General features: G+C 52.4%; 97 protein-coding genes (2 of these 97 only partly in view). 83 read left to right on the forward strand and 14 right to left on the reverse strand.

Features of this window, described 5'->3' with window-relative positions; all coding sequences use genetic code 11:
- From NST43_RS14235 to NST43_RS14250, 4 genes are all read left to right on the forward strand, one after another.
- On the forward strand, positions 1 to 42 hold the 3' end of the coding sequence (locus NST43_RS14235) for a BNR-4 repeat-containing protein (RefSeq protein WP_339224996.1). Its footprint begins 1,230 nt before the window's first position; the window shows 42 of its 1,272 coding nt (coding positions 1,231–1,272); its start codon lies off the left edge, out of view; the stop codon is at positions 40 to 42.
- Positions 43 to 392: 350 nt separating this feature from the next.
- The gene (gene ppsA / locus NST43_RS14240) at positions 393 to 3,014 is read left to right on the forward strand and encodes a phosphoenolpyruvate synthase (RefSeq protein WP_339224997.1); all 2,622 of its coding nucleotides are present in this window, start codon (positions 393 to 395) and stop codon (positions 3,012 to 3,014) included.
- A 44-nt stretch (positions 3,015 to 3,058) separates the two neighbouring features.
- Positions 3,059 to 3,832 (forward strand): ABC transporter ATP-binding protein, encoded by a 774-nt coding sequence (locus tag NST43_RS14245; protein WP_339224998.1) that lies wholly within the window; start codon positions 3,059 to 3,061, stop codon positions 3,830 to 3,832.
- Between the two features lie 131 nt (positions 3,833 to 3,963).
- Positions 3,964 to 5,220, forward strand: a complete 1,257-nt coding sequence (locus tag NST43_RS14250) for a peptidase G2 autoproteolytic cleavage domain-containing protein (RefSeq protein WP_339224999.1) — start codon at positions 3,964 to 3,966, stop codon at positions 5,218 to 5,220.
- Between the two features lie 86 nt (positions 5,221 to 5,306).
- Here NST43_RS14250 and NST43_RS14255 read toward each other — a convergent pair whose 3' ends face one another.
- Positions 5,307 to 6,605: an alpha-glucosidase/alpha-galactosidase gene (locus NST43_RS14255; protein ID WP_209990599.1), complete on the reverse strand. Its 1,299-nt coding sequence runs from the start codon at positions 6,603 to 6,605 to the stop codon at positions 5,307 to 5,309.
- A gap of 136 nt (positions 6,606 to 6,741) precedes the next feature.
- Here NST43_RS14255 and NST43_RS14260 point away from each other — a divergent pair, with 136 nt between their 5' ends.
- Positions 6,742 to 7,638 carry an AraC family transcriptional regulator gene (locus NST43_RS14260; protein ID WP_339225000.1) on the forward strand — a complete coding sequence of 299 codons (897 nt, stop codon included), beginning with the start codon at positions 6,742 to 6,744 and terminating at the stop codon, positions 7,636 to 7,638.
- Positions 7,635 to 8,402, forward strand: coding sequence for an AIR synthase related protein (locus NST43_RS14265; protein ID WP_339225001.1), 768 nt, complete (start codon positions 7,635 to 7,637; stop codon positions 8,400 to 8,402). Before NST43_RS14260 ends, NST43_RS14265 begins: the two co-directional genes overlap by 4 nt.
- A gap of 128 nt (positions 8,403 to 8,530) precedes the next feature.
- On the opposite strand, the gene NST43_RS14270 is transcribed toward NST43_RS14265, so the two are convergent.
- Both NST43_RS14270 and NST43_RS14275 read right to left on the reverse strand, forming a co-directional pair.
- Positions 8,531 to 9,436, reverse strand: a complete 906-nt coding sequence (locus NST43_RS14270) for an IS3 family transposase (protein WP_209994904.1) — start codon at positions 9,434 to 9,436, stop codon at positions 8,531 to 8,533.
- Between the two features lie 14 nt (positions 9,437 to 9,450).
- The gene (locus tag NST43_RS14275; RefSeq protein ID WP_209994905.1) at positions 9,451 to 9,789 is read right to left on the reverse strand and encodes a transposase; all 339 of its coding nucleotides are present in this window, start codon (positions 9,787 to 9,789) and stop codon (positions 9,451 to 9,453) included.
- Between the two features lie 708 nt (positions 9,790 to 10,497).
- On the opposite strand from NST43_RS14275, the gene NST43_RS14280 reads away from it, so the two are divergent.
- From NST43_RS14280 to NST43_RS14335, 12 genes are all read left to right on the forward strand, one after another.
- Complete coding sequence (locus tag NST43_RS14280) at positions 10,498 to 11,460, forward strand: NAD(P)/FAD-dependent oxidoreductase (RefSeq protein WP_339225002.1); 963 nt, start codon at positions 10,498 to 10,500, stop codon at positions 11,458 to 11,460.
- 74 nt (positions 11,461 to 11,534) lie between these two features.
- Positions 11,535 to 12,959, forward strand: a complete 1,425-nt coding sequence (locus NST43_RS14285) for a spore germination protein (protein WP_209990610.1) — start codon at positions 11,535 to 11,537, stop codon at positions 12,957 to 12,959.
- A gap of 34 nt (positions 12,960 to 12,993) precedes the next feature.
- Positions 12,994 to 14,097, forward strand: a complete 1,104-nt coding sequence (locus NST43_RS14290; protein ID WP_339225003.1) for an endospore germination permease — start codon at positions 12,994 to 12,996, stop codon at positions 14,095 to 14,097.
- 18 nt (positions 14,098 to 14,115) lie between these two features.
- The gene (locus NST43_RS14295) at positions 14,116 to 15,294 is read left to right on the forward strand and encodes a Ger(x)C family spore germination protein (RefSeq protein ID WP_339225004.1); all 1,179 of its coding nucleotides are present in this window, start codon (positions 14,116 to 14,118) and stop codon (positions 15,292 to 15,294) included.
- A gap of 47 nt (positions 15,295 to 15,341) precedes the next feature.
- Positions 15,342 to 15,560 (forward strand): hypothetical protein, encoded by a 219-nt coding sequence (locus tag NST43_RS14300; protein ID WP_209990618.1) that lies wholly within the window; start codon positions 15,342 to 15,344, stop codon positions 15,558 to 15,560.
- Positions 15,561 to 15,698: 138 nt separating this feature from the next.
- Positions 15,699 to 16,649, forward strand: coding sequence for an ABC transporter permease subunit (locus NST43_RS14305; RefSeq protein WP_339225005.1), 951 nt, complete (start codon positions 15,699 to 15,701; stop codon positions 16,647 to 16,649).
- Positions 16,643 to 17,548, forward strand: coding sequence for a carbohydrate ABC transporter permease (locus tag NST43_RS14310; protein ID WP_339225006.1), 906 nt, complete (start codon positions 16,643 to 16,645; stop codon positions 17,546 to 17,548). Before NST43_RS14305 ends, NST43_RS14310 begins: the two co-directional genes overlap by 7 nt.
- 97 nt (positions 17,549 to 17,645) lie before the next feature.
- The gene (locus NST43_RS14315) at positions 17,646 to 19,268 is read left to right on the forward strand and encodes an extracellular solute-binding protein (protein WP_339225007.1); all 1,623 of its coding nucleotides are present in this window, start codon (positions 17,646 to 17,648) and stop codon (positions 19,266 to 19,268) included.
- Between the two features lie 102 nt (positions 19,269 to 19,370).
- Positions 19,371 to 20,837, forward strand: coding sequence for a response regulator (locus NST43_RS14320; RefSeq protein ID WP_339225008.1), 1,467 nt, complete (start codon positions 19,371 to 19,373; stop codon positions 20,835 to 20,837).
- The gene (locus NST43_RS14325; protein ID WP_339225009.1) at positions 20,834 to 22,645 is read left to right on the forward strand and encodes a sensor histidine kinase; all 1,812 of its coding nucleotides are present in this window, start codon (positions 20,834 to 20,836) and stop codon (positions 22,643 to 22,645) included. The genes NST43_RS14320 and NST43_RS14325 overlap by 4 nt, the downstream gene beginning before the upstream one ends.
- A 546-nt stretch (positions 22,646 to 23,191) precedes the next feature.
- On the forward strand, positions 23,192 to 26,314 hold the full coding sequence (locus tag NST43_RS14330; protein ID WP_339225010.1) for a family 43 glycosylhydrolase: 3,123 nt from the start codon (positions 23,192 to 23,194) through the stop codon (positions 26,312 to 26,314).
- A gap of 20 nt (positions 26,315 to 26,334) precedes the next feature.
- Positions 26,335 to 28,047 carry a hypothetical protein gene (locus NST43_RS14335; RefSeq protein ID WP_339225011.1) on the forward strand — a complete coding sequence of 571 codons (1,713 nt, stop codon included), beginning with the start codon at positions 26,335 to 26,337 and terminating at the stop codon, positions 28,045 to 28,047.
- Positions 28,048 to 28,195: 148 nt separating this feature from the next.
- Here the strand turns inward: NST43_RS14335 and NST43_RS14340 are convergent, their stop codons facing one another.
- The 3 genes from NST43_RS14340 to NST43_RS14350 form a co-directional block, all read right to left on the reverse strand.
- Positions 28,196 to 29,338: a choline esterase gene (locus NST43_RS14340; RefSeq protein ID WP_339225419.1), complete on the reverse strand. Its 1,143-nt coding sequence runs from the start codon at positions 29,336 to 29,338 to the stop codon at positions 28,196 to 28,198.
- A gap of 18 nt (positions 29,339 to 29,356) precedes the next feature.
- Positions 29,357 to 30,016 (reverse strand): TetR/AcrR family transcriptional regulator, encoded by a 660-nt coding sequence (locus NST43_RS14345; protein ID WP_339225012.1) that lies wholly within the window; start codon positions 30,014 to 30,016, stop codon positions 29,357 to 29,359.
- A gap of 139 nt (positions 30,017 to 30,155) precedes the next feature.
- Positions 30,156 to 31,133 carry a biotin--[acetyl-CoA-carboxylase] ligase gene (locus NST43_RS14350; RefSeq protein WP_339225013.1) on the reverse strand — a complete coding sequence of 326 codons (978 nt, stop codon included), beginning with the start codon at positions 31,131 to 31,133 and terminating at the stop codon, positions 30,156 to 30,158.
- A gap of 342 nt (positions 31,134 to 31,475) precedes the next feature.
- On the opposite strand from NST43_RS14350, the gene NST43_RS14355 reads away from it, so the two are divergent.
- The 48 genes from NST43_RS14355 (at position 31,476) to NST43_RS14590 (ending at position 87,564) form a co-directional block, all read left to right on the forward strand.
- Entirely contained in the window at positions 31,476 to 32,966 is a 1,491-nt protein-coding gene (locus tag NST43_RS14355; RefSeq protein ID WP_339225014.1) for an AMP-binding protein, read from the forward strand.
- 148 nt (positions 32,967 to 33,114) lie between these two features.
- Positions 33,115 to 33,306, forward strand: coding sequence for a hypothetical protein (locus NST43_RS14360; protein ID WP_339225015.1), 192 nt, complete (start codon positions 33,115 to 33,117; stop codon positions 33,304 to 33,306).
- Positions 33,307 to 33,317: 11 nt separating this feature from the next.
- The gene (locus NST43_RS14365; protein ID WP_339225016.1) at positions 33,318 to 34,517 is read left to right on the forward strand and encodes a phosphoenolpyruvate hydrolase family protein; all 1,200 of its coding nucleotides are present in this window, start codon (positions 33,318 to 33,320) and stop codon (positions 34,515 to 34,517) included.
- A gap of 74 nt (positions 34,518 to 34,591) precedes the next feature.
- Complete coding sequence (locus NST43_RS14370) at positions 34,592 to 35,809, forward strand: Tm-1-like ATP-binding domain-containing protein (RefSeq protein ID WP_209990655.1); 1,218 nt, start codon at positions 34,592 to 34,594, stop codon at positions 35,807 to 35,809.
- A gap of 25 nt (positions 35,810 to 35,834) precedes the next feature.
- A complete protein-coding gene (locus NST43_RS14375; RefSeq protein ID WP_339225017.1) occupies positions 35,835 to 36,665 on the forward strand; it encodes a phosphoenolpyruvate hydrolase family protein in 831 nt (276 codons plus the stop codon).
- Between the two features lie 97 nt (positions 36,666 to 36,762).
- Positions 36,763 to 38,154: an erythromycin esterase family protein gene (locus NST43_RS14380; RefSeq protein WP_339225018.1), complete on the forward strand. Its 1,392-nt coding sequence runs from the start codon at positions 36,763 to 36,765 to the stop codon at positions 38,152 to 38,154.
- A 222-nt stretch (positions 38,155 to 38,376) separates the two neighbouring features.
- The gene (locus NST43_RS14385; RefSeq protein ID WP_339225019.1) at positions 38,377 to 39,744 is read left to right on the forward strand and encodes a NosD domain-containing protein; all 1,368 of its coding nucleotides are present in this window, start codon (positions 38,377 to 38,379) and stop codon (positions 39,742 to 39,744) included.
- Entirely contained in the window at positions 39,741 to 40,289 is a 549-nt protein-coding gene (locus NST43_RS14390) for a nitrous oxide reductase accessory protein NosL (protein ID WP_339225020.1), read from the forward strand. The genes NST43_RS14385 and NST43_RS14390 overlap by 4 nt, the downstream gene beginning before the upstream one ends.
- A 2-nt stretch (positions 40,290 to 40,291) precedes the next feature.
- Positions 40,292 to 41,113, forward strand: a complete 822-nt coding sequence (locus NST43_RS14395) for an ABC transporter permease (protein ID WP_339225420.1) — start codon at positions 40,292 to 40,294, stop codon at positions 41,111 to 41,113.
- Complete coding sequence (locus NST43_RS14400; RefSeq protein WP_339225021.1) at positions 41,106 to 41,825, forward strand: ABC transporter ATP-binding protein; 720 nt, start codon at positions 41,106 to 41,108, stop codon at positions 41,823 to 41,825. The genes NST43_RS14395 and NST43_RS14400 overlap by 8 nt, the downstream gene beginning before the upstream one ends.
- Positions 41,822 to 42,346, forward strand: a complete 525-nt coding sequence (locus NST43_RS14405; protein ID WP_339225022.1) for a redoxin domain-containing protein — start codon at positions 41,822 to 41,824, stop codon at positions 42,344 to 42,346. The genes NST43_RS14400 and NST43_RS14405 overlap by 4 nt, the downstream gene beginning before the upstream one ends.
- 236 nt (positions 42,347 to 42,582) lie before the next feature.
- Positions 42,583 to 43,905, forward strand: a complete 1,323-nt coding sequence (locus NST43_RS14410) for a sugar ABC transporter substrate-binding protein (RefSeq protein WP_339225023.1) — start codon at positions 42,583 to 42,585, stop codon at positions 43,903 to 43,905.
- Between the two features lie 38 nt (positions 43,906 to 43,943).
- Positions 43,944 to 44,825 carry a sugar ABC transporter permease gene (locus NST43_RS14415; protein WP_209990673.1) on the forward strand — a complete coding sequence of 294 codons (882 nt, stop codon included), beginning with the start codon at positions 43,944 to 43,946 and terminating at the stop codon, positions 44,823 to 44,825.
- On the forward strand, positions 44,825 to 45,643 hold the full coding sequence (locus NST43_RS14420; protein WP_339225024.1) for a carbohydrate ABC transporter permease: 819 nt from the start codon (positions 44,825 to 44,827) through the stop codon (positions 45,641 to 45,643). Before NST43_RS14415 ends, NST43_RS14420 begins: the two co-directional genes overlap by 1 nt.
- Positions 45,644 to 45,661: 18 nt before the next feature.
- Positions 45,662 to 47,398 carry a beta-N-acetylglucosaminidase domain-containing protein gene (locus NST43_RS14425; protein WP_339225025.1) on the forward strand — a complete coding sequence of 579 codons (1,737 nt, stop codon included), beginning with the start codon at positions 45,662 to 45,664 and terminating at the stop codon, positions 47,396 to 47,398.
- Entirely contained in the window at positions 47,391 to 48,920 is a 1,530-nt protein-coding gene (locus NST43_RS14430) for a DUF4127 family protein (protein WP_339225026.1), read from the forward strand. The genes NST43_RS14425 and NST43_RS14430 overlap by 8 nt, the downstream gene beginning before the upstream one ends.
- A 129-nt stretch (positions 48,921 to 49,049) precedes the next feature.
- Positions 49,050 to 49,757, forward strand: coding sequence for an N-acetylmannosamine-6-phosphate 2-epimerase (locus NST43_RS14435; protein WP_339225421.1), 708 nt, complete (start codon positions 49,050 to 49,052; stop codon positions 49,755 to 49,757).
- Positions 49,750 to 50,577, forward strand: a complete 828-nt coding sequence (locus NST43_RS14440; protein ID WP_339225027.1) for a MurR/RpiR family transcriptional regulator — start codon at positions 49,750 to 49,752, stop codon at positions 50,575 to 50,577. Before NST43_RS14435 ends, NST43_RS14440 begins: the two co-directional genes overlap by 8 nt.
- Positions 50,578 to 51,163: 586 nt before the next feature.
- Positions 51,164 to 52,081: an ROK family protein gene (locus tag NST43_RS14445; RefSeq protein WP_339225028.1), complete on the forward strand. Its 918-nt coding sequence runs from the start codon at positions 51,164 to 51,166 to the stop codon at positions 52,079 to 52,081.
- Between the two features lie 27 nt (positions 52,082 to 52,108).
- Positions 52,109 to 53,695, forward strand: a complete 1,587-nt coding sequence (locus NST43_RS14450; RefSeq protein WP_339225029.1) for an FAD-dependent oxidoreductase — start codon at positions 52,109 to 52,111, stop codon at positions 53,693 to 53,695.
- Positions 53,696 to 54,123: 428 nt separating this feature from the next.
- The gene (locus tag NST43_RS14455) at positions 54,124 to 55,671 is read left to right on the forward strand and encodes a stalk domain-containing protein (RefSeq protein WP_339225030.1); all 1,548 of its coding nucleotides are present in this window, start codon (positions 54,124 to 54,126) and stop codon (positions 55,669 to 55,671) included.
- A gap of 189 nt (positions 55,672 to 55,860) precedes the next feature.
- Complete coding sequence (locus NST43_RS14460) at positions 55,861 to 57,393, forward strand: PAS domain-containing protein (RefSeq protein ID WP_339225031.1); 1,533 nt, start codon at positions 55,861 to 55,863, stop codon at positions 57,391 to 57,393.
- Positions 57,394 to 57,761: 368 nt separating this feature from the next.
- Positions 57,762 to 59,375, forward strand: a complete 1,614-nt coding sequence (locus NST43_RS14465; RefSeq protein ID WP_339225032.1) for an ABC transporter ATP-binding protein — start codon at positions 57,762 to 57,764, stop codon at positions 59,373 to 59,375.
- A gap of 23 nt (positions 59,376 to 59,398) precedes the next feature.
- Complete coding sequence (locus NST43_RS14470; protein ID WP_339225033.1) at positions 59,399 to 61,174, forward strand: ABC transporter ATP-binding protein; 1,776 nt, start codon at positions 59,399 to 59,401, stop codon at positions 61,172 to 61,174.
- A 73-nt stretch (positions 61,175 to 61,247) separates the two neighbouring features.
- Positions 61,248 to 61,745 (forward strand): DinB family protein, encoded by a 498-nt coding sequence (locus NST43_RS14475; RefSeq protein WP_339225034.1) that lies wholly within the window; start codon positions 61,248 to 61,250, stop codon positions 61,743 to 61,745.
- Between the two features lie 160 nt (positions 61,746 to 61,905).
- Entirely contained in the window at positions 61,906 to 62,583 is a 678-nt protein-coding gene (locus NST43_RS14480) for an MBL fold metallo-hydrolase (protein ID WP_209990706.1), read from the forward strand.
- Positions 62,584 to 62,610: 27 nt separating this feature from the next.
- Positions 62,611 to 63,576, forward strand: coding sequence for an acyltransferase domain-containing protein (locus tag NST43_RS14485; RefSeq protein ID WP_339225035.1), 966 nt, complete (start codon positions 62,611 to 62,613; stop codon positions 63,574 to 63,576).
- Positions 63,577 to 63,720: 144 nt separating this feature from the next.
- Positions 63,721 to 65,541 carry a sensor histidine kinase gene (locus NST43_RS14490; protein WP_339225036.1) on the forward strand — a complete coding sequence of 607 codons (1,821 nt, stop codon included), beginning with the start codon at positions 63,721 to 63,723 and terminating at the stop codon, positions 65,539 to 65,541.
- Entirely contained in the window at positions 65,538 to 66,383 is an 846-nt protein-coding gene (locus NST43_RS14495; protein WP_339225037.1) for a response regulator, read from the forward strand. The genes NST43_RS14490 and NST43_RS14495 overlap by 4 nt, the downstream gene beginning before the upstream one ends.
- 254 nt (positions 66,384 to 66,637) lie before the next feature.
- Positions 66,638 to 67,933, forward strand: a complete 1,296-nt coding sequence (locus NST43_RS14500) for an extracellular solute-binding protein (protein WP_339225038.1) — start codon at positions 66,638 to 66,640, stop codon at positions 67,931 to 67,933.
- An 85-nt stretch (positions 67,934 to 68,018) separates the two neighbouring features.
- Positions 68,019 to 68,903 carry a sugar ABC transporter permease gene (locus NST43_RS14505; protein WP_339225039.1) on the forward strand — a complete coding sequence of 295 codons (885 nt, stop codon included), beginning with the start codon at positions 68,019 to 68,021 and terminating at the stop codon, positions 68,901 to 68,903.
- Positions 68,904 to 68,915: 12 nt separating this feature from the next.
- Positions 68,916 to 69,743, forward strand: a complete 828-nt coding sequence (locus NST43_RS14510) for a carbohydrate ABC transporter permease (RefSeq protein ID WP_339225040.1) — start codon at positions 68,916 to 68,918, stop codon at positions 69,741 to 69,743.
- Positions 69,744 to 69,767: 24 nt separating this feature from the next.
- Positions 69,768 to 71,378, forward strand: a complete 1,611-nt coding sequence (locus tag NST43_RS14515; protein WP_339225423.1) for a 5'-nucleotidase C-terminal domain-containing protein — start codon at positions 69,768 to 69,770, stop codon at positions 71,376 to 71,378.
- Between the two features lie 162 nt (positions 71,379 to 71,540).
- On the forward strand, positions 71,541 to 71,996 hold the full coding sequence (locus tag NST43_RS14520) for a GntR family transcriptional regulator (protein WP_339225041.1): 456 nt from the start codon (positions 71,541 to 71,543) through the stop codon (positions 71,994 to 71,996).
- Complete coding sequence (locus NST43_RS14525; RefSeq protein ID WP_209990727.1) at positions 71,989 to 72,678, forward strand: ABC transporter ATP-binding protein; 690 nt, start codon at positions 71,989 to 71,991, stop codon at positions 72,676 to 72,678. Before NST43_RS14520 ends, NST43_RS14525 begins: the two co-directional genes overlap by 8 nt.
- The gene (locus NST43_RS14530; protein WP_339225042.1) at positions 72,675 to 73,484 is read left to right on the forward strand and encodes a hypothetical protein; all 810 of its coding nucleotides are present in this window, start codon (positions 72,675 to 72,677) and stop codon (positions 73,482 to 73,484) included. The genes NST43_RS14525 and NST43_RS14530 overlap by 4 nt, the downstream gene beginning before the upstream one ends.
- A 14-nt stretch (positions 73,485 to 73,498) precedes the next feature.
- A complete protein-coding gene (locus NST43_RS14535; protein ID WP_339225043.1) occupies positions 73,499 to 74,761 on the forward strand; it encodes a hypothetical protein in 1,263 nt (420 codons plus the stop codon).
- Between the two features lie 118 nt (positions 74,762 to 74,879).
- Complete coding sequence (locus tag NST43_RS14540) at positions 74,880 to 75,869, forward strand: alpha/beta hydrolase (protein WP_339225044.1); 990 nt, start codon at positions 74,880 to 74,882, stop codon at positions 75,867 to 75,869.
- 183 nt (positions 75,870 to 76,052) lie between these two features.
- The gene (locus NST43_RS14545; RefSeq protein ID WP_339225045.1) at positions 76,053 to 77,297 is read left to right on the forward strand and encodes an MFS transporter; all 1,245 of its coding nucleotides are present in this window, start codon (positions 76,053 to 76,055) and stop codon (positions 77,295 to 77,297) included.
- A 37-nt stretch (positions 77,298 to 77,334) separates the two neighbouring features.
- Positions 77,335 to 78,021, forward strand: coding sequence for a response regulator transcription factor (locus NST43_RS14550; protein WP_209990741.1), 687 nt, complete (start codon positions 77,335 to 77,337; stop codon positions 78,019 to 78,021).
- Complete coding sequence (locus NST43_RS14555) at positions 78,008 to 78,997, forward strand: HAMP domain-containing sensor histidine kinase (protein ID WP_339225046.1); 990 nt, start codon at positions 78,008 to 78,010, stop codon at positions 78,995 to 78,997. Before NST43_RS14550 ends, NST43_RS14555 begins: the two co-directional genes overlap by 14 nt.
- Positions 78,998 to 79,079: 82 nt before the next feature.
- The gene (locus NST43_RS14560; protein ID WP_036726914.1) at positions 79,080 to 79,763 is read left to right on the forward strand and encodes an ABC transporter ATP-binding protein; all 684 of its coding nucleotides are present in this window, start codon (positions 79,080 to 79,082) and stop codon (positions 79,761 to 79,763) included.
- Positions 79,760 to 82,402 carry an FtsX-like permease family protein gene (locus NST43_RS14565; RefSeq protein WP_339225047.1) on the forward strand — a complete coding sequence of 881 codons (2,643 nt, stop codon included), beginning with the start codon at positions 79,760 to 79,762 and terminating at the stop codon, positions 82,400 to 82,402. The genes NST43_RS14560 and NST43_RS14565 overlap by 4 nt, the downstream gene beginning before the upstream one ends.
- Positions 82,403 to 82,583: 181 nt before the next feature.
- On the forward strand, positions 82,584 to 83,309 hold the full coding sequence (locus tag NST43_RS14570) for a hypothetical protein (protein WP_339225048.1): 726 nt from the start codon (positions 82,584 to 82,586) through the stop codon (positions 83,307 to 83,309).
- A gap of 178 nt (positions 83,310 to 83,487) precedes the next feature.
- Positions 83,488 to 84,009 carry a hypothetical protein gene (locus tag NST43_RS14575; RefSeq protein WP_339225049.1) on the forward strand — a complete coding sequence of 174 codons (522 nt, stop codon included), beginning with the start codon at positions 83,488 to 83,490 and terminating at the stop codon, positions 84,007 to 84,009.
- Positions 84,010 to 84,081: 72 nt separating this feature from the next.
- Positions 84,082 to 84,969, forward strand: coding sequence for a CPBP family glutamic-type intramembrane protease (locus NST43_RS14580; RefSeq protein WP_339225050.1), 888 nt, complete (start codon positions 84,082 to 84,084; stop codon positions 84,967 to 84,969).
- 298 nt (positions 84,970 to 85,267) lie between these two features.
- Positions 85,268 to 86,017, forward strand: a complete 750-nt coding sequence (locus NST43_RS14585) for a MerR family transcriptional regulator (RefSeq protein ID WP_339225051.1) — start codon at positions 85,268 to 85,270, stop codon at positions 86,015 to 86,017.
- Between the two features lie 50 nt (positions 86,018 to 86,067).
- Positions 86,068 to 87,564 (forward strand): right-handed parallel beta-helix repeat-containing protein, encoded by a 1,497-nt coding sequence (locus NST43_RS14590; protein WP_339225052.1) that lies wholly within the window; start codon positions 86,068 to 86,070, stop codon positions 87,562 to 87,564.
- 4 nt (positions 87,565 to 87,568) lie between these two features.
- Here NST43_RS14590 and NST43_RS14595 read toward each other — a convergent pair whose 3' ends face one another.
- Positions 87,569 to 89,836: a helix-turn-helix domain-containing protein gene (locus tag NST43_RS14595; RefSeq protein ID WP_339225053.1), complete on the reverse strand. Its 2,268-nt coding sequence runs from the start codon at positions 89,834 to 89,836 to the stop codon at positions 87,569 to 87,571.
- 256 nt (positions 89,837 to 90,092) lie between these two features.
- Here NST43_RS14595 and NST43_RS14600 point away from each other — a divergent pair, with 256 nt between their 5' ends.
- The 10 genes from NST43_RS14600 to NST43_RS14645 all read left to right on the forward strand — a co-directional run bounded on the left by NST43_RS14600 (position 90,093) and on the right by NST43_RS14645 (position 101,778).
- Positions 90,093 to 91,061, forward strand: coding sequence for an ABC transporter permease subunit (locus NST43_RS14600; protein ID WP_339225054.1), 969 nt, complete (start codon positions 90,093 to 90,095; stop codon positions 91,059 to 91,061).
- Between the two features lie 15 nt (positions 91,062 to 91,076).
- Complete coding sequence (locus tag NST43_RS14605) at positions 91,077 to 91,946, forward strand: carbohydrate ABC transporter permease (protein ID WP_173137343.1); 870 nt, start codon at positions 91,077 to 91,079, stop codon at positions 91,944 to 91,946.
- A gap of 40 nt (positions 91,947 to 91,986) precedes the next feature.
- Positions 91,987 to 93,552, forward strand: coding sequence for an extracellular solute-binding protein (locus tag NST43_RS14610; RefSeq protein ID WP_339225055.1), 1,566 nt, complete (start codon positions 91,987 to 91,989; stop codon positions 93,550 to 93,552).
- Positions 93,553 to 93,626: 74 nt separating this feature from the next.
- A complete protein-coding gene (locus tag NST43_RS14615; RefSeq protein ID WP_339225056.1) occupies positions 93,627 to 95,153 on the forward strand; it encodes an Ig-like domain-containing protein in 1,527 nt (508 codons plus the stop codon).
- A complete protein-coding gene (locus NST43_RS14620; RefSeq protein WP_339225424.1) occupies positions 95,126 to 95,926 on the forward strand; it encodes a DNRLRE domain-containing protein in 801 nt (266 codons plus the stop codon). Before NST43_RS14615 ends, NST43_RS14620 begins: the two co-directional genes overlap by 28 nt.
- A 46-nt stretch (positions 95,927 to 95,972) precedes the next feature.
- Positions 95,973 to 96,749: a 6-phosphogluconolactonase gene (locus NST43_RS14625; RefSeq protein ID WP_339225057.1), complete on the forward strand. Its 777-nt coding sequence runs from the start codon at positions 95,973 to 95,975 to the stop codon at positions 96,747 to 96,749.
- A complete protein-coding gene (locus tag NST43_RS14630; protein WP_339225058.1) occupies positions 96,746 to 97,912 on the forward strand; it encodes an amidohydrolase family protein in 1,167 nt (388 codons plus the stop codon). The genes NST43_RS14625 and NST43_RS14630 overlap by 4 nt, the downstream gene beginning before the upstream one ends.
- Positions 97,913 to 98,286: 374 nt before the next feature.
- Positions 98,287 to 100,176, forward strand: coding sequence for a DUF4838 domain-containing protein (locus tag NST43_RS14635; RefSeq protein ID WP_339225059.1), 1,890 nt, complete (start codon positions 98,287 to 98,289; stop codon positions 100,174 to 100,176).
- Between the two features lie 30 nt (positions 100,177 to 100,206).
- Positions 100,207 to 101,253, forward strand: coding sequence for a glycoside hydrolase family 3 N-terminal domain-containing protein (locus NST43_RS14640; RefSeq protein WP_339225060.1), 1,047 nt, complete (start codon positions 100,207 to 100,209; stop codon positions 101,251 to 101,253).
- Between the two features lie 126 nt (positions 101,254 to 101,379).
- Positions 101,380 to 101,778, forward strand: a complete 399-nt coding sequence (locus NST43_RS14645; RefSeq protein WP_339225061.1) for a hypothetical protein — start codon at positions 101,380 to 101,382, stop codon at positions 101,776 to 101,778.
- A gap of 76 nt (positions 101,779 to 101,854) precedes the next feature.
- Here NST43_RS14645 and bioC read toward each other — a convergent pair whose 3' ends face one another.
- Genes bioC through bioA form a run of 6 tightly spaced genes read right to left on the reverse strand, consistent with a single transcriptional unit; the run spans position 101,855 to position 107,760 of the window.
- Positions 101,855 to 102,715: a malonyl-ACP O-methyltransferase BioC gene (bioC, locus tag NST43_RS14650; RefSeq protein WP_339225062.1), complete on the reverse strand. Its 861-nt coding sequence runs from the start codon at positions 102,713 to 102,715 to the stop codon at positions 101,855 to 101,857.
- Positions 102,705 to 103,493 (reverse strand): alpha/beta fold hydrolase, encoded by a 789-nt coding sequence (locus NST43_RS14655; RefSeq protein ID WP_209990778.1) that lies wholly within the window; start codon positions 103,491 to 103,493, stop codon positions 102,705 to 102,707. Before NST43_RS14655 ends, bioC begins: the two co-directional genes overlap by 11 nt.
- Positions 103,490 to 104,668: an 8-amino-7-oxononanoate synthase gene (gene bioF / locus NST43_RS14660; protein WP_209990780.1), complete on the reverse strand. Its 1,179-nt coding sequence runs from the start codon at positions 104,666 to 104,668 to the stop codon at positions 103,490 to 103,492. The genes NST43_RS14655 and bioF overlap by 4 nt, the downstream gene beginning before the upstream one ends.
- 13 nt (positions 104,669 to 104,681) lie before the next feature.
- Positions 104,682 to 105,680 carry a biotin synthase BioB gene (gene bioB / locus NST43_RS14665; RefSeq protein WP_339225063.1) on the reverse strand — a complete coding sequence of 333 codons (999 nt, stop codon included), beginning with the start codon at positions 105,678 to 105,680 and terminating at the stop codon, positions 104,682 to 104,684.
- Positions 105,681 to 105,685: 5 nt separating this feature from the next.
- Entirely contained in the window at positions 105,686 to 106,432 is a 747-nt protein-coding gene (bioD, locus tag NST43_RS14670; RefSeq protein ID WP_339225064.1) for a dethiobiotin synthase, read from the reverse strand.
- Positions 106,433 to 106,437: 5 nt separating this feature from the next.
- The gene (gene bioA / locus NST43_RS14675) at positions 106,438 to 107,760 is read right to left on the reverse strand and encodes an adenosylmethionine--8-amino-7-oxononanoate transaminase (RefSeq protein WP_339225065.1); all 1,323 of its coding nucleotides are present in this window, start codon (positions 107,758 to 107,760) and stop codon (positions 106,438 to 106,440) included.
- A 352-nt stretch (positions 107,761 to 108,112) separates the two neighbouring features.
- Between bioA and NST43_RS14680 the strand changes: the two genes are divergently transcribed.
- The 3 genes from NST43_RS14680 to NST43_RS14690 all read left to right on the forward strand — a co-directional run bounded on the left by NST43_RS14680 (position 108,113) and on the right by NST43_RS14690 (position 111,576).
- Positions 108,113 to 109,990: a beta-L-arabinofuranosidase domain-containing protein gene (locus tag NST43_RS14680; protein WP_339225066.1), complete on the forward strand. Its 1,878-nt coding sequence runs from the start codon at positions 108,113 to 108,115 to the stop codon at positions 109,988 to 109,990.
- A gap of 252 nt (positions 109,991 to 110,242) precedes the next feature.
- Positions 110,243 to 110,803, forward strand: coding sequence for a TetR/AcrR family transcriptional regulator (locus tag NST43_RS14685; protein ID WP_339225425.1), 561 nt, complete (start codon positions 110,243 to 110,245; stop codon positions 110,801 to 110,803).
- A gap of 20 nt (positions 110,804 to 110,823) precedes the next feature.
- Positions 110,824 to 111,576 (forward strand): (S)-benzoin forming benzil reductase, encoded by a 753-nt coding sequence (locus NST43_RS14690; RefSeq protein WP_339225067.1) that lies wholly within the window; start codon positions 110,824 to 110,826, stop codon positions 111,574 to 111,576.
- A gap of 104 nt (positions 111,577 to 111,680) precedes the next feature.
- On the opposite strand, the gene NST43_RS14695 is transcribed toward NST43_RS14690, so the two are convergent.
- Positions 111,681 to 111,917 (reverse strand): helix-turn-helix transcriptional regulator, encoded by a 237-nt coding sequence (locus NST43_RS14695; RefSeq protein WP_173137324.1) that lies wholly within the window; start codon positions 111,915 to 111,917, stop codon positions 111,681 to 111,683.
- Positions 111,918 to 112,153: 236 nt separating this feature from the next.
- On the opposite strand from NST43_RS14695, the gene NST43_RS14700 reads away from it, so the two are divergent.
- The 4 genes from NST43_RS14700 to NST43_RS14715 all read left to right on the forward strand — a co-directional run.
- Entirely contained in the window at positions 112,154 to 113,563 is a 1,410-nt protein-coding gene (locus NST43_RS14700) for a helix-turn-helix transcriptional regulator (RefSeq protein ID WP_339225068.1), read from the forward strand.
- A 188-nt stretch (positions 113,564 to 113,751) separates the two neighbouring features.
- Positions 113,752 to 113,967 (forward strand): aspartyl-phosphate phosphatase Spo0E family protein, encoded by a 216-nt coding sequence (locus tag NST43_RS14705; protein ID WP_339225069.1) that lies wholly within the window; start codon positions 113,752 to 113,754, stop codon positions 113,965 to 113,967.
- Entirely contained in the window at positions 113,942 to 114,619 is a 678-nt protein-coding gene (locus NST43_RS14710) for a response regulator transcription factor (RefSeq protein ID WP_339225070.1), read from the forward strand. Before NST43_RS14705 ends, NST43_RS14710 begins: the two co-directional genes overlap by 26 nt.
- Positions 114,620 to 114,924: 305 nt before the next feature.
- Positions 114,925 to 115,343: the 5' portion of a HAMP domain-containing sensor histidine kinase gene (locus tag NST43_RS14715; protein ID WP_339225071.1), read on the forward strand. 280 nt of this gene lie beyond the right edge of the window; the window shows 419 of its 699 coding nt (coding positions 1–419); the start codon lies at positions 114,925 to 114,927; its stop codon lies off the right edge, out of view.

Raw genomic sequence — 115,343 nt, forward strand, 5'->3', positions numbered from 1 at the left:
GATGTAACGAACCTGAAGCTCTACTACGGACGAAATAACTAGGCTCTGCAAGGGGAGTTCCACAACATAGCTATCTGCAAGTGTAAACGGCATTGCTGTCCTTTTGAAGGACGGTACCGTTTCGGCGAGAAATAGAAGGATAATGTATAGCGTGAAACAAATACATTCTTATATTTTCAAAAAAGAACCCGGACATTCGCGCCCGGGTTCTTTCTTATTGAATCTATATGTGCACGATGATATAATAAACTGCGACTATTTTTTGATTGAGAACATAAATAAGACATCGTATATTACAATCATAACATGCAACCATGAGGGTGTCAATTTATTTTTCCGCCGAGTTTATTTACGGTTTACGGGTTCTACTTCACAAGTTAGGGGAGATTGGAATGGGATCACTGATTCTGGAGCTTAAGGAATTGGACAATGCACCGCTGCGGCTGGTGGGCGGGAAGGGGCTGAATCTGGGCAGACTGTCCCAAATGGAGGGCATTCATGTGCCAGACGGATTCTGTGTGACTACCGAGGGGTATCAGGAAGCTACCCTGCATAATGAAGCGTATCATGCTTTGCTGGAGCGGTTAACGGAGATGCAAGCCGAAGACCAAGATATGGCGCAACTCATGGACCTCAGCAGAGCGATCCGTCAGACGATTGAAGAATCCGGGATTCCGCCCGAAGTTGCAGTAGCAGTGAAGCAGCAGTTATCCCGGCATGGAGACGATCAGGCGTATGCCGTGCGCTCCAGTGCAACGGCAGAGGATCTGCCGCAGGCCTCTTTTGCCGGTCAACAGGATACATTCTTAAATATTGTGGGCCTGGACGCCATTCTGGAGCATATCCGCAAATGCTGGGCGTCGCTGTTCACAGATCGTGCGGTAATCTACCGGAAGCAGCAAGGCTATGATCACAGACAGGTGTATCTGTCTGTCATTGTGCAGCAGATGGTCTTCCCGCAGGCCTCAGGCATTCTGTTCACCGCCGATCCCGTCACGAACAACCGCAAGCTGCTGTCGATCGACGCCGGGTATGGTTTGGGTGAAGCGCTCGTCTCGGGCATCGTATCTGCAGATGTCTATAAGGTGCGGGATGAGAATATCGTGGAGCAGCGGATTTCCTCCAAAAAGCTCGCAGTCTACGCGTTACCCGGAGGCGGTACAGAAATCCGGCAACTTAACCCCGTACAGCAGGAAGCACAGACGCTTACGGAACCGCAGATTGTGCAGCTCGCCCGGATTGGGAGGCACATTGAAGCGAGCTTCGGGGCCCCGCAGGATATCGAATGGTGCATGGCCGATAACACCTTCTATATCGTCCAGAGCCGGCCAATTACTACATTATACCCGATCCCTGATTCCGGGGACTCGGAGAACCGCGCGTATATTTCTGTGGGCCATGGGCAAATGATGACAGACGCGATGAAGCCGCTGGGCTTGTCTTTTCATCTGATGGTTACTCCTGCCCCTATGCGTGTGGCCGGTGCAAGACTGTTCGTTGATGTGACCGCATATTTGGCTTCACCCGCCAGACAGACGATTATTGATACGCTTGGGAAGTCTGATCCCTTAGTCAAAGACGCGCTGCTGACGATCCTTGAGCGGGAGGATTTCATCCAAATGCAGTCAGCGCCTACTCCCGTACCTGGTCCCGCTGCAAACAAGCCAGGCAAGCCGGTCCCAGAGGATCAGGACCCCCTCAGTTCCGATCCGGCCATTGTTACTGAGCTGATTAAGAATAACGAAGCCTCCGTAGAAGAACTGAAGCAGGTCATCCAGGGGAAATCCGGCGCAGCACTGTTGGATTTTATCCGGGAGGATATTAAGGAACTTAAGCGGCTGTTGTTCGATCCGCGCAGTACGGCGGTGTTCATGGCTGCCATGGCTGCTTCAGCCTGGCTGAATGAGCACTTGAAGGAATGGCTCGGCGAAATCAACGCAGCAGATACCTTATCGCAATCGGTGGACAACAATATTACCTCGGCCATGGGTCTTGCGCTGCTTGATGTGGCTGATGTGATCCGTCTTTGTCCGCAGGTAATCGATTATTTGCAGCAGCACGCACATGACGGGGATTTCCTGACCGGACTCCTTCCAATAGAAGGCGGGCAAGCTGCCTATGCTGCGCTGATAGAGTATCTCGGTAAATACGGAATGCGCTGTACGGGGGAGATCGATATCACCCGAACCCGCTGGAGTGAGAATCCGGCGATTCTGATTCCTATGATTCTCAGCAATATCAGGCAGTTTGCGCCGGGGGCCGGCAGACAGAAGTTCCGGCAGGGGCTTAAGGAAGCACGGGAGAAGGAGAAGGGGATTATCGAACGCTTGCGGTTGTTGCCGGATGGCGAAGACAAGGTGCGGGAAACCAGACAACGGATCGAGCTGCTCCGTAATTATATCGGGTATCGTGAATATCCGAAATACGGGATGGTCAGCCGCTACCTGGTCTACAAACAGGCGATGATGAAGGAAGCGGAGCGGCTCGTGCAAGCAGGCAGTATCCATGACAAGGAAGATATTTTCTATCTGCAGTTCGAGGAATTGTACGAGGCCGACCGCACTGCTGTATTCGATGATGAGCTGATCAAGAAGCGCAAGGACGAATTCAAATTAGCCGAAAAGCTTACGCCGCCGCGTGTCATCACATCAGAGGGTGAAATCCTGTCCGGCCGGTACAGACGGGAGGATCTCCCGCCCAACGCTCTGGCCGGTCTGCCTGTATCTACAGGAGTGATTGAGGGCCGGGCGCGGGTCATCCTTAACATGGAGGAGGCAGACCTGGAGGAAGGAGATATTCTGGTTACCTCGTATACAGACCCCAGTTGGACACCGTTGTTCGTCTCCATTAAAGGGCTGGTTACCGAGGTCGGCGGGCTGATGACGCACGGGGCAGTGATCGCACGCGAATACGGCTTGCCCGCAGTGGTGGGTGTTGAACATGCCACCCGGCGGATTCAGGACGGGCAACGCATTCGGGTAGATGGAAGCGCAGGATATGTTGAGCTGCTATAATATTTCATTGAAGACTATTGCGAGGCAAGGGGGAACACTGGAATATGATTATATCGCTTGAACGGGTATCATGGCGGCGTGAGCAGACAATGATTCTGCATGATATGAATTGGCAGGTACATGAGGGACAGCACTGGTGCATTGTTGGTCTGAACGGATCAGGCAAGACAACCATGCTGAACGTCGTGAACGGCTACATCTGGCCGACCCAGGGACAGGTGGAGGTGCTGGGCCATCGCTTCGGCGATGTGGACCTGAGGGAGCTGCGCAAGCGGATCGGCTGGGTCAGCACCTCATTGCAGCAGAAGCTGTACGGCCATCAGACGGCGCTGAACATCATTCTGAGCGGCAAATTCGCCACGATCGGACTGTACGACAAGACAGAAGAAGCGGACCTGAAGCAGGCAGAGGAGCTGCTGGAGTTCCTGGATTGCTCGGCCCTGGCCACACGAACTTATGATACCTTATCACAGGGACAACGCCAGAAGATTCTTATCGCACGGGCGCTCATTGCAAATCCTGATCTGCTCATCTTGGACGAGCCTTGTACGGGACTGGATATTTTTGCGCGGGAGCAGTTGCTGCAGATGATCGAGAAGATCACCAAGCAGGAAGACGGCCCCACCTTGCTCTATGTGACCCATCATATCGAGGAGATTACTCCCTGTTTCACCCATACCCTGCTGGTTAAGAATGGGGAAATCTATAAAGCTGACGAGACGACGGAGTGCCTGAAGTCAGAGGTGCTCAGCGATTTCTTCGATACCCCGGTTGAGGTGCAGGAGCATCATAACCGGAGATGGCTTACGTTGGGTTGAACAAGAGGCATTCCAGGCATCCATGACAAATAATATTTTGTACCCGGGAGACATGCCGTGTCCATTCCATCAAGTCCGCAATATTGTGTAGGGTAGGACCATAAAAACCACAATATTAGGAGGAATGGCTTATGGCAGATGAAGGATGCAATCAGAATGCTTCCGGATCTTGCTCACATGCAGAGGGGAACTCCACTACCGCTAGCGGGTTTGCTTCCCATGCTGAGGGGTACCAGACCACAGCCAGCGCTTCTGCGGCTCATGCTGAAGGCTACCAGACCATTGCAGCATTGGACACGGCCCATGCCGAAGGGAATGGGGCCCTTGCATCAGGACCGGCCTCACATGCGGAAGGTTACAGGACCTTTGCAATCAACGATGCTGCCCACGCTGAGGGAGGTTTAACTGTTGCTTCAGGGACTCAATCTCACGCTGAGGGTGCTCAGACGACTGCTTCGGGTGTAGCTTCTCATGCGGAAGGCAATCAGAGTACTGCAAGTGGTGAATACTCCCACTCAGAAGGCTTCCTGACAGTAGCTGCTGGCCCTGCTGCCCATGCAGAAGGCTTCTCAACTCAGGCAAATGGGCTTAGTTCTCATGCTGAAGGTTCCTTCACTGAGGCGAATGGAAACTTTTCCCACGCAGAAGGTTTGTCTACAATTGCAGGTGCTCAGAACTCTCATGCTGAAGGGAACAGCACGGTTGTTCTTCCAGAACACACTGAAGCTCACATTATGGGTGCTTTTGGTGAAACACTGTATCCTGCTTCTTGGCATTTAGCCAATGGTACTCCATCCACCCCTGACCTGGCTGCTGTGCTTCAGGGGTCTACCGGAAATTTATACCTTAAAGGCACGGTAATGAATTTTGGGGCAGACTATGCCGAAATGTTTGAGACGGTGGATGGATTGCCGATCGAACCGGGCTATTTTGTGACCACGGATGGGGAGCGGGTAAGAAAAGCAACGCCAGCAGACAAATATATCTTGGGGGTAGTGAGTGCTACCCCCTCTGTCCTTGGAGATGCAAGCCCCTTGAACTGGAAAGGCAAATACGAAAGGGATGAATGGGGCAGGGTTAGATATGAAGACCGGGAAGTTGAGGCGGTGAGAGACAGCGAGGATAATGTTCTGGCGCCTGCATATTCTGTGAGCGCGGCCGTTCTCAATCCTCAATACAAGCCGTCTCAAGCCTATGTGCCACGGATCGATCGCCCGGAATGGGTGGCTGTAGGAACCATGGGCAAGCTCCTTGTCCGGGATGATGGAACCTGTCAGGTGAATGGATATTGTCTTCCAGGTGCGAGTGGAGTGGCGACCGCCTCTACAGAAGGGTACCGTGTTCTTGCCAGAACAGCACCTGATCAAATCCGAATTTATGTGAAATAGAGACGATTCAGCAAGCGGGCGCGGTTCAAAAATATAAGGCAGCAATTCTCCTGTTATGGAGGATTGCTGCCTTTGTTATTGAAGATTTATTGATACTTCGGCAGCCAGTCACCATGAGCTGCGATCAGATCGTCGCACATGCTGACAATGTCGTCCATTGACAGCTCCGCGGCGGTGTGCGGGTCCAGCATGGCGGCGTGGTAGATATGGTCCTTCTTGCGCGTCATGGCGGCTTCGATAGTCAGGAGCTGGGTGTTGATGTTGGTCCGGTTGAGCGCTGCGCACTGCGGCGGCAGATCACCTACGAAGGTTGGCGTTACGCCGCTTCTGTCCACCAGACAAGGCACCTCGACACAGGCTTCTCTCGGCAGATTGGTAATCAGCCCCGTGTTCATCACATTGCCGCCGATTTTGAACGGCACATCCGTCTCCATGGCTTCCAGGATGTATGAGGCATATTCATGGGAACGCTCATGCTTCAGCTCCTGATTGTTCACCAGTTCCCCGCGCATCTGCTCCCACTGCTTAATCTGTTCCACGCAGCGGCGCGGATATTCGTCCAGCGGAATCTGGAAGCGTTCGATCAGCTCGGGATAGTTTCTTTTGATGAAGTACGGATGGTATTCGGCATTATGCTCGGAGGATTCCGTAATATAGTAGCCGAATTTCAGCATCATCTCGTAGCGGACCATGTCGTAGTGAGACTCCAGCTGCTTCTCGGACGCACGCCGTTTGATCTCCGGGTACAGGTCCTCGCCGTCTTTGGTGACTTCAAGCAGCCAGGCCATGTGGTTGATGCCGGCGATTTTGGCTTGAACCCCTGTCTTGTCAATGCCGAGGTGGTCGAATAAGCCAGGAATACACTGCTGCACGCTGTGGCAGAGTCCAATGGTATTCACCCCGCCGTAAGTGTTCATGACGTTCGTCAGAACAGCCATCGGGTTCGTATAGTTCAGGAACAGCGCATCCGGGCAGACCTCACGGATATCCGCCGCGAAATCCAGCATTACCGGAATGGTCCGCAGGTTGCGGAAGATGCCGCCAATACCTACAGTGTCAGCGATCGTCTGGCGCAAGCCATATTTCTTGGGGATCTCAAAATCAGTAATCGTACAAGGATCGTACCCGCCGACCTGAATGGCGTTCACCACATATTTGGCCCCGCGCAGCGCTTCCTTGCGGTCAGTATAGGTATTGACGGTACAAGTGCTGCCGCTGCTTTTCTTCAGATTCTGGAGCATGCTGGCAGAGTCATTCAGACGCTGCAGATCGATATCATATAGGGCAAGCTCGAAGCCTTGCAAAGCGGGTGTAGCCATGATATCTCCGAGTACGTTTTTGGCGAATACTGTACTTCCGGCACCGATAAATGTAACTTTAGACATAAGAGTCTGGCCTCCTGTGGGTTGTGGAATATAAGATTTCAGAAGCTTTTTTCGCTTGTTTCTTCTATAATCACTATAGAATAGAACCGAAGGACCGCCTATGGAGAAAGACAAGATAGATATGGAGGAATGTTGCATGAATCCGGATCATTACGAGTTCACTCTGGCCATTAACCTCATACCGGAGGAGCAGGATTTGTCAGTGCTGTTCAGCGGCGAGGGGAGACCGCTTCCCGGACACACCATAGGACCGTCCGTACATGATTTCTACTTAATACATACCGTTCTGGAGGGCGGCGGCCTGTTCGAGTGCGGGACGTTCACGGCGGAGTGCCGGGCGGGAGATACCTTCGTGATTATCCCCGGCTCATTATTCAGCTATAAGGCCGACCTCGATAATCCCTGGCATTATGCATGGGTTGCCTTGCAGGGCATTGGGGTACTGGATCTCCTTAGAGCGGTCGGGATTACGAAGGACCAGCCCTTTATCCGTTCCGGCGGCGGTAACGCCGCTGAGCTGCATAGCTTATATGAACATATCAGGCTTGCGTTCAAGCAATCCGCTTATCCGCGGCTGGAGAGTCTGGAAGCATCGGGCTGGGCACGGCTGCTGCTGCACCAATTCGGACGCGATAATCTAAGCGCCTTGCCGCCGAATCCGTCCGGGATGCCGGAGATGATCGACCGGCAGATCGACCAGGCGATCCGCTGGATTACACTGCAATACCATCAGCAGATCAGCATCGATCACCTCGCATCCTCACTCGGCTATCACCGGGTTCATTTATCCAAGGCATTCAAGCAGCGGACCGGCCTGTCGCCCAAGCAGTTCCTGCTTAGAATCAGAATGGACAAGGCCAGAGAGCTGCTAGGCAGCACGCTGACGATTGAACAAGTGGCCTCTTCCGTCGGCTTCAATGACGCCTTGTATTTCTCCAAGCAATTCCGCAAAGCTACAGGCATGCCGCCGAGCGAATTCCGGGCAGTACTCAGGAACGGGAATGAAAAAGATACAGGAGGATCAAACATATGAAACCGCAAGTCCAGCGAATCCGTGATCTGACCATAGTACGAAGAGAGGGAGGGCGCTTGCTGGTCGTCGGCTGCGATTCCAGTGCCAGCATCGGCAACAAGCCGATGGATGTGGTGCAGACACCCCCGGCTGTTGCAGGCTATTATGCTGCCAGAGTTGCAGTGATGGAGGTCCTGTCTGTGGGAGCGGAGATTTTAACAGTCATCGATACCCTGGCGGTAGAGAAGGAGCCTACAGGGAATGAGATTATCCGGGGCATCCACAAGCTGCTTCAGGAAGCCGGACTGACTACCGCCCATGTGAACGGCAGCACCGAGGATAATTTCGTGACCTGCCAGACCGGTATCGGAATCACTGTGATCGGTGAGGCTGAGGAGGAGCAGCTGAAGCTGGGGTGTTCACAGGGCGGAGACTGTATCGTGATGCTGGGCGAACCGCTGGTCGGAAGTGCAGTGCTGGTGCAGGAAGCAAGCCAGTGTACCCTCGGGCAGCTTCAGCTTTTGGCAGCTGCGCCGGAGGTCCATGATATTCACCCGGTTGGCTCTAAGGGAGCCGGGTATGAAGCGGAGCTTCTCGCAGAGTTGAACGGCTGTGGCTTCCAGCCGGTGCCTGGAATAGCGGATAAGCTACAGGCATCCGGGGGGCCGGCGACAGCGGTGATTTTTGCGGCAAAGGAATGTAGGATTAGTGAGCTTCAGTCTAGAATCGGCGGCAAGATGGAGATTATCGGTTATTTACAGCCTTGTACGGCTTACGGAAGGTGAATACCAGCGCGAACAAGGCGGATTTGATTAAACCAAATCTGGCCTGCCGCCAACAAATGGATAAACCGGTTCGGCCCCCTAATTGTGGAGACATTCTGCTAAAAACTCGTGTTTTCGCAGTTTCTCGTTTACAGCGTTATTTCTATCGGTTTTAGCTTGCCCGCTTTCCATGCGGCTTGGTATTGCTTGGGGCTCAAACGCTGCAAACTGCCATGAAAACGGCGCTCGTTGTAAAATTCAATATAGGCTGCGACTGCTTCATAGGCTTCTTCAAACGTTTCAAAGTACCTTTTTGCATACAAATCTCTCTCCAAAATGCTATGAAATGACTCAATGTAGGCGTTCATATTCGGCGTTTTTGGAGGAATTCGTTCATGCTCCAGCGGACGCTGTGTTTCCGCACACAACTCGCCAAAGACGTCACTTAAGAATTGCGGGCCGTTATCCGAACGGATGACCGGAGAGGGGTCTCCAGGCTGCAAACGCCTGTCTAGAGCCTCTCTTAACGTGGCACAGACTTGCTTGGCTGTACAACTCGCTCCCACGTGGTAGCCAACAATGCAGCGGTCAAACACATCAATCATATCAAAGATAAAAAAGAAGCGGTCGTAGCCATGAACATATCCATATTTAATGTCAATCTGCCAGAGTTGGTTGGGGCCGGTGACCACTCGATTTCGTGCCAGGTGCCGAGGGTATTTTACGTTCTTTACCGGCTTTTTCTGAAGCAGCCCGAGTTTCTTGCACAGCCGATATGCCTTCTTGTGGTTGAGAATTAAGCCCTGCTGGACCCACAGGGCGTAGGCGAGGTTCCGGTAGCCATAGCCGTTCTCCTCTCCCTCCACCAGCTCACTCAGCCATTCCTCGATCTGTAGGTCACTCACCCGCAGACCACCAGTGGTGAGGGAATAGGAGGGGATCGGACGGCCCGACGTCGTTATTGCAGCAGGGCCGCCTAGAAGCCCCGAGAGACGTTTTTTATGGGCATAGTAGGTGGAGGGTTGAACCTCTATAATCCGTAGCACCAATGTCACCGTATACCCCCGCTTTATCGTTTCGTTGGCCAGTTCGAGTCTGTCTTGTAAGCGGGGTTGGCTTTTTTTAGGAGTTCACGCAGCAGTTCGATCTCCAAATCCTTTTCGCCCAGTAGCTTAATGGCCGTCTCCATCTTCGTCTCCAGGTCTTGGACACGCTCCGCATCTTCAATCCGTTCCTGAACGGACGGGGTAGCCTCTTCTCCAAACCGTTCCTTGTAGAACTTCACCCAATTGGAAATCGTGCTGGGTGAGACGGAGTACTTTCGGGCGAGGAAGGAAATCTTGGTTCCATGGATCGCTTCTTGGGCTACTTTGATCCGCTGTTCGTCGTACAACTTGTTGCTTCTCATCGGCTCCACTCCCTCTTCTTAGTGTACCTCTTACATGTCAAGGTCTCCACTTTGATTAGGGGGCTTAAGAGAAACGTATCTTAATTTCCCTCTTTCTGCGAAATGTCCTGAAACAAGTGGAAAAATAGCAACTGCTGCTTACGGATTGGGCCGTTTAAGGTAACGAGTGATTATTTAAGTGCCATTTTTCCAATTGTTTCCCCAGCATGGCCCATACGTTCCTCAGGAAGTGGAGAAAATCCAACTAAGTGCTCTCCCGCAAGCATACACATCCCAGTCTAATACGCTATCCAAGCGCAATGGGCACTGCCAGTCCCTTGCAGACAGGGAGTGGTATGAGCTGGAGAATGTACAATCTTTCTATCAATTTTTCAATCAGCATAAGCATCTGTTTGAATAAGGCTTAATAAGCGCCAGGAAGCGCCACAATTGACATCATTCAAATTCAAAGTTATTATAGACACGCATAGTCCTTAATAAGGGCGATGCTGATGTACATTGCAGATTGGCGATGTAGATTGGACGATGCAGATTGGTCGATGCAGTTGTGCAATACAGATTGGCGACGCAGGTGAGCGATGCAGATGCGGTGTCTATTTTTTTGTGATATTCACGGACTACAGAAATCTCTAATGTCCGCAAATCGACCTGCCGTCACCGCCACACCAGACACCAACCACTCAAACCAACCACAGGGAGGAATTACAAATGAAGAATCTGAAAAATAATGATGCCGCAAATGTAGTTAATACAGATGCAGCAAATGCAGACGCAGTAATTATCGGAGGAGGCCCCGCCGGGCTTAATGCTGCGCTGATGCTGGGCCGGGCACGCAAACGGACGATTGTTATAGATGCCGGGCGTCCGCGTAATGCGGTCACCCGGGAAGCGCATGGCTTCCTGACCCGGGACGGGATTGCTCCGTTTGAACTCCGGCGGATTGCCATAGAACAGCTTGGCGCTTATCCGTCGGTCTCACACCTTGAAGATACAGTTGTGTCCGTTACCGGAGAGGACGGGGCCTTCCTGCTGGAGACCGCTTCAGGGCTTAAGATCTCCAGCAGGAAGCTGCTATTCGCCGCAGGCATGAAGGACCGCAGGCTGGATATTCCGGGACTAAGTGAGGTCTACGGGAAGAGCGCTTTTGTCTGCCCGTATTGCGATGGCTGGGAATTAAGGGATCAGCCGCTGGCGGTCATTAGCAGAGGGGCTGCGCTCATGCATCTTGCGCCATTGTTATATGGGTGGACAAAGCAATTCGCGGTCTGCACGAATGGACCCGATGAGCTCACAGAAGCGGAACGTGAGGAATTACGTGCTCATGATATCCCGTTATTCGATACTCCGATCCGCGAGATTTCATCCAGTGAGGGTATGGTTAACCATGTGAAGCTGATGGATGGAACAGAAATTCCGTGTACCGGCATCTTCTTTAGGCCCGAGCTGGCTCCGGGAACGGATCTGCCGCATTCCCTGGGCTGCCGGATATCCGAGCAGGGAATCGTTGAAGTCGGCGAGTCCGGCCAGACCAGCGTGCCCGGGATATATGCCGCCGGGGATGCCGCCACCATGATGCATCAATCCATAGCTGCCGCCGCATCGGGCGCGCTGGCTGCTGCTGCGGTGAATGGTGAATTGAACAGGGAAGCCTGGAAGGCGGGGCTTGCATAATTATTCCCTCAATAGCAAAGGATAACATGACTATGAATATGATATTCAAAGGGTAGAGCAGGGAGGGAGTACAGATGAATACTGCAACGGAAGCAGCACCGGAGATCAATCTCACCCGTCTGCTGGCAGAGAACGAACAGGTATTGCACGGGATTTTTGCAGGCTGTGAGGATATTGTGTTCCATTCGTTCCAGACTGTTCATCGTACTTCTGCGCTCTGTGTGTACTGTACAGGATTATGTGATACGGAACGGCTGGAGCAGCAATTGCTGGCCCCGCTGGAGCAGACCGGCCTTGCAGTTGAACCGGCAGTGGAGTGGTCTGCTGAGGTTCCGGTCGCCTCGATTCACCAGATTAACACCGCCAAACAAGCCGTTACAGCGATTCTGGACGGCGAAGCTGTTCTTTTGCTGGACGGCCAGGCTTCGGGTAAAGGTTATCCGCTATACAAGGTGCCCACCCGGACCCCCGAAGAACCGGCGGCTGAATCCACTGTGCGCGGTGCCCGTGACGGGTTCACGGAAGCTCTGGCTATGAATCAGTCTCTATTGCGTATGCGGCTTAAGACGCCTGCATTGAAGCTGCACACTAAGACTATTGGAGAATACAGCCATACGAAGGTCACCCTCGCTTATGTGGAAGGGATGATTCAGCCGGGACTGGTCACTGAAGTCAACAAACGGCTAAGCCGCCTGAATATCAAAGATGTGCTGGAGAGCCAGTATATTGAGCAGGGCATCATTGACCAGCCCTTTTCGCCGTTTCCGCAGATGATTGCCACGGAGCGCCCGGATGTGGTGGTCTCCAATCTGCTGGAGGGCCGGTTTGCGCTACTGATTGACGGGACTCCCTTCAGTCTTATTGCCCCGGTCAATATGTTCTCCATGCTGCAATCCCCGGAGGACTACTACGAGAACATTTACATGAGTATTTTTGTCCGCTGGCTCAGGTATATCTTCTATGCTCTGTCACTCCTGCTCCCCTCCGCTTACGTAGCCATCACCACCTTCCATCAGGAGATGATCCCCACAGTGCTGCTGTTGAGTATCGCGCGGGCGAGAGAGGAGATTCCTTTTCCGGCCCTGGTGGAAGCCTTCATTATGGAGATTGCCTTCGAGGCGTTGCGGGAGGCCGGAGTCCGGCTGCCGAAGCAGATAGGTTCCGCCGTCAGTATCGTGGGCGCGCTAATCATAGGCCAAGCTGCTACCACTGCGGGAATTGTCTCTGCGCCAATGATTATTATCGTGGCGATTACGGGCATTGCTTCCTTCATGGTTCCGCGTTATTCAGCCAGTATCGCGACCCGTCTGCTGCGCTTCCCCATGATGATTCTGGCAGGCACGCTGGGCCTGATCGGCGTTATGCTCGGCATCATCCTGGTGGTCATTCATCTTAGCAGTCTACGTTCGTTCGGCAGGCCCTATCTGTCACCGGCAGCTCCAACGTTCAGCAAGGGCTTGAAGGATGTATTGTGGATCTCCCAGCCGCGGAGCAAATGACGGCAGCCGGACTTCACCAGAGAAGGGGATACTTATGTTGACTGACAAAGGGAAAATATCGGTTACCCAGCTGGCCTATCTGGTGTTTCCCTCCATTCTTGCGACGGCTATCCTGTCTGTCCCCGGGATCACCATGCATTATGCAGGGCATGATATGTGGTTATCGCCCATCCTGGGCTCGCTGATTGGAGTAACGGTCATGGGGATCTCACTTGGACTGAACCGCCTCTATCCCGGCAAGACCCTTATGCAGTCCAGTCTGCTGATCGCCGGATGGCTGCCGGGCAAGGTGATTGGACTGGGTTTTCTGCTCTTTTTGCCCCATTTGAACGGCCTGATTATTCTGGAATACGGTGAGTTCATTGTGAATAATGCGCTTCCCAAGACGCCGCTGCTTGTCATAATGGGGACGATGGTCGCAGTCTGCGCGATTAATGTGAGGCTGGGCATTGAGGTGGTCAGCCGGACTGCGCAGGTGTTCGTTACGCTGCTGGTGGTGATGCTCTGCCTGATCTTTGTGCTCCTGATCCGGGAGCTCCAACCCGCCCAGGTGCTTCCGTTCATGGAGAACGGGTTCGTTCCCATCGTCAAAGGCGCGGTGGCTCCGGCGGCATGGTTCAGTGAATATACTGTGCTGGCCTTCCTGCTGCCCTACGTTAACAGCAAGAAACATCTGGGCCGGACGATGCTCGCCTCGCTGGTCGCAACAACCCTGGCCATGACCGCGACCAATCTGTTCTGCCTGCTGCTGATGGGTGATTTGACGGACAGCTTTGCTTTTCCGGTGATGATTGCTGCACGTTACATTACGATTGCCGATTTCCTGCAGCATATTGAGGCGCTCATTATTGCGATCTGGATCTTCGGGATCTTTGTCAAAATCTCTGTCTTTCTCTACATCTTCGCCACCTCGGCCGCTGAATGGTTCGGGCTGGACGATTATAGACCGCTGGTGGTTCCGCTCGCCTTCGTAAGCATGGTGTTCTCTTACTGGGTAGTAACCGGCGCTGCGGGAGTGTCTGCGCTTATCAGCGCTTCGGCTAACCTATACACAATGATGTTTCTGGTGGGGCTTCCCGCCGCAATCTATGGACTGGCCCTGCTGAAGAAGGGGCTGAAGCTGCTGAGAAGTGGATGACAATAAGGAGGGAGGGCTATGCGGAGCTTCAAGGCCATTACAGCGCTATTGCTGAGCAGTCTACTGCTGGCCGGATGCTGGGACCGGACGGAGATTAATGACCTGGCGATCGTGCTGGCCACCGGCGTGGATTATAAGGACGGCCAGGCGCAGTTGACGGCACAGATCTTCATTCCGCGTAAAGGAGGCGGCGGCTCGGAGAGCGGCGGGGCAGGCGAAGGCGCGAGCGGGGTCACCATGATCCGGACTGCTGAAGGAGAGAACATTGCGGAAGCCTTGAACCGGCTGCAGCGGAAGGTCGCCCGCCATATGTTCTGGGGCCAATGTGAGGTGATTGTAATCAGTGAAGAAGCGGGGAAGCAGGGGCTGCGTGAATATGTTGATTTCTTCCTCCGTTATCCGCAGTTCCGTGAACACGCGTATATCTTCTCCAGCCAGGATTCCGCCAAGGATATTCTTGCCCTGCTGGACCCGCTGGAGCGGAGCTCCTCTGAATCCCTCCGCGAAATGGCGAATATGAACCTGGGCACGCGTGTGACCCTGCTGGAATTGTCCCAATCCATTCAGGGAGCCAGCGGTTCGGCCATCTTAACCCGTATCCTGATTGCTCCCCCGGAACAGAATGATGGCCCGAATGCGACGACTCCCTCTCTCAAAGGGTTAAGCCTGTATAAGCACGGACGTTATTCCCTCACTGTAAAAGAACCGGTAAGCCTCGGAGTACTGCTGATGATTAATGAGCTTAATAATATTATCATGCCGGTTGCTCTGGAGGGAGAGAAGGGCTCCTTCTCGATTCTGTCTAAACAAATCACCACCATGCTGACCCCGAGCATCGTCAACGGCGAATGGATGATGAAGGTCCGTATTCAGGCCAAGGGAGAGGTCGTTCTGAATACAACCGATGCCAACCTGACTGATCCGTCAAAGGTGATGGCGCTGAAGAAGGCGTGGGAGAAGCGGCTCAAGGAGGCTGCCGGGCAGGCACTCCGCATGTCTCAACAGGAGCAGAAGACCGACTTTTACAGATTCGCCGATTCCTTCCGCAAGCATTACCCGCAGCAGTGGAAGGCGAAGAAGGACCAGTGGGAGGCTATGTACCCCGAGCTGCGGGTGGAGGTCTCCGTCAAGGCAAGTATTACCGGGAACGGAAGATCAACCGGACCTCAAGGCATACCGGAGCAATCGGCCGACTGACGGAGGGGACGCCTGAATTCCAGCAACCATACAAGGATGTGGGAAGCATGAAAATGGCAATGATCCTAAGTATTCTGCTGCTGTCATGCGGGATCATTATTTTTGAATTCCGGGGCAGTAAGGACAAGAAAGCCAGAAAGGTTATCGCAGGCATTACGTTTGCGGCGGCGGGAGTTACCATTCTTCTTTTCTTTCAGCCGGGATTGCCGGGTCCTACCGAGCTGGTGAAGCTGTTGTTCGGCAGAATCGATCTGATTATGAAATGAAGCTTAAGGCAGCTCCTTCACGGGGCTGTCTTTTAAGTTATTACCAAATTCATTTAAGCGATTACATTTTCTTATCTCCCGGCGCAGCTATAATGAAGAACAAGAGAGCTCCTTAATACAGCCGGAGGGATGGGAGAAATGAAAGCGGTTTTAAACAATCAGCAAGATCAGATCGGACTAACTCGAAGACACACCTTTTGGCTCAGGATCAGGAGAGATGCCCTACTCTATACCCTTTTGCTGCTGCCTCTGCTGTACATTGCCATTTTTAAATATGCCCCGATTTACGGCTTGATTATGGCCTTTCAGGATTACAATATTTTTCAGGGGACGAGTGGAAGCGAATGGGTGGGACTGGATGTGTTCCGGTTTATTTTTCAGCAGGACAGCTTCTACCGTGCCCTCAAAAATACGCTGGTCCTGAATGTGCTGGATTTAGTGGCAGGCTTCCCGGCCCCGATTATCCTGGCGATTCTGCTTAACGAGGTCCGCATAGCCCGGTTCAAGAAAATAACGCAAACGATTCTCTATCTGCCACACTTCATGTCCTGGGTGATTATCGGCGGGATTGTCTATCTAATGTTCTCTAACAGCGGGATGGTGAATCTTTTCCTGGATAGCCTGGGCCTGTCGAAAATCGAATTCCTGTCACAGAAGACCCCTTGGCTGGTCACCTATATTACTGTGGGGGTATGGCAGAACATCGGGTGGGGGACGATTATTTATCTCGCGGCGATTACCGGCATCAACAAGGAGCTGTATGAAGCGTCCGATATGGACGGCTGCAGCAGACTCCGCAAAATGTGGCATATTACACTGCCGGGCATTAAATCTACGATTAATATCCTGCTGATTCTTCAGATTGGCCGAATGGTATCGATCGGGTTCGACCGCCCGTTTGTGATGGGGAATTCACTGGTCAGCGAATATTCCGATGTCATCAGTACCTTCGTGTACAGAGTGGGCATCAGCTCGGGAGACTTCTCCCAGGCAACGGCCGTCGGGCTGTTCCAGTCTGTGGTAGGTCTGACCCTGCTGATCGGTGCCAACTATATTGCAAAGAAATTGGGTGAGGATGGGATATGGTGAGAGCGGCAAGCACGATACGAATGGGGCGGAATGGCCGGAAAAAAAGTGTGGCAGATATTGCGATTATTGTCTTTATTGTGGCTTTGTCGTTCACCTGCATTGTCCCGTTCTTATACATGATAGCGTTATCATTAAGTTCCAACGAAGCGATTATCTCGCAAAAGGTAAGCTTATGGCCGGTAGACTTCACTTTAGAGACGTATAAGACGATTCTGAGCGATGCCGATATGCTGTATACGCTTGGATACAGTATTGTGCTTACGATTTTTTACACGGCGGTGTGTATGTTCCTGACCATCTGTGCGGCGTATCCGTTAACGAAAAAGCGGCTATGGGGGAGAAACTTCCTGCTGTCCGCGCTGGTCTTCACGATGTATTTCAGCGGTGGTCTGATTCCTTCCTATATCCTGATCAAGAACCTGGGGATGATGGATACGATATGGAGTCTGGTGCTGCCGGGCGCAATGAGTGTATTCAATCTGATTATCCTGAAAACCTTCTTCAGCTCTCTTCCCGAGAGTCTGGAGGAATCGGCGTCCATTGACGGGTGCTCGGATCTGGGAATTCTTCTCCGGATTGTGCTGCCCCTCTCGCTGCCTTCGATTGCCACCTTAAGCCTCTTCTATGCCGTAGACCGGTGGAACGGATTCCAGGATGCCTTATTCTATATTACCAAAAAAGAGCTCTATCCCATGCAGCTCAAGCTGTACCAGATCATCTCAGCCAACCAGCAGCTGGACAGCCAGCAGGGCGGCGAGGGCAGTATCGGCTCGTTCATTGTGCCGGAGTCGCTGAAGGCCGCAAGCGTCATGTTCACCACCATTCCGATTCTGCTGATCTACCCCAAGCTGCAGAAGTATTTCGTAGACGGTGTAATGACGGGCGCGATCAAGGGCTGAGGCGGGTATACTCCGCGGAAGGGGGGATGCCGGGCTGGCGGAAGTTGAAGCTGCCTGGGCAAGGAAGCTATAATCTGGATTACTATCATGCTAAGAGATGAAAGGGTGGTATACCGTGAAGACAGGCATCAAGAAAATATCGGCCGTTCTGTGCAGCACCGTGCTGCTGGCCGGCGTTGCTGCAGGCTGCGGCGAAAGTGGCAAAGAGAGCAAAGAGACAGCCGCGCCGGAGTCGTCTAATGCCGCAAAGTCCCCTTCTGATCCTCCTGCAAAGCTTACGGTGGAGGTGTTCGACAGAGGGGTGCAGGGCCAGCCGGATCTGAATAATAATTTCTGGACGAAATATGTGAATGAGCATTTCGGCAAGCCGAATAACGCTGTTGTTGAATATGTACCGGTTCCCCGGTCCCAGGAGGTTGATAAGCTGAACGTATTAATGGCTGCGGGCCAGGCTCCGGACATCTCGTTCACCTATGACGGGACGCTGGTCACCCGTTTTGCCAAAAGTGATGGTCTCTACACGCTCGACGAGCTGCTGGAGAGCCATGGCCAACAACTGAAAACTTATCTCGGGGACAATGTTCTCGATTACGGCAAATATAACGACAAGCAGGTATCGATTCCGGGCAAGCGCACCCTGCTGGCCTGGAACGGGATGTTCATCCGTAAGGATTGGCTCGACAAGCTGGGAATGCCGCTTCCGACCAATAGAGATGAGTTATACGAGACGCTGGTGGCCTTCCGCGACAAGAACCCGGGCAATGTGAACGGCGTCATTCCCTGGGCAACGGCGGCAGCCGGCATGAACTACACCTTCGGCAACCTGGTTCAATCCTTCTGGGGCCAGATGTCCGAGGAAGAATTCGTCACCACGCCGAACTGGCTGAAGCCGGGCAACAAAGATGCCTACAAATGGCTGAACAAGCTGTATAATGAGAAGCTGATCAGCCCCGATTTTGCCCTGGACAAAACCACCAAGCAAGCGGATGCCGATGTCACCAACGGCAAGGTCGGCTTCTATGCCGCCAACTGGGATTATCCAATGACCCAGAAAATCCGTGTTCCACTGAAGCAAAACTCGCCGGATGCCCACTATGTTCCGGTGGATACCTTCAAAAACACCGAAGGCAAATACCTCAAAGAGGTATATAATGAGAACGGAATATTCTCCTTCATTCCCAAAAGCAGCAAAAATGCGGAGCTGGCGGTCAAATATCTGAACTGGATGGCGGACCCGGAGGTGATGTTCTTCCTGCAGTTTGGTGAAGAAGGCGTTCACCATACGCTGAAAGACGGCATCCCGCAAGGGATTGCACAGACCGGCGAGAAAATGCAAATGAGTAATTTGAACATGGATTATACGATGATTGTTAACGGCGCTGAGCTGGGCGACACCGAAAAGAACGTCAAAACCTATGCCGCAGCCCTGGCCTCCGGGGATAAGCAGTATGAGGAACTCGCTATGGAATCATACAAAATCAACACTACAGACGGCTATTCATCCTTCTATTACGGGGTGCCGAACGAATCAAACATCAAGTACGGCAAGACGCTGGGCGATATGAACAAGCAGATGGTTGACCGGCTGGTGGTGGCCAAGGAGGCAGAATTCGACGCCTTATACGATAAGCTGGTGAAGGAATATATGGACGCTGGCGGTAAAGCGGTTCAGGATGAGAATGTGAAGCTCTACAGAGAAATTAAAGCGAAAACCAAATAAGTCTTGAAATACGGATAAACCACGAGGATGATTAGAAGTGGTTTATCCGCCTTTCGTTTGCCGGGTAAGCCCAGATGAATTCACAGGTTCAGGAGGGTATCCATGTACAAGGTCATTATTGTAGATGATGAGTCGTGGGCGATTAGAGGGATCAGCAATGCCTTTGACTGGGAGCAGTATGGCTTTGAAATCTCGGGACAGTTCACAAGTGCAACCCAGGCGTGGGAAGCCATCGCCTTGCAGGAGCCGGATCTGGTGGTCACAGATATCCGGATGCCGGAGATTTCCGGGCTCGATCTGATGAAGCGAGCCAAAGCGCAGGGCATAGACACGGAATTCGTCATTATAAGCGGGTATGCGGAATTTGAATACGCCCAGGAAGCGCTGCGCTACGGGGCCTTGGATTACTTCCTGAAGCCGCTGGATGTGGATATGACCGATACGTTCCTGGCGAAGCTCGCCCTGCACTTCTCCCGGCGAAGTGCGGCGCGCAATCATCTTCTATTGGATGCGCTTACCTCGACAGATGAAGATGAGATCAGGCGCTGCCTTCCTGCCGGCATGAGTGCAGGCTGCTGCCAGGTGCTTGCTGTCCATTATGAGGCAGACCGGCCGAAGCTCAGCGAATTGCTGAAGCTGGACGGGCAGCCGGTTCATGTGCTGGAGGTAGAGAACGGAGCAAGCACCCTGCTGGCAGTTCTGATCACAGAGCAGGAGAGTGAGCTGGAAGGAATCACCGATGAATGGCCTGCGGCCGCAGGCAGTCCAGGGCTTCCTGTGGTGGGGATCAGCAGCATCGGCAGCGGGCTTAAGCAGATCAGCAAGCTGATCAAGGAAGCCGAGCTGGCGGCCTCCCGGGTATTCGTGGATGAAGCTTCCGGCGCGGTTCACTATAATCCCAAGCTGCCTCTGGTGAAGCCCTGTATAGATGAGCTGCACTCTATAGTTCATGGCAATCAATACGACAGCATCGAGACATACATCTTGGGCTTGCAGGAATACTTCAGGCTTCATGAGCTGGGAATGATTGAGGTGGTCTACTTATGGAATCAGGCCGTCGGACTTCTGACGAGCGCTTATTCGGAAGAACTCAGAGACATGGAGCTGGAGTTCCTGAATTATGCCGAGCTGAAGGAGCGGTTCGAGGATCTGGAGTCGCTGTGCAGCTTCCTGCATGACGTTCTTACCGTGCTCCGGCAAGGGAATAGCCGTGCTTTGCAGGAAGGGGATATTCTCTCCTGCTTCAACCGGATGGTCGCCTATATCGACCGGAATTATGAGCAGAAGCTGTATCTGAAGGAGCTGTCGGTCCAATTTTTCATCAATCAGGTGTATTGCTGTCAACTGTTCAAGAAGAATCTGGGCAAAACCTTCTCTGAATACGTGGCCGAGCTGAGGATCAGGAAAGCCCGCGGGCTTTTACAGCAGACAGACCTGTCCATTGAGAGCATTGCTATCCAGTCCGGGTATGTAGATTATTATTATTTCAATAAGGTGTTCAAGAAGCACTGCGGGATGACGCCCGCCAAATTCAGAAAAAGGGAAATTGAACGGAGCAGCAGGCCATGAAGACCCGCAAGGTGAAATTGAAGCATCAGCTATGGTTGTTCATCGTGTGCTCCATCCTGATCTTCATGGTCATGGAGTTCTACTTCTTCTACAGCTTCTCGAATCTGACACAGAAGCGGGCGGTCACCTACAGCAACAAGATGATTGAGCAGACCCGCCGCAAAATTGATTCGGTGTTCAATGATATCCGGATCAGCACCGGCTTTGCGGTCAACAGCAAGCTGATTCAGGAATTCACCATAGCCGATGACGATTACAAAAGGGCGTTCGACAGCGCTCCCTATGCACTGGATCTGATGGAATATATGCGGTCCTTCAATTCGTATGTGAACGGCATCATGATTAATGATCTCCAGGGAAGACGCCTCTCCAGCGAGGATTCTGCAAGCGGTGATATTTTTTATATTAATCTGTATGAGTCCTTTATCCGCCCGTACAAGAACGATCCTGCGCTTCGGCAGAAGGGGAAGTTCACCGCCATTCTGAAGGATGACCGGACAGGAACGGAACAGTTCTTCTATATTGCTCCCATTGTGGAGTCTATCGGGGGCGTCCATTTCTCACAGATTACGGGTTACTGCATGGTGATGGTCAATATGGACAAAATGCAGGGGCTGGTGGCGAATACGGAATTAACGCGGAACTCCACCTTGTCCATTCTGAATAACCGGGACGAGGTGGTTGCATCCACCAATTCCTATGCGCGGGGCAATGTGATCAAAGATGTGCTGTCTATGGACAAGAACCATTTGCTTAACGGGGTAAAAGCAACGATTGGCGGCAAGGAGGTTCTCGTCCAGGTTAAGGGGCTGGAGCAGGCTGACGGGTGGCGTGTGGTCAGTATGATCCCGGTGCAGGAACTGACTGCCGATATGATTCCCATGCGGAAGGTCAGCATTATGGTGGGCCTTGGTATTATTGTGAGTATGATTATTACAGGCAGCTTCTTCATGAGCAATCTGATGCGCCCCCTGATGGGATTGGTCATGGATATGAAGAAGGTAGCAGGGCGGGACAGAGGCTTCCGGATTAAAGTCCGGTTCACCAACGAGGTGGGCCTGCTGGCCCAGGATATTAACCGGATGATGGACGAGATGGACGAAATGACCCTGGAGATGTTCAATACCCAGGCCAGACTATACGAATCCGAGCTGAGCCAGAAGCAGGCGGAGTTCTCTGCCCTGCAGAGCCAGATTAATCCCCACTTCCTGTATAATACGCTGAATTGTATCAGCAGCATCGGACTGGAATACGGAAGCCGGGAGATTGCGCAAATTACGTACTGCATGTCCAAGATCTTCCGCTATAGCATCAAGAAGGATGATCTTGTGCAGATCCGGGAAGAGGTGGACTGCATACAAGCTTACATGAAAATTATCCTGATCCGCTACGAGAATAAGTTCTCTCTGGCGCTTGATGTGGAGGAGGGCTTGCTGGAGCTGCAGACGCCCAAGATGATCCTCCAGCCCATCGTGGAGAATTCGGTCTATCACGGACTGGAGCGGATGGATCAGGGCGGAAGGCTTCAGATTACCGGGAGCCTGGATGCGCGCGGGGATGTATGCTTCTGTATAACGGATACCGGCAGAGGAATGGAGCCGGAGGAGCTGGCCGCCCTTCAGGCCAAGCTTGGCCTCAAGCATACGGAGCTGGCCCTGGCCGGACAATCGGCGCAGGGCATCGGGCTGCTGAATATTCATAACCGGCTCCGCCATCTGTTCGGAGAGGGCTACGGACTTACCGTTGACAGCCGGCTGGGCTATGGAACAACCGTGAACGTGAAGATTCCGAAGCTTCCGGGCAGCTAAAATAGCAAGTGAGTGTGGAACAGGGTACCTCCGTTTAGCGGGAGGTGCCCTGTTTGGCTGCAGGGGGAAGGGCAGGCTTCAGGAAGATTCAGGCGGGAAGGGAAGAATGATGATTAAGGTTGGAGGGGGAGAGTGATAATTTAGGTTGGAAGGGAAGCGTGATGATTTAGGTGGAAGTTACCTCGCAAGGTTGAGCTTACAGCTATTGAGTAATGAGGAGCATTAGTGCACCTGAATTCGGCGGAAGAAGGCTAAGTGAGCGAATGAGGTGCATTAGTGCACTTGAATTCGGCGGTTATGAGAAATTCGGGCGAATGAGGGGTATTTGTGCACCTGATTTTGCCGAAAGCAGGCAATATCCAGAAATGAGGTGCACAAGTGCACCTGAATCCGTGAGCAACAGTTGCTCTTTTTCCACTTGTTCCCCTGCAATCTTCAGAAGAGTTACAAAAACATTTTAAGATAGTCCATTTTTTAAATGCGTCCCGGAGGGTATTATGAGTACGCTAGACGGAATCATCATTCCTGCGAGAAGGAGATGAAAAAATGAAAGCGGTTAATTATGCCCGGAAAGAACAGAAGTGGTACAGAACAAGCGTCAAAGCTCTGCTGCTCAGCCTAGCGGTCCTGCTCATGCTGCCTCAGTGGGGAGGGGGAGCTGCGGCGGAAGAGTCGGGGACGTCACTACCAGAGCCGGTAGTGGCTGCACAAGGAGGAACGAATGTGACGGATTTCTACAATGTCATCATGCAGACCGGGGCCGATCCCTGGGTATACAAGCACACGGACGGCTATTATTACAACACCTTTGTTAATGCCAGTGGAGTGATGGTCCGCAGGTCGAAGACGATTACCGGTATTGAAGCAGGCGAGCGGAGTCTGGCTTGGTCGCCAGTTAAGGGAACTATGTACAGCTCCAACGTGTGGGCACCGGAGATGCATTATCTCAAAGATACGGACGGCCAGTACAAATGGTATATCTACGTTGCAGCCGATAACGGAACCAACGCTAACCACCGTATGTATGTGATGGAGAATGCCAGTGCCGATCCGATGAGCGGAAGCTGGACCTTCAAAGGCAAGATTACCGATGCCACGGACCGCTGGGCGATTGACGGCACTGTACTGACGATCGGCGACCAGCACTATTTCATCTGGTCCGGCTGGGAAGAGACGGACGGAAGCTTTCAGAATCTGTACATCGCCAGAATGAGCAATCCATGGACGATCAGCTCACAGCGCGTGCTCCTGTCCACACCGGAGTATGACTGGGAGACCTCTCCCGGACGGATTAATGAAGGACCGCAGATTACCATTAAAGGAAACAAGATCAATCTGGTATATTCCGCTAACGGAAGCTGGACAGACAGCTATAGTCTCGGCTTGATCACGGCCAGCACCAGCGCCGATCTGATGAATCCGGACTCCTGGACCAAGCGTAATCAGCCGCTCTTCTCCAGCGCGAACGGTGTCTATGGCCCGGGCCATCACAGTATCGTGACCTCACCGGACGGGACCGCGGACTGGATCATCTACCATTCCGCCCGCTGGCCTGGCTCAGGCTGGACACGCAATGTCCGAGCACAGAAGTTCACCTGGAACGCAGACAACACGCCGAACCTGGGAGAACCCGTTAATCCGAACAGTCCGATAGCAATCCCATCAGGCGAGCCAGCCCGGATTCGTTATCAAGCTGAAGAAGCTCTGCTTGTAAAAGATCCGGCTGGCACTTCATCCCCAGCGGTCCGGCGCGAAAGCTCCGCCTCCGGCGGGTTGAAGATCACCAATCTGGCTAACGCTTACGACTACGCCCAGTTCAACGTCAACGTGCCGGAGGCGGGCTTCTATGTGCTGTCCGTACGCAACAGCAACGGCTCAGCGAATACGGGGGAAGCCTCCCATATCCTGTCGGTCAACGGCGGGCCTGGAGCGTCGATGAATATTGTCTATTCCGGCGCAAACCGCTGGGGAGCCTCCACGGCGAAGATCTTTCTTCCGCAAGGCAGCAATGTCCTACGCTTCACCAAGGGGAGTAATCTGGCCGACATCGACAGCCTGGATCTATCCCGGCTGAATACATCGGAGCTGCTATTCGGGATTCCCGGATATACGCTTGGTCTTAACGAGACCCGCAGTCTGCCCCTCTATACAGTAACAGGCACTACCTATTCTGCTGTCACGGCAGGCGTGATCCTGACCTCGTCCGATACGAACGTAGCCGTGATTCAAGCAGGGAATCAGGTGAAGGCCGCCGGGACAGGAAGTGCAACGATTACCGCTTCCTATAACGGAAAAACTGCTACCGCTGCGATTAACGTCAAGGCTGATCCGACAACGGTACAGTCTTTAGCGCTCACCGGACCGGAGCCTGTGCTGATCAGCGGCCAGACCCCCTCACCGCTGCGGGCAACAGCACATTACAACAATTATGAAGTTCAGAATGTAACCGCGAGTGCGCAGTATACCAGCAGCAATCCAGGAGTGGCAGCCATCGACCCGGCTACCCATACGGTAAATGCCGTTCAACCGGGCATAGCGCAAATTACAGCCGTATCCGGCGGCAAGCAAGCTACCTTCCGCATAACAGTCATTGCCGCTTCCGATGCCTTTCAGGTCACTTCAACAGTGAAGACACCTTCAGGCGTGGTTCCCGTGCTTCCGGGCGTTGTAAATGCCGTCTACCACAACCAGACGGTTCAGGCCCAGGTGACCGGCAGCGAGCTGGCAGGACTGGACTTCAGCACCATTGGCACGGTGCAGATTCCTGTGACGCTCAAGATCAACAACCAGGAGTTTTCCTCCACCATTTCTGTAGAGGTTGTACCTGGTTATGGTCTGGATGAGATCGTAAGTCAGCTTCGCAGCAAGCTGGCTAATAACTCCTATCCGCTTGGAAACGGGGCAGGCAATTATAGTGCTGCCAAGTATGACGACTTCGTTGCCGCAGTGGATCAAGCGGAGACGCTGGCGGGCAATGCGGAATTGACGCTGGCGCAGTTCAATGCAGAGCTGAATGCACTCGCTGAAGCGGAAGCCGCCCTGCTGGCTTCGCTGATTACCACACAGAACGGTATAACTTATAAGGCCTACCGGGACTTCTCCGGCGATACGGCAGGCAAATATCCTTATGGCATTACAGCGCAGGATTTGACGAACGGCGCTGCCGCTGTGGTTCATGAGGAAGCCGGCAACAAATTCCTGCGGCTGACCACAACCGCAGTAGCGGGCAAAGCCAACCTGTTCCTGCCATATGCGGGCGATGTAAACGCTGAGGGGAATCAGCGCATTGTCATCGAGTACCGTGTCCGGTTAAACAGTAGCTTCCAGTATGCCAACGGCGCTATGGTAAGAAATGATAGCGGGACCGGCAACTATTCTATGGTGACGGCGTTTGATTCCGGTAAAATCCTGGTCCAAAATGGCGGTTCCAACAAGGTCAAGGTGAGAGATTTCGCGCTGGGTACGTGGTATGCCATCAAAATGGTCGCGAACTGGGATGCCAAGACGTACAGCGTCTATATCAACAATGAATCTGTTCCGGCCGCTACAGATTTCGCCTTCCGCCATACCGGCGGCAGTACATTGACCGGACAGCTGTTCGGCGTAGACGGTTATGCGAACGCGTCCATCGATTTTGACGATTTCAAGGTTAGGGTTACCGGAGATTAACCAGCGGAGGGATAGACAACATGTCAAGTCAGGTCTACGAAAAATTCACGCCGTTACACAATGCCAAGCTCGTTCTGGGGTATCTGACCTCTATGGTGGATGAGCAGGAAGACAATCTGCCCTATTGGCTGGTACTGCCTCATAAGAAACCAGCCGAGGCTGCCCATTGCCGGGTGGACGATGCGGAGCTGGTCGGCTCCTGGTATGAGGCCATAGACGCGGTACGCAAAATGCTGAAGACGGAGGAAGGCGCTGCGGTGCAGCAATCCTTTTACCGCCATCTGATGAAGTCCTGGGGGGAGCACGGCCTGCGCTTTCATGAGCCTTATCCGTGGACGCATACGAATCATAGCTCTTTTCATGAAATGGGCTATATTCTTCCCGCGCTGAACCGGATGCTGGAGAATGATCCCGGGGAAGGGGAGGCGGAGAGCAGAGCGGCCGGGCTGGTGAGGGGAATGCGCTCCCTGGTGATTGAGCGGAAGGTAAGAACGTTCTGGTCGGGGGATTATGAGGAGCAGGAGCCCCTCTACGAATTCCCCAATGATGTGTACCTGTTGGACGGCGGCTTCGATCTGTCCAGGCATACCGGGCGGGGGGAGCAGGCAATCCGCAATGCCATTATCCTGCATTCTCTGGTGCGCAGATATGAAATTGCCGGAGATGAGGCCGCGCTGGATCTCGCAACGGGCATCGCCAACCATCTGCTCGGACCTTCACGCTATTTCAATTACAAGATGGAGTTCTTCGGCCATGTCCATTCCGCAGGCTGGGTAGCTTCCGGTCTGGTACGTCTGGGCCGGGTAACAGGCAAGAAGCGGTATATTACCTCAGGCAAAGGAATCTATGATTATATCCGCAGCCTGTCCTCCTCCTTCGGTTGGGTGCCTGAGTATGCCCAGTGGCATCCGCCACATGAGGAGCATTGCGAGACCTGCTGCATCAAGGACATGATTGAATGTGCGAATGAGCTGATTCTGGCCGGGTATGAGGAATATTGGGAGGATATGACCCTGTTTGCGCGGAACCAGCTGGTGGAGAATCAGCTTAAGGTAACTTCCTACGTGGTCACAGACAATACCCGGCCTGACGAAGCAGGCATAACCTACAGGGAGATTGACCAAAGAATGATCGGGGGCTTCACCGGAGGCTCACTCGTGAATTCCATGTCGTTATCCAAGTTTCGTTCCATTGCGGGCTGCTGCGTCGGCATGGCTCCGGTGGCCCTGGAGATCATATGGAACCGGGCGGTGGAATTCCAGAATGGAATGGTAATCGTCAATATGCCGGTGGATAAGGAGACGGAGGAGGCAGCCGTCACCATGAGCTATCCCGACCAGGGCCATATGTCCATTACAGTCAAGCAGCCGTGCGATGTTGCGGTACGGGTCTATGACTGGATGGGGCAGAACCTCAGCATGAAGATTTACGGAGCCGTTTGCACACCTGAGAGGGAAGGGAATCTGCTTGTTATCCGTAGTATTGGAGCAGGGGAAACTGTAGAGCTGGAGCATCCGCTGGAGACGGTGGCTGTGAAGGAGACAGTGCGGGGCGAGGAATACAAGGTATCCTGGAGAGGCTGTGATGTCGTGGATATCGCTCCCCGGGGAGAGCATTTGAGACTGTATCAGCGGGATCTGCGTATCCCGAAAGTGTATCCCACGCCGGAAGATGTTCACTTCACCGGAGCGGCGAATTACGGGCCTACCCAGCAGGCGCAGGGGAGTAAATAATATCAACACTGAAATAATCCGCAATTGAAAAACCGCCCCCGCAGATATTGCTTGCGGGGTGCGGTTTTTTGGCGTTTTAGAACAGAATATGGACTTCAGCGCCGGGTAGATATTTCTCTGTTGCCGGTGAAAATTGAGTCTGTACGGCTCACTTATTATTGGTCTTCCTGACCAAATCCACCCCATCGTAAACCAGACTGTCCACACTTGCCGCCTTCTGCCGGAGGTAATGATCCAAAAAGGTCTTCGTATAATCTGTAACCAGATTTCGCATCTCCATCGCATCCCGTTCGCCTCTGAGATCCTCATTAACACCGGTAAACACGATGTCACAGTAATCTAAATGCGCAACCCGGTCAACAGAGAAATAATAGGTTTCCCTGCTATTGTTAGCGCCAATGATCGCATTCATATTGTAGTTGGGTTCACGAAACAGCAGCAGGAAGGGCGTCTTAAGATCGCTATCGAGGAGACCGAATGCACCGCTATCCAAGCCAATTCCGCAGGTGAACCGGTCGTCGTCCCGGCAGACCATCGCCGTCGTAAGCCCTCCATAAGAATGTCCGACGATGCCCATGCCGGTGTCAACAAGCAGTCTGTCTTTAAAGATAGAATCCAGCTCTCCAGCATCCAGCTTGTACAGAACATCGGCTACAAAACGTACATCTTCTGCCTGTAACTCACTAAGCTCTGTTAACTTGGCAAGTACCGGGAGTGCAAGCACGTTACGGCATATCTGAACGGCAGTTTCATCGTCAGGCCGCAGCTCCATCGTACCAGCCAGTGCCAGCATCTCCGGATCTTCAGACATCGCTATGATGGCATCGGAGAAATCCTTGGATACATTAAACAGACGGCCGTCTTTACGCTTGTACATCGTGCTATTCGGATGGCCGATGCTGACCACAACGTATCCCAAGCTGGCCAAGTCCGTACAGAGCACTGTTCCCCATTCAGGGGAGCCGCCCCCGCCGCAGACATAGAATAACACCGGATAGCGCTGCTCCTTCGCGGAGAGAGCAAGGTCGTCGTAACACCGGGTCTTGAACTCTATGGAGAAAAAATCGCTTGTAACATACCCGGTGACGAGCGGCTGATCCTTTAACATCCCGTAGACTTCAGGAAACATGTATGCTGATGTAGCTTTACCTTCGCTGCTGTCGGACGGATAGAACACGAACGCCGTCAGTTCTCTTGTGGAATGATCCGCTGCCGTGTACTCCAGATCCATCTGAGTCCGGCCAACAGTATAGCTGCCAACAGGTGCCGGAAAAACCTCATAAGTGTTCATAGGCTTGTTCATACACGTCTACTCCTTTGCTTTTTTAATATCGCTAACCAGCTCGGAATATTTATGATCTTCAAGCAGACCATGACCCATAAAGTCAGCAAAGTATTTGCTAAGCTTATGCTGCATCTGAGAATCCTTAATCCCGAATTCCCTATAAAACATAACTAAATTAAACTGCATAGATTCAAACATAAATGAAATCAGGTCGTCGTCAATATCCGGCCGGAGATATCCGTCCACCCTCAGCCGCCGTATAATGTCCTTGATCAAGGGGAAGGACTCGCCCTTTAGCACATTCAGATATACTTTCAGCAGTATGTCCTCGGGAATGTGTAAAAAAGTCTCAGTAAGCTTGATCTCCAGCTCATTCAGCGGCTCGGTCACAGTGCCATTCACGTTACCAAATAAGCCGGTAAGGAAAGACCGGAACAGGGAATCTTCAGTACTGTTATTAAAATACGCAGCTCTTTTCCGGGTCACATTACGGATTAAGTGACAATACAGGTCATCTTTGTCTTCAAAATAACGGTAGAAGGTTCCGGGGTGCATGGACAAGCTATCCAGAACCATCTTCATCGATATATCCTCGTAAAGATGATCCACAAAAAGCTGCATAGCCCTATTCGATATTTCCCCGCGCCTTGCTTCATCCAATCGAAAGAACGTATTTTTTGGCATCGCTTCCTCCTTTAATACGTGGTGTGAACTAATTCACACTATATCGATAATCGATTCACATGTCAAATGTCGGAGCCGGAATAGCGGCACAAAAAAACCACAACCCGCAAGTAACTCTTGCGAATTGTGGTTTGAGGCGTTAGAGCAGAATACGAACCTCGCCGCTCGACAGATATTCTTCATCGCCATTCGGATACCGGACCTTCAGGCGGCAGTCATTGTCGATATCAACGGCGGTTGCCGCTTGCTCTTGATGCTCCTTAACAACCATGACCGTCTCGCCCAGGGACATCATGCGCTGCCGGTATTCGGGCAGGAACAGCCGTTCCTTGAGCTGCTCATAGTAGCCCATGAAGCGGTTCAGCACTTCGGCTGTAAGCCGGTTCCGCAAATCCCCTTGCGGATTGCCTGCCTCATAGATAGAGGTTGCAACCTCTGACAGCTCTGCGGGAAAGCCGCCGGAGGGCAATGTCACATTGATCCCGATCCCGAGCACGGCATAATCCAGCCACTCGCTCTCCAGGGATAGGGAAGCCTCGGTGAGGATTCCGCACACCTTTTTACCGTTCATGAAGACATCATTGACCCATTTGATCTGCGTGCTGAGGCCGGACACACTCTCGATAGCCAGAGCGACCGCAACGGCAGCAGAGGTAGTCAGAAGCGTAGCATCCGCCGCCGACAGCCGGGGACGCAGCAGAATGCTCATATAGATGCCCGTCCCCGCAGGGGAAAAGAAAGGCCGGCCTTTCCGGCCCCGCCCGGCGGTCTGCTCCTCCGAAAGGATGACTTTGCCTTCCGCTTCTCCGCCGGAAGCCAGCGCCTTCACCAGCTCATTCGTGGAAGCCACGCTCTTGAAAACTTCAAGCCGCAGCTTGTGCCCCCTGGCATCCAGGTATTTAGCGACCGCTGCGGCGGACAGTATGTCCGTCTGAGGGGACAGGGAGTATCCCTTATTGGTGACGGCTTGAATGGAATAGCCGTCACTCTGCAGCGCTTTGATGGCCTTCCACACTGCGCTGCGCGTCACGGATAACCGCCCGGCGATGTCCTCGCCGGAGAAGTATTCACCCTTATTGCTGTCCAGTAAGGCCAGGATATGTTCTTTGACTGTCATGCCTATAACCCTCCACAAGTATAACGTTCCGAGCTCATCTCTTTAAGTATATTAACATGCCAAGGAGAATTAGAAAAATCAGGTATACTCACATCTTCATTGTGAACCTATTAATAATCAAAAGTTTACAACAAAACCATCCTCCACTATAATTCAGCTTGTTGGCTGGACTCCCTGACCGGAAGGCCGTCCAATTCCTGTATCTTATCTTGTGGAGGTTATTGAATTGAGAATCAAAGAGTTGGTCTATGCGGCCTTATTCGCCGCGCTTATCGCGGTGATGCCAGGCGGACGCGGCGGGCTGGCTATACTGGTTGGACCGACAGGGGGCGTGAGATTCCGATGAATCTGGCAGAACACATTCTGGAACGTGCCGCACTCGTCCCTCACCGCATTGCAATTTCAGATGAACATGTAGAACGTACCTATGAGCAGCTCATGAAGCGGGTTCAGCAGGTGGCCAGCGGTCTGCGGCAGGGTGGACACACGAATCAGACTGTTGCGCTTCTGTCCGGTAACCGCATCGAATTCGCCGAATTTGTCCTGGGTGCTATCTACGCAGGCTGCATTCCCGTGCTGCTGGACCCGAAATGGTCTCCAGCAGCGCTGGAGCAGGTCATCCGGCAATGCGCTCCGGGGTTGATTGTCAGTGAAGCATGCTTCGCAGCTGATCAGACTGGTCGTTACAGTGGAATTCCCCAGCTATATTTCGGCAGGGAACAGGTCTCCGGCAGCTATGAGGCTTGGGCGGCAGGCTTCGGGCCGGAGGCTGAAGCCGCAGATAGCCCGGAACTGCTGTTCATCGGGTATACCTCTGGCACTACAGGTATCCCGAAGGGGTATATGCGGACCCATGAGTCTTGGTTCAGCAGCTTGGAGGCTACAGAGAAGGCGTTCAGCCTGAACCGGATGCAGCATGTGCTTGCGCCCGGGCCTTTCGTGCATTCGCTGTCGCTGTTCGCTCTGCTGCAATCCCTGTACAGCGGGGCCACGTTCCATCTCCTTCCGGAATTTGATGCAGAGCGCGTACTCACCCTGTGCTGCCACGTACCGGATATGATTCTGTTCGTTGTGCCCGCTATGACCGAGGCGTTATTGCGCCAAGCAGAGTCAAGCAACGCCGAGGTGTCCATCCAGGCCTTGATTAGCTCCGGCGGCAAATGGCCTGTGTCTTCTATACCTAAATGCCGCGAGAGGTTCAACGGGGTTAGGCTCTATGAATATTACGGCTCATCTGAAGCCAGCTACATCAGCTATCTGGAGCTTACCGGAGCGGAGCCGAAGGACTCCTTGGGTCAGCCGTTCAGCGGTGTAGAGCTATTGATCTGCGATGAACAGTTCCGCGAGGTTCCTCAAGGCACGGTGGGGGAGCTATACATCCGCAGCGATATGATCTTCTCCGGGTATCATCTCCTGCCGGAAGAGACGGCGCAGGTATTCCGGGACGGCTGGCTGCGCACAGGGGATTACGTATATCAGGACCGGCAGATGCATCTGCGCCTGGCCGGACGCGCGGGCAGCATGATCAAGAGCGGGGGACTCAAGGTGTTCCCGGAAGAAGTGGAAGCCGTGCTGCTTCGCCATCCGGATATCCGGGAGGCGATGGTGTTCGGCATACCGGATGAACGCTGGGGGGAGCAGGTAACGTTACTGATACAGTGGCAGGGTCAGGAACGGCTTACGCTCGATGAGATTCGGAAGTATTGCCGCCCCTATCTGGCCAGCTATAAGCTGCCTAAGCAGCTGATTAGCGTGGAGGAATTCAGCTACACCGGTTCCGGCAAAATCGCCCGCCAGCTCATGAAGAACCGCGCGGTAGTGGGGTTGACATGAAGAAGGCCGCGCAGGAAGAAGTTTCGCACAGGCTCGTTTTTGACCGGGTAGACTTTGCTTACCGGAGAGGGCAGCCGGTATATATTGCGGGAACAGTTCTGGCGGGAGGACAGCTCCGACGAAACCGCTCGATCTGGACCGCATTCTTGTGGCGCAACAGGCCAGAGGGTATGATATCAAGGATACCAAAGGCCTTAACCGGGTACAGGCTTACATCCAATTAGTGATTCCGCTGCTCGTCACCACCCTTGCGCGGGTGCTGACATATGCACGGATGGATTATGCAGCCGGCGGGATTATGCTTGCGTATGTTCTGCTGGGAATTCTGCTAGAGAGATGAGGAGATAGAGCTTGAACAGAACAGCCATACTGGAGCGGCTTCAGTCAGAGCTGCACGAAGGCAACCACATTATCGGCGTCTCGACAGGGACGGGAATTACGGCCAAGGTTGCCGCTGACAGCGGAGCAGACTTCATTCTTATGCTGAACTCCGGCAAGTTCCGGCAGATGGGGAGAAGCTCTCTGGCGGGGTTCCTGCCCTTCTGCAACAGCAATGAGATGGTGATGGATTTTGCCTCGAAGGAGATTGTGCCGCTGGTGAGAGACACTCCGGTGCTGTTCGGACTGAATGCGAATGATCCAACGAGAGAGATGTCCCTTTATATAGAAGAGATCAAGAACAGAGGCTTCGCGGGAGTGAATAATTATCCGACAGTCGGCTTGATCGACGGGGCGTTCAGAGAGGCATTGGAGGAAGACGGCATCAGCTATGACAGGGAGGTGGAGGCTATACGTCTGGCTCATCAGCAGGAGCTGTTCACGGTGGCCTTCGTCTTCGACGAAGCCCAAGCGGTCCAGATGGCTGAAGCGGGGGCAGATGTGATCTGTGTGCATCTCGGCCTAACCGTAGGCGGATTGCTGGGGGCACGGAAGGTGGTCTCTCTGGAAGCTGCCAAGGCGAAGGCACTGCGCATTCTCACTGCCTGCGGTGAGGTTAAGCCTGAAGTCATTAAGATGATCTACGGCGGCCCGGTCAAGACTCCGGTTGATGTCCAGTATATGTACAGCAATAATACGCAGATTATGGGCTACATTGGCGGCTCTGCCTTTGAACGGATCCCCTCCGAGCAGTCGATTACGGCCATTACCCGCGATTTCAAGCGCCTGGGCAAGCTGGATGAAGATGATCTCATGGTCAAAATGCTCAGCGGCATCACCCGGCATTACGATTACGTAGAATTCGTCAAAGAGTATGTCGCCCAGAATTACAGCGAGGAAGTAGTGTTCGCGGATCTGGCCAAGGTGGCGCATGTGTCGCGCAGTTATCTGAGCAGCTTGTTTAAAAAGGAAGTGGGCTGCAGCTTCCAGAACTATCTGGTCGGCTTCCGTATGCAAAAGGCTGCCATACTGCTCCAGGCCCCGCACCTGCAATTATCCGAGGTGTCCGCAATGGCCGGCTACCCTGACTATGCCCAGTTCAGCAGAATGTTCAAAAAGCTCATGGGCTGTTCGCCCAAGCAGTACAAATCTAACCTAAACACAAAAACATAGGACATAAAAGCGTTTTCATCCATAAACATCCCCGGTATGATGAATCTATGATTCGTATACGAGGAGGCAGGAGAATGAAGACAATCGCCATAGCTGGAACGTTTGATACGAAGGGTGAGGAGTACCTGTACATCAAGAAGCTTGCAGAGGAGCTGGGCCTCAGAGCCCTGATGATCCATACCGGTGTATTCGAGCCAGCCTTTCAACCCGATGTGTCTAACCGGGAGGTCGCATCCGCCGCAGGGATGGAGCTGGACGAGCTTGCCGCGAAGAAGGACCGGGCGTTAGCTACAGAAGTGTTGTCCAAAGGTCTGGAGCAGCTCGTTCCCCGGTTATACCAGGAGGGGAAATTTGACGGCATCATATCCTTCGGGGGCACCGGCGGAACTTCACTGGTTGCCCCTGCCATGAGAGCCTTGCCGATCGGCGTACCGAAGGTGCTGGTATCCACGGTTGCCTCCGGAAATACCGCCCCTTATGTCGGGACCAGCGATATTATGATGATTCCGTCTGTGGTGGATGTCTCAGGCCTCAATTCGATCTCGACGAGAATATTCAGCAATGCGATGTTTGCCATCGCGGGCATGCTCCTGTTCGAAGCAGACTATGAACCGGAGAAAAAGCCGCTGGTCGCAGCCACCATGTTCGGAGTGACCACACCGTGTGTGACCGAAGCGCGCAAATACCTGGAGGAGCGCGGCTACGAGGTGCTGGTATTCCATGCTACCGGAATCGGCGGACAATCGATGGAGGCGCTGATCGAAGCGGGCTTCATTGAAGGGGTGCTGGACTTAACCACCACCGAATGGGCAGATGAACTGGTCGGCGGCGTCTTGAACGCAGGACCGCACCGCCTGGAGGCCGCAGGCCGCAACCGTATTCCGCAGGTCGTCTCGGTAGGCGCCCTGGATATGTGCAACTTCGGCCCGGCGGATACCGTACCGGAGAAGTTCAAGGATCGCAAATTCTATCATCATAACCCGACCGTTACGCTGATGCGGACGACCGTGGAGGAGAATGAACAGCTCGGCAGGAAGCTGGCCGAGAAGCTCAATATGGCAACGGAGAGTACGGTGCTTATGCTGCCGCTTGGCGGTATTTCGGCGATTGATGTGGAGGGTCAGCCCTTCTACGGCCCTGAAGAGGACCGGATGTTGTTCGATACCCTGCGCCGGCAGGTGGACTGCTCAAGAGTTGAACTGATCGAAATGGACCTGGCGATTAATGATCCGGCCTTTGCCGAGGCCGCAGCCCGGAAGCTGATTGATCTCATGCAGGCCGCGAAGGCCTGAAACCCACAATAAGGAGGAGCTACTAATGAATAAGCAGACCAGAGCTGAGATTATGGATAGATTCAAGCAAGAGGTGAAGGCGGGTAATATTCTTCTCGGTGTCGGGGCAGGCACGGGGATTACCGCTAAGAGCAGTGAAGCAGGCGGAGCGGATATGCTGATTGTGTACAATTCCGGCCGTTACAGAATGGCGGGACGCGGTTCACTGGCAGGCTTGCTGTCGTATGGCGACGCCAATCAGATTGTGGTGGAGATGGGTTCGGAGGTGCTACCTGTCGTCAAGGATACGCCCGTTCTGGCAGGGGTATGCGGCACCGACCCGTTCCGGGTGATGGAGGTATTCCTGAAGCAGCTGAAGGAGCAGGGCTTCAGCGGTGTGCAGAATTTCCCTACCGTGGGTCTGATCGATGGCGTATTCCGCCAGAATCTGGAGGAGACCGGGATGGGCTACGGCCTCGAGGTCGAAATGATCCGCATCGCCCATGAGCTGGATATGCTGACGACCCCGTATGTGTTCGACCCTGAACAGGCACGGGCCATGGCAGAGGCGGGTGCAGATATTCTGGTCGCCCACATGGGCCTCACCACCAAGGGCACCATTGGCGCAGTTACCGCGCTAACACTGGACGATTGTGTGGAGCGTATTGAAGCGATTATCGAAGCCGGACGGGCGGTCAACCCGGAGATTATGATTATCTGCCACGGCGGCCCGATTGCCGAGCCGGAGGATGCGGCTTATGTCATTCAGCGGACGAAGGGCATCCATGGATTCTTCGGCGCATCAAGCATCGAGCGCTTCGCGGCGGAGCAGGGAATTACCCGCCAGACCGAGTCGTTCAAAGCAATTGGGCGATAAGTAAGCTGACTTTAAACTAATTTTAAACAGGACACCACGCTCGATTTAACCTTCACCTGATAAGCTGATGTACATATACAAAGGGAGGGTTAACATCATGAATCCATTGCTTCGCAAAGCAGTCTTGTCAGCAGTCTTGTGCAGCTTCACTCTAATGACCGTTAGGGGAGCTGTATACGCGGAAGGGGCGCCTGCAGCTGACGTTAAGAGTGCGATGTCCGCAGAGGCCGGCTGGAAGGAGAACGTCCGGGCCACGGCGAACACCATTACAACCATTAAGCCGGAGAAGGACGACACTTATTCGGATTTGGCGTTTCTTCAGCCGATTCTGGCAGATAAACGGATCGTGAGCTTGGGCGAGGCCTCGCATGGGGCGGCCGAATATAATTCGGTGAAGGTCCGGCTGATTAAGTACCTGCATGAGAAGCTCGGGTATAACGTTATTGCCTTTGAGTCCAATCTGGCGGATGCTGCCGCAGCGTACACACAGGTTCAGGAGCTGAAGCCGCAGGAATTGATGGAGAACTCCATCTACGGCGTATGGCAGGTGGAAGAGAATCTGCCGCTGTTCGAGTACATAGCGGAGCAGAGCCGTACGGATCATCCGCTGATGCTGACCGGGTTTGACTCCCAGGCCGCCACAGACTCTTTTATTACATTTGTTGAACAATGGTTTGCCGGGGTGGACTCTTCTAAAGCCAAAGCGTTTACCCGGACGGAAGAATGGTATTTGAAGCTTAATATGATTGATGATATCGGAGAGTTTACAGCCCAGAAGGATGCAATCAAGAACAAATATATGATTTTCCAGGCATTCGTGAAAGATCATAAAGCTTCATTAAGCAAAGTCTATCCCAAACAGCCTAAGCTGGTGCCGACTCTTGAGCGTGTGCTTCAGAACAGGATCGATATGCTGGATTATTACCATCCTCATATTGTACAGCTGCTGGCCGGGGCAGACCCGGAGAAGCACGTTAAGCAGGGGAGCTATGAGAGAGACCGCGTGATGGCAGGGAATGTGGCTTGGCTCGCAAACACAGCCTATCCGGGGGAAAAGATTATTCTGTGGGGACACAACTACCATATCCGCAAACACAATTCTACGATGATTACCGAGCATAATGGATTCGGTTATGATCAGACACCCTATCCTACGATGGGGGAGCTGCTGCCTTGGTCCCTGAAGCAAGATAACTATGTGATCGGATTATATGCTTATGAAGGAAGTGCGCACAAGAACAACGGTAAAGTGGAGCAGATTATGCCGCATGACAAAGGAAGTCTTGAAGAGATTATGGGTGCAGGTATGGGCGCTGCGCAGTTTATCAACTTAAGAGACACCACGTTAGGCGCATCCACAGAATGGATGTACACCCCGCGTACCGCCAAGGCATGGGGAGTCCTCGATGAGACAATGATTCCGCGCGATCAGTATGACGGAATATTGCTCATTCAGCAGCTTCATCCGTCCACCCCAATAAAAGATTAATTCTCGCAGCATGTAACGGCTTCTATATTAGCTGGAAATGGGCACTCTTTAAGTTAAGAGTGTCTTTTTCGAATGTTCATAGAAGAGAGGATATGATATAAATCACAGAATGGTCACAGACTCTAGCCGGTATAGCCAGTTCGGGCTATAGGCACTTCAATTCCTTTTATTTACACTTAATGCGGGTTTGCACAAGAAACCATCCTACAGTGGGGGTGAACAATGTTTGTACTGAAAAGGTATGAATGCTCCATCAGCATCAGGGTTCTCGTCTTCATGATTCTAGGCATGTTAATCTGCTCCTTCAATCATGACACCGTTGTAAGCGCAGACATGAGCGCCGGAGTCCTTCCGCTCCAGCCCATCATCGATTCAGCTAGTGACGGAGAGTTCATCACCCTGGCTCCGGGAACCTATTCGGGTCCGGTCCGGCTGGATAAGCGATTGACGATTAACGGCAACGGTAAAGCGATCCTGCTGCATACGGCTAAGGACGAACAGGCGGCGGTGCTGATCCTTGCAGACGGTGTAAAGCTTGAGAATCTGAAGATTCAGCAGAATAACGACGGGGAAGCGGCGGCTGTACGTGTTGAAGCGGACAGGGTCACCCTGAAGGGGCTAGTGATTCATTCGGCAGGGTACGGAATACTGCTGCGTGAAGCCGATGGCGGGGTGATCTCGGACAATAAGCTAAGCTGGTTCATCCCCAAAGGAGAAACACCGGGAACGAGAGGCAACGGGATCGATCTTTATAACTCTCACGGCGCTGTAATCCGGGGCAACGGCATCGCTTATCTGCGGGATGGCATCTATCTGGAGAACAGCCGCAATACGGTGGTGGATCAGAACAAGCTCTCTTATCTGCGGTACGGGGTCCATTGCATGTACATTAACGGCTCCAAGGTCACTAACAACACCGGGGAATACAACATTACCGGAGCAATGGTAATGGGCGTAACCGATGTGGTGGTGTCGGGGAACTCCTTCCGCAAGCAGAACCGGAATGTGCACTCACAGGGGATTCTGCTCTACGATGTACGAAATTCCGCGATTATGAACAACCGGGTGGAAGGCAACCGGGTGGGGATTTACATGCAGCAGTCCTCGGATAACAAGCTGCAGCAGAATCTGGTGCTCCGCAACTATATCGGCGTGCAGTTCGAGAATGCAGAAGGCAACCGCTTTGAGCGTAACGGGTTTGTTGCGAACGTCATTGAGGCCCAGGCCACAGCCAGCAGGGACAATGAGATGAACGGGAATTACTGGGACGCCTTTGGCGGACTGGATCTCACGGGGGATGGGGTCAGCGACCTGAAGTATGCGATCAACCCTTTCTATCAGCAATTGGTGGCGGGGAATGCAGCGTATCAGCTTTTTTTCCAGTCACCGGGGATGACGTTCCTGAGCGATATGTACACCGGCGGTTCGGCAGGGTGGTCCACCGATTCAGCGCCGCTCATGCAGCTTGAGGCAGGTACGGTTAGCCCGGATCAGGCGGCAGGGGGACAGGGCACGGTCATGGTAGCAGGCTGGCTGCTGCTGTTCCTATCCGTAATTACAATCATATACTTGGGGGTATTGCGATTATGAAACGATGGAGTCTGGTCTTGATGGTAGCAATGAGTCTGGTGATCCTCGCGGCCTGCGGGCAGAAGAAATACGAGCCGGTAGCGATTAATGAAGATGTCGATATCTGTGTGGTCTGCAATATGCAGGTGAAGGATGATGCTTTCGCCACTCAGCTAACGACCAAGGACGGCAAGAATTACAAGTTCGACGATATCGGCTGCATGAATGAGTGGAAGACCAGCAATGGCACGGAGCAGATCGGTATGGATTATGTCCGCGACTATAACGACAAGAGCTGGATTGAATTCAGCAAGGCGAGCTATGTGTATGACGCTTCTCTGCGTACACCGATGGCTTATGGAGTGATCAGCTTCAAGGACAAGGCGGCAGCAGAAGCATTCGTGAAGGAGCAGGCGCTAGGCACTGTGCTGACCGCCGGAGAGCTGGCCTCCCATGAATGGAAGCAGAACAAGGATATGATGAACATGGACATGCAGAGCGGGGAAGGTCATATGGAGGAGCATAGCTCAGAGGAAGGCAAGCATTCCGAAGAGACGAATATGTGAGTATGGCTGACATCCTGCATATCGCCCGCAGAGAGCTTAAGATGGGCTTCCGCAACCCGTGGGCCTATTCCTTCCTGGCCTTGTTCTGTACCTTCAGTCTCGGGCTGCTGCTGATCCATGCGAATAACGTGGTCGAAGGCTATACGGCTGTTACGGGCTCCATGCTGAGCCTGATTCTGTATCTTTTGCCGCTGATGACGTTATTTCTGGGCTCCTTCTCACTGACCTCCGAACGGGAAGACGGAAGCTGGCAGCTCTTATCCACCTATCCCATTGGAACCTTATCCTTCGTTCTGGGAAAATACACCGGGCTAGCCGCTGTCCTGCTGACGATTGTAGCGTTTGGTTACGGGCTGATGGGGCTGGTCAGCGGCCTGCTCGGGATGGCTTTTGCGGCGGATACTTACTTCCTGTTCCTGGCCTTCTCGGCAGGTCTGGTCTTACTGTTCCTGACCCTTGCCCTCTTCATCGGCTCGTTATCCCGCAACCGCTGGCAGGCCTTGACGATCTCCGTAGCGGTCTGGTTCTTCGCCGTAATCGGCTGGCCGACATTCCTGATCGCAGGCCTCGGCCTGCTCCCGTATCTCTGGATCAAGCCAGCGCTGATTGTGCTGACGATGCTTAATCCGGCTGAGCTGGTGCGCCTGTTCGTGGTGGTGAAGCTGGGCGGAGGGTCGGTTCTGGGGCCGGAATATTATCAGTGGGTGGAATGGATTAGCCGCCCGGGCGGCAGCCTGCTGTTCCTCGGGGTCTGCGCTGCCTGGGTGCTGCTGTCCATCTTAGCGGTATATTGGATCTGGGAGAGGGGGCGTTCCCGTGGATAATCCGCTAATTCAGGTGAAAGAGATTACCAAGGTCATAGGGCGGCAAACACTGGTCGAAGAGATCAGCTTCCAGGTTCCCGGCGGCAGCATACTTGCCCTGTGCGGCGGGAATGGAGCTGGCAAAAGCACGGTGCTGCGGATGGTAGCTGGCATTCTACAGCCGACTTCAGGCGAAATTACGGTGAACGGGCTGAAGTGGAAGCAATCCCGCAAGCGCTTTTCCATGCAGATCGGCTATATGCCGGATGATTATCAGTTCAGCCACGGGCTGTCTGCGGAAGAGCTGCTGAATTTCTGGGCGGCGCTGCGCCGGATTCCCAGACGCAAACAGCGGGTAGAGGAGGTGCTGGCTCTAGTCGGACTTGCGGATAAGCGCAACAGCCTGGTGACCACCTTCTCCAAGGGGATGCGCCAGCGTGTACTGTTCGCGCAAGCGCTGCTGGCGAAGCCGCCGCTCCTGATTATGGATGAGCCGACTAACGGGCTGGACCCGTTCTGGATGAACGAATTCGTGAAGCTGCTGCAGGGCATCCGGGAAGAGGGGCATACCGTTCTCTTTTCCACTCATCAGCTGGAGATTGCCGATCGGGTGGCCGATCAGATTGTCTTCTTGAATCAGGGCAAGCATGTGGGGTCAGGCACTACGGCAGAGATCCGTGCAGAGTTCGGTTCGCTGTACGCCGCCTTTCACCATAGTCTGGGGCTGGGATGAAGCTGCGCCGGATCGTTACTCTGCTGATTATTGCTGCTGCCTGTGCTGCCGGAATCTGGGTGTATCTTCAGCAGTCCAGCCAACCTCCGGCCGGGAGAATGACCACAGGTGCTTCGGCTCCGGCGTTCGAGGCGGTAACCTTGCAGGGTGAGAAGGTGAGTCTCAGTGAATACAAGGGCCGGGTCGTGCTCCTTAACTTCTGGGCGACCTGGTGCAAGCCCTGTATGCGGGAAATGCCGCTGTTGAATGAACTAAGCCAATCCGCAGAGCTTCCAGTCGAGACCTTGTTCGTGAACGCAGGAGAATCCAAGGGGACGGTATCGGAGTATATGGCGGAGCAGCAGTTCACTTTTCCCGTAATTATCGATGTTACCGGAAGAATATCGGCCTCGTATAGCGTCAATGCACTGCCGTCAACTTATATCATCAATAAGGCGGGCGAGATAAGCAAAGTCGTGGTCGGAGAGATCGGTGATCTCGATACGCTCAAGCAATGGCTGGTTGAGGCCGGAGCAGAATAAAGAAGGGGATATTCTATTCTAAATACAGCCTCCGCCTGCCGGGAAGATGCTTCTGGTGCAGGCGGAGGTTTTTAAAACCATAAAAAGAAAAATTATTTCTTTTTTTATTTTATTTTAGAAAAATTACTTTATTTTAATCCAAATTCTGCTATACTCTATGCCAAGAGGGAGCATTAGTCAGGAATCCTGACGCGGGAAGGGCGCTCGCTTACACTTAATCTGAGGGGGAATGTGGTGTGGGAACTAACAGAAAGGGCTTCACAGTATCGCTGCTGCTGACCATGTCTATGCTGCTTGCGGCTTGCGGAGGAAATGGCAATACGAAGGGGACACCGGATGCCGGAAGCACCGGAGCACCCGGCACGGGCGCTGAAGCTACGGCTGCGGCGGAGCCGGTGAAGCTTGAATTCTGGACGATTGCACTTCAGCCTACGTTCAATGATTACTTCAATAATCTGATTACCCAGTATGAGGGCAGCCACCCCGGGGTGACGGTAGAGTGGAAGGACTATCCCTATGATGCAATCTCGCAGCGGCTGTTGACTAGTACAGCGAGCGGCAAGAGTCCCGATGTCGTGAATCTGAACACCGAGTTCGCCAGCCAGTTAGGCAGTAAGGGAGCGCTGCTGAATCTGAACGAGTACCTGACGGATGAGCAGGCGAAGAGTTATTTCGAGGGGATTTATAATTCTACGGTATTCGATGGCAAGGCTTACGCGCTTCCCTGGTACACAGGCACTGAGGTGCTGTTCATGAACAAAAAGCTGGTGGAGAAGGCCGGTCTCGACCCGGCGAACCCGCCGCAGACCCGCGAGGAGCTGGTGGAGTGGGCGCGTCAGGTTCATGAGAAGACCGGAGCAGCCGGGTATGCCCAGCAGCTGGTCTCCAAGCTGTTCCCGATCGACGGAATCCAGATCCTGAATGAAGACAAGACGGCTGCGGCCTTCAATACGCCGGAAGCCGAGGCAATGATTACCCAGATACGCGACCTGATGAAGGAAGGGGTAGTGCTGAAGGAGGACGCGGATTTCAGCAAGCAGATTCAGTATTTCTCCGGTGAGCAGGTAGCTTTCCAGTTGTCCGGCCCAACGTTCATTAACTTCATCAAGACCTCTGCGCCGGATGTCTACAAGAACACCATTGCGGTCCCGCTGCCGACAGGCAAGGCGAACCTGCGTCTCTCTAATTCGATGAATCTGGTCGTGCCGCAGAAGTCGAAGAACCCGCAGCAGGCGGTGGAATTCGCTGCCTTCCTTACGAATGCCGAGAACCAGACAGCCTTCTCCAAGGTGGCCAACACACTGCCGTCAAGCAAGGCTTCGATTCAGGACCCGTTCTTCACCGACTCTGACGGCTCACTCGAAGCCGAAGCCAAGGTAGCCTCCTCGCAAAGTCTCGATAAGGCTACCGATTATATGGTCGGCGTCCCAAGCGCCGCAGATATCAACTCTGCGCTGGCGCGGGGGCTGCAGGAGATTCTGATGAACGGCGCAGATATCAAGGAGACACTGAACAAGGTAGAGAAGGAAGTCAATAATATTATCAGTCAGGGTTCCTAAGCTGCAGAAGCATAGCTGATAAGGGGGAGGTGTAGCGGGTGTACAAGGGGTTTCGGTCTGAATCTTTTACCGCATGGGCGTTTATGGCGCCTGGGCTGCTGTTTTTGGCGGTATTTACCTTTTGGCCGATTATTTACGGCATACCGCTCTCGTTGACAGATTATTCTGTCATTACCGAGACGAAGTATGTAGGTCTGGACAACTTCACCCGGGCCTTCCAGGATCATAATTTCCTGATTTCACTGTGGAATTCACTGGTCTATGTGCTGATTGTGCCGGTGATCCAGATCATTTCAATCTTAATGGCTATTCTGGTCAACAGCCGGATTCCTGGAGTCAAAATGTTCCGGGCCGCCTACTATATACCGGTCGTGACCTCGATGGTTGCGGTGGCGCTGATCTGGAGCTGGCTGCTCGGCAATAACGGAGTTGTCAATTACCTGCTGCTGAAGGCAGGGATTATCAGCGAACAGGTCTCCTGGCTGTCCACGAGCAGCACGGCGCTGTATGTTCTAATGTTCATTACGATGTGGAAAGGCCTCGGCTATTACATGATGCTCTATCTGGCCGGGCTTCAGGGCATTCCGGCAGATCTTTACGAGGCTGCAAGGGTGGACGGGGCAGGGCCGCTGCGGCTGATTGTACATGTGACGCTGCCGCTGCTGCGCCCGCATATTCTGTTCTGCACGCTGATCTCGGTGATGGGCGCGATCCGGGTGTTCGATGAGGTCTATATTCTGACCAAGGGCGGACCGGGGACGTCTACATTAACTTCAAGCGTCTATATTTTTCAAAAAGGGCTGGAGCAGTTCAACTTCGGCTATGCCTCGGCGCTCGGGCTGATCGTCAGTCTGATGGTGGGAGCGCTTAGTGTACTCGTATTCAGATTGAACCGGAAAGGCGGGGTGAATTCCTATTGATGCCGCGTAGCTTGCGTGTTCTAATCACTTATCTACTGCTGATCCTGCTTGCCCTGTTCATGATGGGGCCGTTCCTGTGGCTGCTCAGCGTCTCGCTGATGCCGGGGCGCAACGTGTTTGCGAACCCGCCGGCCATTCTGCCCACCTTCATTGCGTTCGATAACTATGTGCAGGTGTGGAACTTCATGAATTTTCCGCGTTACATTCTGAATACGGTCATCATCACGCTGCTGGGAGTCGTGTTCAACATTATTCTATCCTGTCTGACGGCTTATCCGCTGGCGGCCTTCCGGTTCAAGGGCCGGAGCCTGGTCTTCACGCTGCTGATCTCGACCATGATTATTCCGTCGGCCACCGCTATGATTGTGCATTATCTGACGATTCAGGCTTTTCAGCTGGGCAATACGTTCTTCGGTGTTGTTCTTCCGGCAGCGGTGTCCGTGTTCAATATCTTCCTGATGCGGCAGACGTTCCTGGGTATTCCGGCAGATATCCGGGATTCGGGTAAAATGGACGGAGCCTCCGAGCTGCGCATCTTCATTCAACTGGTCATGCCGCTCGTCAAGCCGGGGATTGCGGTGATTGGATTGCTGGAGGTCATGGCATTCTGGAACAACTTCCTGTGGCCGATTGTCGTCCTGGATGACCCGGAGAAGTATCCGCTCGCCGCAGCCCTGACGTATCTGAACGGGCAATTCTCCTATAACTTCGGCTGGATTGCCGCTGGAACCATGATCTCGGTGCTGCCGATCATCCTCGTGTTCCTGTTCACGCAGAAGTATTATATGGAAGGGATTGCCGGCGCGATAAAAGGCTAACTAAGGAGGCATAACTCAATGGGGATTTCGTTACGGGACTGCCAATATCTGTTCCGCGACTATTATACGCAAGGGAAAGAGCTGGTGGTAGAGGGTTCGCAGCTTCGCTGTGAGCTGGCTTCACGTTATGCGATGAATCAGGATGTAAACGGGCTGCTTGCTGAAGGCGGAGACATCGTAATTCTGGAACCGGCCGGACCGGGCGTAGCCACCTCCGATAAGGGGAATGCGCAGCTGATGCTGGAGTATGACGCCGGGCTTGCTGCGGACGGATACCGGCTGGTAATTGGAGAGGATGCTAAGCTTGTTGTCGCTGCGTCTAACCGGCGGGGGCTGAAGTACGGGCTGGATGCGCTGAAGCAACTGCTTACTGTGGAGGAGGATTGCTGCCGCCTGCCGGTGGTTACGGTGGAGGATGAGCCTTCTTTTCCGGTACGGGGCATTATTGAAGGGTTCTATGGCGTGCCATGGAGCTTCGCGGACCGGATGGATTCGGTCAGATATATGAGCGGGCACCGGATGAACGCCTTCATGTACGCGCCGAAGGATGATCCGTATCACCGGAAGCTGTGGCGTGAGCCGTACCCGGACCATGTGTTCACCAGGATTCATGACCTTAAGCAGGAATGCGACAAGCATCTGGTGGATTTCTACTATTGTATCAGCCCGGGCAATGATCTGGAATTCCGCAGCAAGGAGGATTTCGCTAGGCTGGAAGAGAAGCTGGCCGCGATGATCGCGATTGGAGTACGGCATTTCGCACTGCTGATGGATGACATAGATTATGTGCTCCAAGGCGACAACAAGCAGTTCCTGGAGCGCTCCGGGACCGCCCATGCCTATGTGACGAACCGGGTCTATGATTACTTAGCCGGATGTCTGCCGCACTTCACCCTGGCTATGTGTCCATCGGAATACTGGTCGTATTGGAATACAGAGTACAAGAAGGATATCCGCGAGCAGCTTCATCCCGCTGTCAAAGTGTTTTGGACCGGCTATTTCGTCTTCGCTCCGGAGATCGGCCGGGGGCATGCGGAGGATAACTATGGCTATTACGGGCATGAGCTGTGGCTGTGGGACAATATTCCGGTGAATGACTGCGATAAGGACCGGCTGTTCCTTGATCCGGTGCGCGGGCGCAGCTCCCGGCTCGGCAGGTACGGGCATACAGCGGTCGTTGCCAATCCGATGAATCAGTGGGAATGCTCCAAGATCACGCTTAACACGATGGCCCACTATATGTGGAACAGCGAGCGTTACATGCCGGAGCTGTCCTGGGAGCTGTCCGTGCGTGAATTCGCCGGGGAGCTTGCGGAGGACATGATGTTTTTCTGCCGTCAGAATCTGAACAGCCGCCTGTATTCCGGCGGCTACCCGGAGCTGGACGATGCGCTGGCGGAGCGCGATCTGGAGCGGCTGGACGCTTATTTCAGCCGGCTGGAGCAGGCTGCCGTGCGGCTTGGCGGCTTAGAGAATGCCAAGTTCATCGAAGAGGCTGGGCCATGGCTGCGCCGTGCCATCGGGGATGCTGTGCTGTGGCGGGCTGTTCGCAGACAGCTGGAGAATACGCCTGGGCCGCTGGCTGGGAAAGATGTGCTTAAGTGCCTGGAGCGCTGCCGCAGTTATGGTGTGCGGCTCGGAAGTGATCCGGCTGTGCGTGCGGCTGAGGCGCTGGGGATCGAGCTGCCGGAGATGGAGAAGGAGATCAAGGCAGAGATGAAGGCGGAGACAAAGGAGGAGGACCAGCATGTCTAAGCACCATAAGCTGATTCTGGTTCCGCTCGATGAGCGGCCCTGCAATTATGAATTCCCTTATCTGCTGGCTCAGGGAACAGATTATAGGGTAGAGCGTCCGCCCGCCGGGATTATGGGACTGAAGAAACGTCCGGGTGATGTTGAGCGGCTGTGGTCCTGGTTCGAGGCTGCCTGCGAAGGGGCAGATGGGGCGGTGGTCTCGCTGGATACGCTGCTCTACGGCGGCATTATTCCCTCGCGGCTGCACCAGCTGGAGCTTGAAGTTCTGGCTGCGCGCCTGGAGCGGCTGCGGGAGATCCGGCGGCGTTATCCGCAGCTTAAGCTGTATGCGTTCCAGCTGATTATGCGCTGTCCGCAGTATTCACTATCTGACGAGGAGCCGGATTATTATGCGGACTGGGGCCGGGAGATTTTCCGCAAGGGCTTCATCGGCCACCGGCTGGAGCTGGGCATTGCCACGGATGAGGAGATCCGTGAGCTGGCCGATATCGATCTCCGGCTCCCGGCAGAGGTGCTGCAGGATTATCTTGGCCGCAGAGCAATTAATATTGAAGCGAACAAGCAGACGCTGGAACTGGTCTGTGACGGGGTGATTGACTTCATGATTGTTCCGCAGGATGATTCAGCACCGTATGGACATACCGCCAAGGATCAGGAGAAGGTGCGGGCGCGGATCACGGCGCTTGATCTGGAGCTTAAGGTCTATATGTACCCGGGAGCAGATGAAGTGGGCTGCACATTGCTTGCCCGGATGATGAACAAATCCGAAGGACGTATCCCTTTGATATACCCGCGTTTGTCCGCTGTGCAGGGGGCGTTTGTGACGCCGCTGTTCGAGGACCGCTTTTTCTACGAGACGCTGAAGTATCAGATCCTGGCCGCCGGGGGTCTGATCGCATCCAGTGCTGCCGAAGCGGACCTTGTCCTGCTGATCAGCACACCGGGGGAGACGATGGAGGAGGCGGTGTCGCAGAAGCATGCTTTTCACAGTTATGACGTATACCGGAACCTGATGGAGCTGGTGGAGTACGGGGACTACTTGCTTCGTGACCGCAAGATACCTGTGGCTGTAGCAGATGTCGGCTATGCCAATGGTGGAGACCAGAAGCTGGTTAAGCTGCTGCGGCAGAAGAACCTCCTGTTCGATCTGGCCGGATATGCCGCCTGGAATACCAGCTCCAATTCGCTTGGGACCGTAATCTCGCAGGCAATGATCTATCTGATCTACGGACGTACACAAGAGCATCTGGATTTCCTGGCGCTCCGCTATGCCGAGGATGTATGCTATTGTTCAGTAGTGCGAGGAGAGCTTAGTGAGGGCCCGGTGCAGGAGATGGGCTATGGCAAATACGAGCTGGACGGACCGCGCGGGCGCGTGGCTGCCCGTGTACAGGAACGGCTGAGTGAGGAGCTGACTGTACGGATTGACAGCCCTGCGGGGAGCGTTAAGATCACCGACTGCTATATGCCTTGGAACCGGATGTTCGAGGTGGGCTTAACTGTAGAGTATGTGCCCTCGTGAGGGTAGACAGATTATATAAATTTGAATTGAACAATACAGATAGCGAAGAGTGACAGAGGGGAATTTTGGAGCTGTAGGAGCGGTAGCAAGTTCGATTTATATATAATATAAGGAGAGAGGGTGGGGACCCTGAACAAAAATATACTGGAAAGCCTGCATCTGGGGCTGATTGTCTCCTGCCAGGCGCTGCCGGATGAGCCGCTGCATGGGCCAGAGATTATGGCCCGGATGGCCGTGGCGGCAGCGGAAGGCGGAGCCATCGCCATCCGGGCCAACGGGGCGGCAGATGTGCGGGCGATCAAGCAGTCAGTTGCGCTCCCGGTGATCGGCATCGTGAAGCGCAATTACCCGGATTCGGACGTCTATATTACCCCTACGCTTAGAGAGATTGAGGAGCTGCTGGGCGCGGGGGCGGATATTATAGCTTTTGACGGAACCCGGCAGACCCGGCCGGAGAATTGTTCGCTGGAGCAGATCATAGACCTGCTGAAGGCAAGCCCGGCTGCTTCCATGGCGGATATCTCCACACTGGAGGAAGCGTTATACGCCGAGTCGCTTGGGGTCAGCTGTGTCTCGACCACCTTGTCGGGATATACACCGTATTCCCGCCAGCAGGAAGGGCCGAATCTGGAGTTGCTGGAGCAGGCTGCACAGCGGCTGAAGATTCCGGTCATTGCCGAAGGCCGGATCAGCCAGCCTGCCCAGGTGGAGGCAGCGCTCGACCTGGGGGCCTATGCGGTAGTAGTAGGCTCCGCAATTACCCGGCCGCAGCTGATCACCCGGCCGTTCGCAGCAGCGGCGAGAAAAGTGAGGATGAACCGTAATGGAAATGAATGACCGGATCAACACGTATTACCCGTCCATGACTAAGTCGGAGCAAAAGGTAGCCCGGTGTGTGCTTGAGCATCCGGACAATCTGATCTATTTGTCTGTGACCGAGCTGGCCGATTTTGCCGGAACGGGCGAGACCACGGTGATGCGCTTCTGCCGCAAAATCGGCTTCAAGGGCTATCAGGATTTCAAGCTGATGCTGGCTCAGGGCCTGCCGAAGCGGCAGACTCTGGCGGACGGCGAGCAGGGGGCAGGCGGAGGGGATTACGCCGACCATCTGTATGCCTTAATGGTTGGTGTATTGCAATCCAGCCTGGGTATGCTGGACCGGGAGCAGCTGCAGCAGGCGGTAGACGCTCTGGATCAGGCCCGGTATGTCCAGTTCTTCGGCGTAGGTTCTTCCGGGATCACGGCACTGGACGCTAAGAACCGCTTCCTGCGGATCGGACGGCGGGTCGAAGCCAATTCCGACAGCCATATTCAGTCGATGATGGCGGTGACGATGGGACCGGGTGATGTCGCTTTTGGCATCAGTGTATCTGGCAGCACGCTGGATACGAATGACATGCTGATGAAGGCCAAGCATAACGGGGCTAAGGTGATTGCTATGACTAACTATGCCAAGTCCCCCATCGCTTCCATTGCCGACATTGTGCTGCTGACGGCCGGGAAGGAATCGCCGCTGGAAGGAGGCTCCGTAGGAGCCAAGGTCTCGCAGCTGTTCATTATCGACCTGCTCTGCCAGGGGCTGGAGCAGCTCCATGCCGAAGAGACCAAGCGGATGAAGGAGCTCACCGCCCGGGCGGTCATTGACCGGATTTATTAGGGTGCGGGGGAAATGAGGCGGTAGGGAGAAATGAAACGACTGGGAGAAATGAAGAGATAGTGAATTATACATTACATTCCGGTTAAGGGAACAGCGTTGGTGATATAGGGGGCGTTGAGTTCGTCTGTCGAGGTAGGGGGATGAGAAAGAGGCGTGTAGGCGGAAAACCGAACACATTGGGGTCGGGGACGGCGCGTTGGTCGAATGTAATCGGAAAACCGATTACAATGCGCTTGCGAGAGGACAGATGGCTGGATGTAATCGAAAAACCGATTACAATGCGCTCGCGAGAGGACAGATGGCCAGATGTAATCGGAAAACCGATTACAATGCGCTCGCGAGAGGGCAGATGGCCAGATGTAATCGGAAAACCGATTACAATGCGCTGGTTAGAGGGCGGACGGCCAAATGTGGGCGGAAAACCGATTACAAGTGTATTGTTACTCAGGGATCATGCTCTATGCCGCCAGAAAGCAGGCGAATGGAGATATATGAGCTGAAACTTAAGCCCTAAAACGGTACCTTTCCTACAAGGATGGCAGCGCCGTTTCCGTGTGGTACAGACGCAGTAGTGGAGGTGGTGCGAATGCGGCAAGTCATAGGTGTGGATATCGGAGGGACAGGCATCAAAGGGCTTGTGACCGATGAAGCGGGGACGATACTGGCAGAAGCCGGGCGAGACACGGAGGCCCGGCTGGGCCGGAAGGTTATTCTCGGCCAGCTCCACAGCCTGGTGGAGGAACTGCTGGCTGGCCATCCTGCGGTGGAAGCGCTGGGGATCGGCTCGGCGGGCAGGGTGAATGCGGATACGGGCGAGGTGGTCTACGCCACCGATAATCTGCCCGGCTGGCAGGGGATGCAGCTTACGAAGTGGGCAGAGACTGCCTTCGGGCTGCCTGCGGCGGCCGATAACGATGCCAACGCGGCGCTGCTGGGCGAGGCCTGGCTGGGCGCGGGACGCGGCAGGGCGAGCCTGGTCATGCTGACCCTGGGCACCGGGGTCGGCGGGGCTAATCTGGCGGAAGGCCGGCTGCTGCGCGGAGCCGCCTGGAGCGGTGGCGACTGGGGGCACAGCGTGCTGGTGCCGGGAGGTCGCCCTTGTAATTGCGGCAAGCGCGGCTGCGCGGAGCAATATGTGTCCGGCCAGGCGCTGCTGCGGCTGGCACTGGAGGAGACCGGCCGGGCGTATACGCACGGGCGGGAGATTATGGCGGCGGCGGAGCAGGGCGACGCGTCAGCGCTGACGGTGCTGGAGCGCTTCACAGCGGATCTTGCGCTGGTGACAACTAACATCGGGGCGGCGGTAGACCCCGAGCTGATCATTATCGGCGGCGGGGTCATTCAGAGCCGCGCGGTCTGGTGGCCGCTGCTGGCCGGGCAGGCGGGCGGCAGTTTGGCCGCCCGGGTTGTACCGGCAGAGCTGGGCAACCGGGCAGGTTGCTTCGGCGCAGCCCGGCTGGCTCTGGAACGGCTGCGCCGGGACGAAGGCGAAGGACAGATCTAACTGCTGCGGCAGGGAGGAGACAGAGAGATGGTTAGCGAACAGGAGAAGCGTTCGGATGTTGTAATTATTGGCGGCGGCCTTGGAGGAACGGCGGCAGCACTGGCCGCAGCCAAGGCAGGACTGCGGGTGCTTGTGACAGAGGAGACGGACTGGCTGGGCGGGCAATTGACCTCCCAGGCCGTGCCGCCGGATGAGCACCGCTGGATTGAGCAATCGGGCAGTACCGCATCTTACCGGGAGTTCCGCAGTAGAGTCAGGGAGTATTACAGGCGGAATTATCCGCTTACGGAAGCTGCCAGGAGCAATCCTATACTGAATCCCGGCAACGGTTGGGTCAGCCGGCTGGCACATGAGCCAAAGGTAGCACTGGCTGTTCTGCAGGAGATGCTGGCCCCATATGTGAACACCGGGCGGATCGAGGTGCTCTATCATACGGTGCCGGTCGCTGCCGATACTGAAGGAGATTACGTTACTGGAGTGACCGTCCGGCAGGGAACGGGCGGTAAGCTTTTCAGGCTGCGGGGAGTCTACTATCTGGATGCCACGGAATGCGGCGATCTGCTCCCGCTTGCCGGAGTAGAGCATATCAGCGGTGCCGAGGCCCGCAACGAGACAGGGGAGCCCCATGCGCTGGAGACAGCAGACCCGCTCGACATGCAGTCGATTACCCATGTGGCGGCAGTGGACTATGTTCCGGATGGAGACTATACAATCCCGCGTCCAAGAGATTATGATTACTGGCGCGAATATGTCCCATCATTCTCGCAGTATCCGATCTTAAGCTGGTTTGCTTCAGATGCTGACGATACGACCAAGCTGAAGCAGTTCACGATGTTCCCGAATGAGCAGGGGATTGTCTCCCTGTGGGATTACCGGCGGATCGTGGACCCGGCCATCTGGACGGAGCCGCTGAATGACGGCGAAGTTACACTGCTGAACTGGGCACTGAACGATTACTACGCCGGGCCAATCATCGGAGTATCGCCGGAGGAACGGGAGCGGCATCTAGAGGGAGCACGGCAGCTCACCCTCTCGCTCGTGTATTGGCTCCAGACCGAAGCGCCCCGCCTGGACGGCGGGAAGGGCTACCCGGGTGTACGGCTGCGCGGAGATGTGCTCGGCACGGAGGACGGACTTGCCAAAGCCCCTTATATCCGTGAATCCCGGCGTATTCGCGGTCTATACACAATAGCCGAGCAGGATGTGAGCAAGGAGCTGCGCGGGGCGGCGGGACCGCGCCGTTATGAGGACAGCGTGGGGGTAGGCAGCTATCACCTGGATCTTCACCCTACAACGGTGAGCCAGCGAACCTTCTACATCCCGAACCATCCTTATGAGATCCCGCTCGGCGCCTTGATCCCGGTGCGGGTCAAGAACCTGCTCCCGGCTTGCAAGAACATATCCATGACCCAGATTGCGAACGGCTGCTACCGCCTGCATCCCACAGAATGGAATATCGGCGAAGCGGCGGGCACCCTTGCGGCCTATGCCATCAGGCAGCAGGTCGAACCATCGGCAGTCAGGGAATCAGCGGAACATCTAAAGGCCTATCAGCAGCAATTGATTGCGCTCGGTGTTCAGCTGCACTGGACTCTGGAGGAGCTGGAGGCCTAAGCGCACCTTCTCCGGCCATCCAGTATAGCTCAACAGTCTATAATCTCATATACAAGGTAAGGTACCTCGTCAGCGGGGTGCCTTATTTGCTATTGTCTTCTTGTTGAAGGGTTCTGGCGGTAAGCAAGTGTATAAACGTATCTTGTTTTATTGATCTAATAGGAAAAGGAGGAAGCAGGTGGATATAATACATCTAATTTGATTAGTTTCGCTGATTAAGAGGAAATGTACAAAATTAAATGTCATTTTTCCAACTGCTATCGTACTATGGATTTTTCGTCCATCAGCAAGTGTAGAAAATCCAACTGCTTCCTCTTGGCCTAAGAATAGTTGGATACAGTTATCCCTTATCCTATAAAGGAAAATAGTAGACAAATGTCGAATCAAGTCACTATGACATTTCAAGGAGTGAATTTATTTTGTGTAAGATGATCAAACTTGTATCCACCACTGTACTCGCTTTTCTGCTATGCTTCGTTTCTATTCCATCCGTATTCGCAGAAGCCGCTCTCATCTCAGACAAGAACCTGGAACAGGCGATTCGCGTCGAGCTGAAGAAGCCGGCCGCTCCCCTTACCAAAGAAGATCTGCAGACCCTAACATCCCTCTATCCTAGTGATCCTGAGCAGAAAATTAACAGTCTTAGCGGACTTGAGCACGCTGTTAATTTAAAAAGCTTAATGCTCCCAGGGCTGGGCATCACCAACATTGAGCCCCTTCAAAATCTACACAAAATCACCTTCCTGGCTCTGAACGACAATCAGATCACTGGGCTGGAGCCGCTGCAAACACTATCCCAACTGAAACAGCTTAATCTCGATGCAAATAACATAGAGAAGCTTGATGCACTAGCAGGATTGACCCATCTAACAGACCTGTTAATTGGCAATAATCAGGTTAAGGATCTGACGCCCATTCAATCATTGGTTAAGCTGAACTGGTTAATCATAAACGATAATCAGATCCAGTCTCTGGAACCGCTAAGAAATCACCCGGAGCTGGAGCATGTCTACTTTGAGAATAATCTGGTCGAGGATATTAGTGTCTTAACCACTCTTCCGAAGCTTAAGGAGGTTTCCATCAGCAATAATCCTCTGAATGCAGGTGCACAGAAAATTCTAACCGAGCTCGCTGCCAAAGGCGTCGAAGTGCTTGATGAAGAGAGCAAAGAAGCGGCCACACCTTCAAATCCTGACGAAATCATGGTGCATTTGAATGGCGAGCGTATTACATTCCAAGCTCCACCCATCCGGCAAAATGGATCGGTCATGGTTCCGTTCCGTGCTATTTTTGAAGCATTGGGACTGAAGGTTGAATGGGATTCCAAAACGCAAACGATTAAAGGAAGCAAACCGGGTACGCTGATCAAGCTTAAGCTGGGTTCAACTACTGCTGAGATTAATGGCAATCAGAAAAAACTGACCGTGGCCCCTTCTAACATCAAGGGAAGCACCTACGTTCCATTGCGTTTCATCGGCGAAGCCGTGGATGCGAAGGTGAACTGGCTCGCGGAGATTCAAACCGCCACAATATCTACGAAGCAGCCTTTTACAACCAAGGATAAAAAAATCCAAGTCACAGGCTACAGTGATTGGAGTGACGTAACTTCTTCTGTAGAGAATGCAGTAGATCACCAGTTGTTCTTAATCTCACCCGAGAAGAGTATGCTGGTAATTAGCCATTATAGTAAGAGTGAGTTAGATATGAACTTTGAACAATATATTAGCTTTGTCAAAAAAGATATAACGGACAAGAATGCATCGAAAATCACGGAACAGTCCGTAAAGGCAGGAAAAATCAATGCGAAGCAGTTGACCTATACTTTGGGAGATGCAGATGAAAAGCTTATTTTTCAAATGATTCTATTCGAGAAAAACAATGAAATCTATACCCTGCTGTCAGCTTCGCCAGTGAAGATTAGCAAGCAAGCCAAAGCTGAATTCAATGAAATATTGAAAAGCATACAAGTGAACTAACTTGACGGGAAACCGGTAAACGTTAGTCAAATAACAGCGGCAGTCTGAGACTTTTGTCAAGTCTTATTCTGCCGCCGTTTTATATTAAATTTTAAATATAAATTTATATATAAAAGTTCAGGCCTGTTATATACTCAATCTAGCTTTCCCAAGCAGCGCACACCATGAGATGAGGAGAACTGAGAGAACATGCCTATTCTGAACAGATTCAAAGGAATCACCCCCGCAGGTGCGCCGCCCCAAACAGACCTTCAGCTGACCGACCTATTACGAAACTATGTAGAGCGGGCTGAACGCAAGGAAGAAGAGCAATCCGATACATATTCTGCCGCAGTCCCTGATGAACTGCAAGCATTGTTAACGCGACTAACGTCCGTGATACATAAGCGTGAGGACTATTACAAGGTTCGGTTGGAGATGATCACTGAAGCGATTGAGATCTCCCTGTGGGAAATGGATGTGTACGAGGGAGATCCGGTGAATCCGCTCAATGAGTTCAGGTGGACGGATGAGCTGCGCCGGATGATCGGCTATACGGATGAGAATGATTTCCCCAATGTACTGGAGAGCTGGTCCAATTGCCTTCATCCCGAGGATAAAGAGGGCGTGCTGCAGCTGTTCGCAGATCATATGCTGGACCGGACGGGCACGATCAAATACGACATTGAATACCGGCTCAAGACGAAAGCGGGCGAGTACAAATGGTTCCAGGCGACGGGCACAACCGTACGTGCAGCTGACGGATCACCTATTATGGTAGCCGGGGCCTTGCTGGATATTCATGATAAAAAAATCAAGCAGGACCAGCTGGGCGCACTAGTTGTCCGCTATGATCTGGTGAACCGTGCCCTGGTGGAAGCACCTTGGGATATGGTGGTTATCGCAGGCGATCCGGTCAACCCGGATAATGAGTTCTGGTGGTCGGAGCAATTCCGCCGAACGATTGGTTTTGAAGGCGAGCATGATTTCCCGAACCTGTTAAGCAGCTGGAGCAACCAGCTACACCCGGACGATCTTCAGCCCACGCTGGATGCCTTCGCCAATCATTTGAATGATTACACGGGGCAAACGGACTATAAAGTGAACTACCGGTTGCGCTCCAAAAATGGCGAGTATCGCTGGTACTATGCAGGCGGTGAAACGATCCGGGACGAGCAGGGCATCCCTCTGCGGGTAGCAGGAACGATTCGTGATATTACACAGGAAGTCAATAAAGAGGATACAATCAGACGGGTAAACCTGCAGATGGAAGGCTTGCTGACTGCGATTAACGAGATTGTTCACGGGATTGTATCGGTAACAGAGCAGGCCCAGGATATCGCCGAAGTCCAGGAGCAATCCTACAAAGCGGCAGTCGATGTGAAAGAAAAAACGAATGAAACCAAAGAAATCACCAAATTCATTAGCGAGGTCTCGAATCAGACCAGTCTGCTCGGGCTGAATGCTTCCATTGAAGCTGCTCATGCGGGGGAGTATGGCCGGGGCTTCTCTATTGTGGCAAGTGAGGTGCGCAAGCTTGCAGACCACAGTAAGATGGCCTCGAACAATATTGAGAAAACCACGCAGGAGATGAATGACCGTATCGACCATATTATCAGCACCATTAACGGCATGTCTAGTTTGACCGAAGCACAGGCTGCACTGACGCAAGAGGTTAATGCTTCTGTAGAGGAAGTAAGCAGGATGTCGGAGGAGCTGTTAAATATTCTGCGTACTTTATAATAGCTAACTGGAATGGAACACTATTGCTGAGATCAAAAAGCGGAACGGAGCTTCAAGCGTTTCGCTTTTTTGTGTTGCAAATTTCTGAACGTGCTAATCGAAAGCCTATAATCTGTACGGTTGTTGAAAAAAACCAAAGGAATACAATAACAATATAAGATTACAGTTTAGTCTGAAGTGGAACCGGAGGGACTTCCTTGGAATTGCTTAAAAGCTATGTTGAGATGTTGAAGTTAACCTATAAATCTATACCACTTTGGTCGTCCTATACAATCTTCAATAATATATTTGGTGTAGTCTGTAACTTTTTGAGTTCGGTTATTCTAATCCAGGTCGTATTGAACGGTATAGGCACGAATAAATCTTTTATGGAGATTATAATCCCTGTTGTCTTCATTCAAGTCGTTGTCACGCTTGGGGGAATAAGTACATCCTTGTATTACAGCAAAATAGATCCCGTTGCCCGGCAGATTCTTCACAAAAAAATTGTTGCACAGTTAATACATACGATAATGCACACAGATACTAAAAACTTGGACAACGCAGCTTATCTCAACGATTTCTCCTTTGCCATCAACCAGGTTGAGAAGAGAACGACGGGAAGCATATTGTTAATCTCCAATTTGTTATCCAATGTAGTGGGAATCATCGCAACCGTTTCAGTCATTGGAGTTATGCATGTTGAACTGGTAGCTATAGTAATTATAACGGTCTGTGCTGCCTTTATAATCAATACTACATTAATAAAGACACAATACCGGTTCGACCAGGACATCCTCTCGCCCAATAGAAAGAAGAAATACGTTGAAAGAACCTTTTATATGAAAAGGTATGCGTTAGAGCTAAGGTTGTATCCCATACAGAAGATCTTGTTGAATTTGTACGATAATGCTGTAAAGGAAATCTTACACTCCACGAAAAAGTATGGCTGGAAAACAGGCGCTTTGCAATTTTTGAGAGCTTTTAATCAGGAAGTCGTCTTATATTGGGGAACCATGGTAGTTCTTCTACTCTCATTAATTCACAGTGAAAGCTGGAGCCCAGCTGCTAATATAATTCCTATAACAATTGCAGTCTATAGTTTTTCAGGCTATTTATTCGGCTTAACCGAAGTCATTACCTCACTCAAAGAATATCAGCTGTATTCAGATAAGTTATTTCTCTTTTTGCAACCGGATAAGTCTTTGGAGTGTCGAAAAGGATTACCTGTTCCATTAAACAACGGTAATACTATCGCTTTTGAAAATGTAAGCTTCGGATATGTAGCAAGTGATAAACAAGTGTTAGAGAATGTAAACCTTCGTTTTGATCCAGGGGAAAAGATAGCATTGGTCGGTGTCAACGGTTCAGGGAAAAGCACCATCATTAAGTTATTGCTCGGTCTGTATGACCATTACTCGGGTGAGATCACCATCAACGGGGAATCCATTTTGAAGCATGATATACAGCAGTATCGTAAGCAGTTCTCAGTAGTGCAGCAGGATTTCCAATATTATGCATGTACGGTAGCGGAAAATATACTAATGGACAAAGCGGATACATCTGCAAATGCTGTTTCCGAGCGAATCGTGCAAGCCATTCATGAGGTTGATTTGAACCTGGATCGTACGCCCGAAGAATTATTGAATACCTACATAACCTCTGAATTTAGTACCGATGGACTCAGCTTATCCAAAGGGCAATATCAAAAAATGGCTATAGCCCGTATCTTTGTGAGTAAAAGGAATTTCATTATCCTTGATGAGCCGACCAGTTCGTTAGATCCTGTAGCCGAATATCAGTTGTTCAATCACATTTTAGAACATTTCCATGATAAGACGATTATCATTATTTCCCATCGGTTAACAGCCGCCAAATCAGCGGATAAGATCTATTTGATTGATGGAGGCACGGTCATGGAGAGCGGTTCACATGAACAGCTCATGAGTCAGGAAGGGAAATATTCAGAACTCTATAGACTTCAAGCAGAAAAGTACCTGTAACACAGGGCTGGAGGTGAAATAGAATGAGCAAGAAATTTTCTCTTAGCAATAGCATATTTTACCTGAAATCAATTTTCGTATATGACTGGATCAGAATACCGGGCCTAATTCTTACCGCATTATTTGTCGCTTTCGACACTTGGTTCATTAAGGTGTATGCCATCAAAGTAATCTTAGATGCTTTAATGAATAATTTTGACTTCAGACGAATTATGATTATGGTTGCAATTGTTATTGGCTGCAAAATCATTAAACTTGCTTACGATTCTGCCTGGGAATATTACATAAAACGTTCTGACCCTATCATCATTTCCGGTTTTCAGCATGTTGCTTTCAAGAAGGCTAATGAGGTAGACATCAATTGCTATGACGATACGGATTACTACAACCAATATATCTACTCTGTAGAAGAAAGCTCCACAAGGCCGATTCTTTTCTTAAATAGTATATTTCAACTGAGCCAAACGATTTTCTCCATAACATTTTCCGGAATTTTTATTTTGACTAGTGATCCTCTAATCTTGCTGTTTGTTGCTATTCCTATTCTTGGAGATTCGTTTGTCAGAACAAGGATGATCAAGGCCCGAATAGAGCGAACCCATGCTATCATCCCGGAAAAAAGAAAAATGGATTATGTGCTCCGGACCAGTTATCTTCGTGAGAATGCCCTAGATATTCGTATCACCAATATTCATGTAGTGCTTAAAGACCTGTTTCTAGATGGTGTTGAAAATACGATTGAACTCTATAAAAAATTCAGTAACCGGTTTACGAAATTGTACTTAGTTAGTGATGCCTTTACTCATATTAATAACACTTTGATCTTGCTATACCTCATCTATAAAATTGTAGTTACACAGACACTAAGCGCAGGAGATTTTATCGCCATTAAAGAAGCTGTTGCGCTTATGAGCAGCAATCTCGGCAAGATTATGGAGAGAATCCAAGCATTTCAGGAGCATAACATATACATAGAAAGATTTCGTACCTTTTGCAACTATAGAAACAAGGTTACAGATGGGAATTCAGGGATTCCGCAGGCCAATGTATCACCTTATCTTCTTCAATTAACTAATGTGTCGTTTAGCTATAATAATCAGTCCGATGTTCTGAACAATATAAACATTTCCATTAAGGCTGGGCAAAAAATAGCGATTGTAGGTAAGAATGGTGCAGGGAAAAGTACGTTAATCAAGCTTATGATGCGCTTATACGACGCCACCAAAGGTTCAATAGAATTTAAAGGGGTCGATATTAGAACATTCAATAAACAAGAATACCTGTCTCAGTTCGATACCGTGTTTCAAGATCACAATAGCTATGCTTGTTCACTGATTGAGAATATTCTGTTTGAGTCTAACCCTACAGCAGAAGAGATGGACAAAATGATGAATATATTGGACAACATAGATTTCTCTATATTTCTAGAGGATAAGAGCAAGATAGAACTCGAGTTGACAAAAGAATTCTCAGAGGAGGGGATTATTCTATCTGGCGGTCAAAATCAAAAGGTGGCGTTGGCTCGTGCACTGTACAGAGATCATTCCGTATTGATACTCGATGAACCCTCAAGCGCATTAGATTCCATATCAGAACATAAGTGGATGCGATTAATGGAAAAGGTGGAAATGAACCATACGGTCATTCTAATCTCGCACCGGCTGTCCTCCGTAAGAGATTCAGATTGTATCTATTATATGGAAGATGGCCGAATTCTTGAATCTGGCCCTCACGATAAACTGATGGATCTTCAGGGACATTACTTCCAGATGTTTAAGGTACAGGCGGATGCTTATTGACAAAGCGTTAGAATCCGGCTATATTGAATTTCGGTAAATTATATTTCGCACAATCAATAGGAGGAGAATACAGATGTCCGAATCCAATCATGCTTTTGGTCAAGCACTGGTGAAATCTTTGGTAGGGGAGCGCGGACATATTCCGATCGCCCGGGCTTTGCCGGATCTGACACTGGAGCTTGCAGGTTATACAATAGAAGGAATTCCTTACTCCATCTATCAGTTGGTGAAGCATATGGGCTACTGGCAGGACTTCATGCTGACCCACCTGGAGGGCGGCCAGCCTCAGCGGCCTACAAGCGTACAGGAGAGCTGGCCTGCGGAGAAGGCCCCGGCAGAGGAACGCCAGCTTCAGGAGGCCATCGCGCATCTGCTGCAAGGTGTCGATAAGGCGGTTGCTATCGCTCAGAGCGCCAAGCTCGATGAGCCATTGGCCCATTTTCCCGGGGAGACCAAAGGCGGGCTTCTGCGCAATATCGCCTCCCATAACTCCTACCATCTGGGAGAGATTGTTCTGCTCCGCCGTCTGCAAGGTGCGTGGCCTCCGCCAGGGGGCGGTTATCCTGCTTAAAGAGAATAATCCTGGAAAAGTCTGCAATGTTAGGTTGCAGGCTTTTTGCTATGGAAGCAATAACATTCATTGACAGTTCGTGAAAAAGTAGATGATAATTTAGTAGATTCATCCTATAAATAATGGAAATTAGATCTATCAAATCTTCAAGGAGGCGGGCATGGAAGCAACCTATGATCTGTTTACGATTAAAACGCATTGCATGAATTTCCTGAACTACGCATATCTCGGTATTGACAAGACTTCCCGCAAAGCTTTTGTAGTTGATCCATCCTGGGATGTATCGCAGATGATCCGTATTCTGGATTCGCATGAGGCCACAGTCACGGCTGTTCTGCTGACCCACTCTCATTTTGATCATACCAATATGGTGAAGAAGCTTGAACTGCTCTACCGTCCTACTGTCTACATCTCCAAAACCGAGGCAGATTACTATAAATACCGCTGCAACCGGCTCCGAACCGTCGAGGACATGGACCTCATTCGTATCGGTGATTCACGGATTACCTGTCTTGTGACGCCCGGCCATACGCAGGGAAGTGTCTGTTACTGGGGGCAAGACCATCTGTTCTCCGGGGATACGGTATTTATTGAAGGCTGCGGCTTATGTGACAGTAGCGGAGGCTCGGCAGAGGATATGTTCCACAGCATCCACCGGCTCATCCGGCTGATTCCTCCCAGCACCCGGGTATACCCGGGACATTCCTTCGGCGATCTGCCAGGCAAAGAGATGAGCTATCTCTACAAAAATAATCTGTATTTCCAGATTGATGATATCAATCATTTTGTGAAATTCAGGAACCGTAAGAATAATGCCAGACTGCTTGATTTCAAATAAGCCGCTCTACAATCAGGGGGTACGGAAATGCACAGCGAAATCGTATTTATGTTCTCCGGGCAAGGCTCGCAATATAATAAAATGGGGCTTGAATTGTTCGGGAAGCAGCCGGTATTCCGGCAATCGATGGAACGCCTGGACCGGATTGTTCATCAGCTGACCGGCAAGAGCGTGATCGAAGAGCTGTATCAGAACTCACGAGGTAAGGGCGCCAGCTTCGAAAATATTGTCTATTCCCATCCTGCAATCTTCATGGTGCAATACGCGCTGGCGGAGACTCTGGAAGCTGTGGGAATAACTCCACGTTACACGCTGGGAGTCAGTCTCGGGGAGTATGTTGCACTGGCGGTGGCTAAGGTGCTGACGCCTGAACAGGTGCTGGAGCTGATTGTGACGCAAGTACGGCTGCTAGAGGATACCTGCGACAACGGCGCGATGATTGCCGTTCTGGATCATGTTCAGCTCTATCACGCGAACGCCGAGCTGAACACCCGCTCCGAGCTGATCGCTGTGAATTTCGACAAGCACTTCACCATCGCCTGCAGAAGCGCGCATACCGGTGAAATCCAGCAGTTCCTCAGAGAACAGGGTGTGGCCAGTCTGAAGCTGCCTGTGAACTACGCCTTTCATTCCGCATTCATCGATGAACTGGAGAAGCCTTACCGTACATATATGCAAAAGATCGATTACAAGACGCCTGCTCCGGGAGTGACACTGGTATCGGCCATGACCGGGGGGAATGTGCAGACGGTGGATGAATCCTTCCTGTGGGATGTGGTGAGGAAGCCGATGAATTTCCGCACAGCCCTGGAGAGTATGACTGCCGGCGGGCCGCGGCGGCTGCTCGATCTGAGCCCGTCGGGTACCCTGGAGAACTTCAGCAAGTATATTCTCGGCAAGCCGCTGGCCCATAAGGTCCGCTCAGTGATTACGCCCATGGCCAGCGAGCTGAAGAAGCTGAATGAGATTGTGAATGATACCTTAGAAGTCTGATTACCCGCAATTTCCGCAAGCAGCGGTTTCTCTAAGTTATAGAGCGCCGCTGCTTTTCTGTTGTTGTAATTTGTGTATAATACATGTACAACCATACATGTAACGGAGGGAATGATGAAGCGGTTCATGCCATATCCATCCCTCTTGAAGAGGTTACGGGCGCATCTGCCCTTTCTGTTCAGCGGAAGTATGCCGCTGCGGCGGAAGATTCTGCTAAGCAACCTCCTGATAGTCTTGCTGGCACTGGTGATTTTCATGGTCAGCATTCAGCGCATTGTCTTCAATCAGACCCTGGAACGGACCACAGCAAGCTCACAGCAGGAAGTGCGACTGGTCAAGCAGTCCATGGAGACGGTGTTCCAGTCGGTCCAGAATTTCACCAAGTTCGTGCTGATTAACCAGGACACGCAGAAGCTGCTCAGCAGCGATACCGGTGCCGGCAATGATGCTGCTGCACTGAAGTCGATCTACAATACACTGGCTGCAATGCTGGTGACTGAGCCGAATATTGATTCCGTTATTATTGAGTCCTTGAGCGGCGACCTCTATTACACCTCCAACCTGACCGGCGTGACCCGGGAGAGTCTGGGGATCTATCCCAGAGCGGAGATCGACGCAGCCAGAGGCGGGGCGGTCTGGGCGGATTCGCTTACGCCTGACTTTCTGTCCGGGATGGAGCACAAGAATATGATCAGTGTGGGCAGGGTCATTAAGAGCCTGGAGAGCGGGACCCCGCTTGGCTATATCTATGTCAACATTGACGAGCGGACGCTTGCCCGCCTCTATCATAATGAACAGAACCCGGAGAGCGCTACGCTGGTCATTAACCGGGACGGAAGAATCATCTCTGCGAATGAAGCCTCAAGGGTGAACCAGCCGGTCCCGGAGAAATCCCTTACGGGCTGGGTCAAGTCAGTCTCACAAGGGACCCGGACCCAGGAGGTCGCCGGAGACCGTTATTTAGTATCCCTACAGAGTCTCGCCCCCTATGACTGGAAGGTAGTCCAACTGGTGACGATATCGGAGCTAACCTACGGGTACTGGAAAATCGCCTTGCTGCTGGCCGGGTTCGGCCTGATCAGCATCCTGTCGGCCGTGCTTCTGTCTGTTCTGTTCGCCCGCCGGCTGACCCGGCCGCTCAGCCAGCTTAGCGAGGTGATTGTCGAGGTGGGCAGCGGGAATCTGGAGCGGCGCGCTGCTGCCGATTCTGAGGACGAGGTCGGGCGGCTCGGAGCTACCTTCAATGAAATGGTGGAGCGCATCCAAGGCTTGATGGTCCAGGTGGAGACGGAAGAGAAGACCAAACGGATGCTGGAGCTGCGGCTGCTCTATTCGCAGATCAAGCCTCATTTCCTGTACAATACACTGGACACGATCCGTGCGATGGCTGTGATGTCGGGGGCGAAGGACATCAGCAAGATGCTAAAAGCGTTGGGAGAGTTCTACCGGGTATCGCTTAGCAACGGACAGGAGCTGATTACGGTGGCCCAGGAGCAGAAGCATCTGGAGAGCTACCTGTATATTCAGCAGATCCGTTTCCCTAAGCTGAACTACCGGATATCATTCGGGCCGGGACTGGAAGCTTGCCTGGTGCCGACCATGCTGCTTCAGCCGCTGGTCGAGAATGCGATCCACCATGGCATTAGAGGGATGGCGGACGGCGGCTGGTGTGAAATTACCTGCGAAGCGGAAAGCACGGACGGACAGAGTCTGCTCTGCTTCACCGTCCGCGACAACGGCAAAGGCATGAGCGAAGAGCAGCAGCGGCTGATCTGGTCCGGGCATGATAACGCGGAGAGGTACAGCTTCGGACTCCGAAATATTCAGGACCGCATCCGCCTTCGGTTCGGAGGAGCTTATGGAATCCTAATAACCTCTGAGCCGGGACAGGGCGTAGAAGTGAAGCTGCGCTTGCCGCTGCTTAAGCAGACGAACGAACAGGAAGAGGGGACAGTCAGACTATGAACACAGCACCGGTAGCCCGCGTCCTGATTGTGGATGACGAATATTATTTCAGGCAGCTGCTGATCCGTCTGGTGGACTGGGAAGCCGCCGGGTTCGAGGTGGCCGCAGAAGCCGATGACGGCTCAGCCGCATTGCAGATCATCGGGGAGCAGTCGATCGATCTCATCATTACGGATATTGAGATGCCGAATATGAACGGGCTTGAATTCATTGGGGAAGTCCGTAAGCTGAATTCGGCGGCCAAGCTGATTTTCATCACCAGCTACGATAATTTCTCTTATGCCCAGCAGGCCATATCGCTTGGAGCGGACCATTATCTGCTGAAGCCCGTCGATGAGGATGCTGTCGAACGGGCCCTCCACACGATCCGGACGCAGCTGACGGAGAAGTGGGAGGCGGAGCGCTACATCAACCGGCTCAGAATCAAAGCCGGGGATGTGCAGGAGCCGCAGGCAGGCGATGCCCGTGCGCAGAAGCGGCAGAGCAGCGGCACTGCCTTGATCGGCAAGACCATTGCCTATGTAACGGCGCATTATGCCGAGGATACGTTGTCACTCCAGAGTACGGCCAGCGCCCTGTTTGTGAACCCGAGCTATTTAAGCCATGCGTTCAAGAAGGAGACGGGCGAGTCTTTTGTGGAATATGTGACGAACGTCCGTCTTGGCGAGGCTATGAAGCTGCTCAGCCAAGGGGCTTCCGAGGAGGAAGCACCGGCTCCCAAGATTGCGACGATTGCCCGGCAGGTGGGCTATAAGGACCCGTTCTATTTCAGCAAATGCTTCAAGAAACGTTACGGAATGACCCCGAATACCGTCTACAGCGGTACCTATTCGGATACATAAAGAGCAGCTATACGCAGAGTCCGGTGTTTTGCAGCCGGGCTTTTTCGCTGATTACATTTTCGTTGATTAAAGTTAACCCTATGTAAAGCTGCCGTAAACATGAGAACGCCCTGTAAATTGAGTGTTAAGTAATCTGACATACCTAAAAATTTTACTGTTAGAACCAATATATCTCCATTCGTACACGGCGGTTCACTTGTTAAGATGATACCTGTAAGTCGAATCCGTAAATATTGAAAGGTGGTCCAACACAAATGTTCGGAAAAAAGCTTGGGGTAGTTGCAGCATCCATCGCGCTTAGCAGTGTAGTGCTTAGTGCTTGCGGAGGAGCCAATGGTAACGAAGGGGCAACTCAGAATCAGGATGCGAAAGCGGCGGAAGGCACGGAATCTGTCTCCTTATGGATGTTCGATGCAGATCCGATGTATCAGGCTGCTGCCGAGGCTACCGCAGCGGAAGTCGGCGTGGATTTGAATTATGAGTACATACAAGACGAGACCTACAAGACCAAAATCAGTGTTGCGCTGGCTGCCAATGAGCTTCCGGATGTCTTCCAGCAGCATGCCGGGAAGTCCTACCGGACACCTGTGCTGCAATCGAAAACAGTTGCCCCGCTGAACGATACCCTGGATTCCACAGGACTTGGCGCGAAATTTCTGGACAACCAGCTGGTGAAGGAGGAAGACGGCAATATCTATTCCGTTCCTTCCAATATCAGTACAACCCTGGTCTTCTACTATAACAAAAAGCTGATGAACGATCTGGGCGCTACGCCTCCGGCAACCTGGGACGATCTTCAGGCGCTTGTAACCAAGGCCGATGATAAAGGGATCATCCCTATCGCGCTCGGCGGCAAAGAAAGATGGCAGGGCGATCTGCTGTACAACCTGCTCGTAGCTCGTCAGGACGTTAACGCCTTCGACCATGCGATTAAAGGCGATGCCAAGTTTACCGATGCTCCATTTGTTGATGCAGCGAAGCAGGTAACCTCACTGGTAAGCAGCAATGCCTTCCAGAAGGGCTTCCTCGGCTCGGCTTACCTGGATGCCCAGGAGCTGTTCAAGAATGATAAGGCTCTGATCTGGATTGACGGCAGCTTCAACTTCGGCGCGCTGTCGAAGGCTATGGGCGATAATCTCGGATATATCGCATTCCCGAAGACAGGTGCTGAAGATGTCTACAGTGCAACGATCGGCTTCCAGAACTCGGCGGCGCCTTACTCCCTGTTCGTGAACAACAGCTCCAAGCACCTGGACAAAGCCAAGGAATTCGCCATTAAGCTGTCCCTTAAGCTCAATGATGATTTCGTACGCAAAGGCCTGCCGGGCTATGCGGCCAGCGAGGTGAAGTCGGAGTCGCAGAATGAGCAGCTCTCCGCCTATGCTTCCGATATCAGCAAAACAACCAAAACCCAGGCGATGTGGTTCGGCCTGCTGTCGGCAGATACAGGTCAGGAATACCGCGATATGACGCAGCAGCTCTATGGCGGCAATCTGACGCCGGAGGAATACACGGCACAGCTGGAAACGCTGCTCCGTTCGGCAGAGTAGGACACGCTTTACAAATATAATAGGGGAAAGGCGATGCAGTCTCATGGACCGCATCGCTTTTCTGCACTCTGATAGGTGGATAGTGATGGAAAGAGCGCTCTCGGATAAGAAATTAATCGCTTTGTTTCTAGTGCCCGGCTTAACCGTGTTTCTGGTCTTCTATTTCGTGCCGATCCTCATGACGGCGTATTACAGCTTCCAGAAGTGGGACGGAATTAACCCTATGGCCTTCGTGGGCCTGGACAATTACACCAAGATGTTCACGGCAGATAAAAGCTTCTGGAAGGCGGTATGGAACAGTGTGGCCTTCCTGCTGACAGGCGTCTTCGTACAGCTCCCGCTCTCGTTCGGCCTGGCGCTGCTGGTCTCCCGCAAAATGAAGGGACGCAAATGGTTCCGCAATATCTACTTCTTCCCGGTGGTCATGTCAACGACGATGGTCAGTCTGCTGTGGGTTAAAATCTACGATCCGAACATCGGGATGCTGAACACGCTGCTGGAAGCTGTTCACCTGGGCAGCTGGGCGCAAGCCTGGCTTGGAGATACCAAGACGGCACTCTTGTCAGTCCTGATCGTAACAACCTGGCATTATGTAGGCTATAACATGCTGATCCTGTTCGCCGGAATTCAAGGCATCTCGGAGCAGTATTATGAGGCTGCGAAGCTGGATGGAGCCGTCGGCTGGAAGGCTGTCCGTTATATCACGCTTCCGTTATTGTCTGATGTGCTGCGGATCTGTGTCGTACTGAACGTGATTTACGCGCTCAAGACCTTTGAAAGTGTGTATGTTATGACCAATGGCGGACCGCTGCATTCCACGACCATGATTGCCCTGAAAATGTTCCAGGAAGCGTTCCTGAAGCAGAACTTCGGCTACGGCAGCGCGCTTGCGGTGTTCATGGTGCTGGAGTGCCTGATCATCGCCTGGGTGCTGAATAAAGTGCTGACCCGTGAAAAAATTGAATATTAAGGAGGACCGGACATGCTGAAGACTACCAAAAACACAGGCCTCTATCTACTGATGAGCCTCATTGCCGTCCTCCAGTTGTTCCCGCTCTACTGGCTTGTGGTAAGTGCTTTCAAGAATAATTCGGAGATTATCGGCGGAGTGGTCTGGGCGCTCCCCACGGAGTGGCGGTTTAGCAATTTCTCAGAGGCCTGGGTAAGCGCCAAGGTGAATCAATACTTTTTCAACAGTGTGTCGGTTACGCTGATTACCCTATTTTGCGTGCTGCTGTTCGCTTCGATGATGGCTTACGCGCTGACACGGATGAGATTCAAATATAACGGACTGATTCTGTTTATTCTGCTGATGGGGGTCATGGTGCCGATTCATGCTACGCTGATCCCGCTGTTCATGATCCTGAAGAATCTCGGCATTCTCAGCTCGCGGTTGTCGATTATCCTGCCGTACATCGCTGTGAATCTGCCGATTGGCGTCTATATGCTGTCGGCGTTCCTGCGGAGCATGCCGAAGGAGCTGGAGGAGGCTGCGTTCATCGACGGCTGCGGGGTGGTGAAGTCCTTCTTCAAGGTCGTGCTGCCGCTGCTGAAGCCGCCGCTTGCCTCGGTTGCGATCTTTGTGTTCCTCGCCGTATGGAATGAGCTGCTGATGGCGGCAACCTTCATCCAGAAGGAAGCGCTGCGGACGCTGCCGCTCGGGCTGATGAACTTCAGCGGCCAATATAGCATTAGCTGGGGACCGCTGGCTGCAGCAATGGTAATCTCTACGCTGCCGATTCTGCTCGCTTATGTGCTGTTCAGCGACCAGATGGAGAAGAGCTTCACCGCAGGCGCAATTCTGAAATGAAGAGACGGAAGAAGGGTGAACGAGATGATGGAACCGGCAGCAAGCCGTAACCTGCGCAAGATCGTGATTATTGCTACCTCGGATGTTCACGGCAATCTGTGGGGCTACCGTTACGAAGACGGACTTGATACAGTAAATGACGGGCTCGCCAGAGTAGCCGCTTATGTCCGGGAGCTTAGAGAGAGCGGGACAGAGGTTCTGCTAATCGATAACGGTGACGTCTTCCAGGGGAATATGCTGACTGACGATGTCTATAATAAGCGGCCGGATGACGGGCATCCGGTCGCGGCAGCGCTTAATGCCATGGGCTATGCCGCGCTGACCTTGGGCAACCATGAGTTTAACTTCGGCCTTGGCCTGATTGAGCGAATCAAGCAGGAGCTGAGCTTCCCGGTGCTGGCTGCGAATGTATGGGATACGGAAGGCAGACCGTTTGCACATCCGTATGTGATCCTTGAGCAGCAGGGCATCCGGATTGCGGTCATCGGACTGACGAATCCCAACGTTCCGCGCTGGGATGGAAGCAAGGTTGAGGGCCTGAGGTTCGGCCATATGGCCGAAACCGCGCAGCCGATTGCCGCAGCCCTCCGCGCGGAAGGAAAGGCGGACCTGATTGTGATCAGCGCCCATGCGGGCATGGTCGCAGAATTCGATGAAGAGGGCGGCTCGGATGCCGCCGGACAGATTGCGGAGCTTGTCCCTGAAGCAGATGCACTGTTGGTTGGTCATATGCATATTACTGTGAACCAGCGAATTGGGAATACTGTTATTGGAGGCCCACGGGACCGGGGGCGGGAAGTTGTACGCTTCGACCTGACGCTGGAGCTGGAAGGCGGCCAGCCCAAGGTCGTGAACCGCGAGGTCACAGTGGTAGATATGAGCGGCTGGAAGCCGGACCCGGAAGTCCGCAGTCTGATTGCCGAGGCACATGAAGAGACGCTCCGGTTCATCGCCGAAGGCGGCGGAGGCCCTTCGATAGAAGGGGAGGGCGGCATTCTGGGCTATGCGGCTGCCGACTTCCAGCCTCCTGAAGAGAATGCCGGCCTGCCGGCGGGACGAGTGCAGGATACGGCGGTCATTACCTTGATCCAGCGGGCCATGCTGGAGGCCAGCGGAGCGGATGTTGCCGCTACAAGCCTGTTCAACGACAAGGCGGATCTGAAGCAGGGACCGCTGACGTATGCTGACGTCTACCGCATTTATCCTTTTGATAATGTATTGTATGTCGTTACGGTCACCGGCAAAGAGCTGAAGGCTTATATGGAAGCTTCGGCTGCCCATTTCCGGCAGTGGCAGCCGGGGGACACGAATATTGCCGCCGATCCCGAGGTGCCCAGCTACCTCTACGATATGTTCGCCGGAGTCAATTATCAGATCGATATCTCGCAGCCGGTAGGCCAGCGGATCATCCACCTGGGATACCGGGGCAGACCGCTTGCCGACACGTACGAGTTGCAGCTTGCCGTCAACAACTACCGTTACAGCAGCCTGTTGAAGGCCTCGGGACTGGTCAGCGCCGTAAAGCATTGGGAGTCGGACTGCAGCGTCCGCGATATGCTGGTCAGCTACATCCGGGAGCGCCAGACGATCATACCTGAGGTCGATCATAACTGGTCTATTGTGGGAATGGATTGAAATAGAAGCAGGCCCCTCATTGATTCAATGAGGGGTCTATTTGTGTTTACCCCAGCTCAGTAATTAACCAACTATTGACAATCTGATGTATTAACTGCATAATACACCGTGTAGTGTATGAACCACTTAATACACACACTTGCAGTATAAGGGGTGTCAATATTGAACACAGTCAACGATTGGTCCGGCATCTCCTTCAATAGCCGTGATCCTGTTTATTCTCAAGTCGTTCGCCTTTTCAAAGAGAAGATCGTAACCGGCGTTATTCAGTCCGGGCAAACCATACCGTCCAGAAGAGAGCTGGCAGCACTGTTAAAGATCAACCCGAATACGGCTCAGCGGGCCTATAAAGAAATGGAGGATCAGCGATTGATTATAACTGAGGGGAACTCCCCAAGCCGCGTCACTCTGGAACTGGATGTATTAAGGCAAATCCGTGCGGAGCTGCTCGGTACAGCCGTTGAGGCCTTCGTGGCTTCCATTCGCAACATCGATGTTCCTCTTGACGAGCTGTTGAATGTAGTTCAACAGAAATATACCGAGGCACAAACAGAAATCAGCCAGAATCCCCCGGGAGACTCCGTTGATGATGGAAGAGGAGGAACGAATCTTGATTGAACTTATGCATGTTAGCCAACGATACAGAACCAGGGAGGTCCTTAAGGATGTCACATTCACTGCCGAGAAGGGACAGATCACTTGTCTGATCGGAGTTAATGGAGCAGGTAAATCCACTGTACTCAAAACGGTAATGGGACTTACACCGATTCAGGGGGGAAGCATTCAGATTGATGGCAAGCCGATTAGCCCGAATACTTATGAACAGATATCCTATATCCCGGACCATTTGGCTATTCCAGCTTCCATGAAGCTCTCTGATGCACTTCAGTTCATGGAAGACTTCTATAACAGCTGGAACAGGGGGAGGGCAGACGAACTTATGCGTTTCTTCGATCTTGATGGCAAGGAACGGGCGGGGCGCTTGTCGAAGGGGAATGCCGCGAAGTTCAATCTGGTGCTCGGCTTGGCTCAGAATTCCGATTATGTGATTATGGACGAGCCCTTTGCCGGGATTGACTTGTTCATCCGGGAGAGGATCGCAGAGGTGTTCTCCAGTGAGCTGGTCGGCAACCGCGGTGTACTCCTGACGACACACGAAGTAAGAGAGATTGAGCATCTGATCGACAAAGCCGTGTTACTGCGTGATGGAACTGTAGCCCGTAGTATTGAATGCGAACAAGTCCGAATGGAGGAGAACAAATCTGTCGTTGATATCATGAAGGAGGTGCTTCTCCCTTGAATCGATATCTTAAGCTTGTCCATCTGGAAGTTCACCGCTTCAGGTATGCTATCTTCAGCCTGATGTTCCTGACGGCTACTATTCAAATGATCGGACTGGTGCACACTACCCGGCTAAGAGTTGCGGGGCGGAGAGAGGCAGCCCTCCTGGGAGATCATCCGCGTAACTTTTCATTTGCCGATATCATCGGAGATTCGCAGTTCTTGTTCACGATACCTATTTTGATCAGCATTATCGTATTGGGGTTGTATATCTTTGGGATTTGGTACCGTGACTGGACTGGCAGAGATAAGTTTGCCTACCGGTTATTCACCCTTCCGGCGGCAAGGCGCCACGTATACATGGCCAAAGCCACTGCAATCTTCATATTCGTACTTGTTATGGTTTCATTCCAATTGTTGCTGCTGCTGCTCGAACGCCAGTTATTCGACTGGATGGTTCCCTCCGAATATCGGATGCCCTCACTGCTGGCGGAAGCGGTCGCTTCTAACCTGGTGTTTGTGCAATACTTGCTGCCGCCAGACGGATTAATGTTTGCCGTCTATTACGGAACCGGGATTCTGGCTGTCTTTGTGATCTTTACGGCAATATTGCTTGAGCGAAGCTACCATCTGGCCGGTATGATCTATGCAATCTTGTATGTTGCTTCATGCGCGGCGGTAATCGGATTCGCATTCTCCCTACATCCATATGTGTATTTCTATCCCCGGGAGATAATAATCATCCGTTTGTGCATTTATATTGTTGTCATGAGCCTTACACTCACACTTGGCTTCAGGCTCGTCTCGAAGAAGATCACCGTTTAGGGAGTGAATGACTAGTGAAACGTTACACGATTACGGGCGCGCTTATTCTGTTAATAATGGCTTCGCTTGGAACTTATTATGCTTATGGGGCAGAGTTGCGCCTGCCGGAATATCAGCTGCAGACACTGGAGGGGGATTCGGCCGAAGCGGCCCCTTTGACTCTGTTTGGGAGCTATGTGGGCGGGAAAGGCTCTTATGTCATTGAAGTGTCCGCAGCGGGCAGCAAGAGAAATGAGCAAACATTCAAGGATCAATGGATGACAAGCAAAGGACCTTCAGATGCGCAGGCTTATTCCGGGTTCAATGCGCTGTATGAGGAGCATTCAGAATTTATGAGAGGGAAGAAGGGGACAAGCGGCTATTACCGGGATCAAGACGCACTCGTTTTTGCCAAGTCGGCTTCTATCGGTTCAACAAACTTGAATCAGGAGGGCAAGATTCGCTGGAGCATCGATGTGCTGGATCTGGCCACGCGAAAGCAAGTCCATTATACGGATGAGCAACCCTATTCCGCACAATACGCCAACGTGGAAGACGTACAGAAGGCTGGGCCAGAAATTCATGTTCTTACTAACGTTAACAAGGTGAACCAAGATCAGGAGATGATCGATAACGTGTATAATGCTCAGACGGGTTCACCGATCCGCAGTTTCAAACTGCCCTTAGGCAAACCTTCCGAAAAGGATCGTGAGCTGCAAATACAGATCATCACTGAAGAAAAGCCGACAGTTGCCAACAGCAGGGTGCTGTTTCTGGTGAAAGAGCGCAGCAAGATCTGGACTGATGGTACACCAGCGGCAACAGACAATACTTCTGTTGTGTTCTCTGAAAGACTTTTTGAATACCAATATGCTTCTGGAGAAGTGAACGAATTGCCGTTAGCTGCCGAGAGGGAAGAAGAACAAGCGCCGGGGGCTTGGACTCATTATATCCTGGAGGGAAATACTCTCACTACACTTCACATATCAGCGGAGGCGGTGACACTCAACCGCTATGACCTGTCAACCAAGACGGCTCACCCCCAAGTGACTATAAATGCGAGCCAACTCGGCAAGGGGAAAATCAGTCAAGCCCAGGCGGCGAACGGCCGGGTGTATCTGCTGCTGCAAACCGGTAGCGATGTTACCAGGAATTACAGCATGCCAATTACAGCGGTAGCTGACATAACTGACGGCCATATTCTCTACAAAGGTATACCTGCGCTGGTCAAAGCCAATGGGAGACCCGTTAACCAGTTGGATGATGTCAGCTTATTGAATATGAGTATTACGCGATAAGTATCCCCCTGTTCATACTCCGTTCATATTCCCGTCATGAAGAGGACATCTTAAGCAGGTACACTCTAACTATATCGCTAAGGTGAATCTACAGATAGAAGGACAGGAGAAGATGGACATGGCAGGAACCGCTGAAATAACTAGACCTGAAAAGGGACGCAAGAAACGGAGATTATGGTTGAAAATATTAGGTGGCATCATCGGAGCGCTGGTGCTGTTCATAGGCATCACCTTTATTGTTAATGTTATCAGTACCGGAATAGAGAAGAAGAAGATCGAATCGTACGGGCAATACGTCAATGTAGAAGGCAAAAAGATGAATGTGCTTATTCAAGGCAGCGGGGAACAGACCATAGTTCTTCTGCCGGGGCAAGGCACAGCCTCGCCTGTGCTGGACTTCAAGCTGCTGATAGACCAATTGACGCCTTCCTACAAAGTGGTGGCCATTGAGCCTTTCGGTTACGGCCTAAGCGATGGTACGGATAAAGAAAGAACGACAGAGAATATCATCAGTGAAATTCATGAAGCTGTGCAGCAGCTCGGTCTGAAGCGTTACATTCTGATGGGACATTCCATTACGGGACTCTACTCCGTGTCTTATGTGAATGCTTATCCGGATGAGGTTCAAGCCTTCGTAGGGATAGACAGCAGTGTACCCAATCAGCCAGGCATGGATGTGAAATTGCCGCTGAAAGCGATGAAGTTTGCTAAAGATTCAGGTGTGATGCGGCTGCTAACGAAGTTGGGCGGAGATTCGTTTAAATCGCTTGACTATGATGAGCACACCAAAGAACAGATGGGGCTGATCACCAGTGTACACGGCAGTAACTCCACACTGATGAACGAGCTCAGCCACCTTGGCTCCAATTTCAAAAATGGCGAAAAGCTGAAATACCCGCAGGACCTGCCCGTTCTGCTGTTCGCGCAATCCAATAACGAGCATAACAAGCAGTGGATTCCGCTGCATGAGGAACAGGCGAAGCAGTCTTCACAGGGGAAATTGATCCCGATGGTAGGCTCCCATTACCTGCATCATACGAAGTACAAAGAAATCGCCGAGGAATTCAAGGAATACATGAAGACTGTTCAATTGAAGCAAGCGAAGTAAGGAGAACAAAATAGTCGAATTACAGCTGCGGTGCCGAACTTGGCGTCGCAGTTTTTCTGTAAGTTAAGCATGAATAATATAATCTTTATAGTTTTGGATCGGGTCCGTATAATAAGGAAGGGAAGGAGAACCTTTCCAACGCATTAAACGCAGTATATTTAAGCTAAATAGGGGGTTAAACGATTGAATCAGCATGACCAAAGCGCAAATCCACCAAGCCTGTTCCGTAACCGCTTCCTGCAGACGATTCTGTTATCCAGCGTGCTGCTGCAAATCGGGATCTGGGTGCGTAATTTTGCGATTCTGCTGTATGTTGCGGAGAGGACCAACAATGATCCCTACGCCATTTCGCTGATCAGTGTAGCGGAGTTCGCGCCAATATTTGTATTTTCCTTCATTGGAGGGACCTTTGCGGACCGGTGGCGTCCGAAGTTGACGATGATCTGGTGCGACTCCCTGTCTGCGGTATCGGTGTTCGCCGTTCTGCTCAGTATTCACTTCGGTTCCTGGGAATCCGTGTATCTGGTCGCATTCATCTCGGCCATTCTGTCGCAGTTCTCCCAGCCTTCCAGTATGCGGTTATTCAAGTTCCATGTACCGGAAGAACAATTACAGCAAGGGATGGCGCTCTTCCAATCGCTGATGGCCATCTTCATGGTTCTCGGACCGATGTTAGGCACTTTCGTATACAGTACCTTCGGCCTTGAGATCTCCATCGCCGTAATGGGCGTTGCTTTTCTGCTGTCGGCGCTCGTGCTTATTCGTCTGCCGGAGGATCATATGGAAGCCCGGACGGCTCAGACTAAGGGGCAATTCCGTAAGGACTTCACCGAAGGCTTCCGGTATGTCTGGCAGAGCCAGGTGCTGCGGATGCTCGGACTTGCGTTTGTATTGGCGGGACTTGCGGTGGGCGCAGCCCAGGCACTGAATCTGTTCATTGTCACCGAGCGCTTGGGCCAAAGTAAGAGCTTCCTGCAATACATGCTTATGGTCAATGGTGCAGCCATGCTGATCGGGGGAGGAATCGTAGCCGCCTTCGCCAAAAAAGTTCCGCCCCAGCTGCTGCTCGCCATGGGGATGCTGGCCGGTGCCGTATGTACCACCATTGTCGGGTTCTCGACCAGCATTCCGCTCACGCTGACCATCCAGTTCCTGAACGGGCTAATGTTCCCTTGCATTCATATCGGGATCAGTACGATGATTCTGAGATGGTCTAATAGCTCGATTGTCGGCCGGGTCAACGGGGTGCTGAATCCGATGTTCGTCGGGATGATGGTGGTATCCATGTCGTTCGCCGGTGCGCTGAAGAGCGCCTTGCCGCTCAGTACCATCTATAGCGGCGCTGGACTCCTATTCCTCCTTGGCGCACTCATGATGTTGCCGATCATGAAGCATAAGGCGCCGGAGCAGGCACAGGCTGCGCAATAAATAAGAAACAGATCGAACAAAATGGAGGCCCTGAAGAATGCCACAAATATTACTGGTTGAGGATGATCAGGCCATTGCCAGAAACCTCATGCTGCTGCTCCGCTCGGAAGGCTTCACAGTCACTCACGCCGCTACGCGGAGTGAGGCTGTGGCTGTGCTTGGCGGAAATCCCTTTGACCTGGCGCTAATCGATATTGCTTTGCCTGACGGGAACGGCTTTACGGTGTACACGGAGATCAAGGCCACAAGGGAGGTGCCCGTCATCTTCCTGACGGCCTCCGGGGATGAGGCAAGTGTGGTTACCGGGCTGAACATGGGGGCGGACGACTATATTACCAAGCCGTTTCGCCCGCGTGAACTGATTGCGCGGATTGGAACGGCGTTGCGGAAGAGCGGACGGACCGGGTCTGCTTTTGACATCGGCGGGCTTCACGTGGATACGGCAAGCGGTGTTGTAACCCGGCATGGCAAGGAGGTCTACCTCTCAGCTCTGGAATACCGCCTGTTGCTGGTGTTTGTGAACAACCCCGGGAATATTATTACGCGAAGCAGGCTGCTCGACGAATTATGGGATGCAGCAGGCGAATTTGTTAATGACAACACGCTGACTGTGTATATCAAGCGCTTGCGTGAGAAGATCGAGCGTGATCCGGCAAGTCCGCAGATCATTCTGACGGTCCGGGGAACAGGATACCGGCTGGGGTGCAGCGATGCTGCGGAATAAAGAGATCCGGCGGTTCACCCTGCTCTACACCATCATATCCGCGGCTGCGATTACCATCGGTTTCACCTTACATACGGCAGCGGGACTCCTTGCCACTGGTTGTGCTGTTGCCTTCGGCACAGCATTTTTGCTGTTCACCAAGGCCCGGTACAAAAGCATTGCGCGCATCTCCAACCAGGTTGACCAGGTGCTGCATAATGCGGATCATCTGTTCATCGCTGATGCGGAAGAAGGCGAGTTATCCATCTTACATAGCGAGATTACCAAAATGACGCAGCGCATCCGGGATCAGAACCGCGAGCTAATCAAGGAAAAGGGCCATCTTGCCGATTCTCTGGCTGACATCGCCCACCAGCTCCGCACCCCGCTTACCTCGGTGAACCTGATTATGACGCTGCTTGCGAATAGTCCTGCGGAAGGGGAGCGGAAAGCTTTTATACGGGAGACCGAGGAGCTGCTGATGCAGATGGATTGGCTGATTACCTCCCTGCTTAAGTTATCCCGTCTGGATGCGGGCATTGTTGTATTTCAAAGCGGGCCTATCGCCGTTAACGACCTGCTCCGCACCGCTGTTCGTCCGTTCCTGATCCAGATGGAGCTGCGCAATGTAGATTTAAGGATAGATTGCCCCTCAGGAGTAGTAATCCAAGGCGATTCGGCCTGGCTCCCGGAAGCGATCCAGAATATCCTCAAGAATTGCCTGGAAAGCGCAGGGGAGAACGGGAAGATAGAGCTGATCTGCACAGACAATCCACTGTACACCGAGCTTACGGTGCATGACAACGGCCCGGGCTTCAGCAAGGAAGAAATCCCCCGGCTGTTCGACCGGTACTATCGCGGCAGTAACCCTAACCATGCCGGCTACGGAATCGGCCTCGCGCTCTGCAAGCTGATTATTACCCGGCAGGGAGGGAGCATCACCGCACACAATCACCCGCAGGGCGGTGCGCTTTTCAGGCTTCGTTTCCCTAAGTGACGGATCTCTCACCTGAAAGTCACAGAGATGTAAGCTTGCGGCTCTATGATAGAGACAGATCAGGTGAAGGGAGATTTGCAGCATGGAGTTTTTGAGAATTGACAAGCTGAGCAAGGTCTACGGGAAGGGAGATAACCGGGTTACGGCGCTGGACGAGGTGTCGCTGACAATTGAGAAGGGGGAGTTCACGGCAATCATCGGCTCCTCCGGCTCCGGCAAATCCACCTTGCTTCACATCATCGGCGGTGTCGATGTGCCGACAAGCGGCAACGTCTATTTGGACGGACAGGATGTGTATGCCCAGAGCAATGACAAGCTGGCGATCTTCCGCAGGCGGCAGGTCGGGCTGATCTACCAGTTCCACAATCTGATTCCCACGCTGGATGTGGTGGAGAATATCACCTTGCCGATTCTGATGGACAAACGCAAGGTCAACGAGGAGCGGCTGAACGATTTGCTTGAGCTGCTGGGGCTGACGGACCGGAGAACGCATCTGCCGAATCAGCTCTCGGGCGGACAGCAGCAGCGGGTATCCATCGGACGCGCGCTGATGAATGCCCCGGCGGTCATGCTGGCGGATGAACCCACGGGCAGTCTGGATAGCCGGAATGGACATGAGATTATTAATCTGCTGAAATTAAGTAATCAGAAGTATAGACAGACCCTGCTTATCGTTACGCATGACGAGAATATTGCCCTCCAGGCAGACCGGATTATCGGCATCTCAGACGGCAGGGTTGTGCGGGACGAACGGGTACGGCCATGAATATTTTCAACAAGGTTACCCTCCAGAGCCTGAAAAAAAGCCGCACGCGGACGATTGTAACGATTATCGGAGTAATCCTGTCCACCGCTATGATCACTGCTGTCTCCACCTTCGCTGTGTCCTTGCAGAGTTATATGATCCAGGGTTCCATCGCCAAATACGGCGGTTGGCACATCGGGTTCCCGGCTGTGGATGCTGCCTTCGTGCAGGAACGGGTCCACGATCAGGCCGTATCCCGTACGGCATCCTTCGAGAATATCGGCTACGCGGCACTTAGCGGCGGTAAGAACCCGGATAAGCCTTATCTGTTCATTGCAGGCTTTAATGAAGACGAAGCTTCCCCGGACACCTTGCCTGTCACTCTGGTCTCCGGCAGAATGCCGGATAACAGCGGAGAAATTCTAGTCCCGTCACATCTGGCGGCGAACGGCGGGATCAAGCTCGCAGAGGGCGACACGCTCACACTGGCTGTCGGGGACCGGATGAACGGCAACCAGCGGCTGAACCAGCATGATGCTTTTTTTGCGGGGAATCAGCCTGAGAAGGGCGCAGAAGCTTTGGTGCCCCGGGCAGAGCGGACCTACAAGGTTACCGGAATCTACGCAAGACCTGCTTTTGAGGAATCCGCCGCTCCAGGCTATACCCTGATTACCAGAACCGATCCGTCAGAGAGGGCGGACAGCTTCAGCTTGTATGTTACCCTGAAGCACCCACGTGAAGTGAAGGCTTACGCAAGCAGCACCGCCGCAGGCCAATCTTACGTCTACAACGATAATGTGCTGCGCTTCATGGGCGTCTCAAGCGATGGGGTGCTCACCGCTCTGCTGTACACGGTCGGGGGGATTGTAGCTTTTATCATCGTAACCGGTTCGATCTTCATGATCTACAACGCCTTCACCATCTCCTTGAATGAGCGCACACGCCAATTCGGCATTCTCTCATCGGTGGGAGCCACAGCAAAGCAGCTGCGTAACTCTGTGCTGTTCGAAGGTCTGTGTATTGGTGCGGCGGGAATACCGGTTGGCATTATCTTGGGAATAGGCAGCATGGGACTCGTGCTAACGGTCGTATCCAGGAACTTCGGGAATATTCTCTATTCCGGCGTACCGCTAAGCTTGAAGGTGTCCGTTCCGGCCATTGCGTGTGCGGCAGCGCTAAGTATGGTTACGATTCTGATCTCGGCCTACATTCCGGCCAGGAAGGCGGCAGGCACTCCCGTGATGGAGAGTATCCGCCAGACGAACGAGGTCAAGATTGAAGCCAAGGCCGTGAAGACGTCCGGGTGGGCGCAGCATATCTACGGTCTCGAAGGCACCCTTGCACTTAAGAATTTCAAAAGAAACAAGAAACGCTACCGCAGCATTGTGCTGTCGCTCATGTTAAGCGTCGTGCTGTTTATATCGGCCAGCGCTTTTGTCACAGATATGAAGCAAATGTCGGAGCGGGCGGTTGCGATCACCACCTATGATATCGGCTTCGCCACACCATCTATGAAAGACAGTGAAATGCTGGCGCTCTACGACAAGCTAAGAACCGCAGGCGGCATCTACGACAGCTCTTACCAGACACTCATGAAAGTGACCGGGACAGTCCGGGCAAGCGAGCTCTCGGAAGCAGGAAATGATGGAAAAGCAGGAAATGCAGGAAAAACAGGTGCTCGTTCGCCGGTCCTGTCGGATGAACAGGTCTCACTGCCCGTCGATCTGCAGTTTCTGGATGACAAGGCCTATCTGAAGATTCTTGAAGGGTTGGGCTTGTCCGCAGCGGAATATACAGGCTCCAATGCCAAGTTCATCGCCGTTGCCAAATCGGTGAGCCCTGCCGACGAGAAGCGGCTGAAGGAGGTTGACGAGTTCCGTAATTTGTTCAAGAGTTCATCCTCTACCCTGACCATTACCCCCGAATCAAAGAACGGGCCGAAGACTGGGCAGGGGCATGACGTAACGGTTACGTTCGTAGAGACCGTACCGCCGGATACCCTCCCGGTTACGGGAAGCTCCGGCTCCAGTGAACCGTTCTTCTTCCGGGTGATCGCTCCTTATTCACTCATCGGCAAGTTTGAGACGGCGGACAGTCCGCCGGCAGTGAAGGGCCTGACCTTTCACTCCAAGCATCCGGCACAGTCGGTAGCGGAGATGGAGAAGACGATCCAGGCTGCACAAATTACAGATGAGTATAAGCTGTACAATGTGTATGCGATGATGGATGAGAACCGCAATATGATATTCATCATCAACGTGTTCGCTTATACCTTCATTATTATGATTTCACTAATTGCGATTGCTAATGTATTCAACACGATCTCGACGAACATCAAGCTGCGCCGGCGGGAGCTGGCGATGCTCCGCTCTGTCGGGATGTCCGACCGCAGTTTCCAGCGGATGATGAATTTCGAGTGTGCCTTTTATGGCATGAGGGCGCTTTTGTTCGGGCTTCCCATCGGGCTGGCCTGCTCCTGGCTAATCTACCGGGGCATGCTCATCGGCGGCGCGGACCAGATTGACTATATCTTCCCCTGGGCCAGCATCGGAATCAGCGTGTTCAGCGTGCTCCTGATCGTATTCGTCACCATGCTGTATTCGGTCAGCACAATCAAGCGGGAGAATATCATTGATGCGCTGCGGGATGATATGACTTGATGGAGTGTCAAAGACACAAGCTCCTTACGGTAACAGAAACATGAGTCCCTTAAAAGTCGCTCTTTAGCGGCTTTTATTGTTATACAAGGCATTAGGCCTGGTTTCGGATAGACCACACCCATTTGCGACTTTTTCCCATTTATGACGTCAAATAAGATAGGGTAAAAAAGGAGGGTTCAACTTGAGAAAGCAACATCTTCTGGTCCTTGCAACAGTCCTTTCAGCGATTCTGACGGGATGTACGGGCGGAGACAACAAGGACCAAGCTTTGAATGATCCGGACTCTGTTCATTCCATTGCCAGCCAGAAGGACGACGTCCGATCGCTGGCCATAACAGACCATAACTTCCAGGCGATCCAGCAAATCACGTTTACAAAAACAATCAACAAAAGCTCAGATAATCCTGAAATTCCGGTTGAATATGCAGAGCATGGAACCATAGAAATGATCGTCCGTGCTATCCAGAACGCAGTACAAATACCAGGGATTCTAGATACGGCTGCTCCTGACTATGATATGATTCTGGCTTCAGAACAGGAACAATATGCACTCCAGCTATGGATTAACGAGAGCAGCGAGCAAGCGATGATTATGGACAAGCGTGACACACATACCGGCTTTACGCTTACCAAGGAATCCACTGCCGAGCTGAAGAAGCTGATGTTCACCGAATCAGGCTTCAAAACGCTGAAATTCAGTGCAGAGCGGAGCACTACTGGAGATCTTGTGGCTAAGCCGATAGGTCTACCGGAAAATAACTATTCGCTAAGCGGCGGCCCTACAGTTGAGATGAAGGGGGTCTGCTTACAATATAGTTACGGGGGCCACCGAACGGCTCCGGGAAGACTTTTGGCCGCTTACACAAGAATACGATTACATCTACAAGCACCAGTGGAACGCCGATAAGCAGCAGTTGTTCCTGCAGAGTTACCTCGGAAATGTATGGATATTTGATCTGAAGACAGGAGAGGATGATATCCATCTGTTAAAATACCCTGTCATTCCTCATTCGACGACGGGAGCGCCCTCTCTCTTCCTTTCTCCAACCTTTGAGAGGTTTGTGCATGATGATGAGAGCGGACAATTGACATTCTTCAATAACAAAGGCGTTCCGCTCCATGCTGTAGCGCTGAGAGCAGATCAATATGTGCCGTCCGAGAAAATAAAGTGGAACCCTGCGGGAACCATTGCCTGGATGGATCAAGCCGCGAATGAGCATAACCGGGTCCTTGATATCGATATTGATTATTTGAAGATAGCTCCTCAGGAAATTCGATTTTTTGATCCGGACGGGCTCCCCATTGCATCCGTTCAGGCAGAGGAAGGAAGAGAGGCGGCGGTAGAGGTTGCAGGCTGGAAGGATGCTAATATTGCCGTGATGAAATCCTACACTCTAGAGCCTGCGTCCACGGACTATACAGTGCCACAGGCGAAGGATGTTTATTATTTCCTTTATGATGTGAAGAACAACAAGAAAGGAAGCTTTTCTTCTGAGTCCTTGCCGCCTAATACAACTATTAGAGTGGACCGTCAAGAGGGCGATAACGGGAATAAGGAGAATATCATGGTAAGCCGCAAGGAGATAACCTATAAAGCGAGGAAGTAATCGTTGCTGCTAATCCAGGGTTGACCCTGACGTATACTGGAGGGTTTACAATGGAAGCAGGAGGGATCACAAATGGACAAAACAACATTGCCATCATCGAACATCATAAGCTGTACACCTGCCCGCAGCTGGCTGGCAATTACAGCGCTTGGTTGGCTCGCAATGACCATAGGACTATTCACGGCCACGGTTGCCGGGAACGTTGTCCGGGCTTCCGGCGCAACGGATAACGAAATTGCCGTTGTCCAGGCTTTGACTGCGGCGCTGCTTATTGTGCTCGCGGTCTGTCTCATCCAGCGCCGGTTCCGCCTGACCGCCAGGCTGCTGCCGTTGACACCAGCCGCATTCCTGCATATGCTGGGCGGTGCAGCGTCCGCCTTGCTGATGGGGGGACTGGGCTTCATAATTACGGGTATGCTGGGCTGGACCACCATTACAGCCTGGCATTTCTCTGTGGACCTGCTGCTGGCTGTAGCCTTCAATTCATGTATTGCCTTCCTGTACGAGGCGCTGCCGGAGGAATTGTCAATGAGAGGGATTGTATACAGCGGCTTACGGCTGCGCCTGCCTGCCTTCGCAGCTTACGGCGCTCAGGTGCTGCTGTTTGTGCTGGTGCCGGTTACGGTGAACCAGCTGCAAGCCTGGAGCGGAATAGGCCGCGGAAGCAGCATTAACGCAGAATATGTGATTATGCTGTTATGTTATGGCACGATGCTTCAGCTATGGCGCAGCTTGACCGGATCACTGTGGGCTTCCATCGGCTTTCATGTGGCCTATCTGGAAATTGCGCGGTTCGTTATCTTGCAGCAGGACCGGCGCTTGCTGACATACAGTGAGCTGGAGGCAGGGACCGGTCCCGTTGTGATCCAGTTTGGTGTAATCATTATCGGCAGCGCAGGGCTGCTGGCACTGCTTAATCTGTGGCGCCGGCGGCGTCTGCGGACAGCATCTCAAGAATAAGGCGGCGCCCGACCACGCCGATACCGACATAAACTACTATGCCCAACTTTCTGTATAGTTTGATCTTGAAAATTTACAGACAGGGAAAAGTGGCGGAGGAGAATTTTGGCACTGTAGGAGCGTCAGCGACCGCCTTTGTCACCGGATTTCCACCGCGATTAGCGGTTTAAAATCAAGAAATCTGGGGACAACAGCGGCCGGAGGGCCAAACATTCTCTGGAGTCACGGCCATCCCAGGCCGCATAACTTACAAATTCAATCTATATAGCAAATAATATTCCTATTTGGAGGAAAGCCGATGTATACCGTAGGGCAGCTGTCCAAGCTAACCGGTGTGTCTGTCCGCACCCTGCATTATTATGATAAGCTGGGCCTGCTGGAGCCGGACAGGAATACCGGGAACCAGTACCGCTCATATAGCGAGAATGAGATTCTACGGCTGCAGAAGATTGCTGTGCTGAAGCAAATGCATTTCAAGCTGAGTGAAATTAAAGTGATTCTCGACAACGGTGAGGTTGCACACCATGATACTGCTGTGTGGAGCCGAGCACTTACGCAGCAGATGGTCTTCGTGAAGCAGGAGCAGGAGAAGCTGCGGGCGGTAGAGCATCTGCTGTTCTCCACCTTGTACGCTATGCGGGCAACCGAACAAGTAAATATTGAGGAGATGCTCGGATTTATCCGTGAGCTTGAACAGCCTTCCCAGGGTCTACAGCTGCGGCAGCAGGCCTTCACTCCGGAAGAGCTTGAGGTGCTGCCGATTAACGATGTAAGCAATCCGCTTGCTATGGAGTGGTCCGATATCCTCAGACGGGTCTCTGGACTGCTGGCAGAACCGCCCGATTCACCAGCGGCGCAGCAACTTGCGGCCTCTATTATAGAATACGCCGACAAGATGTTCGGCGGTGATGAGCAGCTGATACAGAAATATTGGGAGTACATTACACCGCAGGAGGGACAAGCTGCACGGGTGTACGGGATGACCACCGAGGTCATGCAATATATGGATGCAATCATCCGTATTTATTTGGGTGAGGATGATAAATAAGCTGAGAAGAGAGTGGATAGATGCTTAGAATTTTCTGGAGATCGGCTATTATGCTTAGTATTATCGCTTTACCCGGATGTTCCGGCCCCCGGAACACGCCGTTATCAGTTCAATCTCCGCCGGAAGCTAAGCCGGAATACACACAAAGTACAGCTCCGGCCCCGAAGTCCAGTGCAGCGCCGCAGCCAAATAAGACCAACACGTACTATGTGGCTGTCGATGGAGCTGATAGTAATCAAGGGACCATAGATTCTCCCTGGAAGACGCTTCAGCATGCTGCGGACCTCGCAAAGCCGGGAACCCGTGTCTATATTCGCGGAGGCGTGTACCATCAGAAGCTGCAGATCTCCAAGGGAGGCTCGAAGGATGCCGGTCCTGTCATATTCGCCGGTTATCCGAATGAGAGGGCGGTTCTTGACGGCGAAGGCCTGCCGGTTGACGGGCTGGAGGGGATGGTCGAGATCCATCAGGCCAGCTATGTAACGATTCAGCAACTGGAAATCCGCAATTACAAGACAGCATCCCGTGGCGACATTCCCGCAGGTATCTATATTCACGGTTCAGGGATGGACCTCTCTGTGCTCAATAACCGCATTCATTCCATAGCCAATACGGCCACGCCTGAAGGGGACGGGCTTACCGGGAGGGATGCCCATGGGATTGCCGTGTACGGAACCGAAGCGAAGGAAGCGCTGCAAGGACTGATTATTGATGGCAATGAAGTGTACGATTTGGTGCTTGGCTCAAGTGAGGCGCTGGTTGTGAACGGCAATGTGGATACTTTTGAGATTACGAACAATATCGTTCATGACAGTGACAACATCGGGATCGACCTGATCGGATATGAGGGAACGGTGGGAGACGAGCGGGTCGATCAGGCGCGTAACGGAACGGTCACAGGAAATGTAGTCTACGGGATTTCGTCCAATCTTAATCCGTCTTACGGGAACCCAGTACCGAATGACAGCCATGCGGCAGGTGGAATCTACATCGACGGAGGAAGGTCCATCCGGGTGGAGCAGAACCGCTTATATGACAATGACATAGGCCTTGAGCTTGCTTCCGAACATGAGGGAAGGCTAACCAGTGATATCACGGTAAAGGACAATCTGATCTACCGCAACCGGCTGACCGGCATTGCCATGGGCGGTTATGACGAGGAGCGTGGAGGTACCAGCGATAGTATCATCGAGTCTAATACGCTCTACAAGAACGACCTGCTGGGCGACGGTAACGGCCAATTGTATCTGCAAGCTAACTTAAGGGGTAATGTCATTACCCGCAATATTATCGTAGCAGGTGATTCCGGCGTTATGATCAGCAACGAATATACAAGCAACAGCAATAATACGCTGGACGGCAACCTTTATTATGCAGCAGCAGGTGCAGATCAGGCCTTTTGGGTATGGAAAAAGAAGGAATACCCCGGCTTCGCCTTCTATCAGCGCGGCACGGGGAACGATTCCAGCTCGCAGTTTGCCGATCCGCAGTTCAGGGACACCGCCCGTGATGATTTCCGGCTGAAGCCGGGGTTCCCCGTCCGATAAACGCCTAACTGTGATTCTCCCAGGCATCCCGCTTGCGGTATTCACCCGGCGTTAAGCCGGAGCTGCGCTTGAACGTGCGGATGAACGAGTTCACATTCTGGTAGCCGACCTGAAGTGCGATATCCTGGATGCGCAGGTCGATGTTCGTCAGCAGCTCCTTGGCCCGTTCGATCCGCAGCGTGTTCAGATATTCGCTGAAGTTGATCCCGGTTTTCTCTTTGAAGATGCTCGACAAATACCCCGGAGTCAGATTCAGCTTGTCGGCTACAATGTTCAGATTAATATCCTCCCCGTAATGCTTGTCCAGATACTCTAGTACGAAGCTGATAACCGGATCACGAATCTCCGAGCCATTGCGGATGGCCGCAAGCACCGGAGTGAGCAGTTGGCTCAGCCATTCGCGGTATTGAACGGTGGAATAGAAGGCGGCGAACGGCTCACCGGAGAGCGCAGAGAGAAGCCCCGCTTCAAGCTCCGGCAGATTCTGCTTCATGACTGTTTTGCCTGTCTGCTCTACAACCCCGCGGGCAAATGTCCGGAAATCCTCAGCGGTGGCATCCTTATTCCGAAGCTGCTCCAGTTGACGCTCCACCCAGCCGAAGACTGCTTCTTCGCTGCCGGATTGCAGCAGGTTATGCAGTTCATCCCCGTACGTTACCTTCATATGGAACGCTTTGGCTGACGAGGCCCGCGGCTCCACAATAATCTGGGTCTCCCGATTTAATCTGCGTTCCTTCAGCAGTACCGTCAGGTTATGGTAAGCATCGGTGAACGGGGTTTCCCCCGAATATACCGGACTGACTGCAATGGTGAGGTAAAGGGAATGCTCCTCCGCCAGCAGCTCCTGCAAGGTGCCTAGCACCTGAAGAATTCCGCTCTGCGGACCGGGATCGAAGAGCAGCAGCAAGAGCAGATCCTGCTCCGGCTGCAAAGCAACGTTCTCGGATTCCTCCCCGGTGAACAGGCGCTGAATCAGCTGCCATAATGCCAGTGTATGCTTCTCCGGCTCCTCCGGGAGGCGGGTGAAGCTGAGCTTGAACAGGATGGAGGCATACGGCCGTTCGGAATGCAGCGCATCCTCCAGCTCGCTCAGGCTTGCGTTCAGCGGAATGTTTTTCACCTTATGGGTATACGCATACTGGCGGACCAGCGAATTCTTGTGCGCAAGATCGTTCTGGATGAACCGGTTGTTCTCCATGATCGAGCTCAGGCGGTCGCCGATAATGGCGAACTCCTTGACGCTGCTCACCTTGCCGGGGGCGCTGCCCGATTTGCGGTCGAACGCGGCGATCAGGCGCTGGAGCGGCTGGTTCAGCCGGTAGCTGAACAGGAGGGAGAACAGAAGGCTGACCAGCACCGCAGCAGCGAGCAGAACGGCGAGCAGCAGTCGCATGCCGCGCAGCCCGCTCGCAATGGCGGCAACCTCGGTGACCCGGACGTAGGTGAAGCCGGTCTGCGCCCCTTTTTGATAGAAATAATAGTTGTCCCCGATCCGCTCATGTGAGCTTGTAGTAACGGCATACTCCAGCGCTGGCAGCTCCGTCTCTGCGGTGGAGAAGAGCAGTTGGTCCTGCGCATCCATTATATAGAAGGGATTCTTCCCGGCATCCCCGTACGCCTGCTCCAGCCGCTGCGGATTCAGCATCACAATGCCGTAGACCTCTTCATAAGGAATGGCCTTGATCATGACCGGCATCAGCCGCCCGAGCGCACGCGAGGAATTCATCGTAGTCTCTGTGAAGGAGGCGGCAGGGAGGACCTTCAGATACTGGTTGTCCATGGTCTGTGCGCTCCAGAAGTCCGCCGGATACTCCCCGCTGTAATAATATTTGCCGAACATGTCGCTGGTGCTGCTAAGCCCTTCTTTTTCGAGTACATAATCCTGCTCCTTGAAGTACAGAATGAAATTCTCAATATGCAGAAAAGGATTCCCGTACAGCGTCATCAGATCGGACTTAACCTCGCTGACAATATCGTAATGCCGGTTCTCCTTCAGATGGCTGAGAATGCCCAGATTGGCGGTCCACGTATCCGACTGGGTGAGCGCCAGAATCATATTCTGGGTCAGCCGGAAGTGATTCTCATACCCTTCCACCGTCTGCTTCAGACTCTGCTCATTCTGCCGGACGACCTCCTGATAGACCTTGCCGCTCAAGTATAGATGTGAGAACAGATTAAAGGAAGCTAGCAGCAGGATGATGCTCAGGAAGCTGAGCATGAGCTTGACGAACAAGCCGCTAAGGGCAAATTGGCTGGTCAGCGGTCTCTTCATATGTAGTCCCCCTTCAGGTGCAGCCGCTTGGTTATTGTTTTATCCTATCATAGCGGCATAAAGCTGACACGCACAATATGCACTTTTACCGATTTATACGCAGGTAGCGGGAAATATGCAGATATGGCGAAAAGTTATATAACATGCTGATAGCGCTTACCGAACGATTGCGGCTATACTTCGGAGACAAACCCGGGAATCACCGGGGAAGTAAGCTGACATCCAAGCCATCATTAAGAACGTGAGGGGAATGCCTATGGCTCAACCGAGTGCAGTACAAGACAACTTGCGAAAGGAACTGAAGAATCCCTACCGGCGGAAGGGGCGGCGGCTGCGGACCTGGCACCATAACAAAGCACTATGGCTGCTGTTCCTGCCGTGCCTGCTGTATTATCTGATTTTCCGGTATGCACCGATGTTTGGCCTCGTCATTACGTTTAAGGATTATAATCTGTTCAAAGGGATCTGGGCCAGCGACTGGGTGGGGCTGAAATACTACCGGATGTTTTTGGAGAATCCTGACTTTTGGCCGCTGATGAAGAACACTTTACTGCTGGGCCTGTACAAGCTTGTATTCGGGTTCCCGGCTCCCATCATCCTGGCTATTCTGCTGAACGAAGTGCGCAAGGCAACATTCAAAAAGTTCGTACAGACTGTCAGTTATCTGCCGCATTTCATCTCCAATGTCATTGTGGCGAGCATGGTCATTATGTTCCTGTCGCCCACCGGAGGGCTGATTAACAATCTGCTGGGCACGTTCGGGATTGGACCGATTAACTTCATGAATGAGCCCGGGTTATTCCGGGGGATCTATGTCCTGTCGGAGATCTGGCAGCATATCGGCTGGGAGACCATCATCTATCTGGCCGCTCTAACGGCGATTGACCCGCAGCTCTATGAAGCGGCAGATATGGACGGGGCCAGCCGGATGCGCAAAATATGGCATGTCACGCTGCCCGGCATCTCACCGGCGATTGTCATCACCCTGATTCTGAATATCGGCAAGGTGCTGGAGATCGGCTTCGAGAAGGTCTTCCTCATGCAGAACCCGGCGATCTACGATACGGCAGATATCATCAGTACCTATGTCTACCGGGTCGGGATGGAGCAGGGGAACTTCAGCTACGGTGCCTCCATTGACCTGTTCATGGGCATCATCAGCCTGATCTTCATCTATAGTGCCAATTACATCAGCCGCCGTGTCAGCGAGACAAGTCTATGGTAGAAAAGAGGTGTGGTGATGAGATCACCGAAGTTTTCCTGGTTTAACGTGGTCAGCACGGTCTTCCTGCTGGGGGTTGTAGTGATTACGCTCTATCCGTTTCTGCACATGCTTGCGGTATCCCTAAGCAGTGATGTCAATGTCATCAAGAACAACATCTCGTTCTGGCCCAAGGGCTTCAATGTGAATATGTACGAGCTGGTGCTTGGAGACCCGAAGATCTGGACGGCCTATAAAAACACGCTGATCTACACCGTGCTAGGCACCCTGATCTCGCTGGTAGTTACTTCCACAGGAGCCTATGCGCTCTCCCGCCGGGATATGGCGCTGCGGGGTACCTTCACCCTGTTGATCGTCATCACGATGTTCTTCAGCGGAGGAATGATCCCGACCTTCCTCGTTGTCCGCTCCCTGGATATGGTGGACACCGTATGGGGCATGGTGCTGCCGGGCGCGGTCAGTACCTGGAACCTGATTCTGATGCGGACCTTCTTCTCCGGCATTCCCAAGGAGCTGGAGGAATCCGGCCGCATCGACGGATTGAATGATATCGGGATCTTCATGCGGATCATTGTTCCGCTGTCGAAGGCTTCCTTCGCCACGATTGCTTTGTTTTACGCCGTGGGCATGTGGAACAACTTCATCTACCCGTTGCTGTATCTGCGCACCCCGGATCTGTTTCCGCTCCAGGTGCTGCTCCGCAATCTGGTGCTGGCGGGAAGTGCCAGCTCGGGGGATGTGACCGGGATCGGGGGAGATAATCAGGTCGTTGAAGAATCGCTCAAATATGCGACGATTATGGTATCTACCCTGCCGATTCTCACGGTATATCCGTTTGTTCAGAAGTATTTTGTCAAAGGCGCCATGATTGGCGCGGTGAAAGGCTGATCAGCCTGCGCCATAATTACATTTAAGGGAGAGATGATGAATGAACAAATGGAAGTCTGTAATGCTGCCCCTAGTAACTGCCGCCATGCTGGTGACGGGCTGTAGCGGAGGCAACAACACTAGCACCCCGCCTGCTGCTACTGGTACATCCGGCGGAGATGCCGCTGCCACTGCCGGGGCGAAGCAGGAGCACACCTTCACCGCACTGCTGGACAACAACGCCACCTTCCCCTATTCCAAGGATTGGCCGGTCTGGGGCTGGATCAAGGACAAGACCGGCGTAACTCTGGAGGTGCAGACGCCTTCCGGGAAGCTGGCCGAAGCGCTGAACCTGGCGGTAGCCTCCAATGTCCTGCCGGACCTGATGTATATGCCCAACCGCAAGGAATCGAACAAGTTCGGGCAGCAGGGTGCACTCATCGATCTGATGGAATACATGGACAAGCTGCCGAATTTGAGCGCATGGATGAAGCAATATCCGGATGAGGCGAAGGCGGCGCTCTCGGCCGACGGCAAAATGTATATGTTCCCGAACCAGGGCTTCGGGGAGACGAACCGCATGATCTGGATGTACCGCCAGGATGTTTTTGAGAAGGAAGGCATCAAGGCTCCGGCCACCTATGAAGAGCTGCATACAGCCCTCAAGACGCTCAAGGCGAAATACCCGGACAGTTATCCGCTATCGGTCCGTTACGGCCAGATCCCCGATGAGATGAATATGAGCATGACCGTTAACTATGAGACAGGGGAAGGGGCGTACTATGATTTTGACAAAAAGGAATGGCGTTATGGTCCGACGGAGGAGAGCTACAAGGAGATGGTCGGCAGATGGAAGCAGTTCTATGATGAAGGGCTGATTCCGCCGGACTTCCTCTCCTTACAGACCAAGCAGTGGCAGGATATGGTCTCCACCGGCAAGTCGTTCGTGACAGTTGATTACATCAGCCGGGTGGACTTCTTCAATAATGCGATGCGCAAGGAGAATCCTGAGTTCAATATGCAGTTCATGGCTCCTCCTGCCGGGCTTCCCGGCGGTAAACAGCTGAATCCTTATTTTCATTATATGGAGGGCGGACTGACGGTCGCTTCCACCTCCAAGAATATCGAAGACATCATGAGTTACATGGACTTTTTCTATTCGGAAGACGGGCGGACGCTCAGCAGCTGGGGCGTGGAAGGCGAGACGTATGTGAAGGAAGGCAGCGCGATCAAGTTCAAGCCGGAATTCACCGATGTCATTGAGATGCGGAAGCAGACGGGGCTGCAGACCAGCGGAACCTATACCTGGATTGACTTCGACGCCCATCTGTCCCTGTTCTCGGAGGACCTGAAGCACGCCTATGAAGAAGCCGTCAACTATGATCCGGCCAATATGCAGCCGCGTCCGGCCTTCACGGAGAAGGAGAATGAAGTCATCTCGATCACCGGGCAGGCGATCAAGAAGCACCGCGACGAGAGCTTCGCGAAGTTCGTCACCGGCTCCCGCAAGCTGGCCGACTGGGATAAATATGTGGAGGAAATGAACAATCTGGGCGTAGACAAGCTGCTGGAGACGTATAAGGAAGCGTATGACCGCGTGCAGAATATTCAATTAAGCAGCAACTAATTACAGGGCAGAACCGCAGAAGCACAGGCAAGGCATTCATGGTAATCGCTTGACCATTAAAGGAGGCGCCGCTTATGAAGCAATGGCTGCAAGGCTTTGGCAAACGGCTTGGATGGATTCTGTGGGTGGTAAGTCTGATTCTGGTTATTTCAGCAGTGGCGGTCCCGGGCACAGCCCGGGCCGCAGGCACCCTTACACTGGATGAACCGCCCGGGGGATATGGTTCCTCCGGAGGGCCGGTGGAGGTCAGCGGCACCTATACCGGACTGTATGATGTCCGGTTGTATGTGAACGGGACGGCCCAGTTCGAGGTGCTGCTGGATGACCCGGACGGGGATGACAGCGGCAGTTGGTCTTATACGCTCGACACCTCCCGTTACAACGGTTCAGTGGAGCTGGTGGCACGCGGGCTGGATACCACCACCCGCTACGGGGTGTGGAGTCCGTCTGTCACCCTTGAGGTGAACAACCCCGCAGGTGTTGCGCCAGTGGTGACGATTACGGGTCCGGACGAAGGCGTGTCCTTAAGCGGACAGGTGAATATCACCGTCCAGGCGCAATCATCCTTGCCGGTCTCGGCCGTGCAGGTCCGGGTGAACCGGGGACCGTGGCAGCAGGCCGCTTATAACGGCACGGAATATGTATATGTCTGGAATACGGCGGGCATCGGTGACCGCACGATCAGCCTGGAGGCCCGGGCCACGAATGCGCCCGGACGCTACGGCTACAGCCCGACCGTCTATGCGCAGGTCGGTGCCGGCACGCATGAGCCGGCGGTTCCTCTGCCCGATCAGGACCGGGCCATGTGGATTTGGGAGCCGGAAAGCTATAAGCTGCTGCTGAATCCGGGTTCGCGGGAGGTGCTGGAGTCCTTCGTTACGGACACCGCAACCTTCGGATCAAAGCCGGTGACGACGCTGTATCTGGCTGTGGGCAACTACGCGGGCTACCGGGCGCTGGAGGAGCAGGAGGATGAGCTGCGCTCCTTCATGCGCTGGGCGCATGAGCGGAACTTAAGCGTCCATGCCCTTGTCGCGGGCGGAACCTCCCCGGCTTATATGGGTGCTTATGAGCGCTACCATAGTCATGCTGTCCGGGAGATCGAACAGATTATCAACTACAATCTTGCGGTGGATGCGGATGAGAAGTTCGATGGAATCAATGTGGACATCGAGCCGTATATATCCCCGGACTTCAAAGATCCAAGCAAATTCCTGCAAATGGAGTACCTGGATGGCCTGCGTAAAATGATTGACCGCCGCGATACAGCAGGGATACAGCTGCCCTTCGGACCGGCTGTGCCCAAATGGTACGATTCATCCGAGCAGGGGGCGAATATCCAGTGGAACGGTACAACGAAATGGTTGTCTGAGCATATCCAGGATATCTCCGATTATATCTCCATCATGGATTACCGGGATTCCGCAGACGGAACCGCCGGCATCATTGCCGGAGCTGCCGGTGAGCTGGCCTACGCCGAGGCGATCGGCAAGCCGGATTCGAGCCGCGAAGAGTACAGGCAGCCGGTTATTATTATGCCAGCGCCCATGACCTTCCGCACACCACCGCGCTGCTGCCGCATGGAGGGCTTAGCGGATTAACCCTATCGTCAGGCAGCTGGGACAAGCCTTTTGCCGCCAGTGACAAATCCTATACCGTAACAGTCAACAGCAATGTAACTTCGCTGCAGGTCACACCGGTTACCGCCAAGGCGTCGGATGCATTGCGGGTTAACGGACTGCCCGTGGCATCGGGAACAGCCGCATCCGTTACGATCGGTTCAGAGCCTGCTGATGTCTCGGTCCTGGTGTACCACGAGGATGGAACCGCAGATCTCTATCTGCTGCATATCGAGAGAAGTCAGACGGCAGATCCGGTGATCCCGGTGACCATGGATGCCTTTGTCCATGAGCACCAGCCCTCCGCTAATTTCGGTCAGGAGCCAGTGCTGGAGGTCGCCGACCTTCCGAACGCACTGGGCGGAGGGGACCGCATCGCCTTCATGAAGGCCGATCTTAATCTCTCTGGGACGGCGGTGCAGTCCGTAACCCTGAATGTGTATGTCACTGCTCCCCCGGCTTCCCCGGTTACACTTGCACTAAAAGGGTACACCAGTGCGCAGTGGACCGAGAGCGGCATCACCTGGAATAACCGCCCTGTCACCGGCGGAGCGAATCTCGGAACAGTCCGGGTCACCGGGGGCGGGTGGTACAGCGCCGATGTGACCGCTTATGTTGTCGCGGCAGCGGCGGCTGGACTTACGCCGACCTTTCAGTGGAGCGACCCCAACACTTCCGGCATTGTTGTATCGCTGGCCAGTTCAAAGAATTCGGATAACAAGCCATATCTGCTGGTGAACAGCGGAATCTATTAGAGAAGGGGCGGTCACTTCCGCCCCTATAAGGAGGAGAGGGTTCATCATGGAAGAGACGTTGATTCCGGCGGCAGGGCATCTAGTGGAGCGTATACGCGTTCTGGTCTATAACCAGCGCAGCCAAATGGGAGCAGCAGCGGCAGGAGCGGTCGGGCAGAGCATCAGAGACTTGCAGGGGAAGTCCCAGGCTCCGGTCCGCATTGTATTTGCCGCAGCTCCGTCACAGAATGAGTTGTATGAGGGACTGGTTAGAGAGCAGGGGATTGACTGGTCCCGGGTGCATGCTTTTCATATGGATGAATATATCGGGCTGCCGGCAGTCGCTCCCCAGCGCTTCGGAAACTACTTGCAGGAACGGTTGTTCAGCATAGTCAATCCCGGACGGATTGAGCTGCTGGGCTGGACGGGCAATATTGAAGAGGAGTGCCGGAGATACGCGGCGCTGCTGAATGAAGCTCCTATTGATATCGTCTGTCTGGGGATCGGGGAGAACGGGCATGTTGCGTTCAATGATCCGCCTGTAGCCGATTTTGCCGATCCGTTTCTTGTGAAAGCAGTCGAATTAGACGAAGACTGCCGGACGCAGCAGGTGAATGACGGCTGCTTCGCCAGCCTGGACGATGTACCTACCCATGCGCTTACACTGACCGTGCCCGCCTTGATGGCAGGTCACCATCTGTTCGCCATTGTTCCCGGGAAGGCCAAGCAGGCTGCATTGCAGGCGGCGCTTCATGGCCCGCTCAGTACCGTGTGCCCGGCGAGCATCCTACGGACTCATCCCTCCATTACGCTGTTCACGGACCTGGATGCCTTCGGCTCATGAATGGTGTGATCTCGGGAAGACATTACAGAACCGGCCTGCCGCTTGAGGTCCACGTTAACGATGGTGTCATTGAAGCCGTTCATACGCTGGCCGAGAGTCAGCATATGAACGATTGGCCCTGGCTTGCGCCGGGGCTGATAGATTTGCAGGTGAATGGCGGCTGGGGGCTGGACCTGAACACGCTTCCGCTTAAGCCGGAGACCGTAGCCGGACTCTCGCGCCGCCTGCTGACCCGGGGAGTCACCTCGTATTGCCCGACCCTGATTACGAATGGGCCGGACCAGCTTGCCCAGGCAGCATCCGCGATTGATGAAGCCGTGCGGACACAGCCGGTTATCGCCGGGCAGATTGCAGGCATCCATCTGGAGGGGCCCTTCCTGTCGCCGGAGGACGGTCCGCGCGGGGCGCATCCCCTAGAGCATATCTGCCCGCCTGACTGGGAGTCCTTCTGCCGCTGGCAGGAAGCGGCGGAGGGACTGATCAGGATCATCACCGTGTCGCCCGAATGGCCGGGAGCTGCAGCCTTCATCTCCAGATGCACCGCTTCCGGCGTCCGGGTCTCCATCGGACACACAGCCGCCTCAACGGAGCAGATCCGGCAAGCAGTGGCCGCAGGCGCGGTGATGTCTACTCATCTGGGCAACGGTACACATCTTACACTTCCGCGCCATCCCCATTATCTGTGGGAGCAGCTGGCTGCCGATGAGCTGTATGGCTGCATGATTGCCGACGGCTGCCATCTGCCGGATGCGCTGCTGAAGGTGATTCTGCGGGTGAAGCAGAGCCGGGCGATTCTGGTCAGCGATGCCGTCTCGCTGAGCGGCATGGCGCCGGGTGCCTACCGGCTGCATATCGGCGGCGACGTGGTGCTGACGCCGGAGGGGCGGCTGCATCTGGCGGGCCATCCGCGGCTGCTGGCCGGATCGGCCATGATGCTCCCGGACCAGGTGTCCTACCTGGCCCGGGCCGGGCTGGTGCCGCTGGAGGACGCGCTCGACTGCGCCTCGCTTCACCCGGCCCGGCTGCTGGGGCTCCCGCAGGCTGCCGGGCTTACCGCCGGTTCGCCTGCGGATCTGATCGGCTTCCGCAAAGTCGGCGGCGGAGACCTGGAGATTCAAGCGGTATGGAAGAACGGCCGGATTACAGCGGCCAAGAAGGACTAGGAGAGTAACAGAATTAAAGAACTGACTCCATTTCACATTTCATAACGGGACAGCAGAACGTTGCGTTCGTACAGAACAATCAGAAATAAATGTAGTGGAGTGGTCATAATGAGGCCATCCGGCCCAATGTAGTCGAAAAACCGAACACATTGCGATCGGACGCGGCGCATGGGCCAAATGTAATCGAAAAACCGAACACATTGCGACCGGGGACGGTGAGTAGGCCCAATGTAGTCGAAAAACCGAACACATTGCGACCGGACGCGGCGCGTGGGCTCAATGTAATCGAAAAACCGAACACAATCGTAGCTGGTTTCGCCTTACTGATCCAATCCATAAAATTAAACCTGACGTTGTAAGAGGAGGAGAGTGCGATGCTAAGCTTGATACCCGAGCCGAAGCAGGTGAGAATTACAGACAAGAGGCCATGGCGGGCAGGCGGGGAAGTCCGTCTGCAACTGGCTATGGAAGTGGGAGACCCCCGGCTGGTGCTTCATTGCCGGCGGGCTTTTCCCGGCCGGGAAGTCACCACGACCGCCCCCCGAGCAGGTGAGGGATACTCGCTGCTGATTGAGGAGATTGTGAGAATCGAGGGAACGGAGGGGACTGAGAGCACTTCAGCGCAGGCATCGTCTGGAGAAGCCGTTCTGTATAACGGCAAGGGTTCGACTTCTAAGCCTACTAAGGCCGACCTGTCCGTGCTGAAGGGCCGGGCGGAAGGCTACATTCTGGAGATTAGCGCAAGCGGAGCCGTAATCCGCGCACTGGACGCCCCCGGACTCTATTACGGCTTGCAGACACTGCTGCAATTGCAGAGCCTGCACGGCGGTGGCGAGATTCCCGCGGTGTCCATTACCGATTGGCCCGATACGGAGCTGCGAGTGATGAATTTCGATCTGCGCCAGACCTTCTCGAAGCCGGAGCGGCTGATCGATTATCTGGCTGAATTCTCCCGTTACAAGACGAACGCTGTGCTCATTGAATACGAGGACAAGTTCCCGTTCAGCACGCACCGGGAATTCGTCCATCCGCAGCACGCGCTTAGCCGGGAAGAGCTGGAGGCGCTTCAGGCTGCTGCCCATGAGCATTATATCGAGATTATTCCGCTGCAGCAGAGCTTCGGCCATCTGGAGTATGTGCTGCGCCATGATGCCTGGAAGCATCTGCGGGAGACCGAGGAATCTACCGGCGAAATCTGCCCGTCCCATCCGCAGACGTATGAACTGATTACCGGCATGCTGGCGGAGATGATGGATGCCCATCCCGGATCACGTTATATCCATCTCGGCTGTGACGAGGTGTATAGCCTGTGTGAATGTGAAGCGTGCCGGAAGGAATTCGGCGGCGTACGGGAACGGGCCTTCATCTCCTTCCTGAACCGCCTGATTGAATTCACGGCCAGCCGGGGAAGGCAGCCAATCTTTTGGCATGACATGCTGGACAAATGCCCGCCCGAAGAGCTGGCGAAGCTTGATCCGCGCAGCGCAGCGATGATCTGGATCTATAACGGGCGCAACATACAAGCTGAGGTCACCTCCTTGACCCATAAGTTCAGGGCGCTCGGCATTGAGGTGATGGGTGCACCGGCAGTCCGCAGCTTCGACTGGGCGGAGCATCAGAACTACCCGGTCATTGATAACAGGACCGACAATCTGCTCCAGTGGGCAAAGACCGCAGAGCAGCTGGATATCCGCTGTATGGTCGCTACGAACTGGACCGGGCCGTTCAGCCTTGGCGTTCCTTATGGCGTATTCGAGACGACCTGGTATCCGATGCTGCTTCATGCCGATCTCGCCTGGAACCGGCGGGCAGATGCCGATACCTTCATCGACCGCTTCCTGGAGCTGTTCCATGGTATAACTCCAGAGACGGGTCATGCGCGGCTGGGAAATTACCAATTAGAGGATTACTACGATATCATCTGGAAGATAAGGGAGCATGTGCAGAGGAATAAGGATTACGCCGAGCTAATCGCAATTATGCATGATTTCGAGGTAGCAACGGACCGCTCCAGGGCGATTCACAAGTATGCCTACCGCTGGGAGCTGTACCCGGGCGACAGCGCGGAATGGCGCTCGCTGCTGAACAATTACACCCGTAACCATAACGGACGCGAAGCCGTCCGGCCCCGGATGCTGGAGGCGCTTTTGCAATACCAGCCCCGGGATATGGCCGAGCATTTCGTGAAATCGCGCTTCTATCTGCATGATTATCTGGAGCGGACGCTCTATCAGGAGCTGGGCCTTGTCCACAGCGAGGGTTAGCAAACAAACCGACAGGAGGATGGAACAGTTATGCAGCTGAATGAAGTGAATTCACCACAAGCTCCGGCAGCCATGAGTCTGGAGGACAAAATAGCGTTAATGTGCGTAGTTGGCACCCCCTCCACAGCAGCAGAGCCTGACTTCCGTGAACGGATGTCTCAGAACCGGTTCGGGGGGATCGGCTTGTTCCCCCATAATGTTAAGGATGAGCAGCAGACGCTGAAGCTGATGGAGGAGGTGCAGGCCATTGCCGGAGACTCCGGCATTCCGCAGCCTTACTATGTCTCGATCGATGAGGAGGGAGGCACGCTCTCCAAGTTCAAGACCTTCTATCCATACATTCCCGGCAACCGTGCTGCCGGATTAAGCCTGGATGCCGAGACCGCCTATCTCCAGGGTAAAATCATCGGCAGCCAGCTCCACGCGCTGGGCATCCCGATGAATTGGGCGCCAGTGCTGGATGTGAATACGAATATAGACAATCCGGTTGTAGGGGTGCGCTCCTTCGGCGAAGACCCTGAATGGGTTGCCGCCTTCGGTAAGGCATATATCCGCGGAATGCATGAGGCAGGCGTGGCGGTCACGGCCAAACATTTCCCCGGCCATGGACAAGTCAGCGGGGATTCCCACGTTGTCCTGCCAGAGTGCGAACTCACAATAGAGGAATTAATGAACGGGCCGCTGTTGCCATTCATCGCTGCCATCGAAGCCGGGGCCGATTCAATCATGATGGGTCATCTCGTCTTTCCTAACATTCCCGAGTCGGCAGGACTGCCTGCTTCACTGAGCCCCTTCTTTGCCGGAGACTTACTGCGCAGCAGGCTGGGCTTCGAGGGTATCATCTGCACGGATGATATTGAGATGGGCGCGATCAAGAAGAATTTCAACCCGGATGAGGTGGGCGTACTGGCTGTGCTGGCCGGCAATGACATGATTCTGATGTGTCATACCCCGGAATACCAGGAGCGGGTGATAGAAGGCATCCGCAAGGCTGTTCTGGACGGCGTCATCGAAGAGTCCAGAATTGACGAATCGGTCAACCGCATCCACCGCCTCTATGGGAAATTCCAGCAATAACAGGCGGCAGCCCGGCCCATTCCGCGGGAGTGCTGGAAGGAGGCGGCCCTGCAATATGCACGCCGCACGGTCAAGATCAGCCGCGATCCGCAGCAATTGCTGCCGCTGTCTCCATCGCGCCCATATATGCTGATCTTGCCGCAGCAGGAGCAGCTTACGATTGCCGACAACTCCGGCGGCAATGACATCGGTTTGGCCGCGATGCTGGAAGCAGAGGGCTTGTCCGTACAGTTGCAATACTGCAGCATGAAGCCCGAAGCCGCTGAAATCGCGGCCTTATGTGCACAGGCTGCCGGTCATGTAGTAATTCAGGGAACACTGAACGCCCATCTGTTCAGCGGGCAGCTACAGCTTGCCCGGCAGCTTGCAGCCGCCGGGCCGCTCTTGAACCTTGTGCTGCGCAACCCGTATGACGACGCATACCTGCCGCAGAATGCCGGAAGCATTCTGCTATGCTCCACCTCAGATTATTCACTTAAGGCGCTGGTAGAAGTGCTTATACAGGGAACGGAAGCAGCCGTTTGAGACTATTTTTACGTATTCGTCCTAGACTGGGCTGCCGTATTGAGCTGTTGTTATCAGTTAAAGAGCTTATCTTAATCTACCTATCGGTCAATGCTTGGATCAATAGAAGATCATAACTGGCAGCAACGCCTCCCTGTACGCTGAACTTCCCCTCGTATTCCTTATACATGTTGGTGAACAGGTGTCGCGCACTGAGACCACCCATAGTAACAGCCTCTGAAGTGCTGGCTCCCATCGCTTTTACCGAGTGAAGAAACTCTCTTGCTGAAGCATACTTTTCAGTCTGAATCGAGCGTTCATATTGGATATTTGTGAACCCTGATTCCTTCATCAAGTTAGTCCATTGGTCTGTCGATCGAAAAGTCAGTCCGTGACGCTGCGGCTCTAATCCGCTTGCTCGATAAACTTCATTAAAAGCCCTATGCATTTCGTAGAAAGTATCAGGCCCGAATGTCGTGAATATTAGCATGCCTCCAGGTCGAAGCATCCTCCGAAGTTGACCAATTGTTTGCCTAGGATTGCTCAGCCATTGAAAGCAGGCGTTGGAGACGATGAGATCAAACGAGGCTGTCGGAGCTTCTGGCGCCCACATTTCAACATCAGCATGCAGAAGGCGTAAACGATCCGATGTAATTTTTCCAATAATGTTCGCTTCAGCTGAAAGGACACGTTGTTCAGCCAATTTGATCATCGCGGGCGCAATATCAAGTGCAGTAATACTCGCACTGGGCCATTCATTTATTAGAATCTCTGTCAGTGCCCCCGTACCGCAGCCGATCTCAAGAATATTGAGACCGGCTACGTTACCTTTGTTCTTCCACCCTATGAAAGAACCTGCAAGGCGATCTGACATTATACGCTGAACTTGAGCGTGAGCGTCATACGAATTTGCACTTCGGTTAAATTGACGTCGAATATTACTTATCCTACTGCTCATGCCACCATCTCCTCAGTTCATCAGCTATATGATCTTCCTTTCCCAAGAACGGGGCATGCCCGCAGGCAGGTATCGTGAATAACTTTGCTTTAGGTAACTGGGCAATAAGCTCCGTTGCGGCGCCGTAAGGACAAATACTATCCTCAGTCCCGTGCACAAGAAATACCGGACAAGTGATGCTTTTCAGTTGAGACAAGCAATCCTCGTTGCGCAAAATCTGAAGACCTGCGATTAGCGCTGGAGTTGTCCAACTACCTATGGGGGGAAGGCTTTCGCCTATATCGGACTCCCATTCTGCCTCCGTAAACATGAGCTGCCGGAAATTTGTTTCAACGGCTTGCCGATCCTTTACAATCCCTGTAATCATCTTCCTAACGTATGTATCTACCCAACCGAGGTCAATCTCTTCTTTTGAACGAGTAAATCGAGCCGTTGCAGCGAACAACAAAAGGCCATCAGCGAACCCTTTGGACGCTAGTCTCAGAGCAAGTAAACCTCCGAGAGACCAACCTGCTATCAACAGCGGACCGCAGGAAGCCCTTGTCCTATAAGCCGCTCCATCCAAATTCAGAACATTTTTAGCTGCTATTTCAGTTTGGATCAATATTTTCTCTGGAGTATCAGCATTACTGTAATCTACAGAAACATGATGAAAATCAGGCAGCAACTCACGAAGCCGATCGAAAACCGCGTCCGGCATACTCCATCCGCACAACCATAAAATGGTGCCGCTTGTCTGCGTCTGAGTTTTAACTGAATCAATATCCAATGCAATCATGGACTCAACACCCCTAGTCGAAGTCCGATGTTGTGGATGCGTGCGACTGCATTGGTCAACTCCTTATCCGTGTGAACGGCTGACAAGGAGAAGCGAATGCGCGCTGTGCCATCAGGAACAGTAGGCGGACGGATGGCAACCGCTAGGACCCCCTCTTCTTCAAGCGCTCCACTGAACCGTAAGGCCGCATCGTTATCGCCTACGATCAAAGGTACAATTGGCGAGTCGCTGGCACCGATGTTAAACCCGGCGTCACAAAGCGAGGACCGAAATAACCTGCTTGCCGCATAAAGCCTTTCTCGACGCCAGTTTTCCTCTTGTACCAAAGCTAACGCCTTTGAAATACCAGCTACGATAGAAGGAGGCAGCGCTGTTGAATATATGAGTGGTCTAGCCTTGTTCACCAGCCATCGAATTAGCGTGCGGCTGCCACAGATATAAGCGCCGTAGACACCGAACGATTTGCTGAATGTTCCCATATGAATATCAACATCATTTTGCAACCCAAGTTCATGGCATAATCCCTCGCCTCGCCCCCCGTATATCCCCCCACTATGTGCCTCATCCACCATAAGCATCGCCCCGTATTCGCGTTTGAGCGAAATGAGTTCATGTAAGCGCGCCTGGTCGCCATCCATGGAGAAAACAGCATCTGTAACAATCAGCTTACGCCGTTTATCACGATACTTAATCAATAGTGTACGCAAATGTTCCATATCGTTATGACGGTACCGAGCATGCTCCGCACGGCTCAATACAATGCCGTCCACAATGCTTGCATGGTTCAACTGATCGCTGAAAACAACATCTCCTCGGCCTATTAGCGCACTAATTACACCAGAATTAGCCATATAGCCATTTGCAAATACTAACGCTGCTTCGCAGTTCTGCCAATCGGCCAGTGACTCTTCAAGACGAACATAAGGCAACCGGTTGCCTGTTACTAGGCGTGAAGCTCCTGAGCCAGCTGCTTCCGTGAGCAGAGCCTCGCGCATCACTTCCATTATGGCAGCATGCTGGGAGAGTCCAAGATAGTCATTGGAGGACAAGTTGAGTAACACTTGTTCTCCGCGCACCGTATAGCCAGGAGATCCCGATACTGAACTACTTGCATGCAAGGAACGCTCCAACGAAGCATCAGACAATAATTCAAGTTCTTTTTCCATCCAGTTCATGATCGACACCGCCTTAAAGTGCATTTAATTCAATCTCAAATCCCAAATCCTCAATAATTTGATGATCAGCCGTTACGTCTTGGCCCGCTGTCGTTAAATAATCACCTACAAATAGTGAATTTGCGGCGAACAGTGACAAAGGCTGCAGTGTACGGAGGTTGACCTCACGACCACCAGCCACGCGGATTTCTTTAGACGGACAAATGAAACGAAATAGAGCTAGTACCTTCAACGCTTTCATAGACGGTGTGCGGCCTGCATGTTCCAGAGGTGTTCCCGGTATCGCATTCAGGAAATTGATCGGAATCGAATCCGCATCTAGTTCGCGAAGTGCATAGGCCATTTCAACAATTTCTTGATTTGTCTCGCCCATGCCGATAATAACACCAGAGCAAGGGGACATGCCGTATGTTTTTACCTTCTCCACGGTTTCAAGACGTTGATCATAGGTATGGGTCGTCGTGATGGATGGGTAATTAGCTCTGCTCGTGTTCAAGTTATGGTTGTAACGATGTACGCCAGCTTCTGCAAGACGTTTCGCTTGATCGTCCTTGAGAATGCCCAGACATGCGCAAATTTTTAGAGGCATTGTATGACGAATTTCTCTAACCGCGTCCACTACTTGATCTAGCTCCTTGTCTGTTGGTCCCTTCCCAGCAGCTACAATGCAATAGGTTCCGGCTTTGCGTGCCATCGCTTCACGTGCGCCTGATAGCAACGTGTCTTTATCTAGCAGGGTGTATTTCTTAACCGGTGCCGTGGAAATGATCGATTGTGAGCAGTAGCCGCAGTCCTCAGGGCATAAGCCGCTTTTGGCATTGATGATCATATTCAGCTTCACTTTTTTACCGTAAAAATGTTTCCTCACCTTAAACGCAGCCTGCATGAGTAGCAGTATCTCATCGTTGTCCGCTTCCAGCACAGCAAGCCCTTCCTCTATTGTTAAACATTCTCCCTGCAATGCTTTTTGGGATAGCGATTGCCACTCCATCTCCGATGCAACTGTTTCCATCTCAATCATCCTCCCATATATTGAACTGCAAATGCCTCTCTGATAGGCGTGAATTGTATTGTGTTTCGTACGGTATGTATCAACGTCTCTGAAGTCGCTTCGGCGTACAAATGTGGAAACCGGCCGAGTACCTTAAGGTTGCTGTATTGTTCAATTAGTTGTGCATTCGTAGTAACACTCGGATCGTCATTCAGCTCTGTTAGTTCTCCATCATTTAAAATGACCCCAACAATGGGGACGCCGCGATTCTGAAGGAATGATGCAGTCAGAAGTGTGTGGTTAATGGTCCCGAGGCCAGAACGGGCTACAATTAGAGCAGGTATCCCAAGCTCCGAGATTAAATCCACCATGAGGGCGTCTTCGGTCAGCGGTACAGCTACGCCGCCCGCGCCTTCGATGAGCAGCACTTCGTATCGTCTAGTGAGCGGTAAGCCAGAGGCGATTATCTCATTCAGCGTAAGGGTCACACCAGCCTGCTTGGCAGCAAGCATGGGCGTAAGCGGAGCTTCAAATGTAAATGGCGCGACTGCCTCTGGCCGCTCATTGATTTCCGTGCTTTTCAGCAGTCGCTCAGCATCGGTAAGTCCACTACCAAGAGGTGCACCAGACTGAATCGGCTTCCAGACACCGGCATTCAGCCCTTCAGCGCGGAGCATAGCGGTAATGGCTGCCGTTACAACAGTCTTCCCTACACCTGTGTCCGTACCTGTCACAAATAATCCGCGTACCTGTCCACAGTTCACTTTGTTCATCTAATTTAACCACCTTCGGTGACTTGGCGTATCGATTCCGTCAATATATTTATCATGGCATCCAACTCAGCTTCACTGCTGGCAAGCGGAGGGATGAAGACAATCACATTCCCGAGTGGTCTTGTTAGCATGCCAAGTTCTCTGGCCCGCTGACTCGTACGAACGCCGATTCGATCTGACCAATCGTATGGCTCTCGTGTAACCTTATCCCGCACAAGTTCTATTCCGATCATCAGTCCCTTTTGTCGGATTTCACCGACGTGCGGGCGGTCTTTAAGCGCTGCGAGCTTATGCTCGACAAATGATGCCTTTGCTCTTACTCCTTCGACCATGTTGCGCTCTTCAAACAGCTTCAAGCTAGCCAAAGCAACGGCACAACCAAGCGGGTTCCCTGTGTAAGAATGACCGTGGAAAAATGTTTTCTGCTCTTGGTAATCAGCATAAAACGCCTCGTACACCTCGTCAGTCGCAAGCGTCGCTGCCACTGGCAAATAGCCGCCAGTCAACCCTTTCCCAATCACCATCAAATCTGGTGAAACATCTTCGAGTTCACAAGCGAACATAGCGCCCGTTCGACCGAAACCTGTCGCCACCTCGTCAGCTATGAGCAGCACACCATGCTCGCGGCATAGCCTAGCCATCTGACTTAAACAACCCGGAGGCATGAGAATGATGCCACCAGCCCCTTGCACAATCGGCTCCACGATGAGAGCCGCAATCTCATCTGCCCTCGTCTCAAGCAAATTACGCAGTGCAGTTAGCGTAGCTTCCAATGCCTTCGTCTCACCACCCTCATGGCGATAAGCGTAGGGATAAGGAATAACGTGCGAAGAAAATAACATGGGGCGGAACACGTCATGATACAAAGGAATTGCACCAACACTCACCGCGCCAATTGTATCTCCATGGTACGCTTGATTCATCGTGATAAACTTCGTTTTACCTCGTATCCCCTTGTTATGCCAGTATTGAAAAGCCATTTTGATCGCGATCTCAACACCGGTTGCTCCTGAATCTGAGTAAAACACTTTATTTAATCCTTCCGGAGTAATTCCCACCAACTTTTCTGCAAGTTCGATTGCTGGTACATTGGCCATTCCGAGAAGGGTAGAGTGGGCGACACGCCCTAACTGTTCTGTGATCGCCTGATTTAGCTCCGGCACGTTGTGTCCATGTACGTTGAGCCAAACGGATGAGAAACCATCATAATAAGCGCGTCCTTGAACGTCATACAGCATAATGCCTTCGCCACGTTCAATAATGAGCGGATCAGAGTCATTGTAGTCTTTCATTTGAGTAAAAGGATGCCATAAGTGATCCTTATTCATGGCAGCAAGCCGTTCGTAATCTGTTATCACAAATTATCACCATCCGTTAATTGTTTTTTTAATTGTCAACCAAAATGATCATTTAAGGTTCACAATCGGATTTGGTTATTTTAGCAGACCTAGACGCCCCTGTAAAGAGAATTCAAAGTGTTAGATTGAGGATTGACACCATACAGAATGACCCGCGGAAAAGCGAAGCGGTCGCCTTTGTCCCCGGATTTTCACCGCTCATCAGTATGAATCAACTTTATATGAGTATTAATCATTGGATTGTTGGAAGCGCTGCTATATACTTTCATTGTGAAATCCTACCTACTGAATATTTAATCCACCAGATTAAGGGGCTGTAGCAATGAGAGAACTGAAGGGCAAACAGGTCGTTCTTCAAGATCATGATTTGAAACGCAGAGAAGAGGCCAACCGCCGGTATCTGATGAAACTGACGAATGATAATCTCCTTTTCAACTATAAAGTAGAGGCAGGAAGATATGACGGCAGGGATATTCCGGAAGATGCGCACGGGGGCTGGGAGACGCCGGTCTGCCAGATCCGCGGACATTTCCTGGGACACTGGCTGTCAGCGGCAGCGATCCGGTATCATGAGACGGGCGATCTGGAGCTCAAGCTGAAGGCCGACCTCATTCTGGACGAGCTGGCTGAATGCCAGAAGGACAACGGAGGACAATGGGCCGCGCCGATTCCCGAGAAATATCTGCACTGGGTAGCTCAAGGTAAGGCAATCTGGGCGCCGCAATATAACATTCATAAGCTATTTATGGGTCTTGTCGATATGCATCAGTTCACCGGGAGTCAGAAGGCACTTGATATCGCAGACCGTTTCGCCGACTGGTTCGTCGCCTGGAGCAGTACCTTCACCAGGGAGAAGTTCGATGACATTCTGGATATGGAGACAGGCGGTATGCTGGAGGCTTGGGCCGATCTGCTGGAGCTAACCGGGAACGAAAAATACACTGTTTTGCTGGAACGGTATTACCGCAGCAGATTGTTCCGTCCGTTACTAGAAAATAAAGACCCGCTGACCAACATGCACGCCAACACGACCATTCCTGAGGTACTCGGCTGTGCCAGAGCTTACGAGGTCACCGGCGAGCAGCGCTGGATGGATATCGTTACGGCCTACTGGAAATGTGCGGTCACCGAGCGGGGAACACTGGCAACGGGCGGCAATACGGCCGGTGAAGTGTGGATGCCGAAGATGAAGATCAAGGCCCGCCTTGGAGACAAGAATCAGGAGCATTGTACGGTATATAATATGATCCGTCTGGCAGAATTTCTTTTCCGGCACACTTCAAATCCGGCCTATGCGCAGTATATTGAATATAATATGTACAACGGGATTATGGCGCAGGCCTATTACCAGGAATACCATCTGACCGGCAACAAGCACAGTAATCCGGCAACCGGGCTGCTGACTTACTTCCTGCCGATGAAGGCCGGGCTGCGGAAGGACTGGAGCACGGAGACAGACAGCTTCTTCTGCTGCCATGGAACGATGGTCCAGGCCAATGCGGCGCTGAATAGAGGGATCTATTATCAGGAGCAGGACGAACTATATGTCTGCCAGTATTTCCGCTCGGAGCTGACCACCGAGATCCACGGAGTGAATGTTCGGATTCAGCAAACCCAGGATCATATGAGCGGAAGCATGCTGAACTCCTCGAATACGGCCGGACAGCAGGAGCTGAATGAGATTACTGCACTTCATGAGAACATGCCGGATTACAGAAAATATGACTTCACCGTCCATACCAGCTCTGCCAGCGAGTTTGCCGTCCATCTGCGGATTCCAGACTGGATCATGTCAGAAGCCGTGATCTATGTGAACGGCGAGCTGCACGGGAAGTCTGCGGATCACTCCGCCTTCTACACGATACTGCGGAACTGGCAGGACGGCGACCGGATCAGCATCATTCTGCCGGTAGGCATCCGGTTCATCCCTCTGCCCGACGACGAGCAGACCGGCGCGTTCCGCTATGGCCCGGAAGTACTGGCCGGCATCACCGAGAACGAACGGATTCTCTACACCCCATTAGCGAATGCAGCCGGTGAGATCATTATGGAGAACGAACGGGAGTGGGGGAGCTGGCGTTACTTCTTCAAGACCACCCGTCAGGACCCGGGCATCCAGCTCAGAAGAATCCGGGATATCGGGTACGAGCCTTATCAGGTGTATTTCCCGGTAAAATCCCCCCACAAAGTGGGGTTTTAGCTTCGATGTCTATTCAGGTACTTTGCGGGGACCCCGGAACATATACATTCTTGTCTATTTAAATAAGCATAGGCGTTATTTAGCAGAATAACCACCTGCATCCTTGCAGGTGGTTATTTTATGTGTAATTTTTTTGAACGATCGGTCGTTAAATTATTGACATTTCATTAGGTTAATCCTTATAATGACATTAATTCAATCGAAGGGAGCCTGAGGGTTATCAAGAAAAAAGAGATTACATCCAGTTACATCATTCAGGCAGCATTTGAGCTTTTTGCTGAATGTGGGATAGAGAAAACGAGTTTGGGTATGATTTCAAAAAAAGTGGGGATCACCAAATCCTCTATTTATTATCATTTTGCTACAAAAGAAGAGCTGATCAGCCGGACCTTTGAGCATATTTTCCGGGATCATCATTTTACAGCGTACTTTGATACGGAATCCGCCAATAAAGACAATTTTGCAGAAATATTACTCAGCGGTGGTCTAAGCATGCTGCCAAGCGGCGGGGAAGAGTATCGTTCCACATTAAGGGTGCTGAGTGAGTTTGCGATGCTGGCTGAACGGGATGAACAATTTAGAGTCCCATTCTTGAGAATCCAAGAAGATTTTGTAACCGGTTTTGTGCAACTTCTGTCCAAGGGCGCTGAATTCGGGCTTATTGCTTCTTCAACCATCGGGGTTAACGCAGCCATTCTTGCCTTGCTTATAGATAATTTGTCCAGATGCAAGATGATGAAGATGGACCTCGAATATGAGCTGATTTGGGAAGAGGCTGTCCGAAGAATGATACTTCGTGAAGATCACCAATAACTTACAGGGGGCAGATACACTTGAAACATATTATTATTACAGGTACATCCAGAGGAATCGGTGAATCCCTGGCTAATCAATTAATCGACCCGTCCCACCATCTGATATGTATATCCAGAACGGCTAACCAAGGACTCATTGAGCGAGCGAAGCAACTGGATTGTCAAATGGATTATTTCCATTATGATTTAACGGACATCAGCGGTATCGATCAGCTTGTCGAAAATATTTTCAGCCGAATTGAGCTTCGTTCCAGCAATGAAGCCATATATCTGATCAATAATGCCGCCATGCTGACTCCTGTAAGCCCAATAGAAATGCTGGAAACGGAGAAAATAATCGAGAATATCCACTTAAATCTGTTAGCGCCGATGGTAATCACCTCCAACTATCTAAAGCTGACTAAGCATATGAATGTGGACAAAAGAATCCTGAATATCTCCTCAGCTTCTGCGAAATACATATTACCTTCACAAAGCGCCTACAGTACTGCCAAAGCTGGTTTAGACTCTTTTACCAAGTGTATAGACATAGAACAGAAGCTCGCTACCTATCCGGCAAAAGCAGCAGCAGTATATCCCGGCATGATCGATACAAGCTTGCAATCGGAAATACGGTCTGTATCCACTGAGCTGTTCCCCTATGTCAATGAATTCATTCAGCTATCTGAAGAAGGGAAGCTGCAATCGCCGGAATACACCGCGTCTAAATTAATTGAAATTCTTGTAAGTGATGATTTCGGAGAGAATGTTATTATTGAGACGATCGGTTAACGTGGAGAGAAAAGAAAAACCACCAATGAAGGTGTAGAACCTTCACGGGTGGTTTTTTCTTATAAATGAACCTTTTGCCGTGAAAAAATATGACAATGGGCAATTCAATTGCCATTTTTTTGCGCATCTGCACTGTGATTTGAGTATTTCCATTCATCTACTTCACGGGGATCAACACCAAACAAGTGACTGATTAGAAGCGCCAATGTAACATTCGGGAGTACCACACCATACTCAATATTCTGGTAGTTGCGCAAGGTGCATTTCATGGTGTCGTTAATCTGATGTACGATGGATTCTTGGGTATACCCTGCGGCTTTCCGTGCATCCTTTATCCTCAAAATGCAATATCTCCCTCAACTTTTCGGTATGTTTTTATGATAGGGGAGGAAAGAAGTTAATTTAACGCCTTATAATACACGAAATATATTGCGTTATGAATTTTTCAGTATATAATAATAGATGTAAACGGGTTAAATAGGAAAATATCCCTTTATATTGACCGATGTTCGATTCAATCTTAGTATCAACTATGCGCAAGCTTTTAATCCTATTTTATGGAAGGAGGTGTAATGGTTTGGGATCGGTAAATTCTATCCGGGAAGAACTACTAGCGTATATGAACAGAAATCAAATGATACATTCACATTTTGCCGAGTTATCGGGTATCAATTCAGGTACGCTCAGCCGGATTTTAAAAGGCAACCATCCAATCTCTATGGCACAACTTGTTGCAATTACTGCTGGAATGAAGCTGCCGGAAGACTATTTTTTTGAAGACTACATAGAGGAATGCTTCTCTTTTGTAGTCTCCATGCGGCGGATACGACCCTTTATTTTCCGATGTGCAGAATTAGATCGTTTGGATTGTCTTGAACAGGTTGTGAACCGTCTGCTGGAGGATTTGTCTTATGCCTCTGTACTGTTTGAATTCGCTGAACATTTTTATTGGGACAATAAACGCCAAGCTGCAAGGATACTGTATCAGGGTGTGAGCGAAGCCGAAAAGTATCAGCATTCCGAACGGTTAGCGTTTTGTCAGTACCGTTTGTTTCGGATTGAAGTAGAAGAACAAGAGGATCTGGAGGAGAAGCTACGTGCAGCTACTCAATTTGAGTTGTATGTAAACCGCTTAGACGCAGCCGATCAGCTCGATGCAATGAAACAGCTAATGCATATTTATGGTTTGGTACACAAGTGGAAGAGAGTAGACGATCTCGCTAAAGAAATGCACCGCATTGCATCCGTTCAATATGAGCTGGAAAGCCGCCGATCTGACACAATAGATGAAGGGTTGAAGTGTCCCGAACGTCCTTTCTACTATTATATCCTGTACGCTAACTTAGCTAGAGCAACTTCCAGCGAAGAGTGCGGCGACTACAAGCAGGCATTATCCTTTGTGAAATTGTATGCAAATGGTGAACGCTGGGTTCGGGAGAACAATGAGCAATCCAGGCAGATCATTGCACAATTTTCAACATGGGCTGTTGCTAACACCTATCTGTACCGGTTAATGTCTGGAGAATTGGATGTAATAGATGAGTACGCTAATTATATAGCGCTTCAGGAGAATGAAATATTTATTGCAGTGCGTTATATCGTTCAAGCGGCGAATGTATTTAAGCTTAATGTCGATAGCATCTTGGAGCGGTTCGCGCCATACATACCTTATGAAACCAGCAAGACAGAGTTTGGCGAATACAAGCAGACCATTCTAAAAGAGAGCTATGCGCAATTCCTCATTGACCTTGCAATATATCATTTCAATCAAAGAAAGAGTAATGAGAACGCTTTAAACACTGTACTGAAAAGCTTGGAAATATCAATTACGATCAACAGCAGTAAAAATATAATTGCTTGTATGACTCTTTTTGAGGAGTATAGGGATTTCGCGGATCAAAAACTGCAGGAAAGATTTAAAAAACTATCAAGTGAGGTGTATCAGCTCCATGCGAAAAAAGATCTTATTCTTCTTGACGCTCTGTAGTGTTTCGATTGTCATTTCTACGACGTTAACCTTGGTGACTACGATGGGGCATGGTTGGGGAACTTAATCATTTTCGCGAATATATGCAGGGGTGCTCCTGACGTTTCGGGGGCGCCTATTTTTGTGCCATTAAACAGACATCCTATTATCTGTCATAAAATCCTAAGATAGCATAAAGGGAGGATTCTATGGTGAACAGAAATATGCTCGTGCAAGTCCGTATTGAACGTGCCCGGAACCGGCTTCACATCCTGGCGGAGAAACATCATGATCTTCAGCACCCTGCGGTCCTTAAGCAATCCATGGTATTGGATGAATTGATTAACCAGTATAATATGGAGGGAGAGCAGCAGAGATTAATAGAGAGCAGGAAATCACTTGAGAACAAGCATACTTTATATTGAAGATAATGAGAAAATCGGCACTTGGGTCAAAGAGGAGCTGGAGCAGCGGGGATATACGGTACAGTGGCTGTTGTCCGGTGAGGGAGCAGAGACTGAGGTCGCGCAGTATGATGTCGTTATTCTGGATATCATGTTACCGGGCTTAGATGGATTCACTATAGGCAAACGCTTGAAAAAGGCGGCGCCTGCTGTGCCTATTCTACTCTTAACGGCCCGAACCTCAATAGATGATAAGGTAGAAGGCCTACAATTTGCCGACGACTATTTAACGAAGCCCTTCCATACGGATGAACTCGTGGCAAGACTGGAAGTATTAATCCGCCGAAGCGCTGGAATTCCTTCCGAACGTATTTCATTAGGAGAAGATATTGAAGTAGATCCGCATGTCCAGATGATATACGACAAACGCACGGGAGAAGAAATTATCCTGACCGGGAAACAACACCAGATTTTGATGTATTTCTTACGCCACCCTAATCAAGTCCTGACCAAAGAACAGATCTATGAAGCCATTTGGGGAGAAGTATATATCACCGGCGATAAAACATTATTGGTACATATCCACCGCTTGCGCCAGAAGCTGGAACGCCACCCGGACTCGGCGGAGATTATTGAAACATTAAAAGGAATAGGTTACCGGGTGAAGCTATGAGACAGAACCGGTCCTTATTCCGCCGTTTTCTTAAAGTGCATTTTCTGTTTATCTTCCTCCCTCCCATGGTGCTTATTTTCATCTCAGCATTCTTTGGGACTACTGCCCATGGGAATAAGGTCAATACGTTATTTCTGTTTTACGTCACGCTGCTGTTGTTTTGTTTCATTATAGTCGCCTTCGTTGTTATTTCATGGCTGTTCTTCTTGAGGCTTCGCAGACGTCTTACCCGATTACAGGAGGTGATGTCCTTCTCAGCGAATCACCATTCATTCCCCGAACCCGTCCTGGTTCAAAGGGATCGTATGGATGAGATAGACCAGCTGGGAGACTCCTTTAACTGGATGATCCAGCAGCTTCAAGACAGCCGCAAGCGGGAAGCTGAAGAGGAGCTTTTACGGCATCGGCTCATTGCGAATTTATCTCACGATTTACGGACGCCACTTACCATTTTGAGAGGACATGTCACCAAGTTAAATAAAGAACCCATCAGCCTGGAGGGGCAAGACTCCTTGACTGAGATCAACCATACCATTACAAGAGTCGGGGATTTAATGGACGATCTGCTCTCGTATACGCTGCTTACAGCAGGGAAATATCCCTTTGAGCCTGCCCCCACAGATATGGTCCGTTTAGTAAGAGCCTCTGTTGCGGCGTGGTATCCGGTATTTGAAGAGAACGAAATTCAGCTCGAGGTTGATCTGCCGTCAGAGAAGACATTTTA

It is taken from the genome of Paenibacillus sp. FSL H8-0332 (genome assembly GCF_037963835.1).
In the GTDB taxonomy this organism is placed as follows: Bacteria; Bacillota; Bacilli; order Paenibacillales; family Paenibacillaceae; genus Paenibacillus_AQ; species Paenibacillus_AQ rhizoplanae.

Excerpts from the sequence above, each read along its gene's own strand:
- NST43_RS14265 (WP_339225001.1), top strand. The coding sequence starts at position 7,635 with ATGAAACCGCAAGTCCAGCGAATCCGTGATCTGACCATAGTACGAAGA.
- NST43_RS14470 (WP_339225033.1), top strand. The coding sequence starts at position 59,399 with ATGAGCAAGAAATTTTCTCTTAGCAATAGCATATTTTACCTGAAATCA.
- NST43_RS14495 (WP_339225037.1), top strand. The coding sequence starts at position 65,538 with ATGAACACAGCACCGGTAGCCCGCGTCCTGATTGTGGATGACGAATAT.
- NST43_RS14595 (WP_339225053.1), bottom strand. The coding sequence starts at position 89,836 with ATGAAGAGACCGCTGACCAGCCAATTTGCCCTTAGCGGCTTGTTCGTC.
- NST43_RS14555 (WP_339225046.1), top strand. The coding sequence starts at position 78,008 with ATGCTGCGGAATAAAGAGATCCGGCGGTTCACCCTGCTCTACACCATC.
- NST43_RS14300 (WP_209990618.1), top strand. The coding sequence starts at position 15,342 with ATGAAAATGGCAATGATCCTAAGTATTCTGCTGCTGTCATGCGGGATC.
- NST43_RS14405 (WP_339225022.1), top strand. The coding sequence starts at position 41,822 with ATGAAGCTGCGCCGGATCGTTACTCTGCTGATTATTGCTGCTGCCTGT.
- NST43_RS14510 (WP_339225040.1), top strand. The coding sequence starts at position 68,916 with ATGCTGAAGACTACCAAAAACACAGGCCTCTATCTACTGATGAGCCTC.
- bioF (WP_209990780.1), bottom strand. The coding sequence starts at position 104,668 with ATGAACTGGATGGAAAAAGAACTTGAATTATTGTCTGATGCTTCGTTG.
- NST43_RS14385 (WP_339225019.1), top strand. The coding sequence starts at position 38,377 with ATGTTTGTACTGAAAAGGTATGAATGCTCCATCAGCATCAGGGTTCTC.
- NST43_RS14345 (WP_339225012.1), bottom strand. The coding sequence starts at position 30,016 with ATGCCAAAAAATACGTTCTTTCGATTGGATGAAGCAAGGCGCGGGGAA.
- bioC (WP_339225062.1), bottom strand. The coding sequence starts at position 102,715 with ATGAGCAGTAGGATAAGTAATATTCGACGTCAATTTAACCGAAGTGCA.
- NST43_RS14630 (WP_339225058.1), top strand. The coding sequence starts at position 96,746 with ATGAATGGTGTGATCTCGGGAAGACATTACAGAACCGGCCTGCCGCTT.
- NST43_RS14275 (WP_209994905.1), bottom strand. The coding sequence starts at position 9,789 with ATGAGAAGCAACAAGTTGTACGACGAACAGCGGATCAAAGTAGCCCAA.
- NST43_RS14560 (WP_036726914.1), top strand. The coding sequence starts at position 79,080 with ATGGAGTTTTTGAGAATTGACAAGCTGAGCAAGGTCTACGGGAAGGGA.
- NST43_RS14395 (WP_339225420.1), top strand. The coding sequence starts at position 40,292 with ATGGCTGACATCCTGCATATCGCCCGCAGAGAGCTTAAGATGGGCTTC.
- NST43_RS14245 (WP_339224998.1), top strand. The coding sequence starts at position 3,059 with ATGATTATATCGCTTGAACGGGTATCATGGCGGCGTGAGCAGACAATG.
- NST43_RS14255 (WP_209990599.1), bottom strand. The coding sequence starts at position 6,605 with ATGTCTAAAGTTACATTTATCGGTGCCGGAAGTACAGTATTCGCCAAA.
- NST43_RS14330 (WP_339225010.1), top strand. The coding sequence starts at position 23,192 with ATGAAAGCGGTTAATTATGCCCGGAAAGAACAGAAGTGGTACAGAACA.
- NST43_RS14310 (WP_339225006.1), top strand. The coding sequence starts at position 16,643 with ATGGTGAGAGCGGCAAGCACGATACGAATGGGGCGGAATGGCCGGAAA.
- NST43_RS14505 (WP_339225039.1), top strand. The coding sequence starts at position 68,019 with ATGGAAAGAGCGCTCTCGGATAAGAAATTAATCGCTTTGTTTCTAGTG.
- NST43_RS14610 (WP_339225055.1), top strand. The coding sequence starts at position 91,987 with ATGAACAAATGGAAGTCTGTAATGCTGCCCCTAGTAACTGCCGCCATG.
- NST43_RS14315 (WP_339225007.1), top strand. The coding sequence starts at position 17,646 with ATGAAAGGGTGGTATACCGTGAAGACAGGCATCAAGAAAATATCGGCC.
- NST43_RS14290 (WP_339225003.1), top strand. The coding sequence starts at position 12,994 with ATGTTGACTGACAAAGGGAAAATATCGGTTACCCAGCTGGCCTATCTG.
- NST43_RS14600 (WP_339225054.1), top strand. The coding sequence starts at position 90,093 with ATGGCTCAACCGAGTGCAGTACAAGACAACTTGCGAAAGGAACTGAAG.
- NST43_RS14295 (WP_339225004.1), top strand. The coding sequence starts at position 14,116 with ATGCGGAGCTTCAAGGCCATTACAGCGCTATTGCTGAGCAGTCTACTG.
- NST43_RS14705 (WP_339225069.1), top strand. The coding sequence starts at position 113,752 with ATGGTGAACAGAAATATGCTCGTGCAAGTCCGTATTGAACGTGCCCGG.
- NST43_RS14440 (WP_339225027.1), top strand. The coding sequence starts at position 49,750 with ATGAATGACCGGATCAACACGTATTACCCGTCCATGACTAAGTCGGAG.
- NST43_RS14640 (WP_339225060.1), top strand. The coding sequence starts at position 100,207 with ATGCAGCTGAATGAAGTGAATTCACCACAAGCTCCGGCAGCCATGAGT.
- NST43_RS14615 (WP_339225056.1), top strand. The coding sequence starts at position 93,627 with ATGAAGCAATGGCTGCAAGGCTTTGGCAAACGGCTTGGATGGATTCTG.
- NST43_RS14260 (WP_339225000.1), top strand. The coding sequence starts at position 6,742 with ATGAATCCGGATCATTACGAGTTCACTCTGGCCATTAACCTCATACCG.
- NST43_RS14590 (WP_339225052.1), top strand. The coding sequence starts at position 86,068 with ATGCTTAGTATTATCGCTTTACCCGGATGTTCCGGCCCCCGGAACACG.
- NST43_RS14680 (WP_339225066.1), top strand. The coding sequence starts at position 108,113 with ATGAGAGAACTGAAGGGCAAACAGGTCGTTCTTCAAGATCATGATTTG.
- NST43_RS14515 (WP_339225423.1), top strand. The coding sequence starts at position 69,768 with ATGATGGAACCGGCAGCAAGCCGTAACCTGCGCAAGATCGTGATTATT.
- NST43_RS14250 (WP_339224999.1), top strand. The coding sequence starts at position 3,964 with ATGGCAGATGAAGGATGCAATCAGAATGCTTCCGGATCTTGCTCACAT.
- NST43_RS14655 (WP_209990778.1), bottom strand. The coding sequence starts at position 103,493 with ATGATTGCATTGGATATTGATTCAGTTAAAACTCAGACGCAGACAAGC.
- NST43_RS14585 (WP_339225051.1), top strand. The coding sequence starts at position 85,268 with ATGTATACCGTAGGGCAGCTGTCCAAGCTAACCGGTGTGTCTGTCCGC.
- NST43_RS14430 (WP_339225026.1), top strand. The coding sequence starts at position 47,391 with ATGTCTAAGCACCATAAGCTGATTCTGGTTCCGCTCGATGAGCGGCCC.
- NST43_RS14420 (WP_339225024.1), top strand. The coding sequence starts at position 44,825 with ATGCCGCGTAGCTTGCGTGTTCTAATCACTTATCTACTGCTGATCCTG.
- NST43_RS14305 (WP_339225005.1), top strand. The coding sequence starts at position 15,699 with ATGAAAGCGGTTTTAAACAATCAGCAAGATCAGATCGGACTAACTCGA.
- NST43_RS14500 (WP_339225038.1), top strand. The coding sequence starts at position 66,638 with ATGTTCGGAAAAAAGCTTGGGGTAGTTGCAGCATCCATCGCGCTTAGC.
- NST43_RS14325 (WP_339225009.1), top strand. The coding sequence starts at position 20,834 with ATGAAGACCCGCAAGGTGAAATTGAAGCATCAGCTATGGTTGTTCATC.
- NST43_RS14320 (WP_339225008.1), top strand. The coding sequence starts at position 19,371 with ATGTACAAGGTCATTATTGTAGATGATGAGTCGTGGGCGATTAGAGGG.
- bioB (WP_339225063.1), bottom strand. The coding sequence starts at position 105,680 with ATGGAAACAGTTGCATCGGAGATGGAGTGGCAATCGCTATCCCAAAAA.
- ppsA (WP_339224997.1), top strand. The coding sequence starts at position 393 with ATGGGATCACTGATTCTGGAGCTTAAGGAATTGGACAATGCACCGCTG.
- NST43_RS14425 (WP_339225025.1), top strand. The coding sequence starts at position 45,662 with ATGGGGATTTCGTTACGGGACTGCCAATATCTGTTCCGCGACTATTAT.
- NST43_RS14375 (WP_339225017.1), top strand. The coding sequence starts at position 35,835 with ATGAATAAGCAGACCAGAGCTGAGATTATGGATAGATTCAAGCAAGAG.
- NST43_RS14370 (WP_209990655.1), top strand. The coding sequence starts at position 34,592 with ATGAAGACAATCGCCATAGCTGGAACGTTTGATACGAAGGGTGAGGAG.
- NST43_RS14485 (WP_339225035.1), top strand. The coding sequence starts at position 62,611 with ATGCACAGCGAAATCGTATTTATGTTCTCCGGGCAAGGCTCGCAATAT.
- NST43_RS14340 (WP_339225419.1), bottom strand. The coding sequence starts at position 29,338 with ATGAACACTTATGAGGTTTTTCCGGCACCTGTTGGCAGCTATACTGTT.
- NST43_RS14580 (WP_339225050.1), top strand. The coding sequence starts at position 84,082 with ATGGACAAAACAACATTGCCATCATCGAACATCATAAGCTGTACACCT.
- NST43_RS14565 (WP_339225047.1), top strand. The coding sequence starts at position 79,760 with ATGAATATTTTCAACAAGGTTACCCTCCAGAGCCTGAAAAAAAGCCGC.
- NST43_RS14355 (WP_339225014.1), top strand. The coding sequence starts at position 31,476 with ATGAATCTGGCAGAACACATTCTGGAACGTGCCGCACTCGTCCCTCAC.
- NST43_RS14390 (WP_339225020.1), top strand. The coding sequence starts at position 39,741 with ATGAAACGATGGAGTCTGGTCTTGATGGTAGCAATGAGTCTGGTGATC.
- bioD (WP_339225064.1), bottom strand. The coding sequence starts at position 106,432 with ATGAACAAAGTGAACTGTGGACAGGTACGCGGATTATTTGTGACAGGT.
- NST43_RS14475 (WP_339225034.1), top strand. The coding sequence starts at position 61,248 with ATGTCCGAATCCAATCATGCTTTTGGTCAAGCACTGGTGAAATCTTTG.
- NST43_RS14625 (WP_339225057.1), top strand. The coding sequence starts at position 95,973 with ATGGAAGAGACGTTGATTCCGGCGGCAGGGCATCTAGTGGAGCGTATA.
- NST43_RS14350 (WP_339225013.1), bottom strand. The coding sequence starts at position 31,133 with ATGACAGTCAAAGAACATATCCTGGCCTTACTGGACAGCAATAAGGGT.
- NST43_RS14445 (WP_339225028.1), top strand. The coding sequence starts at position 51,164 with ATGCGGCAAGTCATAGGTGTGGATATCGGAGGGACAGGCATCAAAGGG.
- bioA (WP_339225065.1), bottom strand. The coding sequence starts at position 107,760 with ATGAATAAGGATCACTTATGGCATCCTTTTACTCAAATGAAAGACTAC.
- NST43_RS14635 (WP_339225059.1), top strand. The coding sequence starts at position 98,287 with ATGCTAAGCTTGATACCCGAGCCGAAGCAGGTGAGAATTACAGACAAG.
- NST43_RS14285 (WP_209990610.1), top strand. The coding sequence starts at position 11,535 with ATGAATACTGCAACGGAAGCAGCACCGGAGATCAATCTCACCCGTCTG.
- NST43_RS14605 (WP_173137343.1), top strand. The coding sequence starts at position 91,077 with ATGAGATCACCGAAGTTTTCCTGGTTTAACGTGGTCAGCACGGTCTTC.
- NST43_RS14460 (WP_339225031.1), top strand. The coding sequence starts at position 55,861 with ATGCCTATTCTGAACAGATTCAAAGGAATCACCCCCGCAGGTGCGCCG.
- NST43_RS14450 (WP_339225029.1), top strand. The coding sequence starts at position 52,109 with ATGGTTAGCGAACAGGAGAAGCGTTCGGATGTTGTAATTATTGGCGGC.
- NST43_RS14455 (WP_339225030.1), top strand. The coding sequence starts at position 54,124 with ATGATCAAACTTGTATCCACCACTGTACTCGCTTTTCTGCTATGCTTC.
- NST43_RS14540 (WP_339225044.1), top strand. The coding sequence starts at position 74,880 with ATGGCAGGAACCGCTGAAATAACTAGACCTGAAAAGGGACGCAAGAAA.
- NST43_RS14480 (WP_209990706.1), top strand. The coding sequence starts at position 61,906 with ATGGAAGCAACCTATGATCTGTTTACGATTAAAACGCATTGCATGAAT.
- NST43_RS14550 (WP_209990741.1), top strand. The coding sequence starts at position 77,335 with ATGCCACAAATATTACTGGTTGAGGATGATCAGGCCATTGCCAGAAAC.
- NST43_RS14335 (WP_339225011.1), top strand. The coding sequence starts at position 26,335 with ATGTCAAGTCAGGTCTACGAAAAATTCACGCCGTTACACAATGCCAAG.
- NST43_RS14645 (WP_339225061.1), top strand. The coding sequence starts at position 101,380 with ATGCTGATCTTGCCGCAGCAGGAGCAGCTTACGATTGCCGACAACTCC.
- NST43_RS14280 (WP_339225002.1), top strand. The coding sequence starts at position 10,498 with ATGAAGAATCTGAAAAATAATGATGCCGCAAATGTAGTTAATACAGAT.
- NST43_RS14380 (WP_339225018.1), top strand. The coding sequence starts at position 36,763 with ATGAATCCATTGCTTCGCAAAGCAGTCTTGTCAGCAGTCTTGTGCAGC.
- NST43_RS14465 (WP_339225032.1), top strand. The coding sequence starts at position 57,762 with ATGGAGATTATAATCCCTGTTGTCTTCATTCAAGTCGTTGTCACGCTT.